The sequence below is a fragment of the Pseudomonas sp. BIGb0558 genome (assembly GCF_024807515.1).
GTDB classification, from domain to species: Bacteria; Pseudomonadota; Gammaproteobacteria; order Pseudomonadales; family Pseudomonadaceae; genus Aquipseudomonas; species Aquipseudomonas yamanorum_A.
Map to the genome: position 1 here is coordinate 1 of NZ_JANUEW010000013.1, position 111,350 is coordinate 111,350.

Here is a 111,350-nt window from a genome sequence, read left to right on the forward strand (position 1 = left end):
GGCGAGGGAGCTTGCTCCCGCTGGGCTGCGAAGCGGCCCCAAAATCTTGGGAGCGCTGCGCACTCCAGCGGGAGCAAGCTCCCTCGCCACAGCAGCTCCCCAGCCACAGCAAGCTCCCTAGCCACAGCAGCGCCCCAGCCACAGGGCTTATATGGTCAGGGCTTAGATCGCAGCCAGGGTCGCTTTCACGTTCTGCGCCTGCGGGTCAGCCGTCTTCGCCGCTACCTGCTGCGCCTGCTGCTCTTTCACGCGCTCTGCCACTTCCTTGGAAATCGCGTCCTGCTTGTCCTGCGGCATGTTCTTAACATCATCTTCGGTCAAACCCTGTTCCTTGAGCAGTTGCTCGCGGATGCGCTCGGCCGGGCTTTTCTTCATGTAGTCGGTGAAGTCACTGCGGGCCGACGAGGTGGAGTCGGTCTTGGGCACATCGGTGGTCGACGTGGTGGCAGTGGTGGCCTGCAACTGCACGCGGGTCTTGGCGAAGGCCGCATTGATGTTGTCTGCAGTGGCGTCGGCGGCGGCCTGGGTGGTGGACACGCCGGTGGCACCCTGGACGTTTTGCGCGGCGCCGCTGTACAGCGCGCTGGCCGCGGCGTTGGCCGGGTCCATGTCGGCGCGTTTGATGCGTTGGATCGTCGACTGAGCCTGGGGATTGTTGTTGATCAGCATGATCAGGACACCTGTGGATGTGAGCGGTGCCACAGGTGGAGCAATTAGCGTGCCCAGTGGTATGGCCCCGTGTTTACGGGGCTTTTGGCCGCTACCGTCGGCAAGGCTTGGCGTGCCGACGGCCATTGTTTGCCGCTAGTGGGCAATGTTCTCCAGCGCCAGGTTGCGGGTGCGCGGGCCGAACCAACTGATGGTGATCATCACGATCAACATGCTGCTGGCGATAAACGCCAATACGCCCGGCGTGCCGAGGTGCTCGAGGATCACACCGATCAACAGGCTGCTGAACACCGTCGACAACCGGCTGAAGGAATAGCAGAACCCCACGGCTCGGGCGCGGATATTGGTAGGGAACAGTTCGCTCTGGTAGGAGTGATAACTGAAGCTCAGCCAGGCGTTGCAGAAGGTGATCATCACCCCGCAGATCACCAGCCCCACGGCGGTGGTTTGCAGGGCGAACAAACTGCCGAAGATCACTGCGCCAAGCGCCGAGCCGACGATCTGCCATTTGTTTTCAAACCGGTTGGCCACCTTCACAAACAGCAGCGGCCCCAGCGGGTAGGCGAGGGTGATGATGAAGGCGTAGCCCAGACTGTGAGTCACGCTCACACCCTGGCCCGACAGCAGAGCCGGCAACCAATTGCCGAAGCCGAAAAAGCCGATGGCCTGGAACACATGGAACACAATCAGCATCAACGCCCGGCGCCGGTACGGCGGTTGCCAGATATCGGCGAAGCGCCCTTGGCCCTGCACGCTGACGGCTTGCGGTTCCGGTTCATCCAGTGGCTTGCCGTGGTCCTTCTGGCAGCGTGCCTCCAGGTTGTCCATGATCTGCCCGGCTTCGTCGAAACGACCTTTTTGCGCGAGCCAGCGCGGTGATTCCGGCAGGCGCTTGCGCAGTTGCCAGATAAACAGCGCAAACACCGCACTGCTCAGCACCACCCAGCGCCAGCCGGAAACCCCGAACGGCGCCTGGGGCACCAGCCACCACGACATCAGCGCCACCGCCGGCACCGACAGGAACTGGATGAAAAACGCAAAGGCAAACGCCGAACTGCGCATGCGCTTGGGCACCAGTTCCGAGAGGTAGGCGTCGATGGTCACCAACTCGATGCCCAGGCCGATGCCTACCAGGAAGCGCATGCAGATGATCCCCAAGGCTGAGGTCTGGATGCCCATCAACACGGTGGCGACGGTGTACCAGATCAACGCAAAGGTGAAGATCGCCCGGCGCCCGTAGCGGTCGGCAATCGGGCTGAGCAGGCTGGCGCCGAGGAACAGGCCGAGGAAGGTCGCCGAGGCAAAGGCCGCCTGGTCGGAGAAGCCGAATACGCCTTGGCTGCCGGTGTGGAAAATCCCGTCGCTGATCAAACCGGGGCTGATGTAGGCGGTCTGGAACAGGTCGTACAGCTCGAAAAAACCGCCAATCGACAGCAGCGCCACCAGGCGCCACACAGTGGCGACGGCGGGCAGCCGGTCGATGCGCGCGCTGATGTGGGCGGCGCGGATCGGGTCGATGCCGTCTGCGGTAGAAGGGGAAGACATGGGCAGAAAACTCAGTAAGTGATCGGGATCTCGAATTCCTGGAACGCATCATCCACCGGTTGGTAACCCAGCACACGGGTGGTTTCGCTGAGGTCCAGGCGTTTGAAGCGGTTATTGGAAATGCCGTGGGCGATCAGGTGTTTCACCCCGACGGTTTCCACCGAGCGTTGCAGCAACTGCACGGCGTCCCGCGGGCTGAGCCAGGCGCTGAGGTCGCGAGCGTTGTTAAGGTCGTGGGTTTCGGGGAATTCGAACGCACCAATGCGCAGGGCAATCGTGGAAAGCGGGGTTTTCGCGGCGTAAAAACCGCACAGGGCTTCGCCGTAGCATTTGCTCACGCCGTACAGGTTGGCGGGCAGTACGGGCATGCCGGGGGTGATTTGGCGGTCGACCGGGTAGCCTTCGATGGTTTGCGCACTGCTGGCGAACACCAGGCGTTTTACCCCGGCGGCCACGGCGGCTTCGAACAGGTAGGTGGTGGCCAGGATGTTGTTGGGCAGCAACTCGTCGAAGGTGGCGCTGGCGTGGGGGATGCCGGACAGGTGCACGATCACGTCAATGCCGTCGAGCAGGGCGGCGAGGGTGGTTTTGTCGCTCAGGTTGGCGTGTACGAAGCGGTGTTCGCCCAGGGCAAAGTCTGGTTCGATGCGGTCGGTGAGGGTGAAGCGGTAGCGGTCTTTCGAGGCTTCGAAAAACGTCTTGCCGATGCGACCGCAGGCGCCGGTGAGCAGTACGTTGAGTCCTTTCATTTTTTATCCTTAGTTGTGACCATCAAGGGCGAAGGTCTGGAAGCCGGGGCGTTGGCTGAGGCGTTCGTAGTAAGTGCTGACAGCAGGGTAGGACGAATGCTCCATGGGTGTCATCCGCCAGCGGTGTACCGACAGGCCGATCAGGATATCGGCCAGGGTGAAATCTTTACCGGCCACGTAGGCGCCGGTCTTGATCAGTTGCTGTTCCAGCAGGCCCATCTTGTCGTTCCAGCCTTTTACGCCGGCTTTGATGCGCTGCGGGTCCTGGTAGTCCGGGTTTTTGCGCACCAGGGCGTGGAAGGCATAGCCCCAGGACGGGTTGAGCTCGGTGGCTTGCCAGTCCATCCACTGCTCGACCCTGGCCCGGGCGGCGGGTTCGGCGGGCAGCAGGTCGTGGCGCTGGTGCAGGCCTGCGAGGTAGCGGCAGATGGTGTTGGATTCCCACAGTACGCCATTGGCATCGATCAGTACCGGGACTTGGGCGTTGGGGTTCAGGGCCAGGAATTCGGGGGACTGGGTGGGGGTGAAGCCGATGCCCCAGTCTTCGCGGTCGTAGGGGATATCCAGTTCCTGGCAGGTCCACAGGACTTTTCGCACGTTGATGGAAGAAGTGCGACCCAGGATTTTCAGCGAATGGCCCATGGTGCTTTCCTGACGAGGGTGAGAAGGCAGGGGGCAATTTAGCAGGGGTATGGAGCGACGACGATTAAAAATGTGGGAGCTGGCTTGCCTGCGATAGCATCACCTCGGTATGGCTGATACACCGAGGTGCCTGCATCGCAGGCAAGCCAGCTCCCACATTGACCGCGTCCGGGCCCTTAGCAGCGCGGTGATTCCTGGTCCATCAGCTTGCCCATCAGCAATACACCCAACTCACTCAACTGGTGAATCGCCAATGCCGTGTCGCGGTCTTTGCCGGTGAGTTCATCAGACAGGTCGAGCAATAACGTGCTGACCGAGGAAAACGTCTCGTAGCTGTTGACGATCAGGCTTTCGCTGCTGACGTCGGTGCGGACAGTAAATAAGGCGGGGGGATTTGGAGTTGCTTTGTACATAGGTGAGTTCTCCAACTGGGCTACCACCTGATCGCTACTAAACGAAAGGGTGGCGGCTGCACGCAGGTTAGTAGACCGGTAGACCCTCACAAAACCCGGCGCGCCACGAGGGCGCCCTGCGCACAGCCACCATCAAGCACAGACAGGTAAGTCCGACAGATGAAGCTCATGCACATTTGTGAGGGGGTACTCAGGCTACTAAACCCGATCACTGAGAAATTCAGCGACCGAGCAACCTTAGAGAGCCCCACACAGGCGCACAAGCCGGCGGATTCTGACGTACCTGTAGGCAATGGAACAAGGCGCTGCCATCAACATCAGTCACTTCCTACAGCTACCGCCTAGGTGCTCTCGCGCACCTTCAGCTCAAACCCCATGTCCACCACCGGCCGGGCGATCTTGTTGCCCGCCATCACCGTCAACAAATGCTCCGCCGCACGCCGGCCAATAGCTTCACGCGGCGTACTGATGCTGCTTAAACGCGGCACCATGAACGAGGAAGAGGGCAGGTCGTTGAAGCCCAGCACCGAGATCTGCTCCGGTATCTTGATGCCATGACGCAGCGCTTCCAGCAACGCGCCCTGAGCCAGGTCGTCGTTACCAAAGAAGATCGCGTCCACGTCCGGATGGCTGGCCAGCAGTTGCAGGAACAACTCGCCGCCCAGGCCCAGCGACGATGGCCGTGGCGTCAGCACTTCCAGTGCCGGGTCGTACAAGCCTGCCTGTTGCAACGCCCGACGAAAGCCTTCACCGCGTAACAACGTGCGCTGGTCCAGTTGCGCACCGATGTAGGCCAGGCGCTTGCGACCCCGTGAGATAAGATGCGCCGCCGCCGTTTCCCCGGCGTTCAACTGCGAAAAGCCTACGCAGTTCAGTCCGGCATTCGGGTCCAGATCCATCATGTACACACACGGCACATTGCTCGATTCCACCATGCGCCGGGCACTTTCCGTACGGTCAAACCCGGTCAGCAGCAAACCCCGTGGCTGATAGGCCATGTAGTTGCGCAGCAGGTCTTCTTCTTCATCGCGGGAATAATGGGTGTTGCCGATCAGCACTTCGAAGCCCTTGGGCCGCAGCACCTGGTGGATGGCTTCCAGGGTTTCGATAAACAAAAGGTTGGACAGCGACGGCACCAGCACCACCACCGACTGGCTCTGGGCCGACGCCAGGGCACGGGCGGCCGGGTTGACCACGTAGCTCAGTTCGGCGGCAGCTTTTTGCACTTTTTCCACCAGTTCGGTGGCCACGGTGCTGATGCCGCGCAAGGCCCGGGAGGCGGTAATCGGGCTTACGCCGGCCAGGCGCGCGACTTCATTGAGGGTAGGGCGGCCCGTGGTGCGGGTATTTTTATCGTTCTTGGGAGTCATCAGGCGGCTTGCCAAACAAAAATCGAGGCACTAAGGTAGCGCTGTCTCCAAGACCCTGCAAATTCTTGAACGTCGGGATGCCTGTTCCCGTTCAAACCTTTGGAGCAGATGCACGCGTCACTCCATAAAAATGACAAGACGGCGCGGGAAAAGCCTGTTTTTGCACTAGCCTTACAGCGTGCAAAGGTAGCGCTATCTGCGTCTTGAGGTGTTTCATGAGTCAACCTGTTACTGCCCTCGTGATCATGGGTGTTTCCGGCTGTGGCAAGTCCAGCGTCAGCGAGGCCTTGTGCCTGCTGAACGGCGCCACTGCCATCGAAGGCGACAGCTTTCACCCCGCCGCGAACATCGAGAAGATGAGTGCCGGCCATCCCCTTAACGACGACGACCGCGCCGGCTGGCTCGACATCCTGTGCGATGAACTGCGCCGCTCGCTCAAAGCCGGTGAGCATCCGGTGCTCACCTGTTCGGCCCTGAAGAAGAAATACCGCGACCACCTGCGCGAAGCCGCGCCGGGCCTGGGGTTTGTGTTTCTGGAGCTGACCCGCGAAGTCGCCGCCGACCGTGTGTCCCATCGCCCCGGCCATTTCATGCCGGCAAGCCTGATCGACAGCCAGTTCGCCACCCTTGAATCGCCGGTGGGCGAGCCGTTGACCCTGGCCCTCAACGCCAGCGTAGACAGCGTCGAAGAGTTGGCCGAGCAAACCAATGCCTGGTGGCTCGAACACGGCTTTGAACCAACCCAATAATTTTTTGCCGGACAAGATAGCGCTGTCCGCCTGCACTGAATTGTTTACCCGCTTTAATAACAACAACAAACAGGAGAGACCCCCATGTTTGGCTTGTCCCACGATACCTACCTGCTACTCGATGCAGTGGTCACCATTATCGGCCTGATCGTGTTGATCACCCGGTTCAAAGTCCACCCGTTCCTGGCGCTGATCATCGCCGCTGGCTTCCTCGGCCTGACCTCGGGCATGCCCGTGGACAAGATCATCAAGGCCTTCCAGGACGGCTTTGGCGGGGTGCTCGGCTTTGTCGGGATTATCCTCGCGCTGGGTACGATGCTCGGCAAGATGATGGCCGATTCCGGCGGTGCCGATCAGATCGCCCAAACCCTGGTGCGGGCCTTCGGCAAGGAGAAGGTGCAGTGGGCCATGATGTTCGCCGCGTTCCTGGTGGGCATTCCGCTGTTCTTCGAGATTGGTTTCGTACTGCTGATCCCGCTGGTGTTTATCGTGGCGCGCCGCACCGGCGTGTCGCTGATCAAGATCGGCATCCCGCTGCTGGCCGGCCTGTCGGCAGTGCACGGCCTGGTGCCACCGCACCCGGGCCCGTTGCTGGCGATCGGCGTGTTCGGTGCCGACATCGGCAAGACCATTCTCTACGGCCTGATTGTCGCGCTGCCTACAGCTATCATCGCCGGCCCGCTCTACGGTTCGTTTATCGCCAAGTACATCCCGGGCAACCCGTCCCAAGAGCTGGTGGACCAACTGGCCAGTGAGCAGCCGGAGTCCAAGACCCTGCCGAGCTTCAGCATCACCCTGATCACCGTGCTGCTGCCGGTGTTCCTGATGCTGCTGAAAACCTTTGCCGACGTCGCCCTGCCGGACGGCCACGTGATCCGCAACTGGATGGACATGATCGGTCACCCGATCACCGCCTTGCTGCTGGCCTTGCTGCTGTCGCTGTACACCTTTGGCCATCGCCAGGGCATCGGTTCCAAGCAAATTCTCAAGCTGCTCGACGCCAGCCTGGCGCCGACTGCGGCGATCATCCTGATCATCGGTGCCGGTGGTGGTTTCAAGCAGATGCTGGTGACCAGCGGCGTGGGTGATGTGATCGGCCATATGGCGGTGACCGCGCAGATCAACCCGATCCTGCTGGCCTGGCTGGTGGCGGCGGTGATTCGTGTGGCCACTGGCTCCGCGACCGTGGCGACCATTACCGGCGCCGGCATTGTGGTGCCGGTGGTGGGGATGATTCCTGGCGTGAACCGCGAGTTGCTCGTATTGGCGACGGGGGCGGGCTCGTTGGTGCTGTCTCACGTCAACGATGCGGGGTTCTGGCTGGTGAAGCAGTACTTCAACATGACCGTGGCCGAGACGTTCAAGACCTGGACGGCGATGGAGACCATCCTGTCGGTGGTGGCGTTGGGCTTTATCATGTTGCTGTCGCTGGTGGTCTAACAGGCACACCGCAAAACAAATGTGGGAGCTGGCTTGCCTGCGATGGCGATGGTGAATTCAACACCGCTATCGCAGGCAAGCCAGCTCCCACATTGATTGGGTTCCGGCAGTTGGATCGGGTCAGGCGTCAGCTTTCTTGACCAGCCCATCCGCCCGGAACATCGCCCGGATGCCCCGCACTGCCTGGCGAATCCGGTCCTGGTTTTCGATCAGCGCAAATCGCACATGGTCGTCGCCATATTCACCAAAGCCAATCCCCGGCGACACACACACCTTCGCCTCAAGCAGCAACTTCTTGGCAAACTCCAGCGACCCCATCGCGGCATACGCCTCGGGGATCTTCGCCCAGACGTACATCGACGCCTTCGGGTTCTCGACCATCCAGCCCAACTCATGCAGGCCTTTGACCAGTACGTTACGCCGCTGGCGGTACTGCTCGGCAATGTCTTTCACGCACTGCTGATCGCCTTCCAGCGCGGCAATCGCCGCCACTTGCAGCGGGGTGAAGGTGCCGTAGTCGTGGTAACTCTTGATCCGCGCCAGGGCGTTGACCAGTTCCGGGTTGCCCACCATGAAACCAATGCGCCAGCCGGCCATGTTGTAGCTCTTGGACAGGGTGAAAAACTCCACCGCAATGTCCTTGGCGCCCGGCACCTGCATGATCGAGGGGGCTTTCCAGCCGTCGTAGACGATGTCGGCGTAGGCCAGGTCATGCACCACCAGCACGTCGTACTGCTTGGCCAGGGCGATCACCCGTTCGAAGAAGTCCAGCTCCACGCACTGCGCGGTGGGGTTGGACGGGAAACCGAGGATCATCATCTTCGGCTTGGGAATCGAGCCACGGATGGCGCGTTCCAGTTCAGCGAAGAAATCCACGCCGGGAATCAGCGGCACCGAACGCACCTGGGCGCCGGCAATCACGGCACCGTAGATGTGAATCGGGTAGCTGGGGTTGGGCACCAGCACCGTGTCGCCCTGGTCCAGGGTGGCCAGCATCAAGTGCGCCAGGCCTTCCTTGGAACCGATGGTCACGATGGCTTCGGTTTCCGGGTCGATGTCCACTTCGTAGCGGTCTTTGTACCAGCGGGAAATCGCCCGGCGCAGCCGCGGGATGCCTTTGGAAGTGGAGTAACCGTGGGTGTCTTCACGCTGGGCGACGGTGACCATTTTTTCCACGATGTGCGGTGGAGTGGCGCCGTCGGGGTTACCCATGCTCAAGTCGATGATGTCTTCGCCGCGCCGACGCGCAGCCATCTTCAGCTCGGCAGTGATATTGAAAACGTAAGGGGGGAGTCGGTCTATGCGCGCAAAGCGGCGCGGCGAACTTGGTTCGGCCATTGTTGCCTCGAAATACGTAAGCGCCCGGAACCGTCCGAGCGACGTCGGCCACTGCGGTGGCCTGCGGGGCAGACAATACGGTCGATGATGGCCAATTGTCCAGATGCTGCTGTAAAAATTTCTGCTTGGAGTACGGCCGGGATATGCCCCTATACTCGACGCGGGTTTGTTCCCTCATAAGAAGGAGACTGTTCAGATGGATCAACAGACAAAACTGCCGTTACAGCCGCGCATGGAAGAGGGCAAGGCCCTGGTGATCGCGGGTGTGCAAGGGCGTTACTCGAAAGCCACGATTGGCGATATTCCCAAGTTATGGGAGTTGTTTGACAGCTGCTTCAGAGAGATCAAGACGCGCGTGGGCGGCGTGACTTACGGCGTGTGCTACAACGCCAGGCACGATGAATTCGACTACCTGGCCGGCGTTGAAGTCCCGACCAAGGGCGATGTGCCGAGCAACTTCCAGTCGATTGAAATACCCGCCCATCGCTATGCCGTGTTCCCGCACTACGGCCCGGTGCAGGCGCTGGCGCAGACCTACGAATGCATCATGTTCGAGTGGCTGCCGGGTTCAGGGTACAAGGTGGTCGGGGCTGATTTTGAGCGTTACAGCGCCGACTTCGATGTGGATAAGGGCACGGGGTCGGTGGAAATCTGGATTCCGATCGAAGCCGAGTCCGCCTGATCCCACTGCTGGCAGGAGCGAGCACGTTCGCTCCTGCAACAGCTCCTCAATACAGCGTGGCCTTGACCCGCTCCGGCATTTCCCGGTCATAGGCTTCGGCGTCAAATGCACCTTGGGCTGCACGCCAGAAATCCCTGCTCGCAGGATGTATCGGTCCACCAAGTCGGCAAAAAGATCTTCCGCCCCGTCCCAGGCGAGAATTTCGTCGAGGTTTTCTCCCGTCGACGGAGCGCCGTTGCGCTGAATCAACTCATTGACTTGGTCCGAGGAAACGAAGACCCGGCCGATAGGCGCACTGCTACCGGACAATGCCAGCAGTAGCATAGGGTCTACCCTGACTGTCTTGGCGAGGCGATTGCGAAGCTGTTCCAGCACGAAGCCTTCTGGCAGGTTCATCTGGAAGATCGGGTGCAACTCTCGTCGGCGGTATTCATCCGCGCGAACGGGCATTACCAGGCTGAGTGCGCTATGAGGCGGCGCGTTATCGCCGTAGCGGAAAAGATAGTCGCCAGCACTGGTGAATACGCTGCCGCTGGCACCCTGAGGGGTATGAACTTGAAGCTTCGGGCTATTCATTAAACAAGTCCTCCACTTCTTCCAGTGTCGGCATGGCGGCAGGTACCAGCTTTACTTCACTGCCCAAGGCGGCAATCACGCGAGCGTAGGCGTGCATGGAGACCGTCGGGCTGCCCTGCTCGATTTCAATCAGTTTTTGCCGAGTGACGCCCGCTAAACGGGCCAATTCCGCTTGTTTATAGCCTCGATTGAGCCGCATCGTGCGCAATTGGCTGCCGATTCTTTTGATGATGACAGAAGGGTCCATGTCTCGTAACCATTACATATGCATTAATAAGTTATGTATACGTTACATTTTGACGTTGTCAAGATTCTTGAGTCCAAATACCCACGCCAATCGGCGCTCATACCCAATCCGCCCCTTATACGCCTCCCCGCTGTCCACCCAGCCCTGCTGCAGATACAACCCCATCGCCGCCACATTGTCCGTATCCACCGACAGCTCCAGCGCCTTGATCTGCGGCCAGACCAGGCGCGCGGCGGCGGGCAGGGCTTGCAGGCAGGCTTTGCCGAATCCCAGGCCTTGTTGATGGCGGTCGACTTGCAGGGCGTGAAGGGTGGCGCTGTGTTCATCGGCCCAGTGGGGCAGGCAGGGCGGGCGTTTGAGCAGCAGGAAGGCCACGGGAATCTCGTCGGCGAGGAGCGCAAAGCCCGCCACGCCAGGACTCGGATTGACCAGCAGGGTGTTCAGCGCACAGTAGATATCGCCGGAAAACGCCAGTTGTTCGGGATGCACTTCCAGGGCGTTGAGTTGCTGTTGTTGCAGGGCAGTCAACGTCTCATAGGGAACGAGGCGGGTTTCCATCGGCGTAGCATCCGAAATCCTACAAAGAAGCGCGGATTCTAGCGGGTTTGCGGTGTGCACAATTATTTTTCGCGGGACTGTCGATTAGCCGATATCCCATTCGACCAAGGGTGTCTTCAGTGATTTTTCCCAAGAGGAGTATCGCCATGAATGCCCAGGTTAAAACCGATATCAGCCGTTTGATCGAACAATGGCAGCAAGCCGTGATGGCCAAGGATATCGAGCGTATTGTCAGCTTCTACGCCGATGATGTCGTCTCGTTCGACGCCGTTGGCGCCCTGCAATTCAAAGGCAAGGCCGCCTACCGCGCCCATTGGGAGGCGTGCATGAAGGTGTGCCCCGGCCCCGGTATTTTCGAGTTTCATGAACTGCATATCGTGCCGGCCGCCGAGAGTGCGTTTGCCTTCTGGCTGGCCCGTTGCGGCGGCGCCGGGCCGGACGGGGTGGTGAAAGCGTGCTGGATGCGGGTGACCGCCGGCTACCAGCGCATCAACGGCCAATGGCAGGTGGTGCATGAACACTGGTCGGCGCCGTTCGACATGCTCACCGGCACCACCTTGTTCGAGCTGGAACCCTGATCGCCGGGGACTATAGTTGAGTGTCCGAAAACGGAGAATCCCATGAAATACCTCTGCCTGATCTATAGCAACGAGCAGGTGCTGCACGACTCGCCAGACAGCCCCAAGGACCCGGAGTGTTTCGCCTATGCCGAGTCCGTGATGGCCAGCGGGCGCATGCTCGCCGCCGAGCCCCTGGAGTCGGTGACCACCGCCACTACGGTGCGCATGCGCAACGGCAAGCTGTCGATCACCGACGGGCCGTTTGCCGAAACCAAGGAGCAGCTCGCCGGGTTTTACCTGATTGAAGCCCGTGACTTGAATGAAGCGATCCAGGTGGCCGGCGGCATACCGGCTGCCCGGGTCGGCAGTGTGGAAGTACGCCCCGTGCGTGAATTGAATCTCTGATCACAACAATAAAACTCAGGAGGTTTCCCATGAGCAATCAACCCAGACCCGCCGAATTTGAACTGTCTATCAGCCGCTTGATCGATGCCCCTCGCAGCCGTGTGTTCCGCGCCTGGACCGAGCCTGCGTTGTTGCAGCAATGGTGGGGCCCGCACGGCATGACCACGCCCGAGTGCGAAATGGACTTATGGGTGGGTGGGCAGTTTCGTACGCTGATGCGCGCGCCCGACGGCAGCGAGTACCCGACGCAAGGTGTGTTTCTCGAAATTACCGCACCCAGTCGGCTGGTGTTTACCGACGCCTTCACGCCTGGCTGGATTCCTTCGGGCCAGCCGTTCATGACCGCCGAAGTGACCTTTGAAGACGTCGACGGCAAGACCCTCTACACCGCCCGCGCCATGCACTGGAGCGCCGAAACCAAGCAGGCCCACGAAGCCATGGGCTTTCACGAAGGCTGGGGCCAGAGCCTGGACCGCCTGGTGACGCTGGTGACCGAAGGCCTGCGCGATTGACGGTTCAAGCCCGGGTAGAAGCGGTTTATCGCAGCGAATCGCGGCGCATCCTGGCGACCCTGATTCGCTTGCTTGGCGATTTCGACCTCGCCGAAGAAGCCTTGCACGAGGCGTTCTTCGTCGCGGTCGAACGCTGGGAGCAGGACGGCGTGCCCGACAATCCCCGGGCCTGGCTGGTCTCCACCGGGCGCTTCAAGGCGATTGACCGTTTACGTCGCCAGGCGCGTTTTACCCCGTTGTTGCAGGCGCAGGCCGATGCGCTGGAAGCCGCCGACTGGAGCGTTGAAGACGTGGAAGATGACCGCCTGCGCCTGATCTTCACCTGCTGCCACCCGGCACTGGCGGCGGACGCCCAGGCTGCGCTGACCTTGCGTGAGATCTGCGACCTCACCACCGAAGAAATCGCCCGGGCGTTTCTCGCCACGCCGGCCACCATCGCCCAGCGCATCGTGCGGGCCAAGGGCAAGATCCGTGAAGCGAAAATCCCCTATCAAGTGCCCGCCCTGGCGGAGTTGCCCGAGCGCCTGGACAGCGTGCTGCGGGTGATTTACCTGGTGTTCAACGAAGGGTATTCGGCGTCCATGGGCGCTGATTTGACCCGTGAAGACCTCACCCGCGAAGCGATTCGCCTGGGCCGCTTGCTGATGGAGTTGTTACCGGAGCCGGAAGTGATGGGCTTGCTGGCGTTGATGCTGCTCCACGAATCCCGGCGCCCGGCGCGCACCTCGGCCGGCGGTGAGCTGGTGCTGTTGGATGAGCAGGACCGTTCGCTGTGGGACGCTTCGTTGATCGCTGAAGGATGTTCCCTGGTGGAAAAATCCCTGACCTCTCGGCGTTTCGGGCCCTACAGCCTGCAGGCGGCGATTGCGGCGGTGCATGCTGAAGCCGTGAGCGCTGCTGAGACCGATTGGCCGCAGATTGTCGGGCTTTACGACGTGCTGTTAAGGGCGATGCCGTCGCCGGTGATCGAGCTGAATCGCGCGGTGGCGGTTGCGATGCGCGATGGGGCGCAGGCGGGATTGCAGTTGGTGGACGGGATACTGGCGCGGGGGGAGTTGGTGGACTATCACCTGGCGTACTCGGCGCGGGGTGAATTCTGTCGGCGGTTGGGGCGGGTGGACGAGGCGCGGCTGGCCTTTGAGCGGGCGCTGGCATTGACCCGGCAAGCGCCCGAACAGCGCTTCATCGAGCGGCGCCTGGCCGAACTCAAATAGCCTGTAGGAGCTGGCTTGCCAGCGATAGCGGTGGGTCAGCCATACATCTGTTGCTGATACAACGCTATCGCAGGCAAGCCAGCTCCTACAGTGGATTTGTGTCGTCTGGCTTGGCTTCTTACGGCTGCTGACGCGTCGCCGCCAACACGATCTCGCGAATGCACACATGCTGCGGTTGCTGGTAGGCATAGGCAATCGCCGAGGCCACATCATCCGCGCTCAGCACAGTGCCGCCCATGTCCTGTTTCCAAGCCTGGTAGCCGGTCTTGATCGCTTCATCAGTGGTGTGGCTCAGCAGTTCGGTTTCCACCGCGCCCGGGGCAATGGTGATCACGCGCACATTGTGCGGCGACAATTCTTCCCGCAGGTTTTCCGAAATCCCATGCACCGCAAACTTGGTGCCCACATACGCAACGTGGTTGGGGAAGGTCTTGCGCCCGGCCACCGAGCTGACGTTGATGATGGTGCCGCCCTTGCGCTCGACCATGCTGGCGGCCACCGCATGAATACCGTTCAGCAGGCCTTTCACGTTGACGTCGAGCATCTGGTCCCACTGTGCTGGGTCCTGTTCGCTGACGGCGCCCAGCAGCATCACGCCGGCATTGTTGATCAGCGCGTCAGCCGGGCCGTACTGGGCTTCAGCTTCTTTCACCGCCGCCACCAGCGCGGCGCGGTCGGTGATGTCGACGCCACGACTCAAGGTGTTCGGCAGCTCCAGGGCATTCAGCCGGTCGATGCGACGGGCCAGCAGCAACAGCGGGTGGCCGGCGGCCGACAGCAAGCGCGCGGTGGCTTCGCCAATACCCGAACTGGCGCCGGTGATGATGATCAATGGCTTGCTCATGGTGGAACTCCTGAAATAAGAAAAACAAATAACTGAACGTGGGCCGCAGTATATTTAGCCCTTGGTTGGCTGAAAAATGCCTTATTCCTCTGTCTGTTATCGGTATTAACTATGGATGTGCGTCATCTCAAGGCGTTTCTCGCGGTGTTCGAAGAGCGCAATATCACCGCCGCCGCCCAGCGCCTGTTCATTAGCCAGCCGACGTTGTCGGTGACCATCAAGCAACTGGAAGAACAGTTGGGCGTGGCGCTGTTTCTGCGCCAGCCCCGCGGGGTTGAGGTGAGTGATGAAGCGCGGGTGCTATACCCGCAGGCGCGGCGCATGGTGGCCGAGGCCGATGCATTGAGCCGGCTGTTTCGCGGGCGCGAAAATCGCATCGCCCTGGAGTTGGGGGTGGAAGGCGACATTGCCGACAGCCAGATCGAAACCTTCCTGCGCATGGCGCACCAGGGCCTGCCCGGTTTGCTGCTGACCTTGCAGGAAGGCTGCGAAGGCGAAGGGCGCCTGGCGGTGGAGGAAATGTGCTGCGAGGACGAATTGTTCCTGCCGCTTTGGGAAGAGTCCTACGTCATGGCACTGCCGGTTGCGCACCCGATGGCGGCGGGTGGAAAAGACCAGGCGTGGGCGCCGATTGAAGACTGGATCACCTGCCCGCAGCATGATTCCCACCAGCGCCTGATGGCGTTGTATGGCCGTTCGCCCCAGGCGGTGGCCGGGCATGCGGGTTCGTTGACCCAGGCGCTGCACATGGTGGCGGCCGGCGTGGGCGTGGCGATGTTGCCGCAGTCGCTGGCAGCGGAACGGGCCGGGGTAGTGATTCGCCCCTGGCACCTGCCGGCACCGACGCGCCGGGTGGGGTTGTGTTTTGCCGCCCAGGCTCTGGAGTTGCCGGCGTTGCGGGCGCTGCATGAATATTTCCAGAACAACCGCCCGCCGCAGATTGCAGCGGCCTGACAACGCCTTTGAATGCACCGCCAATCCAATGTGGGAGCTGGCTTGCCTGCGATAGCGGTGGTGACTGACACACCGCTATCGCAGGCAAGCCAGCTCCCACATTGGATCTTCATTGTTCCGAACAGGGTGGTCCGGCGTTATTCCAGCATCTTGCCCAGCAACCAACTGCCCGCCGGGCCCGGCGGGTGCTGGCGTGACCACAACGCATCCACCGCCACCGACCTTGGCCAGCCCCGGGCCTTGATTTCACACAGGTGGCCGCCGCCAAACCGCTCCACCAACCAGCGTGGCAGCGGTGCCCAGCCGAAGCCCAACTGCGCCATTTCCATCAGCATCAGGTAACTCGGCGCCGACCACACACGGCCCAGCCCACGGGTTTCATTTGGGTTGATGATGCTCGCCAGGCGCAGTTCGCGGTGTTTTTCCAGGGTCTGCTGGTCGATGTCCGCAAGGTTCGCCAGTGGATGTTTGGGTGAGACAAACAGCGCAATTTCCGTACGCTCTTCCACGGCGGTGCTGGTGAGGTCCGGCGGGTAGACTTCCTGCATCTCGATAAACGCAATCTGCGCCCGGCCGCTTTGTACCAGGGCGATCAAGTCTTCGCATTCGGCGATCAGGCATTCCAGTTCCAGGTCCGGGTAGCGCTGCTCGAACGCGCTGAGGGCGGTTTCGAAGCGGTCCGACTGATAGGTATCGGACATGGCGATACTCAGCTTGGGCTCCAACCCCTGGGACAACTGGCTGGCCGCCAACTCCAGGCGGCTGCTGGCCTCCAGCACCTGCTCGGCGCGTTGCAGCAGCACGTGCCCGGCCGGGGTCAGTGTCGGCTTGCGACTGCTGCGATCAAACAGCACCACGTCCAGGTCAATCTCCAGGCTGGCCACCGCCGCGCTGACGGTGGACTGGCTCTTGCCCAATTTGCGCGCCGCCGCTGAAAACGAACCCTGGGTCGCCGCCTGCACAAACGCCTGAAGCACTTCATGGGAGGCCATGACTATCGCCTTGATCGATGGTTATTGGTTATGAAGTATCGACTCAAGGGGTAATGATGGCAACCATCGTCACTCACGGAGAACGGGGCATGACACCCACCAAGTCGATTACTGAACGCGTTTGGCAGGCCATTGGTTTTGAAGGCCTGGCCTTGTTGATCTGTACGCCGCTGCTGGCGTGGATCATGGATAAACCGGCCCTGGAGATGGGCATGGTGACCTTGGCCATCAGCCTTATGGCGCTGGCCTGGAACGTGATTTTCAACGGCCTGTTCGACCGTCTCAAGGCGCGCCTGCAACTGTCCGGCGGGGTGTGGACCCGCGTGCTGCATGCGTTGATGTTTGAAGGCGGCCTGGTGGCAATCTGCGTACCCTTGATTGCCTGGTGGCTGAACATCAGCCTGATGCAGGCGTTTATCCTCGACATCGGCGTGCTGCTGTTTTTCCTGCCGTACACCTATGTGTATCACTGGGCGTATGACGCGGTGCGGGAGCGGATCCTGCAGAAACGCGAGGCGAAACAACTCGCCTAAACAAACCCGGGTAAACAACTTGCGTAGCAGCTGTCGAGCCTGGGCGAGGCTGCGTCGGGAGCGACTCGGTTCTGAGCCAGCCATCGGGATCGGCGGCGCGGCCTACGCAGCCTCGCCTGGGCTCGACAGCTGCTACGGGGGGGGAAGTCAGGTGAGTTTTAACGCGCTGACAAAATCGAGGAACGCCCGCACCTTGGCCGCCGGCAAATGCCGCGACGGGTAGAAGGCATACAACGGGAAGCGCTCGTCGGGCCAGTCGGGAAACAGCTCGACCAGCGCGCCGGATTCGAGCGCAGGCATAAGCCCCAGGTCGAGCATCTGCGCCACTGCATGCCCGTGTTCGCACACGCTGTACAAGGTCCCGGCATCGTTGACCACCAGCCGCCCGCTGGTGGCGACGTTGATCTGTTCCCCGGGCCGGTGGAATTCCCAGCCAAACGGTCGGCCGGTCTGGGAGTCGCGAAAGTCGATGCATACGTGCTGGCCGTCTTCCAGGTCCAGCGGGTGTGAAGGGCGGCCATGGCGCTCGAGATAGGCCGGCGAGGCCAGGGTCAGCACCCGCACTTCCATCAGCTGGCGGGCGATCAATGAGGAGGATTGCGGAATGCCAAAACGAATCGCCAGGTCAAAGCCATCCGCCACCAGGTCCCCGAGTTGATCCCGGGTGTGCAGGTCCAGCTGCAGCTGCGGGTATTGACTCATGAATTCACCGAGCACCGGCCCCAGCACCAGCCGCGAAAAGTACGGGTCGATATTGACCCGTAGCCGTCCGCGCACGGTCAGGGCGCTGTCGGCCGCGGAGCTGGCGGCCTCTTCCAGGCCGGCCAGCAGCGGGGCGATTTGCTGGTAGAAACGCCGGCCCTCGTCGGTCAGTTGCACCGAGCGGGTGGTACGGTCGAACAGGCGAATCCCCAGGCGTTTTTCCAACCGCGAAATCGCCCGGCTGACCCCCGAAGGCGTCATCTCCAGGCTGTCGGCGGCGCGGGCAAAGCTGCCGCTGTCGACCACGGCGGCCAGTACGCCCATGCCACCGGCCAGTCCTGGATCAAAACTCATGGGTGATTGCCTGTCAGGTATCCGAAAGCATTGATGCTAGCGGAGAATCCGAGCCCGTTACAGAAACATCCCGCCCGACGCCTCGACCCGCTGCCCGGTGATCCAGTTGCTGCCATCGGCCAGCAGGGTGGAGATCGCCCCGCCAATGTCATCCGGCAAGCCTGCGCGACCCAGGGCAGTGTTGTTGGCAACCATGGCGTTCACGTCCGGGTTGTCGCGCACCGCGCCGCCGCTGAAGTCGGTGGCAATGGCGCCGGGAGCCAGGGTGTTGACGGTGATGCCACGGGCGCCCAATTCCTTGGCCTGGTAGCGGGTCAGCACTTCCACCGCGCCTTTCATCGAAGCGTAGGCCGAGTATCCCGGCAGGCTGAAGCGCGCCAGGCCGCTGGAGATGTTGATGATGCGGCCACCGTCGCTGATCAGCGGCAGCAGTTTCTGGGTCAGGAAAAACGGGCCCTTGAAGTGGATCGCTACCAGTTGGTCGAACTGCGCTTCGGTGGTTTCGGCGAAGCTGGCGTGGGCGCCGATCCCGGCGTTGTTGATCAGGAAGTTGAAGTGCGCCTGGGCGAACACTTCCTGCAATACCGAACCGACCTGGGTGATGAAGGCATCGAAGGTCGAACTCTGGCTGACATCCAGTTGCAGCATCGCGGCCTTGCCGCCCAGCGCCTCGACTTGGGCGACCACCGCCTGGGCTTCGTCCGCCGCGCTGTGGTACGTGCCGATGATGTCGACGCCTTGTGCCGCCAGGTGCAGCGCAGCGCTTTTGCCCAGGCCGCGGCTGGCGCCGGTGATCAGTGCGATTTTACGGGTCATGGTTGAGTCCTCGGAGCGTGTGAGTGTTCGTGGGACTGAGTGTATTTGTCCGCCCATAACGTGATAAACAGAGCTATACCGGAATCACTGGCCGGATAAGGCGAACAATCCCATGAACAAACTTGAGCTGCTGCGCACCTTCGTGCGCGTCACCGAATTGTCGAGCTTCACCCAGGCGGGCGAGAGCCTGGGCCTGCCGCGCTCGACGGTGTCGGAGCATGTACAGGCGCTGGAAGAACTGCTGGGCGCGCGCCTGTTGCAGCGCACCACGCGCAAGGTCCAGGCGACTCAGGATGGCCGCGTGCTGTACGAGCGCAGCAAGGATTTGCTGTCCCATATGGAAGAGCTGGAAGGCTTGTTTCGCCAGGATGAGGCGCAGTTGGCGGGGCGAATCCGGGTGGACATGCCCAACGTCATGGCCCGCGAACTGATCCTGCCGCGCCTGCCGGAATTCATGGACCTGCACCCGCTGATCGAGCTGGAAATCAGCAGCACCGACCGCCAGGTTGATCTGCTGGCGGAGGGCTTCGACTGCGTATTGCGCGTGGGTGCACAGCCGGACCAGTCGGTGGTAGCCCGGTTGTTGTGCAGCATGCCGATGATCAACTGCGCCAGTGCTGCGTACCTGAAGCGCCATGGGGTACCCAAGACGCTCGCTGATTTGGCTCACCATCAACTGGTGCATTACGTACGGCCGCTGGGCTCACGTTCGCCAGGGTTTGAATACGTGCAAGGCAACAAGGTGCACCGGCTTCCCATGGCCGGGCGCGTCACGGTCAACAGCACCGACGCTTACCGGGCGGCGTGCATCGGTGGCTTTGGCCTGACCCAGGTGCCGGCCCTGGGCATTCACGATCAACTGGCCAGCGGCGAGTTGGTGGCGGTACTGCCGGACTATCCGGCGCCGGCACTGGACGTGTCCCTGCTGTACGCGGGCCAACGGCATTTGCCGCTGCGGGTGCGAGTGTTCATGGACTGGCTGGCCGCCACCTTGCAGGCCGCGCTTAACGCCGGGCAGACAACTGCTGCGGCGCCAGGAACGCATCGTGGAAGTAATCCCGAAACGCCTGCATCGCCGGGGTGAAGTCACGCTCGCGGTGCCAGGCCAGGCCGACGCTCATGGGCGTGACCTTGTCCGTCACGCTCACGGTTTCGATGCGCTTGCCTTCCAGTGACCAGGGGCGATGCACCAGGTCCGACAAAATCGCCACGCCGCTGCCGTTGGCGACCATGCTGCGCACCGCCTCCACCGAACTGGTGCGCAGCCGCACCCTGGGCGTTTGCCCGGCCTGTTCCCAATAGCGCATGGCGCTTTGTTCGGCTTCATCGACAGTGAGGAAAATGTACGGCTCCCGGGCCACGTCCGCGAGGCTGACGGCCGGGCGTTCGCACAACGGGTGATGGCTGGGCAGCCACAGGCGGCGCTCGGAGTTGAAGAGGATTTCCGAGACGATATCCGGGTGAGTGAGGTTGGCGGTGAGCACCACGGCCATGTCGAACTGGCCGTTGAGCAGGCCGTGTTCGATGGCCTGGCGTTCCTGTTCGAAGACCTCGATGGTCACGTCCGGGTGCCAGTGTTCCATGCGCTGCAAGTGGTGCGGCAGGAAGTAGCCGAGCACGGTGTAGCTGGCCGCCACCCGCAGTACGCCGCTGGCGCGGTAGTCGGGCAACGGGCTGTTCAGGGCATCGTCGACGCTGCGCACAATCACATAGGCGCGGTTCAGAAAATGCCGCCCGGCGTCGGTCAGGCTCATGCCCTGGGCCGAGCGCACAAACAGCTGCGCGCCGAGCATCGCTTCCAGCTCCTTGATCGCGGTGGTTACCGCCGATTGGGAGATGTTCAGGTGAATCGCCGCCTGGGAGATCTGGCCGATTTCGGCGGTGGCGACGAAGTAACGGATTTGGCGCAGGGTCAGGGACATGTCGGGTATCTGATTTTCAGAAGATGACCCATCTGATAATAGATCTTCCCAAGGGGTCAAGCCGCAGCCTAATTTCCATGGCATGAACTTCAACGGAGCGACCCCGATGCAGGCAGTGGATTTCAACTCAGACATGGGCGAAGGCTTCGGCCCCTGGACCATCGGCGACGGCGTCGACAGTGAACTGATGGCCTACATCAGCTCGGCCAATATCGCCACCGGCTTCCACGCCGGCGACCCGGGCACCATGCGCCGTACCGTCGAGCGCGCCAAGCAGTTGGGCGTGGCGATTGGTGCGCACCCGGGCTTTCGTGACCTGGTGGGTTTTGGCCGTCGCCACATCAATGCCCCGGCCCAGGAACTGGTGGACGACATGCTCTATCAGCTCGGCGCCCTGCGGGAAATCGCCCGGGCCCAGGGCCTGACGCTGCAACACATCAAACCCCACGGCGCGCTCTACATGCACTTGGCCCGGGACGAAGAGGCGGCACGCTTGCTGGTGGAAAACCTGCAACGCCTGGAGCCCACGTTGTTGCTGTATTGCATGCCCAATTCGGTGATCTGGCGGATCGCCAAGGAACTGGGCCAGCCGGTGGTGCGGGAGTTTTACGCCGACCGTGAGTACGATCTGTCGGGCTCCATCGTGTTTACCCGCAATGTGCGGGCGCTGGACCCTGCGACGGTGGCGGCGCGGGTGCTGCGGGCGTGTCAGACCGGGCTGGTGCGTACCGTCGAAGGCGAGGACCTGTTTATCGAATTCGATTCCATCTGCCTGCACAGCGACACCCCCGGCGCCCTTGAATTGGTGGAAGCTACCCGTGAAGCGCTGGACCAGGCGGGGATTGAAGTGCACACACCTCGCTGACCGACACCGGTGCCCAGACACCGGGTCTGACTGATTTTTTGCCTGCCTTTCTACAATGATTCCAAGAGGAACAGACATGGCCGAATCTTCCCCGATCCGCTACAGCTTTGGCGGTGATGAGCACCTGTTTGCCGAGGTCAGCGAGAGCATGTCCCTGGAGGCTTTCTTCAAGGGCATGGCCGTCACCCGTGCGGTGGAGCGCCTGGCCCTGGACGGTGTGCTGGACGTGTGCCTGGCGAATGCCTCGTTCCAGATCCGCTTCGACCCGGACCGCATCGCGCCCCATGTGCTGCTCGACGCGGTGCAAAGCGCCGAAGCTCTGGCCGTGGCCGAACGCACCTTGCACACCCGCATCATCGAAATCCCGGTGCTGTACAACGACCCCTGGACCCATGAAACCTTGATGCGTTTTCGCGACCGTCATCAAGACCCCACCGGTACCGACCTGGAGTACGCAGCGCGGATCAACGGCCTGGCGGATGTGGAGGCGTTTATTGCGGCCCACAGTGGCGCGCCGTGGTTTGTCTCGATGGTGGGGTTTGTGGCGGGCCTGCCGTTCATGTTCCAGATGGTGGAGCGCGAGCGGCAGTTGCAGGTGCCCAAGTACCTGCGCCCGCGCACCGACACGCCAAAACTGACCCTCGGCCACGGTGGTTGCTTCGGCTGTATCTACTCGGTACGCGGCGCCGGCGGTTACCAGATGTTCGGCGTCACCCCGGCACCGATCTACGACCCTCAGCAGCAGTTGGCGTACCTCAAGGAACACATGGTGTTCTTCCGCCCGGGCGACATCGTGCAGTTCAAACCCATGGACCGCGACGCCTATGACCTGGCCGTGGCAGAAGTGGACGCGGGGCGTTTCGACCTGCGCATCCGCCCGGTGGAATTTTCCCTCGATGCTTTTCTCGCCGACCCCATCGGTTATCCGAAAACCCTGCAGGAGGCGCTGGCATGATCAAGGTACTCAAACCCGGCCTCGCCACCTCGGTGCAGGACCTTGGCCGTGAAGGTTATTACCACCTGGGCATCCCGCCGTCCGGCGCGCTGGACCAATATGCATTGAGCGCGGCCAACCACCTGGTGGGCAACCCGGCCGGCGCCGCCGGGCTGGAATGCACGTTGATCGGGCCGGAGCTGGAATTTCAGCAGGACGCCCTGGTGGCGTTGTGCGGCGCCTTGATGTCGCCGCGCCTGGACGGGGTAGTGGTGCATCAGGACACCGCGTTTCAAGTGCGTGCCGGGCAAGTATTGCGCTTCGAATTTCCCAAGGCCGGTGCGCGGACTTACCTGGCGGTGGCCGGTGGCATTGATGTGCCGCTGGTGTTGGGCAGCCGCTCTACTTACACCCTTGGCGCCTTGGGCGGTTTTCAGGGGCGGCGGTTGGTGGAGGGTGATGAGCTGCCTGTGGGTGAGGCCAGCGGCAAAGGCCGGGCGGGCAATAGCTTGCCCATGGCGTTGCGCCAATCGGTGGGCGGCGACGTGACGCTGCGAGTGGTGCCGGGGTTGTATTACGAGCGACTGACGCCCGGAGCAAAAACCAGTTTCTTTGCCGAGCCCTGGACAGTCGGTTCGGAAGCGGACCGCATCGGCTATCGATTCAAGGGCGGCAGTGCCTTGAGTTTTCAGCCACGGGAGCAGCCGTTTGGTGCCGGGTCGGATCCGTCGAACATCGTCGACAGTTGCTACCCGATCGGCTCGATCCAGGTGCCGGCCGGGCTGGAGCCGATCGTGCTGCATCGGGACGCGGTGTCGGGTGGCGGCTACGCGATGATTGGCACGGTGATCAGTGCCGATCTGGACCTGATCGGGCAGATGCAGCCGAACCAGCGAGCGGGGTTTGTGGCGGTGACGCTGGAGCAAGCGCTGGAGGCGCGGCGGGTGTACAAGAAGCGGCTGAAGCTGATGGGCGGGTTGTTCAATAGCTGAAAACACCGCCGAACCCACTGTGAGAACAGGCTTGTGTGGGAGCTGGCTTGCCTGCGATAGCATCACCTTGGTGTAACTGATACACCGCGGCGCCAGCATCGCGGGCAAGCCCGGCTCCCACACAAGCCACCTCCCACATTTTCATCGGGTTGTGTCAGAACAACTTGGTAAACAACCAATACAAGCTACCCGACAGCAAAATCGCCGCCGGCAACGTCAGCACCCAGGCCATCAGCAAATTGCGGATGGTCTTCATCTGCAAACCCGCCCCGTTCGCCACCATGGTCCCGGCTACGCCCGACGACAGCACATGGGTGGTGGACACCGGCAAGCCATACATGTCCGCCGCGCCGATGGTCAGCATCGCCACCATCTCCGCCGATGCGCCCTGGGCGTAGGTCAGGTGGGTCTTGCCGATCTTCTCGCCCACCGTCACCACGATACGTTTCCAGCCGACCATGGTCCCAAGGCCGAGGGCGATGGCCACGGCGATCTTGACCCACAACGGGATAAACCGCGTGGCGCTGTCAATCTGTTGCTTGAACAGTTGCAGCTTGTTCTGGGTGTCGGCGTCAAAGTTACCGACCTTGCCCTTGTCCATCAGGCGAATGGTTTCGCTGGTCAGGTACATGTCGTTACGCACGTTGCCCACCGCTTCCACCGGTACAGCAGCGAGGGAGCCGTAGCTCTTCACTTCTTCGCCGATATGCCCGGTGATGGCGGCGAGGGCGGGCACCAGTTCCGGCGTGGCTTCCTTGGTGCGCACATAGGTCGACAAGGTGGCACGGGAATCGGCCGGTGCCAGTTGCGGGGCGCTTTTCACCAGGGCCGCCTGGGTGACTTCGGCCACGGCGGCGAACTGCAAGGATTCACCGGCCGGCATGGTGCGGTTCAGCGCGTAGGCCATCGGCAGGGTGCCCACCAGGATCAACATGATCAGGCCCATGCCTTTCTGCCCGTCGTTGGAACCGTGGGCGAACGACACACCGGTGCAGGTGGCGATCAACATGCCACGAATCCACCAAGGCGGCGGGGTGTCGCCTTTTGGCGCCTTGTACAGTGCACGGTTTTTCACGAAGGCCCGCAACGCCAGCAACAGCAAGGCGGCGAAGGCGAAGCCGATCAGTGGCGACAGCAGCAGTGCATAACCAATCTTGATCGCCTGGCCCCAGTCGACGCCGCTGGTGCCGTCACGCCCGTGCATCAATGCGTTGGCCACGCCGACGCCGATGATCGAGCCGATCAGGGTGTGGGACGACGACGCCGGCAAACCCAGCCACCAGGTGCCGAGGTTCCACAGGATTGCGGCGATCAACAGCGCGAAGATCATCGCAAAACCGGCGGAGGAGCCGACCTGCAAAATCAACTCCACCGGCAGCAGCGCGATGATGCCGAACGCCACCGCGCCGCTGGACAGCAGCACCCCGAGGAAGTTGAAAAAGCCCGACCACACCACCGCGAAATGCGGCGGCAGCGAGTTGGTGTAGATCACCGTGGCCACGGCGTTGGCGGTGTCGTGGAAGCCGTTGACGAACTCGAAACCCAGGGCGATCAACAGCGCCACACCCAGCAGCAGGAACGGGGTCCAGGTGGTGACCACGGTGCCCAGTTCGTGCATGTCGTGCATCAGGCTGTAGGCGGTGAACAGCAGGCCCATGGCGAGTACGGCGAAGAAAATGATCACCGTCACAAGGCCGGGTTTCTTGTCCAGGCGCGGTTTGGGGTCGGTGGTGGAGGAGGCGGTCAGGGAAGGGGTGGCCATGCCGGAGCATCCAGTGTTGAGGAAGGATATCCGTCATGATCATTGCAAAATGTTACAGAGATGCTGCGGTAAATCAGTGTTTAAGAAGTTGGGATGGCCGCCGGTCTACAAAACACCGCCTATCAAATGTGGGAGCTGGCTTGCCTGCGATAGCGGTGGTGACTGACACACCGCTATCGCAGGCAAGCCAGCTCCCACATTTGATTGCATTTCAGCTCTAGTAATCCCCGCGCTTGCGAAACGCCCAGCGCCCGGCAATCAACGTGAACGTGGCCACCAGCGCCACCAGAATCCAGAAGCCCTCGGGGTCCGTAGAAAGCGGCACGCCACCCACGTTCATGCCAAAAAAACCGGCGATGATATTGATCGGCAGCGCCAGCACCGTGACCACCGTCAGGGTAAACAGCGTGCGGTTGCTTTGCTCGTTGAGGTTGGCGGCGATTTCTTCCTGCAGCAGTTTGATCCGCTCCCCAAGCGCCGTCAGGTCGTTGATGATCAGCGCAAATTCCTCGGTGGATTTGCGCAATTCCTTAACGTCTTCCTTCTGCAACCATTGCGGTGGGCGGTTGAGCAGCCGCAGCAACGAGCCGGGCTCCAGTGCCAGCAGCCGTTGCAGGCGCACCAGCACCCGGCGCGCGGCGCCCAGTTCGGCACGGTTGGTGGACAGCCGCGACGACAGCAACTGGTCTTCGATCTGGTCGACGCTCAGGCTGGTCTTGCGCACGATCTGCGTCAGCACCTCGCCCTGGTCCCGCAGCAAATGCACCAGCAATTCCAGAGGCGAACGAAACTGCTCACCGGCCTTGACCGACGAGCGCAGCTTGTCCACCGAGTGCAGCGGTTGCAGGCGGGCGCTGACCAGCAGCCGGCTGCGGGCGCAGACCCACAAGGTGGAGATGTCGGAAGACACCATGCTGCTGAAGTTGAACACCACGTCGTTAACCACCGCCAGCAAGGCCGAGTCCACGTGTTCGATACGGGTGGAGCGCGAGCCTTCGTGCAAGGCTTCGAAGAACTCGGCCGGCAGTTCCAGGTGCGCCTGCATCCAGCGCTCGCAGGCGGCGTGGGCCAGGTTCAAATGCAGCCAGAGGAATTCTTCGGGGTCACCGGGTTGCTGCAAGGCCGCCAGGGCGGTGGCTGAGTCAATCTGCTCGCCCTTTTCACCGGGGCGAAAACGAAAACCGTAAAGCAAGCCAAACAGGTCAGGGTCCTGGTGGCCGTGGTCGATGCTGTGGTTCATGGAGGCTCGCAGGGAAAGTGCCTGTAGGAGATTTCGCAGGTTCACTTGCGTGCATCATGGCGACTGGATTTGACGGTTTTGTGACAGTTTGAACAGGGCGGGGAATGCCTTGGGGCACGCCTACCTGTGAACTTTGACAGTAGACGCGGTTTTTTTATTGGCGTCCGATGGGGCTGCCAGTTCCTGAACCCTGCGGAGGCCATTCAAATGGACGATCGTGAGCTACCCATAATCGAGATACCTTCTTCGACCCCCAATAAATATGGCGTCACCGTGCACCTGGATGATTTTAAACACTTGACGATCCACTTCGCTGCCCAAGAGGTTCCATGGGGCACTTTCTTCACGCTCTACAACACGGGTTACCCGATTCATCAGTTGCTCTTGGTCGGGGGTGAGACCCTGCCCACTGAGTATGTGATCAAGTGCTATGACCTGAGGTGCGGTTGGCAGCAGCTCTACTACACCTTTCAACTGGGGATCGGCGACCTGCGAACCTCCAAAAAGTTGAACGTACTGGCCAAGCACGCCTAGCCTGCCAGGTTATTGCTCCGCCGCGGCCGACAAGCTGAACGTGAACACAGTGCCCTGTGTCTCGCTGGAGACGACGCCCAACGTTCCGCCATGGGCATCGGCAATCTGTTTGACGATGTACAACCCCAGGCCCAGCCCGGCCTGGGGCAGGGCGCCGGTCGGTCGGGAGTAGGGCTGGAACAGCAGTGGCATGGCCTGGTCACTGATCAGCCCACGGTTTTTCACCGTCAGTTCGAAGGTGCCGGCGTTGACCTGGGCGCTGACTTCCACCGGCCCTTCGGGGTTGCCGTGGCTGATGGCATTGGCCACCAGGTTGGAGAGCAATTGCGCCAGCCGTTCGCGGTCGCCGCGTACGCCGTCGAGGTTGCCGATGCGGGCGTGGATCAGCCGTGTTGGGTGCACGTGCTGCACCTCGTCCACCACATGCTGCAAGGTGTCTTCCAGCCCGGAGCATTCACCGATGTTCACCGGGATGCCGCTGCCCATGCGCCCGCGGGCAAAGTCCAGTACATCTTCCACCAACTGCGAGGCCCGGCGGCCGCTGGCGAGCATGTGCCGTACCAGGACGTCGGTGGCCGGGTCCGGGTGTTTGCGCAACAGGCGCTCGGCACCGACGTTGATCGCGAACAGCGGGTTGCGCAGGTCGTGGCCAAGCACGGCGATGAACTGTTCACGCAGCTCGGCGGTTTCGCGCTCCTGCTGCAAGTCGGCCTCGGTTTGTTGCAGGCTTTCCTCGGCTTCGATTTGCAGCGACAGCACCCGGGCGAACGACTCCATGGTGGACTGGATGGTGCTGCTGCGCAGTTGCGCCGGGTTCGGGTCCAGGGCGCAGATGGTGCCGAAGAAACGCCCGTCGGTGCGGAACACCGGCACCGAGATGTAGCTTTCAAAGTGGTAGATGCGCGGGGTGTGGTGGTCGCGGTACAGCGGGTCTTCGCTGGCCTTGTCGATCACGATCGAGACGTGGGAGCCGCGAATTTCGTGGCACAGGGTGGTGGTCAGGTCCAGCTCGCCGCCGACCGGCAGGCCGAAGTCCAGGCGGTCGCGCACGGCGCAGGCGGTCCAGGAGTCATCGGTGACCCGGGCCACGGCGGCAAACCGCAGGCCGGTCATTTCGCTGATCACCTGGAGGATGGCGGGTACAGCACTGATTCGGCCAATGGTGGCAATGTCGGCGGCTTTTTGCCCCATGGCGAACGGTCTCGATCCTGATGCTGCTGGCGTTGTGCCTTGGCTGATGGTTGGGATTCTAGCGAGCTTGGCGGCACAAGGTACAAATTCGTTCACGGTAATTAGACTATTTGCTCTTCCGGGCGACGAGCGCGCATGAAAAAGCCGCGCGGCCCTTGGGGCGGCGCGGCTTTTGGGTGATTCAACTTATTTGTCTTGCTTGTTTTCCAGCACTTCGCCGGTCTTGGCATCCAGCTTCACGTCCCACTTCACGTTGCTGGTGTCACGCAGTTCGGTCTCGTAGACCAGGCGGCCGGCTTTGTCTTCCAGTTCGGTATCGACAATGGTGGCGCCCGGGTGCTGGGCCACGGCCTTGGCGTTGAGTTTTTCGAAATCCATGATGGCGCCGGATTTGAGCAGGCTTGGAATCTGGTCCGGGCGAACGTCTGCCTGGGCCAAACCAGCGGTGAGGGTCAGGGCGGCAGCGGCGAACAGGGCAGTGATGGTTTTCATGGTGTGATCCTTTGGGGTGAGCTGTTTAAGTGGGATCAGGTTAACCAGCGCAACTTAATTCACCCTTAAATTGCGCCGTTTGTTCAATCGGCCGCGAAGGCGGGGTTTCATGCTGGCGTCTCAATTATGGGAGACACAGATGAAACGGTTAATGACCTGGGTCTATGGGCCCGTGTTCTGGGTGGGGTTTATCGGTTGGGCGCTTTGGCTGGTGCAGGTGGACGCGCCGCAATGGCTGGGTCTGGTGTTCGTCACGGCGGTGGTGGTGTCGTTTATCGCCGAAGGGTGGATGCCTTATGAGCCTCAATGGAATCGTAACCAGGGGGATCGTCGGCGGGACACGATTCATGCACTGGTCAATGAAAGCCTCAATGCGGTGGGCCTGTTGAGCTTGCCCGTGTTGACCGCGCTACTGGCTTTCGACGGTGTATGGCCGCGCGCCTGGCCACTTTGGGAGCAGTTGCTGCTGGCGATCTTCATTGCCGATGCGGGCATCACCCTGATGCATTACGCCAGTCACCGGGTCGCCGCCTTGTGGCGCCTGCATGCGGTGCATCACAGCGTGCAACGGCTGTACGGCTTTAATGGTTTGATGAAGCACCCGTTGCACCAGATGCTGGAAGCCACGGCCGGGTTGGCGCCGTTGATCCTGCTGGGCATTCCCACGGATGTGGCGCTGCTGTTGGCCCTGGCGATTGCCATTCAACTGCTGTTGCAGCACTCCAATGTGGACATGCGCCTTGGGCCGCTGCGCTGGGTGTTTGCCTGGGCGCCGGTGCACCGTTTTCATCACATGAAGTATGGCCGGGCAGGGGATGTGAATTTCGGCTTGTTTTTCAACCTGTGGGATTGGCTGTTGGGCACCGCGTTTTACCGCCAGGACTATCGAATGGGCCAGGGCGACCTGGGGATTGGCAGCCGGCCGGACTTTCCGCGGGATTATGTGGCGCAGTTGTGTGATCCATTCAAAACGGTGCGGTTGAGCAAGGAGCCGCCGGTTCCCGTCGAGCTAGTCCAGGATGCGCACATGCAGGTTGCGCAACGATGCCCCGGCGGTGACGCCGAATAGTTGCTTCATGGTCCGGGAAAAATGCGCCGAATCGGCAAACCCGGCGCCATGGGCGGCCTCGGTCAAGGTGCCGCCGCCGAGTGCCAGCCCCAATGCCACACGCAAACGTCGCCACAGCACCAGGCGACGTACCGGCAGGCCCAACTGGTTGGCGAACAAACGCTCCAGCTGGCTCAACGAAACGTGTGCGGCCTGGGCCAGGGCGTGGGCCGAGACCTTGCCGCTCAGTTGCTGGTCCAGCGCCAGCAATGCGCGTTCCACGCGGGCATCTTCCTGGGCGCGTCTGGGCAACTGCCGCAATGTGCGGTCGAGTGCTTCAAGGGACAGTTCGCTGTCGGCCAGGGCGGTTTGCAAAGAGGCAAAATCAAACGCGCCGGGCTCGGCATACAGCATCAACACCTCACCGTCGGTGTGGAGGATGGCGTGGGGCATTCTTGAGGGGATAAACAGGCGATGGGCCGTGGTTACACGGCCATCGAGGCTGGCCGTGATCGGCCCGCCCGGGGAGAACATCAACTGATGGGCATAGTGTGCATGGGGCGCGGTATGCCCCGCCATGCCCTGGATCAGCCCGTAGTCAGGCCCCAGCCACAGGCGACCTGACCATTCGGGCGGCACTCAGTAACCGTTGTCCTGCAGCAGGTCGGCCACACTCGAGGACGGCCAGCGCTTGTAGTACTTCAGCAGTTCGGCGGCGCGGTTGGTGAAGATGCCATCGACGCCGGCCTTCATCACCTTGTCGAAGTCCACCGGCTCATCCACGGTGTACACGTGCACCAGCAGGCCCTTGTCGTGGGTCAACTGGTTCATCTCGGGTTTGACCAGGTCGGAATAGCTCTGGTCGCCCAGGTTGGTCAACTGTGCCGATGGGCCGGTACCGATGGCGCCCAGGCTCTTGGCCTCGTCGATCCATTTTTCGAACTCGGCGGCGTCTTTCGGTTCTTGCTTGGCGTAGTAGGCGGCTTTGCTCGGCTCGCCGGATTCGGCGAAGGTCACCTTGGATTTCGGCTCGATACTGCCTTCACCCACCCACAACAGCAGGATTTTCGGGGTGTTGGGCATCTCTTTTTGCAGTTCTTTCAGGCTGTCCTTCTCAAAGGTTTGCAGCACCACGCGGCCCTTGCCCTGGCCGACGCCGATGTTTTTCTGGGCCTGGTTGGAACCGGTGGAGCTCAGCCAGCCTTTATCCAGCAGCTTGTTCTTGAGGTCGGCTTCGATACCCGGGAATTGCTTCGGCTCTTTGGTTTCGATGTACAGGCCGGGTTTGTGCTGCGGGTTGCCTTCGGCGATCTTGATGATTTCGTCCAGGCTCAGGATTTTCAAGCCGACGAAGCCAGGGCGGGCGCGGTCCGGGTAGGCGGCGTTGAACCAGCTGCCGGCGTCCAGGGTTTTAAGCTCGGCCCAGGTGAATTCGTTGGCCGGGCTGTCTTTGCGCTCGGGGAACTTGGTGGCGACGTCGGTGGTGCGCTGCAGGTTGTTGTCATGCAGGGCGAAGAGTACGCCGTCCTTGCTGCGTTGCAGGTCCATTTCCAGGTAGTCGGCACCCAGGTCGCGCGCGACTTTGTAGGCGGCTGCGGTGGATTCCGGAGCGTCGTAGGACGCGCCACGGTGGGCAATCACGGCAGGGTGCGGGATGCCTTCGTTGGTCGCGAGTTCGGTAGGGCTGATCGGGCTTGCCGCCTGCGCCTGGCCAAGGCCCAGCATCAGGGCCAGCAGCAGGGCACTCTTGGTAAACGTGACAGGCATATGCGAAGTCCTTTCGTGGAGGTAACTTTGAGAAGGGCTCCTTTTTAACAATTGCATGCGAATGGCGCTATCACCAAACCGACATTAACGTGTTCACGGGCCATTTTTCTGCGCTTTTGTGCTGTGCTATGCAGTACTCTTGCCCTCAGCTGCCCCATCAGAGGGCAGATTTTTCTGCCACGCGTGTAAACCATCTTTCCAGTCCAAGTAGGACTTTTCAGTGAGGTTTACCATGCGCATCACCTCCGAGCTTATCTGCCAGGCCGCCGACCAACTCCACGGTTTTGTCGGCCTGAACCGCAAGACCGGCCAGTACATCGTACGTTTCAGCGAAGATTCCTTCGGCATGGACGTGGCTGATGACGGCATCATCCCCACCGCCGAATTTGTCTGGCAGCCGGTTGACGCGCAGGCCATGACCTTGTCCCGCGAGCGGGTCCAATTGTTGCTGGACCAGAATATCGACGACCGCATCAACATCACGGAGCCGCTGCGGGTGTACATGCGCCGGGTGGAAATTCCACAGATCAGTGCGGTGCGCAGTCTGGTCAGTTGAGTGGCGCATAGCCCTGCGGCTGGAGCGCTTTTTGTGGCTAGGGAGCTTGCTGTGGCAGTGTGGCGAGAGAGCTTCTGTGGCGAGGGAGCTTGCTCCCGCTGGAGTGCGCAGCGCTCCCAAGATTTTGGGGCCGCTTCGCAGCCCAGCGGGAGCAAGCTCCCTCGCCACAGAAGCTCCCTCACTACAGCAAGCTCCCTCACTACAGCAAGCACCCTCACTACAGCAAGCTCTCTCCCCACAGAAGCTCCCTTGTCCAAATTGGGTGTTTTACACAGGTTGATGTTTCAGCGCTCGAACGCGTAAGACCGCTCCACCTTGCACACCCGTGTATGGCACGCCGAGTACCAGGTGGAGCGCCCCTGTTCGCGCACCTGGGTGTGTTCGGCGTGTTGCTTCCAGGCCAGGATCGCGGCTTCGTTGCTCCAGTAGGACACGGTGATGCCCAGCCCATCGTCCCCACGCGCCGATTCCACGCCGAGAAATCCCGGCTGTTGCCGGGCCAGCTCCAACATGCGGTCGGCCGCTTGCCCGTAACCGTTGTCGCCTTCAGTGCGCAACGAACTGAATACCACGGCGTAATACGGTGGCGCAGGCGTCTTGGCGATCATGCGCACGCCCTCAGCAACGCAATGGCCAGTGGCGGAATAACGCCCTTGAGTGCCGCACGTTCCGGCTGGAACAGGGTGGCGACAAAAAACGGATGGTCCAGCAATTCCACTGCCCGCAGGTCGCCCGCCGAGTCATGGCCGCTGGCGATCAGGCCGGCCTCCAGCAACGCGCTTTCGAAGTCAGGGTTGATGCCATAACGGCAACGGTAGCCTTCATGGACATCGAGTGTGCCGTAGGCCTCGGCGATGCGGGTAAAGGCCATCAAGCGGATGGTGTCTGTCGCTTCCACCAGGGCACAGGTCAGGGGCGTGAGCACCGCGCGTGGCGAGTCGGGGGCCAGTTCGCCATGTTCGGCGTCGGCCCAGCCCAGCACGTTGCGGGCATATTCCAGCACCGCGTGTTGAAATCCGCCGCAGGTGCCGAGGAAAGGACGACGTTGTTCGCGGGCATAACGGATGGCCAGCAGGGCGCCGTCGAGGTCGCGGTAGGGGCTGGCGGGGACACACCAGAAGCCGTCGTAATGCTGCAATTGTTCGGTGGATTTGATCGTGTCGGTGGCCAGCCAGTCGAACCGCACCGTCAGGCCCAGCGCCTCGCCGGCCTGTTGCAACGCCAGGGGAATGGCCTGATGGGCCGTGACTTGGGCATCGTAGTCGCCGATCAAGGCCAGGTGCAGGGTGGTTTTATTCATTGCGGGTATCCGTGGCTTGTTGAGTCCTGGCGCGCACTATAGATTGGCGCTCACGCAATCAATATTGGCGTTAATACACATGCTCAATGCAGCAACGCACTATCAAATTGATTACCCCGACCTTTCGCTGATCCTCGCGCTGGTGCGTGGCGGCACGCTCGCCCGGGCGGCGGCGTTGTTGCGGGTGGATGTGTCTACGGTGTTTCGCGCGGTGCGACGGCTGGAGAAGGCGCTGGGCCAGACACTGTTTGAAAAAAGCCGCGCTGGCTACCTGCCCACCACCTTGGCCACCACCCTCGCCGGGCAGGCCGAACGTGCCGAACAGGCGCTGGAGGCCGCGCGCGTGGGCGTGGAGCAGGGCGGTGAAGTGATCAGCGGCACGGTGCGCCTGACGTGTACGGATTCGGTGTTGCAGTCACTGTTATTGCCGGCCCTGGCGCAGTTCATGCCCGGTTACCCGGCGCTGACTCTGGAGCTGAGCACCTCCAATGACTTTGCCAACCTCAGCCGCCGCGATGCGGATATCGCCTTGCGCCTGACCAAGGCACCGCCCGAACATCTGGTAGGACGTTGCCTGGGCACGGTGTCGTATCGGGTGTGTGCCAGTGCCGATTATGCCCGCCAGCATGCGGGCGCGGAGCTGGATGCCTTGAGCTGGATTGCGCCGGATGACTTCCTGCCGGATCACCCCACCGTCACCTGGCGGCGCCAGCACTTGCCGGGGGTGATGCCTGCCTATCGCTGCAACAGCATGGTGTCGGTGACCGAACTGGTGCGCGCGGGGCTCGGCGTAGCGGCGTTGCCGGATTACCTGCTGGGCGCGGGCCTGCACCCGCTGAGCCCGCCGTTGGTGGGGCACGACACGGCCCTGTGGCTGCTGACGCGCCCCGACTGCCGGGCGTTGCGCTCGGTGGTGACGTTGTTTGATCAGTTGGGCCAGCATGTGCGCTTGCCGGCGCACCCACTGTAGGAGCTGGCTTGCCTGCGATAGCGGTGTATCAGCCACCCATGTACTGGCTGACCCACCGCTATCGCAGGCAAGCCAGCTCCTACAGTGGATAGGTGGCAGGGTCAGGTCTTGCGGACGAAGTGGTCATGCATTTCGCTGGTCAGCCCTTCGATGCGTTCGGTCAGTTGCTTGGTCATCTCGGTGAGCTTGGTGTTCTGCTCCAGCAGTTCCAGCAGTTGCTTGGTGGTCTGCGCCGCCTGGGCCTGGCGTTCGGTGTTAGCCACAGCCAGGGCTTCACGGTGCTGGGCGTCGGCGTCGGACTGGGCCTTGTCCCTTGCGGCCTGGCGGGTCTGGGCCAGCAGGATCAACGGCGCGGCGTAGGCCGATTGCAGGCTGAACGCCAGGTTCAAGAGGATGAATGGGTACACGTCAAAATGCGTGACGCCGGTTATGTTGAGTACCACCCACAGAACCACAATCGCCGTTTGCGCCCCGAGGAAGGTCGGGGTGCCAAAGAAGCGCGCAAAGGCTTCGGCTTTCAGCGCAAACGTATCGTTGCCAAAGGTCGGCGCGAGGTGGGCGTGTTTGCGGTGAAAGCGCAGGTGATCAACCTTGGCTTCTGTTTTCTCTTGGGTCATGGCGGGCTCGAATCTGTGGCGTAAGACAAGCCACCACTATAGACCGAGCCCTCCACCCGGCACATGAAGAAGCCTGTCGCTTACCTGTTGCCCCGTTCATTGGCAAACGCACTGACGGCCTGCACCGCCTCGCTGGTGCCTTCGCGAATCTGCAGGATCACCGTGCCGGCCTGGTTGGCCAGCTCTACGCCCTGTGCGGCGCGGTCCCGGGTGCCGTCCATGCTGTCGATGGCCTGGCGGGTTTCGCTCTGGATCATCTCGATCATCGAGGAAATCTCCGCCGTTGAACCGCTGGTGCGCGCCGCCAGTTGCCGCACTTCGTCGGCCACCACCGCAAACCCGCGGCCTTGCTCACCGGCCCGCGCGGCTTCGATGGCCGCGTTCAACGCCAGCAGGTTGGTCTGGTCGGCAATCCCGCGAATGGTGTTGACGATGGCGGTGATCTGTTGCGAACGCTCGCCCAGCTTGGCGATCAGCGCGGAAGAACCGTCGATATTGGCGGCAATCTCGCGCATGCCCGTGGCGGTCTGCTGGATCACTTCGGCGCCTTTTTCGGCGATGTCCCGGGTTTGCAGCGAGATGTGATAGGCCTGGGTCGCGCTGTGTGCATCAGCGGCGTGTTTCTCCACCATGGCCGTGACGTCGGAGGCGTATTTCACCACCTTGCACAGGCGCCCGCTGGCGTCGTACACCGGGTTGTAGTTGGCTTCCAGCCACAGGACCTGGCCGTTTTTGTCGATACGTTCGAACTGGCCGTTGAACAGCTCACCCTGGTTCAGCCGCTGCCAGAAATCGCTGTAGGCGCTGCTGTTGGCCAGTTCGGGTTTGCAGAACATGCGGTGATGTTTGCCCTGGACCTGCGCCAGGGTGTAGCCCATGCGATGCAGGAAGTTCTGGTTGGCGCTGATGATGGTGCCGTCGAGGTTGAACTCGATCACCGCCATGGCGCGGTCGATGGCCTGCAACTTGGCGTTGGCTTCGCTCTCGGCCTGCATTTTCGGGGTGACGTCCATGGCGTACTTCACCACTTTCACCACGTTGCCGGATGCGTCGCGCACCGGGTTGTAGCTGGCCTCCAGCCAGATCGGCTGGCCGGCGCCGGTCACTCGTTCGAAGGTGCCCGACTGGAACTGGCCATTGCGCAGGTGCGTCCACAGCTGGCCGTACTCGGCGCTGCGGGCAAAGGCCGGGGTGCAGAACAGGCGATGGGACTGGCCCACGACCTGGTCGGCGGTGTAGCCCATGGCCTTGAGGAAATTTTCGTTGGCCCGAAGGACAGTGCCTTGCAGGTCGAATTCGATCACGGCCATGGAGCGGTCGATGGCGTCGAGAAGGCCGGCTTGCTGGGTGATTGTGGCTTGCAAGGTACTGATGGTTTTTTTATGGGCGTTGAATAGCATGGTCGTGTGCTCGGGGGAAGCAAGCGTCAGGGATATCCATGGGGGCGCCTGCCACCGTAGGGCTCAAGCCTACGGCAAACGTGCTCATTGCCAGCTTCCTTGTGCGGGCAGAAGGGTGGAACAGCGGATTCAGAGTCGTATGGCCGGCAAGAAGTTCTACGACGGCCGACCAATGGCGGCATTATGCTATCGGTCGGTGCCGCCTGCGTTTAATTCAGACGAGTAGTCGCGGGCGGGATTCAGGCGGTGTGGGCGACCATGTAGTCGCTGATATTGACCCGGTTACGACCGGTGTCTTTGGCGGCATACAGGGCCCGATCCGCTGCGTTGAGCCACATGGCCGCGTCGCTGAAGGCGGGCTGGAACGAAGCCAGGCCAATGCTCAGGCTGACCCGCAGCTCGGGGATTTCCGGATTACGGTAGTTGCTGAACACTTCGCGCATGCGCTCCATGACCTGCGCAGCCTGTTCCAGGGGCATGTCCGGAAGAATTACACAGAACTCATCGCCGCCATAACGCCCCGCCAGGTCGTTTTCCCGCAGGTTGCGTCGCAGCTCCAGGCTCAGTTGGCGCAATACCTGGTCACCGATGATGTGCCCGTAGCTGTCATTGATCTGCTTGAAGTGGTCGATGTCGATCAGCGCGATGGTGGCGTGGACCTGCTGTTGCTGGCACTTGTGAAACTTCAGGTGCAGCAGGTCTTTCCACGAACCGTGGTTGAGCAGGCCGGTGAGGCTGTCGGTGCGGCTCAGGGCACTCAGGGCGCGTTTGTGTTCCGACAGTTTGATCGCCAGGCGGTAGCAGACCATGCCCAGGGCCATGGGATACAGAGTCAGCATCGGCAGGCAGGCGTAGACCTGGACCAGGCTGACGTCGGGGTTGAAGGTGATCCCGAACAACAGCCAGGACACGCCGACGCCCACCCCTTGCGCCACGACGCCATGGAGGAACAGGCGTTTGCCGCCGGCGGCGACGTTGTTCATGGTCATCATCGACAGGATGGTCACGGCCGTCAGGGGCGTGAACTGGGTGGTGGCCGCCCAGAACCCGCCGAGCAGCGAGTCGTACAGCAGGTTTCTTCGTTCTGCCTTGTAGGGGAAGTCGGAGCGAGAGGAGAGTTGATACGCCAGGTGCGCCCAGCCAAAACCATTGAACAGCAGCAACGCCCACACCCAGCCTGGCATGTGCAGTGGGTAAAGCGCAGCGATGACACTGATGCAGCCGATGCCCAGGCCGATGATCCTTGGCCTGTAGATACGTCTGGCAAATGACAGCCCTTTGCCTGGTTGGTTTTCCATAAATTCCTGGGTCGATTTTTCTTTTGCAGGTACGGCAGCACACGTGATCGGGAAAACCACTGGTCGGATAATACGTGTGAATATTGTCAGTTATTCGCGTAGGAATAATCAGTGTCCTTCGAGGCCATTTGCAAAGGACACACGGCAAATCCGTCAAAAAATGACCTGGGATGTCGTTCCTGCAACAGGTCAGTGCTGCGGCGCGACCTCATAGCCCGCCAGGAACAGGTCGATGGCCGACTCAATAACGTTCGCCTGGGCATCGGCATCCAGGGTGGGCTGGCCCAGGGTTATCTGTGGCCAGAAGGCGAAGGCCTTGAGCAGGCTTTGCACCTGATGGGCGGCGAAGCACGGGTCGGTGCAGCTCAGCCGGCCGTCTTCCTGGGCGGCGCGTACCCACTGGGTGAAGCCTTCTTCACGCATGCTCAGGCGGTTGACCATGTCCTGGGCGCGTTCCGGCGAGTGGATGGTGGCGGCAATCGCCACCCGGGCCAGGTCGAGGAAGTTGGCGTCCGACATCATGGTCATCTTGGCTTGCAGCAGCCCGCGCAGTTGCTCACGCAGCGGGCGGTCACTGGCGTAGCTGACGTCCAGTTGCGCAACGCTGCTGGCCCACAGTTGATGCAGGATCTCGGCGAACAGCTCTTCCTTGCTCGGGAAGTGGTTGTACACCGTGCGCTTGGAAACCCCGGCGGTGGCAGCGATCTTGTCCATGCTGGTGACCTCGAAACCGTTGTCGCGAAACTCGGCGATGGCGGCTGCCACGATGGCTTCGCGTTTACGGTCGGTGAGGCGCAGGGGTACAGTCATGGGAGGATTCGGCTCTGAAGGGAAACTTACACTCGGTAGTTTACTTGCTCCCGGTTTTGTTGCAATCTAGAAACTACACTGTGCAGTGTAATTTTTAGAGCAGTCTGCAGGAGTTCCTCGGTAATGGCCACGATCTCAACCCGTCTCGACAGTTCTTCTACAGCGCCCAAGTCTTCCGAACAGCATCAAGGTCACTTCACCAACCAGAAGCCCATCCAGCATGGCGGCTTGGGCAAGACCCTGGGCATCATGTGGAAGATGCTCTTCCAGAAGCCTCGCAGCACGCGGCCGGTGGGTGAGATCCCGGTGCAGCCGCTGACCCGCGAGCAACTGTTTGCCGCCCCCGACCACAGCGTTTTCCGCCTCGGGCACTCCACTGTGCTGCTGAAAATGCGCGGCAAGTTCTGGCTGACCGACCCGGTGTTCGCCGAGCGCGCATCGCCGTTCAGTTGGGCCGGCCCCAAGCGTTTCCATCAGCCACCGATCAGCCTGGAGGAGCTGCCGCCGATCGAGGCGGTGATCCTTTCCCACAATCACTACGACCACCTGGACCACAAGGCGGTGGTGCAACTGGCGGACAAGACCCGCTACTTCCTCGCGCCGCTGGGTGTGGGCGATACGCTGGTCAAGTGGGGTGTGGACGCCAGCAAGGTGCGGCAACTGGACTGGTGGCAGGGCACCGAAGTCGACGGGATTCGTTTTGTCGCAACACCGGCCCAGCACTTCTCCGGGCGCGGCCTGTTCGATGGCAACCAGACGTTGTGGTGTTCGTGGGTGATGATCGATGGTCCGCGGCGGATTTTCTTCAGCGGTGATACCGGTTATTTCGACGGCTTCAAGCGCATTGGCGAGCAGTACGGTCCGTTCGATCTGACGCTGATGGAAACCGGTGCCTACAACGTCGACTGGCCCCACGTTCACATGCAGCCGGAAGAAACCCTGCAGGCGCACATCGACTTGAAAGGCCGCTGGCTGCTGCCGATCCACAACGGCACGTTCGACCTGGCGTTTCACGCATGGCATGAACCCTTCGACCGCATCATGGCACTGGCCTGGGAGCGTAACGTGTCGATCACCACGCCGCCGATGGGCCAGGCGTTCATGCTCAATCAACCGGAACGCGGGCAGGCGTGGTGGTTGGAAGTCGAGCATCAAGGCAGCGAAGAGCGCGTCAGCGGGTAATGGCCGTTTGATCCTGATGCCAGGGTTTTAAAACGAGCCAGTGCCAGCCATTTCCGACAGACACCCACCCCGTTAAAGGGATGCAATCACGCCTCGAAAACCCAATTCGAGGCGTGGGAGTGTATGGACGACAAGAGTAGGAAGGTCACGGCATCGGGCGCGCCGTGCCTGTTCAAGCAGCCCGTCTCGGGGGAGAGTCCTGGTCCCCCGTCCTGCGCACCAACCGCTGGCAAGGGCGTTGTGTTTGGCGGTAAGGCGGCGGGTGCGATCACCGACTCGTCCCCTCCCCAGGGCGGCCTGGAGTTTGGCATCTCCAGTGGATACGGCCCAAGGTTCGACATCCCCGGTCCCATGATGCACACCGTGCGCGATGCCTCGTTATCACTGATCGCCCTCAGCGGCGTCGATCCCCAGGGGCCAGTGATGGTGGAGATCCCGCCGGTCGCCGACGCCGGTCATCTGAGACATACACCGTCGTTGGCAGGCAGCCGTATTGGCTTTGCCAGCGAGTATGTTGCGGGTGGTGTTCGGGAAACGATCAGGCACAGCGCGCACTTTGTCCTGGTACTGAACGCACTGCGCGCCGCCGGTGCGCAGTTGGTGGCCGTGACTGCACGGGTGGCGGACGACACGCGCCATTTCACCCTGGACCCGGGCAACGAAATTAATGATCGGGTCACGGAAAATCGTCTGGATGGGGTGGTGGCGGATGCGCACAGTGCCACTTTTGAGCAAGCATCCGCCGCGGGCAACCCAAGCTTTTGCGTGCCCGCCGGGATGGACGCCGAAGGGGTTGCGAGGGTTGTCTGGTTTTATGGCGCGCACTGGGCGGGTGATCGCCTGGCCGCGTTGGTACGAGGTTGCCGACAGGTTTTGGAGCACCTTGAAATGCCTACTCCGTATCGCGAGTGATCGTACGCGGCGGTAAGAGTTACCCCCGAGTCATTGAATGATTCGCCTCTTAGACTGAGGCCGGGATATCTACAGGTATCCCCAACATTCAGACAGGCAGGGGAGCTGTTTATGATCGGACCAGGTTTGGGCGCGGTATGGGGAGCAGGTCTTTTCGAGGCGGTGGTTAACCCACCGCAGGCCTATCGCAGTGCCGACGAACTGGCGGCGGACATGGCCAGGCCCGACGGGCCCGGTTCGGCTTCGCTGGTGAGGGATTCGCTGAAGTTAATCGCCAACGTGGACAAGGGCTTGCAGGGCGGCAACGCGTTTATTGAAATCAATCCGGATGCCCTTGAGAACGCCCGTGCACTTGATCAGGAGCGTGCAGTTGGCAAGGTACGCGGGCCATTGCATGGCGTGCCGATAGCGCTCAAGGATGTTTTCGAAACAGGCGACAAGATGCAGACCAGTGGTGGCTCAATGGCGCTGGTGGGCAAGCCCGCTTCAAAACATGCCAGGGTGGTGGACAACCTGCTGAAGGCCGGTGTGGTGATTATTGGCAAAACCAACATGAGCGAGTTGTCCAATTTTCGCTCTGACATATCGACCAGTGGCTGGAGTTCCAGGGGCGGCCAAACGCTCAATCCTCATCGATTGAATGGCCAGCCGGCGGGGTCAAGCACGGGCTCGGCCGTGGCGGTGGCCCAGGGGATGGTGCCTTTGGCACTGGGCGTCGAGACCAATGGTTCGATCATCGCGCCGGCGGCCTATAACGGTGTGATTGGTTTCAAACCCACTGTGGGGCTGGTGAGTACTGAAGGGGTAATGACCAGCTCCCGCCAGGACACGGTGGGGACCTTCACCCGCAATGTACGAGATGCCGCGCAGGCACTGGATGCCATGACCGAAACGGACCGTTACACCGCCGGGCTCAGTGATGATGCCTTGAAGGGCAAACGCATTGGTTACACACCGTTGCCTGAGCTATCGGCAGATGACGCAGAAGACCCAGACATAAAAGCCGACCGGCAGCATTTTGCCGACGCTCTCAAATTGCTGCAGGCCAAGGGTGCGATATTGGTGCCAGTGGGGCGGCTGGCCGCAGGCTTATCCGGCGATATCCATGCCAGTTACAGCCTCGCCCTCTACGCCGACGTTAAGCAAAAACTTGAGGCTTACCTGGCCGGGCGCGAAGGTTTGCCGGTGAAATCCCTGTCCGAGCTGATTGAATTCAACGAGCGCAACAATGGGCCGGGAGTTCCCGACCAGGGGCTGCTGACCATGATCAACGACCTGGATATCAGTGATGAAGTGCGGGAAGGGTTATGGGCCGCTATCGGTCCGATTTTCGAGGGCGCCCTCAAGACCCCACTGACCGAGCACAAGCTCGATGCAATCGTGTCGAACTTCCTTTCGGGCAGTTACTACTACGCAGCGGCGGCCGGTTACCCCGGAATATCCGTGCCCTCGGGCATGGACGATGACGGTATGCCGACGGCGCTTCACTTCTACGGCGCGAGCTTGAGCGAACCCACATTGCTTTCGGTTGCCTACGGCTATGAGCAGGCCTCCCTGGCAATCAGGGAGCCTGCGTTTATTCCCGGGCCGGGCTAGTTCAACCCATAGCGTGCGGCGGGTTTGCGGTGCGACAGGTTCGGGCCCAGTGCCAGCCGTGCGCTTTCGTAAGCCTCCCAATCGGCGTTGTCCGAGAGTGAAGGGATCGTTACGGCTTCACCTTGGGCCAGGCCGGCGAGGGCAGCGTCCACCAGGTTTTCCGTGGTCATCACCATGGTTTCCGGCAGGTTGTTCACCGGCAGGCCGGCAATGTCCCAGAACTCGGTGGCGGTTGCGCCCGGCAGCACGACTTGCACCACCACGCCCTTGTCGGCCAGCTCATGCTGCAACGATTCGCTGAAGGCCTGCACGAAGGCCTTGGTGCCGCCGTATACGCCGTTCAATAGCTTGGGGGCGAGGGCGACAATCGAGCCAATGTTGATGATCGTGCCGCGACCCTGGGCGACAAAGTTGGTCGCGGCCGCCTTGGCCAGGCGGGTCAGCGCCAGCACGTTAAGCAGGATCATCGCGTCCATCTTGTCGGCGTCGGAGTCCAGCAGCGAAGCCGTGGCGCCCACGCCGGCGTTATTGACCAGCAGGCTGATACGGCTGTCTTCGTGTACGACCTGGGCGATACGTGCGAGGTCGGCTGGCAGATTCAGGTCGGCGGCTATCACCTCGACGTTACGCTGAGTGCTGGCCTTCAGGCGGGTCGCCAGTTGCTCCAGGCGTTGCTGATTGCGGGCCACCAGAATCAGATCGTAGCCCGCGTGGGCCAGGCGGTCGGCATACACCGCGCCTATGCCGGACGAAGCACCGGTGATCAGGGCATAACCTTTATGGTGTGACATGGCAGTTGCTCCAAATGGCCGGGGAGAGGATCGGCCTTGTTGGAATCAAGATTATGGGTGTAATGTGGTGGCTGCAATGTCATATATCCCACCTTTAGAGACATGAGGTTTTGCCATGGTGTCCGTCGGTATCTTGCTGTTTCCCGGCTTTCAGGTGCTCAGCCTGTCCACCAGCAGCGTGTTCGAATTTGCCAACTTCGTGGTGGGTCGACCGTTCTATCGCGTGGACTTACTCTCTGAGCACGGTGGGCCGATCAAAAGCTCCATGGGCTTTGCCATTGATAGCCTGGCGTTCGGGCAGCAGGCCTATGACACGATCGTGGTGTTGGGGGACAACGAATTACTGGAGCCCACGCCGGGCATGGTGGCTTATTTGCAGGCGTCATTGACGGCGTCGCGGCGGGTCACGTCAGCCTGTACCGGTTCGTTCCACCTGGCCGCGGCCGGGCTGTTGGAAGGGCGCAAGGCAACCACCCACTGGTACCACGCCATGACGTTTCGCCAGCGCTACCCCAACGTGAAGCTGGAGGAAGACCGGATCTTCACCGTCGACGGCCCGCTCTGGACATCCGCTGGCATGACCGCCTGCATCGACCTGGCCCTGGCCTTGGTAGAGCATGACCTGGGCGTGGAAGTGGCCCGCGATGTGGCGAAGAAACTGGTGGTCTACCATCGCCGTGCCGGTGGCCAGTCGCAGTTTTCGGCGCTGCTGGAACTGGACCCCAAATCCGACCGCGTGCAAACCGCCCTGGCCTGGGCCAAAGGGCACCTGCAGGAGGACCTCTCGGTGGAGCAACTGGCCGAAGCCGCACACCTCAGCCCGCGCCAGTTCAGCCGACTGTTTCGCGCCGAAACTGGCCAATCGCCGGCCAAGGCGGTCGAACACCTGCGTATTGAAGCGGCTCGGTTGATGCTTGAATCCGGCAGCCACTCCATCGACGTCGTTGCCCGGGAGACGGGTTTCGGTGACCCGGAGCGCATGCGTCGGGCTTTTTTACGGGCGTTTGGCCAGCCGCCACAAATGATCCGCCGAGCGTTGCAGTTGCAGGCGTGAGTGCATGGTGGCCAGAACCCTTTGTCTTAGGTGAATAAGACTTCAATAAGCCCTTGAGTACGTGATGCGGGCGCAGCCTTGATGACGATTTGCACGTCGCGCCCCAGACGGGACAAACATTCAAGCATCTTGGCTTCACTGATACCCCGAAACCTGCCACGCAGCATTTCAGACACCTTGGGTTGCGATAACCCAAGGATGACTGAAGCTTGTGCCTGAGTGAGGTTTCGTGTCTTGAGAATCTCCCCGATCTTCGCCGCCAGTTGAGCCTTGACCTGCATTTCACTGGCGTCGGGTTGCCCGATGTCTTCATAGACATTGCCGCTGCTTTCTTCGATCTCAATCGCGTTGTGATGCTTGTGCATGATCCTGCGCCGCCTTGAGTCGCTGTTTGATCAGTTGTATGTCGTGCTGTGCTGTAGCGATGCCTTTTGTCGACTTCTTCTGGAAGCAATGAAGGACATAAACAGCTGAGTCGAAACGGACGGTATACACACCACGATAAGTGTTGCTGTCGAAATCCTCGACGACCTCAAGCACTGCGTTACCGCCAAACCCTTTTAATGCCTTGGCCTGTGAATGCTTGCTTCCTCCCTGAGCGAGGTGAAGCGCAAAGCCAAACACATCCTGAACAGCCCCGGGCATTTGCTGCAGATCTTTCTTACTACCGCCCACCCACAGGAGTGGCTTCCATGAACTCATGAGAGGATATACCTAAATAGGGATAAACGTCAGTGCAAAGAAAAATCTTACTCAGCCGTTTCAAACGCCGAGTGTTCTGAGGACAGGGGCAAAGAGCCCCGCACACTCATCCCCCAACCCGGCGCAAACCCCGGGAAAAACACCAACCCTTCAGCCTCCAGGCGAAACGCCACGCTCAGGCGGACTTCATCCTCCACATCGCCATGGCTCTCAAAGCGCTGGAGGGCATCCACGTCCACATCCGCTTCCCGGGCCAGGTCTTCCCGGCTCCAGCCCAGCATCAGGCGGGCCTGCACGCTGTGGCGTGGGGTGAATTGGTGAAGGACGATCTGCTGTTCTACGGTGCTGCTCATTGCCAGAGAGGACATGGGCTTTCTCCAGGTTCGACGGGGGAGGGCAAACTATACTGTGTTTTTGTACAGTTGTTTTGACCGCTCATCAACTGGATTTTTTCGATAGGGTTGCCGCCGCTCTATTTGGCTCCTTCCAGATAGTTACTCGGTGCATGACCGAGCACCCGCCGGAACATGCTGGAAAATGCCGCCGGGTTTTCATAGCCCAGGTCCAGGGCGATCCGGGTGACAGTCTCGCCGCTGGCCAGTCGCGCCAGGGCCTGCACCACGCAGGCGCGCTGGCGCCACTGCACGAAACTCAATCCGGTTTGTTGGCGAAAATGCCGACTGAAGGTGCGCAGGCTAAGGTGCGAGTGTTCGGCCCATTGAACCGGTGACTGGTGCACGTCCGGCCGCTGCAGAAACGCCAGGCACAAGGCAAGCAAGCGAGGCTCCTCCGGCAGCGGAATATGCAGCGGCAAGTGCGTGGCGCGGGCCAGTTCATGCAATAGCAGGCTGACCAGCGCACCGTCGCGCCCGGTTTCGTCGTACTCAAGGGGCATCTCCACCGCTTCCATCAATAGCTGGCGCATCAATGGCGAAATGCTGATGACGTGGCAGTGGGGCCCCAGGTCGGTGACGGCGTGCGGTTCGATATACAGGCTGCGCGTCGACACCCCGAGCATCAGCACTTCATGGGGCACCTGGGCGGGAATCCACACGGCGCGCTGGGGCGGCACCACCCAATTGCCTTCCTGGGTGCTGACTTGCATCACTCCGGTGGCGCCATACAGCAACTGTCCGCGTCGATGGCTGTGGCGCTTGAGCAGGTAGCCGTGGGGATAATCGGTGCCGATCGCCACTACGGTGCGGGGCGTCAGGTCCAGTTGAGCGATGGAAACGTTGCGCATGTGGCTGACTCCGAGAGTGGCAATATCTCACACATTATTGGCCGACCTGCGCAAGCGGGCCAAATCTTGAGTCTCTATCGTCATCAGCTCTCCCCGATGCTGAAGGCGATACTCGATGTTCTATCTGTTACTGGCGCTGTTCGGCTGCATGACTGGCGTGACCGCAGTGCTGTTCGGATTCGGTGGCGGGTTCGTGGTGGTGCCGTTGCTGTACGGCATGCTCCAGCTCAGCCACGACGCGGGCGTGAGTGAATCGGCGATGCATATCGCGGTCGCCACGTCCACCTGCGTGATGATCGTCAATGCGCTGATCGCCACGGGAAAACATCGGCGCAAAGGTAATCTGATTCGTCATTATCTGTGGCCGTTGAGCGGGTTTATCGGGATCGGCGCGGTGTTGGGGGCGGGTGCCGCCATGTTCGCCAGCGGCAATTTCATCCGCTACGCCTTTATCGCTTACCTGGCGCTCACCATCGCCGATTGCCTGTTGCGCCGAGGCTTTCTCAGCCACGACAACACTCTCCCGCCCCGGCGCCTGGGCGGTACTGAAGTGATGGGCGGCGGCATCGCCATTGGCGTGATCGCGACATTCCTCGGGGTGGGCGGCAGCGTGATGACCGTGCCGCTGTTGCGCCGTTGCGGCTTGAACATGTCCCAGGCCACGTCCATGGCCAACCCGTTGAGCGTACCGGTGGCGCTCGCCGGTACGTTTACCTACATGGTCATGGCGGGATTTGCCAAGGTGGAATTGGGCGCGTGGTTTGTCGGCTACGTCGACTTGCTGGCGTTTGCCATCCTCACCCTGGGCTCGCTGCTGGGCATTCGCCTGGCGACTCCGTGGATCGGCCGCATCCCGGACGCGCTGCATGCGCGGGTGTATATCGGGTTGTTGGGCGCGGTGATGGTGAGCATGCTGCTCTAGCTTTCCAGCCCCGGCGCCTCGCGAATAATCAGGTGGTCCAGGTTCTCGATATTCGCACTGAACACCCCGAACGTTTGCTCGGGGTTCTTCTTGCTCGGCACCTGCTTGAGCTCCGGCGTTACCCCATAAAAGAAGCAATACAACGCCCGCTCACTGTCCACCGCCGCCTTGATCTGCTCCAGGAACGCCGTGCGTTTACGGTAGTTCTCGATCAGTTTTTTGCTCAGGTAAACGTTGATGGAGTAGGGCTTCTTGTCGAGCCAGGCCTTCTTTTCGAAGTCGATGCGAAAGCTGCTGGTGTAGTCCTTGATCTCCTTGATCTTGCCCCAGTAGATCAGGCCTTTGTTGTCTTGCAGGTATTCGATCTTCTTGAAAAACGTCCAGTAGGTCGCGGTGTGATCGCCGACTTTCAAGGGCATGCTTTTAAGCTTGTCCTTGTCGCCGATATTGGACACATAGCATTCCACCGGATGGGCGAAGACGCTGGTCTTGTCCGGGGTGGTGTCGCTTGAGCTGTGAGACGGAGCGCTGCGGGTAGCCGGCGTTTTCGGTAGCTCTTGTGGGGTGCCGCTCTCGGCACCGATCACCGGTGTCTTGCGTTCGTACTGGCGTCGGGTAAGGACAAATTCCGACGGGAAGTTTTCTTCCGGCCCATCCTCCGCTTCACCTTTTCCGGCGTGGCGGCTGGCGTAGCGGCAGCCGTCGATATGCCGGGTGCTGGGGATATTCTTGAAGTGGGGTGTGCGCAGGTAATTGACGTTTTTCGCGTTGAACGTGCCCAGCACATTCCCCGCCGCAAACGCCGCCCGGCATTCATCGTTGGGGCACAGGAAGCTGTCCTTGTCGGAGTCGAAGGCGGCGGTTTCGTCGAAATTCAGGTCGCGCACGTCATAGATCGACAGCTTGTCGTCGAGACTCAGGCTGTAGGCCGTGTCGAATTTCATGGGGCTCGGGTCCGTGAGATATTTCGCTATTAATAGCGGGATATCGAGCAAATATCAGTAGAAATTACGCACGGGCCACCACACGTCGGCCACTCAGGAAGCACAAGGTGCCGCCCACCGCCGTCAGCCCGCTCAGTACATAGAACATCGAAGCGGGCGATGCATTGATCAGCAGGTAGCCGCAGATCACCGGGCTCAATGCGCCACCAAATGCCGCCAGGTTTTGCGCCCCGTAATAACTGCCGCGCAGGGCATCCGGGGCGATGGTGTCGATAAACAGGAATTCTGACGGGTAGATGATCATCTCCCCGAGGGTGAACACAAACATCGCGACACACCACGACACCAGGCCGTCTGCCATGCTGAAGCCGATCAATCCGGCAATGAACAGTGAGGTGCCGAGCACGATCCAGTAGCGCAGCTGTTCACGCTTGAGGAACCGGCCGATCTGGTACTGCATCAGGATCACCGTAATGGCGTTGCACGCCAGCACGGCAGAGAGAATTTTCAGCGCGCTCTCCGGCTTGTAGGCCACCAGCAGAAACTGCGACAGATACAGGGTGTAGCGCCCGTGGACAATGGTGCTCAACAGGCTGCCACTGGTGAACAGGATCAAGGTGCGATCGCTGCGCAGCGTCCTCAGGGTGCTGAGAAAACTCAAGGGTTTGTTGCTGTCGTCGCGCTGGGTCGGCGGGATGCCGATCATCAGGAACAGGCTGCCAAAGGCAATCGCGCTGGCGATCAGGAACGGCGCCAGGGGCATCTGGCCGGCAATCACCACACCGAGCATCGGGCCGGTGGCGTAGCCGACATTGGTCAGGGTGTAGCGCAGGGAAAACACCTTGGCGCGCTGGCCCACCGGCAGGTTCTCGCTGATGATCGCCTTGGAGCCGATCAGGAACAGCGCCGACGCGGCTTCGGTGATCACCAGGGTCAGGGTGGTCAGGTACAGGTTGCTGGCAAAGGTCAGTAACAGAAAACCGATGGAGCTGGAGAGCATCGCCAGGATCAGCAGCTTGCGCTTTTCCAGGCGGTCGATGATGTAGCCGCCGTAGAGGCCCAGCAGGGTGGCGATGAACACCGCGATGCCCATCAGCAAGCCGATGTCTTGCTGGTTGAGGCCCAGGCGGGTGCTGAGCAACAGCGCGAGTAGCGGACTGGTCATGGCGCGGCTGACGACGATGGTCACCGAGCAGATCATCAGGCGGCGGATTACCAGGGAGTACGTGGCCACGGTGGGGCGGATGTCCTTATTCTTGGGGCTGGTTACTATCTTTCATACACAGTTGTTCCCTGTGGGAGTCGGGCTTGCCCGCGATTGCGGTGTGTCAGTCAATATTTCTGGTGACTGACACACCGCAATCGCGGGCAAGCCCGGCTCCCACAGGGTTATGTGTTGTTACTGGCCGGCGTTGATGCTGATCTTCTGAACCGCACCTTGCTCCAGATCCCACTTCTTCAGAATCTTGCCGTAGGTCCCGTCATCAATCATGCCCTGCAGCGCTTCGCTGATGGCCGTGACCAATTCGGTATTGCTCTTCTCAATCCCAAGCCCCGTGAACTGCTTGGAAATCGCCAGGCCCACCGGCTTGTACTTACCCTTGTCCAGCGACATCAGGTAAGGAATGGTTTCACTGCCCTGCATCGCCGCATCCAGACGGTTCTGCTGCAACTGCGCCCGAGCATCCGCCGAACCTTCAGTGCCAATCACCACGATCGCTGGCTTACCGGCCTTTTCGCAGTTTTCCTTACTCCACGCGGCAATTTCCGACGGCCAGGTAGTCCGTCGGCTGGTGCCGACTTTTTTACCGCACAGGTCAGTCAATTCCTTGAGGTCTTCACGCTTGGCCAGGGTGTAGAACTGCGGGCCACTGGTGAAATAATCGATAAAGGTCACCGCCTTCTGGCGCTCGGCGGTGTCGCTCATGCCCGACAGCACGATGTCCACGCGCTTGGTGGTCAGGCCGCTGAGCATTTGTTCGAAGCCGGTTTCCTGCCACTTGATCTTCACACCCAGGCGCTCGGCCAGGGCGTTGCCCAGGTCAAAGTCCAGGCCGGTGAGTTTGTTGGTGGCGGTGTCCTTGAAATCCATCGGCGGGTAGTTCGGCACGATGGCCGCGCTGATCTCACCCTTGTCCTTGATCGCTGCCGGCAATGCCGCCAAAACCGAAGTGGAGGCCATCAGGCCTACGAGCAAACTTGGAAGAAACAGATTTTTCATGGGGGCGTTCTCGTTAGTTTTTTAGTTAAGTGCGAACGGCAGAAATAAAGCTTTGGGTACGCGGGTTTTGTGGGCTTATTAGAATTTCTTCAGGGCTGCCGGCTTCCACAATCTGGCCGGCATCCATAAACACCATGCGGTTGGACACTTCGCGGGCGAAGCCCAGCTCATGGGTGACCACAATCATGGTCATGCCGGTGGTGGCCAAATCGCGCATCACCGACAGCACTTCTCCTACCAGCTCCGGGTCGAGAGCTGACGTGGGTTCGTCAAACAACATCAGCTTGGGGCGCATCGCCAACGCACGGGCAATCGCCACACGCTGTTGCTGCCCACCAGACAATTCCACCGGGTAGGCATTGCGCTTGTCCGCCAGGCCAACCCGGGCCAGCAACTCCAGTGCGTCCTCGGTGGCTTCCTTGGGCGAGCGCTTGAGCACCTGGCACGGGCCTTCGATGATGTTCTGCAACACGGTCATGTGCGGGAACAAATTGAAGCGCTGAAACACCATGCCGGTGGCCAAGCGCTGACGGGCGATCTGCGATTCATTCAACTCATGCAGCTTGTTGCCGACGACCCGGTAACCCACCAGTTCGCCGTCGACCCACAGGCCGCCCTTGTCGATTTTTTCCAGCTGATTGACGCAGCGCAGCAGGGTACTTTTGCCGGAACCGGACGGGCCGATAATGCACAGCACTTCGCCTTGCTCGACTTCCAGGTTGATGTCCTGCAGCGCGTGATACTGGTCGTAATACTTGTTCAGGTTCACGGCCTTGACGATGCTTCTCATGGGCAAATCTCCTCAGTCAGGGCTTACGAACGCTTGCCGGCGCCGCGGGCAAAACGACGCTCGAGGCGGCTCTGACCGAATGAAAGAACAGTCACCACCGCCAGGTACCAGATGCCGGCAACAATCAGCAACTCCATGACCCGGGCGTTGGCGTAGTAGATGTTTTGCGCGTTGTGCAGCAGCTCCGAGTACTGGATCACACTCGCCAGGCTGGTCATTTTCACCATGCTGATGAACTCGTTGCCTACAGGCGGAATGATCACCCGCATCGCCTGGGGCAGAATCACCCTACGCAGCGCCTGAAGGCTCGGCATGCCGATGGACTTGGCGGCTTCGTACTGGCCGGTGTCCACCGACAACAGGCCGGCGCGCACCACTTCGGCGGTGTAGGCGCCCTGGTTGATACTCAGGCCGAGGAGGGCGGCCACGAACGGCGTCATCAGGTCCACGGTGTCGATGCTGAACAGGCCGGGAATCGCGATCACCGGGAAAATCAGCGCCAGGTTGAACCACAACAGCAGTTGCAGAATCAGCGGCGTGCCACGAAACAGCCAGGTGTAGGTGATGGCCACGTAACGCAGGATCGGGTTGGCCGACATGCGCATGATCGCGGTGATCACCCCGATCACCACGCCCAGCGCCATGGCCAGGATCGACATGATGATGGTGTTCACCAGGCCCCAGATGATCGCCTCGGACGTGAGGAACTGACCGATGTAGGACCATTCGATTTGACCGTTGGCGAACGCACGCAGTAAGGCGGCCAGGGCGATCACGATCAACGTGGCAAAAAACATCCGCCCGTAATATCGACGTGGCACGTGCTCGTACTGGGTGATATCGAACTGGTTCTCGGTCTGCTGGCGCTCGGCTTGCAAGCGCTCTGCCGGGGTTTGTTTCATGGTGACTCTCCAAAATAACGATCTAACTGGATACCAACATCCTTGTAGGAGCCCGGCTTGCCGGCGATTGCGCTCTCAAGAACGCCATCGCCGGCAAGCCGGGCTCCTACAAGGTGGGCGCTAAATTCGAAAGCCGGTGTAACTCTCTGCCCATTGCTGCTGGCCTGCCAGAGCCACCTTCAACCGCCCAATCTGCTCCCTCACCCGCTCCGGTGCCGTCCCACCCCAACCACTGCGCGCCGCAATCGCCGCTTCCAGGGTCAGGCACTCACGCACCTCAGGTGTCAGGCGGGTATCCACCTCTGCCAACAGCGCCGGCGAGGCTTCCCACAATTCAATCTCATGCTTCTCACAGGCCTGCACCAAGGCGCCGGTAATCTCATGGGCCTCCTTGAACGGCACACCACGGGTAGCCAGCCAATCCGCCACCTCAGTCGCCAGGGTGAATCCCATCGGCGCCTGGCGCCGAAGTTCTTCCACTTGCACCTTCATCGTCGCGACCATCCCGGCCATCGCCGGCAGCACCAGCAGCAAAGTATCCACGCTGTCCAATACGCTGTGCTTGTCCTCACTCAAATCGCGGTTGTACGAGAGTGGCAAGGACTTGAGCGTCGACATCAAGGCGGTCAGGTTGCCAATCAAACGTCCCGCTTTACCCCGCGCCAGTTCGGCAATGTCCGGGTTCTTCTTCTGCGGCATGATCGAGCTGCCGGTGGCGTAGGCATCGTCCAACTGCACCCAGCGAAACTGCCGCGACGACCACAGGCAAAACTCCTCCGACAGCCGCGAAATATTCACCCCGAGCATGCCCGCCACAAACAGAAACTCCGCCACATGGTCACGACTGGCTACAGCGTCGATAGAGTTTTCGCACGGCCCGGTGTAACCCATCTCCTTGGCCGAATGCTCTGGCTGGCGCGCAATCGCCGAACCTGCCATTGCTGCTGCACCCAACGGCGACAACGCCGTGCGCGCATCCCAATCCACCAGGCGCTGCACATCCCGCAGCATCGATTGCGCATGGGCCAGCAAGTGATGGGCGAACACAATCGGTTGCGCTTGCTGCAAGTGGGTGAAGCCCGGGCAAATGCTCTCGATATGCTGCTCGGCCTGGTCCACCAGCGCCTGCTGCAAACCCAGCACCTCGGTGGTGATGGTGCGCGCGTGGTCCCGTAGGAAGAGTCGCAAATCGTTGGCGGTCTGGTCGTTACGCGAACGCCCGGCGCGCAACTTGCCGCCCAGGGCGCCCAAGCGCTCGGTCAACACCCGTTCGATGAAGGTGTGCACGTCCTCGTCATCCAGCGTCGGGTGCAGGCGGCCAGCGGCAAAGTCCTCACCGATCCGGTCCAGCGCTTCCAGTGTGCGCAAGGTTTCCGACTCATCCAGCAACCCGGCACGCTGCAACTCACGAGCATGGGCTCGAGAGCCGGCCAGGTCGTAGGGCGTCAGGCGAAAATAGCGCTCGGGGCAACGGGACAGCGCCGCCAAAGCAGCAGACGGGCCGGACTTGAAACGAGCACCCCAGAGGCGATCGGTGGGCTGAGACATGGTGTTCCTCACGCTTGTTTTTAGAAGTGACAAGCCCGATGGACGTGGCTTGGCCTTATGGATTCGGAGGGCAGTAACAAAACAAAAAGTCTTGATCGAAGTGTCAGGTTCTCAGGGCGTTAAATCAGCCGGTAAAAGCTGTTCAACCCGCTATATTCAAGGTTGCCAAGGGCGGTTAAGTATGTTCATTATTGCCGCCCGGCGATGTTCATGGAGTAGGTCAAAGCCTGTTGAATATGGCACTTGAGGTCAACACGTATTATGGAAACCCCACTTTCCAATTCTGGAAACATACCGCCAAAACCCGGCACAAGACCGCCCCTGCAACTCAGCGGCCTGGACTTCAAATTGCTGCGAGTGTTCAAGGCTGTGGTCGAAGCGGGCGGCTTCAGCGCGGCGCAGAACGAGCTGAATGTGGGCCTGGCGGCGATCAGCAAACAGATTTCCGACCTGGAAATTCGCATCGGCATGCGCCTGTGCACGCGCGGGCGGGAAGGGTTTGGCCTGACCGAAGAAGGCAAGTTGGTCTATCAGGCGTCCATTGAGTTATTTGCCTCGGTAGACAGTTTCAGAGACAAGCTTAGTTCGGCGCAGAATGAACTGATCGGCGACCTTAGTGTGGGCGTTATTGATAACACCGTATCGGACGTTAATTCGCCGCTGATTAAAGCACTGGGAAAATTACATACAGAATCGCCAAAGATAAGATTGCGTCTACATGCCTCCCTACTGGACGAAGTTGAACGGGGCGTGGTGGAAGGGCGGCTGATTGTCGGCATCGTGCCGGTGTACCAGCGACGGGAAGAATTCGATTATTTCCCGCTGTACGAAGAAAAGTCCCACGCGTACTGCGCCGTCGGGCATCCGCTGTTTGAAGCGAGTGACATCAATGCAGATGTGTTGCGCCAGCATGAAGTGGTCAACCATCGGTACGCGATCCACAGCGACAAAGCCAACTTCGTCAGCTACGACAGCCAGTCCGCCTCGGCCTCACAAGTTGAAGCCGTGGCCATCCTCATCCTCACCGGCCGCTTCCTGGGCTTCCTCCCCGACCACTACGCCACGCCGCTGATGAGGGAAGGGCGCCTGCGCGTGTTATGCCCGGAGCAGATCCACCTGAGCACGCCGTTCAACGTCATCCTCAAGCACAACACCCCGCGCAGCCCGCTGGTAAAAGCCTTCGCGACCGCACTGGGCGTGGATCTCAAAGCGCCAATCTAACGAACTCCCACCAACCCTAAGGATGTACAAAGATCACCTGTGGGAGCTGTCGAGCCCCAGCGAGGCTGCGATGGGATCACCTCGGTCTACCTGCAGACACCACCCACCCGCATCACCGCTGCAACTTGCCCAACTTCTTCTTCGAATGAAAATGCCGAAAATGCGCATCCTGCGCCGCCACCAACAGCTACCTGTTCGGCTACGCTCGTCGGGTAGCTGCTATAGAGCTATGCAATAGAGCACCTGCAAACTATCATTCCTACCTGTCTTCCCCTGCCTTGAGAGGTGTTCCTTATGTCTACTGGAACGATCTTCACCAATAACCGTACACAAAATATCCGCATCCCTGCTGACATGCGTTTTCCCGCTGGGGTGAAAACCGTAGAGGTGCGTGCCGTGGGGCGCGAACTGATTATTTCGCCGGTTGAAAACACTTGGGACAGCTTTTTCCTTGCAAGCGAATCGGTATCTGATGACTTTATGGAGGAGCGCGCCGACCAAACCCAGCAAGAGCGAGAGTCCTTTGATGATTAAGTACATGCTTGATACGAACATCGTGATCTACATCATCAAGCGTCGGCCTATGGAAATACTGGAAAAATTCAATGCGAATGTAGGGCGTATGGTGATCTCTTCGATCACCCTCGCAGAATTGATGCACGGTGCCGAAAAGAGCCAGTTTGTTGAGAAAAATACTCGAGCGGTGGAGGACTTCATCTCCCGGCTTGACGTCATTCACTACGATGACAAGGCCGCTTTTCACTACGGCTCGATCCGTTCCGATCTCGAAAAGAAGGGAACTCCAATCGGCGTAAATGACCTGCACATTGCGGGCCACGCCAGAAGCTCAGGATTGGTCCTGGTGACTAACAACGAAGGTGAGTTCAAGCGAGTAAATGGCTTGATCGTGGAAAACTGGATCGCCGCCTAGGGCAGTCAATCCAGGGTACACAGATAGGTTGTCCAGGCGATTCAGCGTTGCTTGATTCGTTTCTTCTTCGCATGAAAATGCCGAAAATGCGCATCCTGCGCCGCCGCCAACAACTCCCGATCGCCGCGCGTATCACCCCAGGCCCTGAGCCGATACTCCCCCAAATCCCCATAAACTGCCTCAAGCCGAAGCACCTTATTCTCACACCGGCAATTATTCCCCGTGAGCTTGCCAGTCAACACACCGTCAACCACTTCCAGCTCAGTACCAATCAACCTGATCCCAAGCCGATCCGCAAACGGCTGCAACACCAACGCTGGCGACGCCGAACACAGCGTAACTACCGCCCCGGACTTCAGCTCGTCGGCCACCGATTGCAGCCCGGTTGGGCGCATCAACTTGTTCCAATACGCCTGGCAATATTCCTCAGCCTTCTGCTGAACCCACGCCTTGTCCACGCCGGTCATAAAGGTGCGGATCAACTGCGCCTTGAGTTCATCACGGCTGATGACGCGCAACAGAAACTGCGCGCCAGGCACGGCCAGCTTCACCATCCTGCGCACGAATTCGCCTTTACCAAAGGCGAACTTCAGGAACGGCACGAAGCTGTCGTGGTGGGTCAGGGTGCCGTCGAAGTCAAAGACGGAGAGTACTTTGGCATCCAAGGGGCCGGATTCGAGCATGTCTGGGTTCACGGGCGGGTCTCGGTCCTATCTACTATTTTTTGGAAGGTGCATCTTCTGTGACCTCAGGAGTTCGCTCTCGTATCAATCTTCCGATTTTCGAGTAAAGCCCTTCGGTAAAAGCATCCCGGTCACTCGACCGGTGACAACGCTGATGGCAATTGGGGCACAAGGCTACAGCATTGCTAGTGCAATCCGAACCCTTCTGGGCGAGGTGCCTGACGTGATGTACTTCAAGAAATGGCTGGCCGTTGTCTAGCTTAAACGGGGCATCCAAGCCGCAACCTTCGCATTTGCCTTTTGCCTGCTGACGTACCCATGCGCGCACTACCGGGTCGCGTACGTAGGAGGTGCTGGTGGTGCTGACCTGTTGTGGCACAGCGATGCCTTCAGGTTCAGTCTTGATGGGTTTGCTTTGAAGCTTTGCCGCGCGCCGCTCAAGTGTCTCTTCATCAAACGTTGGGGCATTGTCTTCAGATTCAACGATTCCCCGCTCTGCGAGTATTCGACGAATACGAGAAACTATTCTCGAGCCGACATTGTGTGCAGCGGTGTAGCCAGTAATCGGCCTTTGATTCAGCGTCTCAAACACGGCAGAAATATTGCGCATACGGTAGTCGACCGACGCTTTGGAACGAGCGCTCAGAGCACCGGCTAACAAAAGCGCGTGCTCCGCTGACTTTTTAAACGACTGGCCGGCACTCTCCAGCTTTAACATTTTCAGATAAGCGTCGACGGAAGCTTCAAGCTCCTCATCGGTCCATCCGATATTTCCTTTTTGTGTGTCCATACAGCCGCCGAGGGTAGAAAACCCTCGGACGATACTGAGTGGCCATTATTACGTCTATGAAATTTCCTACGGCTCAGTCGGATTTGGCGGTCGTATATGCCAGGAAAATCGCTGCTTCATTCGGAAAGTCTGAGTCAGCTTTCGCCACCACGGCGTTCTTGCTGACTCCCTTCGGCAGGTTCTGGTCACCAACAGATACGGCATATCCCTGAGCCGTATCCAACCTTCATCTTGCCAATGCAGCAGGTTTAACGACATCCCCGGCCAATCCAGCATGCTTAGCAACGGCCGCTCGACCGTTCTTGGCTGACGCTCGTCTCGTAAAGTTGGGATAACTTCATGAGTGAGCCAACCACGTAGCAACCTGTTCTCCGGCGCGTAGTGATAGACCAGCAACGCGTAGGCGCCGGACTCGCTGATCATCAGCATTTCTTCCGGTTGACCGTGAAACAGCAATCGCAGGCTTTGCCGCTGATCCTGATCAAGCTTACGAGTCGTTCGCTCATCCAGATATAGCCCCATCAGCCGCCCCAGATCGCGGGCACAGAACCAGGGTTGGTTTTCTAAAAGAAGGGCATGAAGGTGAAGATTATGGCGAGTGAAAACGATGGCAATAGAAGGCTCGGGCGTGGCTACTTTCTTGGCCGCCGACAAGTCGAACAAATATTGACTAGGCATTTCCTATGACCTCTACGTGGATTTTGGGAGGGCCAGAGCCCAACGTAGAGAGCGGATTTAAGAAACTCCAACTTGCGTGGCCTCAATACAGCATTAATTCCGCATGAGTTCAGGCGGATTTTTGACTGTATGGGTGAGGCTGGCTTCTACGTTGGGCGTTTCTTAGGCACCGGCGGACGAGACTATCAGTATCGAAATTCGCATCAATCATTCTGTGGATGATCTTCGCGTAAGAAGAATCTTGTTCAGATCAACGAGCACAAAAAAGCCCTGAACAAGTCAGGGCTTTTTAATCTCACTTGGCTTAGGAATCAATCCCAGCTCAACGCCCCACCAGTCTGATACTCAATAACCCGAGTCTCAAAGAAATTCTTCTCTTTCTTCAAGTCCATGATCTCGCTCATCCACGGGAACGGGTTGGTGGTGCCTGGGTATTCTTCTTTCAAACCAATCTGCGACAAACGACGGTTCGCGATGAACTTGAGGTAATCCTCCATCATCGCCGCATTCATCCCCAGCACCCCACGCGGCATGGTATCCCGCGCGTATTCAATCTCCAGCTGAGTCCCTTGCAGGATCATCTGGGTCGCTTCTTCCTTCATCTCGGCATCCCACAGATGCGGGTTTTCGATTTTGATCTGGTTGATCACATCGATACCGAAGTTCAGGTGCATCGACTCATCCCGCAGGATGTACTGGAACTGCTCGGCCACCCCGGTCATTTTGTTGCGACGGCCCATGGACAAAATCTGGGTGAAGCCGCAATAGAAGAAGATGCCTTCCAGTACGCAGTAGTAAGCCACCAGGTTACGCAGCAACTCTTTATCAGTCTCGACGGTACCGGTTTCGAACTTCGGATCGGAGATCGAGCGGGTGTACTTCAAGCCCCAGGCGGCCTTTTTGGCGACCGATGGAATCTCGTGGTACATGTTGAAGATCTCGCCTTCATCCATGGCCAGCGATTCGATGCAGTACTGGTAGGCGTGGGTGTGGATCGCTTCTTCGAAGGCCTGGCGCAGGATGTACTGGCGGCACTCCGGGTTGGTGATCAGGCGGTACACGGCCAGGACCAGGTTGTTCGCGACCAACGAATCCGCAGTGGAGAAGAAGCCGAGGTTGCGCATCACGATGCGACGCTCGTCGTCGGTCAGGCCTTCGGGGTTTTTCCACAGGGCGATGTCGGCGGTCATGTTGACCTCTTGCGGCATCCAGTGGTTGGCGCAGCCGTCGAGGTATTTCTGCCAGGCCCAGTCGTACTTGAAGGGTACGAGTTGGTTGAGGTCGGCGCGGCAGTTGATCATGCGCTTTTCGTCAACGGCGACGCGGGCGGCGGAGCCTTCGAGCTCGGCGAGGCCTTCGGCGACGTCGAGTTTGTCGAGTGCAGCCTTGGCGCGCACGATGGCGGCGGAGTCGGCGGCGGTGACGGCGCGGGCTTCGATGGCGGCAGCAGCGCCGGCACCGTCGAGGCGGTCCATGTTGGCTTCGGTGGCGTGGCCGGCGTTGGCGCCTTTGGCAACTACTTCGCCGTCTTCTTCTTTGTCGAACTCGTCCCAGCTCAGCATGACGTGTCGTCTCCTGCGTGAGGGCTCTAAGGTGCCCGTGTGAAACCGGATGGTTGGGTGTTCACACGGCCCAAAGGCCGCGGTGGATCTTAAGGAATCGTTTGTTGCAGCTAGCGCACGCATTAAACGGAATCAGGGTTACGGGTGTTCTGCTTGAGGCTTGAGGGGCGGAGCAGTGCTTGCGAGCTCCAGCGGGGGCCTCAGGTCTGGCTCTTCATCCCAGTGTAAAGGGATATTGCAGGCCCGATTTACCCGCGCATTATAGGGAAAAAATCGGCTTTGTGTTGCGGCGGATGGCCACGGATCGCAGACAAAAAGCCTGCTTTTCGAGCCAGAGCGCGGGTTTGTTGGGGTTGGCTGGAAGGACGAGCGGTAGGATTTTTTTCGAGGGGGTGAAGCGGGGCGATGGTGGGGCCGGCTCTTTGCCGCAAGAACGATTTCTTGCGGCGAATAAGTTCAGGTTCAGTTAAAACTAACGAAGTTATTATCCGTTAGAGCAACCGTTACCCATCACTTGGTATTGAAGAATATGGCGCTGACCTTGTGAGTCTTCATACTCCATTTTTACCGGTACAACTTGGCATACATTCGGAACTTCACTCATGGACAATACTTTGGCAACGTCCAGGTGGGTGCTGTAGGTGTAGTCTTCAACAATCGGAGTGCTCTGGCTGGCTACGTCAGTCGGGGCTTCGTCGGCCAGGGCGGCAGTGGCGCACAAGCTGCTAAGGGCCATAACTAATAACGCTTTCATTTGACTATTTACCTTTTGGCGGTCGAAAGGGGGCACGGGGCCCTTGTGAGGCCACGTGTGTAACTGGAGTTGGTAAGTTCGGATTAACGTGCCTTCGTGGGGGCTGTAACTTGGTTAATCACGGTGCCTTGGTTGGCGGAGTTGATTTTAGGCGTACAGGTTTAATTCATATACCCGTGCTTTTGATAAACACTATTGGCGGTTTTTGTAACAATCGCGAAATGAAGGTTTTTTCAGAAACCTGCAAAGCGCCACAGGCCGCGGGCCAGAGCGCCGCCGGGGTATAGGTGGGCAATTTGTAGGGGCTTGTTACTACCATCGTCGAATGGTTCTATAGGCTCGGCCCGGCTACAACAGGGCCATACAACAACAACTATGTCACCGAGGTAAGAAAGATGAGTGCGGCTTCTCTGTACCCCGTTCGCCCCGAAGTAGCAGCCAACACGCTGACCGATGAGGCGACCTACAAGGCCATGTACCAGCAGTCGGTGGTCAACCCCGACGGTTTCTGGCGCGAGCAAGCCAAGCGCCTTGACTGGATCAAGCCTTTCACCACGGTGAAGCAGACCTCCTTCGACGATCACCATGTCGACATCAAGTGGTTTGCCGACGGCACCCTCAACGTTTCCTACAACTGCCTGGACCGTCATCTCGCCGAGCGCGGCGATCAGGCGGCAATCATCTGGGAGGGCGATGACCCGGCCGAAAGCCGCACCATCACCTACCGCGAGCTGCATGAAGAAGTCTGCAAGTTCGCCAACGCCCTGCGCGGCCAGGATGTGCATCGCGGCGACGTGGTGACTATCTATATGCCGATGATTCCCGAAGCTGCGGTCGCCATGCTGGCCTGTGCCCGGATCGGTGCGATTCACTCGGTGGTGTTTGGCGGGTTTTCGCCAGAGGCCCTGGCCGGTCGGATCATCGACTGCAAATCCAAGGTGGTGATCACCGCCGACGAAGGCATTCGTGCCGGCAAGAAAATTTCCCTGAAGGCCAACGTCGACGACGCCCTGACCAACCCGGAAACCAGCAGCATCCAGAAAGTCATCGTGTGCAAGCGCACCGGCGGCAACATCAAGTGGAACCAGCATCGCGACATCTGGTACGAAGACCTGATGAAAGTGGCGGGCACCGTGTGCGCGCCGAAAGAGATGGGCGCCGAAGAAGCACTGTTCATCCTTTACACCTCGGGTTCCACCGGCAAGCCGAAGGGCGTGCAGCACACCACCGGCGGCTATCTGTTATATGCAGCCCTGACCCACGAGCGCGTGTTCGACTACCGCCCGGGCGAAATCTACTGGTGCACCGCCGACGTTGGCTGGGTCACCGGCCACACCTATATCGTCTATGGTCCGCTGGCCAACGGCGCAACCACGCTGATGTTCGAAGGCGTGCCGAACTATCCGGACATCACCCGGGTGGCGAAGATCGTCGACAAGCACCAGGTCAACATCCTCTACACCGCACCGACCGCGATCCGCGCCATGATGGCTTCCGGCACCGCCGCCTGCGAAGGCGCCGATGGCAGCAGCTTGCGCCTGTTGGGTTCGGTGGGTGAGCCGATTAACCCGGAAGCGTGGGACTGGTACTACAAGAACGTCGGCCAATCCCGTTGCCCGATCGTGGACACCTGGTGGCAGACCGAAACCGGCGGCAACATGATGAGCCCGCTGCCGGGCGCCCATGCGCTCAAGCCGGGTTCGGCGGCACGTCCGTTCTTCGGTGTGGTGCCGGCGCTGGTGGACAACCTGGGCAACCTGATTGAAGGTGTGGCCGAGGGTAACCTGGTGATTCTCGATTCGTGGCCAGGCCAGGCACGTACGTTGTATGGCGACCATGACCGGTTTGTGGACACGTACTTCAAGACCTTCCGCGGCATGTATTTCACCGGTGACGGTGCGCGTCGTGACGAGGATGGCTACTACTGGATCACAGGCCGGGTGGACGACGTGCTCAACGTGTCCGGCCACCGCATGGGTACCGCCGAGATCGAAAGCGCGATGGTTGCCCACCCGAAAGTCGCGGAAGCGGCGGTGGTGGGTGTGCCTCACGACATCAAGGGCCAGGGCATCTATGTGTATGTCACGCTGAAAAATGGCGAAGAGCCGAATGAAGCGCTGCGCCTGGAGTTGAAAAACTGGGTGCGCAAAGAGATCGGGCCGATTGCTTCGCCGGATGTGATCCAGTGGGCGCCGGGCTTGCCGAAGACCCGTTCGGGGAAAATCATGCGCCGGATTCTGCGCAAGATTGCGACGGCTGAGTACGACGGGTTGGGGGATATCTCCACCCTGGCGGACCCGGGGGTGGTGGCGCAGTTGATCGAGACGCACAAGACCATGAACGTCGCGTAAGGCGGGGTTGTAGGGCAAAGCCCCATTCGGCGTAGGCCGGGTGGGGCTTTTTTGTGAGGAGCGGCAAATGCCACTGCCAAGACCGGATTAATGTGGGAGCTGGCTTGCCTGTGATGGCGGCGTATCAGACCCCACTGTGTTGGCTGGCCCACCGCTATCGCAGGCAAGCCAGCTCCCACAGTGAATCGCATTCCAACTCCCACACCAATAAATATCGGTTTTCATCGTAGGAAGTTTCTGAATGTTACCGAGCCCCGCAAATGTGTAACCCCACGCCCAAACATGAGGCAAAGTGCTACGCCCATGCCCCGAAAACCCGCGTTTTAGACGCCCTGTAAAATTAGATCCAACGCTACACTTGCCGTGCTAGAAGGGTTTGCGAATAATAGGCCCGCAATTTGCAGCGTTAACAGGTTTAATATCTTTTGCCTCTGCATAAAATCCAGGGGCTGTCAATGTGCTGGAACCGCTTTCTCGGTGCTTCTGTAAATTGTTGTCGCATTGAGGAAATATCGGCTTCCGGCCTGTCGTTAGAATGCCGATCACTCGCTCGTCGTCGCCGATGTTGAACTGGCGTAGGACGCAGCAACGCTATTCGGTTTCACTCAGTCGCATCGTGGGCTCTGGCTCATACTGCTGTTTTGCCCTATACCGATGGAGTCCCAAGATGAAGAAACTCGTGCTGTTGGGCGCCCTGGCGCTGTCCGTGCTGTCCATGCAGGCTTTCGCCGAAGGCAAGCCCCTGAAGATTGGTATTGAAGCGGCTTACCCTCCGTTTGCCTCCAAGGCACCGGACGGCAGCATCGTCGGTTTTGACTACGACATCGGCAACGCCCTGTGCGAGCAGATGCAGGTCAAGTGCACCTGGGTCGAGCAGGAATTCGACGGCCTGATCCCAGCGCTGAAAGTGCGCAAGATCGACGCCATCCTGTCCTCGATGTCCATCACTGAAGACCGCAAGAAGTCCGTGGACTTCACCAACCGTTACTACCTGACCCCGGCTCGCCTGGTGTTGAAGGAAGGCACTGCGGTCAGCGACAGCCTGGATGAACTGAAAGGCAAGAAGATCGGCGTGCAACGCGGTTCGATCCACGACCGTTTCGCCAAGGAAGTGCTGGCTCCCAAAGGCGCCACCATTGTTCCTTACAGCTCGCAGAACGAAATCTACCTGGACGTAGAAGCCGGTCGCCTTGATGGCACCGTGGCCGACGCCACCCTGTTGCAGGAAGGCTTCCTCGACACGCCAGCCGGTAAAGGCTACGCGTTCACCGGCCCGGCCTTCACCGACGCCAAGTACTTCGGCGACGGCATCGGCATCGCCGTGCGTAAAGGCGACAAGGAAAACCTGGACCGTATCAACGCTGCAATCGCCGCGATCCGTGCCAACGGCAAGTACAAGGCAATCCAGGACAAGTACTTCAACTTCGACATTTACGGCCCAGAAGCCAAGTAAACCGTCGCAGCTGTCTGTCCGCAATGGCGCAAGCAACAGGGTCTCTGAAGTTTGCGCCATTTTTTCATCCCCCTTTTCGAGGACCTGAATCATGTTGAAAGGCTACGGGGCCGTCATCCTCGATGGCGCATGGTTGACGCTTCAGCTCGCCTTGTCGTCCATGGCCTTGGCCATTGTTCTGGGTCTGATCGGGGTCGCGTTACGCCTGTCGCCGGTGCGCTGGTTGGCCTGGCTGGGCGACCTGTACTCCACGGTGATCCGCGGGATCCCCGACCTGGTGCTGATCCTGCTGATTTTCTACGGCGGTCAGGACCTGCTTAACCGCGTTGCGCCGCTGCTCGGCTACAACGACTACATTGACTTGAACCCCTTGGCCGCTGGCATCGGCACCCTGGGTTTCATCTTTGGCGCCTATCTCTCGGAAACCTTCCGTGGCGCCTTCATGGCCATTCCCAAGGGCCAGGCCGAGGCCGGCCTTGCTTATGGCATGAGCCCGTTCCAGGTGTTTTTCCGGGTGATGGTGCCGCAGATGATTCGGCTGGCGATCCCCGGGTTTACCAACAACTGGCTGGTACTGACCAAGGCCACCGCACTGATTTCGGTGGTGGGCCTGCAAGACATGATGTTCAAGGCCAAGCAGGCGGCAGACGCCACCCGCGAACCTTTTACCTTCTTCCTCGCAGTGGCGGCGATGTACCTGGTGATCACCAGCGTGTCGTTGCTGGCCCTGCGTCATCTTGAGAAGCGCTACTCGGTAGGCGTAAAGGCGGCTGATCTATGATCTTCGACTACAACGTCATCTGGGAGGCCATGCCGCTGTACCTCGGCGGCTTGCTGACCACCCTGAAACTGCTGGCCATTTCGCTGTTCTTCGGCTTGCTCGCAGCCTTGCCCCTGGGCCTGATGCGCGTGTCAAAGCAGCCGATCGTCAACGGCGTGGCCTGGCTGTACACCTACGTGATTCGCGGCACGCCGATGCTGGTGCAGCTGTTCTTGATCTACTACGGCCTGGCCCAGTTTGAAGCAGTGCGTGAAAGCTTCCTGTGGCCACTGCTGTCCAGCGCGACCTTCTGCGCATGCCTGGCCTTCGCGGTGAACACCAGCGCCTACACCGCCGAAATCATCGCCGGCAGCCTCAAGGCCACGCCCCATGGCGAGATCGAAGCGGCCAAGGCCATGGGCATGTCGCGCTACAAGCTGTATCGCCGGATCCTGCTGCCATCGGCCCTGCGCCGGGCGCTGCCGCAATACAGCAACGAAGTGATCATGATGCTCCAGACCACCAGCCTGGCCTCCATCGTCACCCTGATCGACATCACCGGTGCCGCGCGCACGGTAAACGCCCAGTACTACTTGCCGTTCGAAGCCTATATCACCGCCGGCGCGTTCTACCTGTGCCTGACTTTCATCCTGGTGCGCCTGTTCAAGTTGGCCGAAGGCCGCTGGCTCAGCTACCTGGCTCCACGGAAGCATTGATATGGAACGTATCGATCACCTGTTGCCCTGGGGTCATCTGGGCTGCGAACGTCAGCTGACGGTGTTCCGTTTCGGCAGCGGCGAGCGCAAGGCCTATATCCAGGCCAGCCTGCACGCCGATGAGTTGCCCGGCATGCGGGCCGCCTGGGAGCTGAAAAAGCGCCTGGCCGAACTGGAACAGCAAGGCGCCCTCAACGGCGTGATCGAACTGGTGCCGGTGGCCAATCCGATGGGCCTGGGGCAACTGCTGCAAGGCAGCCACCAAGGGCGTTTCGAGATCGGCAGCGGCAAGAATTTCAACCGCGATTTTGTTGAGTTGAGCGCGCCGGTTGCCGAGTTGCTCGAAGGCAAATTGGGTGATGATCCCCACGCCAACGTGCGCATGATCCGCCAGGCCATGAGTGATGCACTCAATGCATTGCCCGAGCCTAGCAGCCAGCTGCAAGGCATGCAGTGCATCCTGCTGAGCCATGCCTGCACCGCCGATGTGGTGCTCGATCTGCATTGCGATGCCGAAGCCGCGCTGCACATGTACGCGCTGCCGCAGCACTGGCCGCAGTGGCGTTCGCTGTCGGCGCATTTGAATGTGAAGGTCGGCCTGCTGGCGGAAGATTCCGGCGGCAGCTCGTTTGATGAAGCCTGCTCGCTGCCGTGGCTGCGTTTGTCCCGGGCGTTCCCCGAGGCGCAGATTCCACTGGCCTGCCTGGCGACGACATTGGAGTTGGGCGGCCAGGCCGATACCGGCCGTGACGAAGCGATTTTCCACGCCGAAGGCATTCTGGCGTTCCTTGCCGAGCAAGGCTTGATAACCGGGGAGTGGCCGAAAGCCGCCCACGAACCCTGCGAAGGCCTGCCCTTCGAAGGCACCGAATTGTTGTTCGCGCCCCACGCCGGCGTGATCAGTTACCTGCGTAAAGCCGGGGATGTGGTGGAAGCCGGCGACCCGATATTTGAAGTGATCGATCCCTTGTCCGACCGCGTCAGCATTATTTGCGCGGGTACGCCTGGGGTGTTGTTTGCCGTTGAACGGCTGCGTTATGCCCAAGCGGGTTTCTGGCTGGCCAAGGTGGCGGGGCGCGAAGCGCTGCGGCACGGGCGCTTGCTCAACGACTGACCAACTGTTTTTGTGAGAACCGACCGCATGTACAAACTTGAAGTCCAAGACCTGCATAAACGCTATGGCAGTCATGAAGTGCTCAAAGGTGTGTCCCTGGCCGCCGCGGCCGGTGATGTGATCAGCATCATCGGGTCCAGTGGCTCGGGCAAAAGTACCTTTTTGCGCTGCATCAACCTGCTGGAGCAACCCCACGCCGGCAAGATTCTGCTCAATAACGAAGAGCTGAAACTGGTGGCCAACAAGGACGGCGCGATGAAGGCGGCGGACCCGAAACAGCTGCAGCGCATGCGTTCGCGACTGTCGATGGTGTTCCAGCACTTCAACCTGTGGTCCCACATGACCGCCCTGGAAAACGTCATGGAAGCGCCGGTGCACGTCCTGGGCATGTCGAAAAAAGACGCCCGGGAAAAGGCCGAGCACTACCTGGCTAAAGTGGGTGTGGGCCATCGTAAGGATGCATTCCCCGGCCACATGTCCGGCGGCGAACAGCAGCGCGTGGCGATTGCCCGTGCGTTGGCGATGGAACCTGAGGTGATGCTGTTCGACGAACCTACCTCGGCCCTCGACCCGGAGCTGGTGGGTGAAGTGCTCAAAGTGATGCAGGACCTGGCCCAGGAAGGTCGGACCATGGTGGTGGTGACTCACGAAATGGGCTTTGCCCGTGAAGTCTCCAACCAGTTGGTGTTCCTGCACAAAGGCATCGTTGAGGAGCGTGGCAACCCGCGCGAAGTGCTGGTGAACCCGCAGTCCGAGCGTTTGCAGCAGTTTCTTTCCGGTAGCTTGAAGTAAACAGGGCTGCTGTTATGCACTGAATTAGTGCAAGCTTCACAGCTTTAAGGCTGGCCCCGATCCCCTGTAGGAGCTGGCTTGCCTGCGATGGCGATGTGTCTGTGCCAGAGGTGCAAGCTGGCCCACCGCTATCGCAGGCAAGCCAGCTCCCACATTAGATCTCTATATGTTTTGAGATTTGTGTTGGTTTACGGGCTAGCATTGGCCTTTGTCTTCATTACTGTTTTTCGCTTCGGATAGCACTCCATGACTGCCCATCGAATTGGTTTCCTGATTTGGCCCAGCACTAAAGCACTGACGCTTGCGCTGGCTGAGGAGGCCTTGCGCGTTGCTCAGCGGGTGCATCCGGACGTGGTGTACGAACTCTCGTTCTTGCAGGCCGAGCCGCCGATGGATGGCGCCTGGCAACTGCCGGGCGAACCTTGGGCCGGCAAGCTGGAAGGCTTTCAAAAGCTGTTCCTGCTGGCCGATGAGCCACCGACCGTCATCGCGTCCCAGCTCAGCACCGCCCTCAAGCAACTGGTGCGCGCCGGCTGCGTGATTGGCGGTTTGTCGGCCGGCGTATACCCGTTGGCCCAACTCGGTTTGCTCGACGGTTACCGCGCCGCCGTGCACTGGCGCTGGCAGGACGATTTTGCCGAGCGCTTCCCCAAGGTCATCGCCACCAGCCATCTGTTCGACTGGGACCGTGATCGCCTGACCGCCTGCGGTGGCATGTCGGTACTCGATTTGCTGCTGGCGGTGCTGGCCCGTGATCACGGCGCCGAACTGGCGGGCGCCGTCTCCGAGGAGCTGGTGGTGGAGCGCATCCGTGAAGGCGGCGAGCGCCAGCGCATTCCATTGCAAAACCGTTTGGGTTCCAGCCATCCAAAGCTGACCCAGGCCGTTCTGTTGATGGAAGCCAACATTGAAGAACCGCTGACCACCGACGAAATCGCCCAACACGTGTGCGTGTCCCGACGACAGCTCGAGCGCATCTTCAAGCAATACCTCAATCGCGTCCCCAGCCAGTACTACCTGGAACTGCGCCTGAACAAGGCCCGCCAGATGCTCATGCAAACCAGCAAGTCGATCATCCAGATCGGCCTGTCCTGCGGCTTCTCCTCGGGGCCGCACTTCTCCAGCGCCTACCGCAACTTCTTCGGCGCCACCCCCCGTGAAGACCGTAACCAGCGCCGCAGCAGCAGCCCGTTTGAATTGTCGTCGGTGCCTTCCGAGCGCGGTTAAGTCAACTTTCGGGCCGGGCGGTTATGCGGGCTCGTTGTCGATAACGGCTGATTACGCGCCTGGCATGGTTGGACAGAGGGTTGCCGTCCAATTGGAGTGCGATAAAGATTTTCGATGGCACTTCGAGCAACTCGGAGCCGATATTGCGGATGGCGTTGTCGCGCAAGTCCGCGTCGGAAAGCCGTCTCAAGGACAGCAGTCCGGGCGGTATTTCCCGGATGCCGGTGCTTTGCAAGTCCAGGACGATAAGGTGTTGCATATTGCCAACCCTTGGGGTGGTGCCCAGCAGGTTGTCGCTCAAGTCCAGGTAGGTAAGCAGGGTCAAACTGCCGAGTTCCTCAGCGCCCACGGGCGTCAGTTGAATGTCGCACTGTGGCAGGACCAGCTCCTGCAACTCGGGCATCTGGAACACTTGGCGGGGGATCTGCTGCAGTCGGTAGCCTTGAATCGACAGGCTTCGCAGCTTGGGGAACGCGTCAAGGAACCGGCTGATGTCCGAGGTAGCGCCTTCACCCACCAGCGCCAGTAACGAGACGTGATCGAAATTTGCGCTCAGGGTCGGCAAGTCTCCCAACAGGGTGTCTTCGAACATCAATTCGTGAGTGATGTGTGGGCTATTGTTCAACGTGTCGATGGTGGTTTCCCGGCGCCAACACGCTTGGAGCCGCTCCTTGAGCCTGTAGCGTTTGACCTGCTCACGGGCGCGCCGGTCTTCACTCAACTCAAATTCCAGTGTGGGGTGCTGTGTGGGTACATCGATTCGCCATTCCTCAAGATCGGCCGTGAGTTTGTCGTATTCAGCCTCCAGGCGAGTCAGCTCCACCCGCGCCAGTCTCAGGTCGCCCGGCATGCCGAAGTAGTAGAGGTTGCAATCGTTGGTGCTGAAGGTGGGGTAGAGCAGTTTGAGTCGCTCGATATCGACTGGTGGTGCGCTGACTTCCCAGCGTTCGCCTGTTTGCTGGAAGTGCATTTTTACGCGCTCGATGGTGGCTTCGGGGAAGGGGTTTTCCCCCAGGTCAAACCCTGCACTGACCTCCTCCGGCAGGTCAAAAAACGCATCGGGAAGCTCGGTGATTCGGTTGTTGCTGAGGATTGCGCTTTCCAGCTGGGGGCGGGTCAGCAGGCCTGCGGGCAACTGGTCGATACCGGTGGACGACAGGTCCAGATGCTTGAGGTGAGCCATCGCGGTGACGTCGGGGGTGATGCCCAACGGGTTGCTGTAGAGATCCAGCGAGACAAGGCGTGACATAGACGCCAGCAATGTCTGGCTCTGTGGGGTCAGGCGAATGCTGCAACCGTCGAGGGTCAAGTCAGTCAGGCGAGGTAGGTCCGCCAGCCCGTCGGGAAGGGTGCCGAGTGGAAAGTTGCGCAGTTCCAGTTGGCGTACCTGAGGGAAGTGACGAATAAACCCATGAACGCCCATGCTGCCTTCGTCGCCTGCCAGGCCGAGTGAGGCGACATGGTCGAACCGGGCGGTCAAGGTTGGCAACTGTCCCAGAATGGGCTCTTCATATATCAGGCTGTAGTCGTTGCCGGCGTCTTCCTCCAACTCACTGCGGGCGGTCTCCCTGCGCCAGCAGCGTTGGATTTCGTCAGCGAAGGCGCCGCGTTTTTGCTGTTCGTATGCGTGTACGGCGAGTGGTAGCGGGGCCCGGGTTTGCAGGTGCGAGCGAGGTACTTCAGCGACCCAGGTTGATAGGTCCTGGCTCAATTGCCCGTATTCGGCCTCTAACTGGAGCAGCCCCGACCGTGCACCGCCGGGCTGGCGGTTGAGCTCGCGGATCCGCTCTCGGATTTGTTCGGCGCTGTGGCTGGGGTAGAGCTCCTGAGCTCGTTGTTCCAGCGAGCGTGGGGTGCCCGGTATCGGCGTGGGGTGCGCCGGGGCCGGGTAGCCGTTGTTGCCTCCAAGCAAACGCTGGATGGTTTTTGCTGCAGGCGGACGAACCGGGCGTTTTTCCAGGAGTGGCCGCAGCCGATCTCTGGGCAGCACCACCTTGGCAATCCCTTCGCGCAGTTGCGTTCCTTGCCGTATGTGCAGGTTCAGGCTGTTGCGTTCGCTATCCGGCAGGGCCTGGAGCACCGCGTTGTAGAAGTCGGTGCTGCCGTGCAGGTGTTGGCCTTCACTGTCATACGCCTGGTAATGACCCTCTTCGTGTACCAATACCTTGCGTGGTGTGTCGGGGGCGCCGCTGATGTGGTCGCTCAGCGGGCCTTCAAAGGTGTGTTCACGGACCTCCAGGCGTACCTTGCCGGACCAGCCTGGCAGCCTGGGCAGTGAGTGTAGTGCCAATGTGTGGCTGTCCGGATTGTCGGGGGTGTGCAGGTACAGGCCTTCATAGGCGCGGTTCAGGCGCGTTTCCTGGCGGGCCCAGCGTGCTAGGTCTTGCAGGCGCTTTGGCACCCGGCCGGTGTTGAGTTCAAGGCGTTCTGCGGGGGTGGCTTGGGATGCCAGGATGTCAGCCATCGTCGCCGGCAGGCCTGGAGCGTTGTCCATCAGGTGTTGCGCTTGTGCTGTTGCGGGGCGGTTCACGGCGCGGTAATGGGATTCAAACACGCTGTTTTTTTGTGTTTGGGCGGCCTTTGCGAGTTGTTGTCTTAACGTTCGAGCCCGCACCTCCAGTGCGCGGGGTGGCTGGCCAAACTCTTCACCCAGCAGGGTTTTGATCTCGTTCTCGTTCAGTGCCAGCAGGATCGTATTGAGCAGGTCACCGTTTTTCAGTTGGCCTTGATTGATGACCACCTGTGGTGCGCGCGGGGTCGGTGCGTAGTGCCATAACGTTTTTCCCTGGCTGTCGACCACGCGCAGTGTGCGGGTCTGTGGCCATGCCTCTGGGGTGCAGAGCAATTGCAGTTGGGTCATGGTTGAAGCCTGGCGGTATTGCGCCGGATCATCGCTGCTCATTTGGCGGATGAAGGTGTTGATGTCCCGCTCGATCTTGAAGCGTTTCAAGGTGTCGGCCAGCGCCGGTGGGGGCGGCTGATGCTGGACGTGCATTGCGCGCAGGGTGCTTTCATTAATGCCACTGACGTGTTGGATGTGCTCCAGTTCGGCGGTGCTGAAGGGCTCGGCGGGGTGGCCCAGTCTGCGAAGCAGGGTGCTGTTGTCCCAATACAGAGGCTGGTCCAGCTCGCTGTACCAGGCACCGTTGCCGTTATGCCAGACCTTGGGTTGGTAGGCATTGGGGCGGCTGGGGTGGGTGATGCTGAAGGCGTCTTTGCCCGGTAGTCTATTGAGTGAATAGGGCGTGTTGTCGATGGGTACCGCGGCTTGGTCGAGATGCTGATGGACGCCTTGTTCGTCGGCAATTGAAGCGCCGGGCAGCAATGTCTTGCGAGCGTAAGGTTTCAGGTCGGGATGCCAGAGGCGCTGCTGGCCATCGGGAAGCTGCACCGGTTTGAGGCCGTCGATGAAATCCCATAGTTCCTGGGGCAGTGCTTTGCGCAATACATGTTCTGCAATCGGTGCGCCTACGGCGAACATGCCCAATTGAACGAGGGTCTCCAGCAACGTCATGAAGTGGCTCAGGGCCTCGTTTGTCAGGCCCTCGGCCCAGTCGATGATCGACTCGAAGGTCTCATCCAGCACCTGATACAGGGTGTAGCCGATCATCAGCGCCCCCAGTGGCGGAAAAAACGGCGCGGCGACAAACGCGGCGATCTCCAGCAACGTTGTGGCGACTTTTTGCAGGGCGTCCCAGCGCTGCCAGCGGGCCTTGCGGTTGGCACTGGCGGTGGAGACGGCAGTGACGGCGGCGTCATTGATGATCTTGTTGAGTGTCTGCTGGTACAGATGGGTCAGTACGTCGCCACTGATTTTTTTCACGGCAAATTGCAGGTTGGGTTTGCTGACCGGTGTTTCACGCCAGGTGGGCATTGGGTCGGTCGCCACATGCTGGTGCCAGGTCACGCGGCTCAGGCGTTGGTGCAGGTCGGCGAAGAAATAGGCGCGATCCTCATGGGCCACAAAGCGGCTGAAAAACTGCTGGTATGGCCGGCCGCGCAGTTTTTGCGTGAGGTCCAGCATAAACGCGGCGGAGGAGGCGTATTGCTTGATCGGCGACTCGGGATCATCCGGAATATAAGCGACGACGGGCACCGCTTGCAGGTAGCGCTCAAGGTCCGGGGCAAACAGCACAATGCCGGTCAATCTGGCTGACATCATCGTCAAGTCGTGGGCCTGCCAGAGTTTGCCGTCCAGGCGCATGCCTTGCAGGCCGTCGACGATGCCTTCAATCAGGCGTTGCGAGGGGCTGCCCAGGTCCTGCTTCAACACCGCCATGTGCAGGGCGGCCTTGAGCATGGCTTTGCGGGCTGCGTCGACTTTCAGTTGCAGCACGGCTGAAGTTACGGGTTCCAGCAGCTGCTGCGCCAGATAAGTCTGATAGTGGCCACCGATATCCAGGGTGCGGCACAGCTTTATAAAGGCCTGGATGCTCATGCGCTGTTCGAGGGTGTCGAGGATTTCGAGTTGCCCCGCAGTGGCCGTTTCCTGCACGTAGGACGACGCGCTTTCATGGGCGTTGGCCTGGGTCTCGTCGGGTTCGAAATTGTGCAGGGCGGCCTCCAGCAATGACACGGTCCAGGTGCGGGCGGCGCCGGAGCGGATGGGAAACCAGGGAATACTGGCGGGGATGTAGAGGCGGATCAGGGTCTTCTCCACATCGGGCTCCAGGGCGAACTGGTCCTTGAGGGCCTTTTGCAGCATCGGGCGGGCGAAGTCGTTGATGTTCAGCACGTTGGCCAGCGCCTGGTCCACCGGGTTCTGTGCGTCCCAGGCGTGGCCAATGAGGGCTTTGAGGGTGCGGTGATCGGTGTCTGAGGCGCGGCCGTACCAGGCCGGGATTGTCGGCGCGGTGCCTTTGAGTTGACGGCGCCTGTCGGCGCTGGCGTTGCCCAGCCACGGGGGGACGGCCTTGATCAGTTGTTGATAGTGAGGGCTTGAAGTGCGGTCGCTCATGGCAGCGGTTCCAAATGGGATGAAGGCCAATGGGACCAAAGCGCGTCAAGGCACAAGCGGTGCATAGATGGTTTTTACCCGGCTATACACAAATCGTCTTGCCGATGCCGCAAACCCCGCGCCAGCGTTTAAACTGCGCCATTGCGATGCTATTTGTCGCATTGGCGTAAACCCGCGAAAATCACGGGTTGGCGCTATAAGAAGTTGTCGCTTGGCGGCAAGGCCGCACTGAAAACTGTCCTTACAATCCCTGCATCGCCCGCCAGTTTCAGGCAGGCGTTCCTCTTCAGGAGACTCCGATGTCCGTTGAGCAAGCCCCGGTGCAACGTGCCGATTTCGACCAGGTCATGGTTCCCAACTACGCACCTGCCGCTTTCATCCCCGTGCGTGGCGCAGGTTCCCGCGTGTGGGACCAGGCGGGCCGAGAGCTGATCGACTTTGCCGGCGGCATCGCGGTCAACGTATTGGGCCACGCCCACCCGGCGCTGGTCGGTGCACTTACCGAGCAGGCCAACAAGCTGTGGCACGTGTCCAACGTCTTCACTAACGAGCCGGCCCTGCGCCTGGCCCACAAGTTGATCGACGCCACGTTTGCCGAGCGTGTGTTCTTCTGCAACTCCGGCGCCGAAGCCAACGAGGCCGCTTTCAAGCTGGCCCGTCGTGTCGCGTTCGACCGTTTCGGCACCGAGAAATACGAAATCATCGCCGCGCTGAACAGCTTCCACGGCCGCACCCTGTTCACCGTGAACGTGGGTGGCCAGTCGAAGTATTCCGACGGCTTCGGTCCGAAAATAGTCGGCATCACCCACGTGCCTTACAACGATCTGGAGGCGCTGAAAGCCGCCGTTTCGGACAAGACCTGCGCCGTGGTGCTGGAGCCGATCCAGGGTGAAGGCGGCGTACTGCCGGCTGAGCTTTCGTACCTGCAAGGCGCTCGCGACCTGTGCGACGCGAACAACGCGCTGCTGGTGTTCGACGAAGTGCAAACCGGCATGGGCCGCAGCGGCGAGCTGTTCGCCTACCAGCATTACGGCGTCGTGCCCGACATCCTCACCAGCGCCAAGAGCCTGGGCGGTGGTTTCCCGATCGCCGCCATGCTGACGCGCGAAGACCTGGCCAAGCATCTGGTGGTCGGTACCCACGGCACCACCTACGGCGGCAACCCGCTGGCGTGCGCGGTGGCGGAAGCGGTGATCGACGTGATCAACACGCCAGAAGTGCTGGCCGGCGTTAAAGCCAAGCATGACCTGTTCGTTTCCCGCCTGGAGAAGATCGGCCAGCAATACGGCATCTTCACCGAAGTGCGCGGCCTGGGCCTGCTGCTCGGTTGCGTGCTGAGCGATGCCTGGAAAGGCCGTGCCAAGGACATCTTCAACGCCGCCGAGCGCGAAGGCCTGATGATCCTGCAAGCCGGCCCGGATGTGGTGCGCTTCGCCCCGAGCCTGGTGGTGGAAGATGCTGATATCCAGGAAGGCCTGGACCGCTTCGAACGTGCGGTGAAAACGCTGACGCAAGCCTGATGGACCGTTCGGCGCTTGAGTGATCGGGCGCCGAACACAAATTTTGTATGCCGGGCTCGGTCAATGTGGGCGCTGGCTTTTGTGGGAGCTGGCTTGCCTGCGATGCAGACAACCCGGTTTATCTGTTGCACCGAGTTGATGCTATCGCAGGCAAGCCAGCTCCCACAAAAGACTCCCCACATTGGATCTGTTTGAATTCAGGTCCCGTGCCCGGCATTTTTCCCTCTGTGAGTTTTTCGAGTTAAGGAGTGACACCATGCTGGTGATGCGCCCCGCGCAAATGGCTGATCTGGGCGAGGTACAGCGTCTGGCTGCGGACAGCCCGATTGGTGTCACCTCCTTGCCGGATGATGTCGAACGCCTGAGCGACAAGATCGCCGCAAGCGAAGCGTCCTTCGCCGCCGAGGTCAGCTTCAACGGTGAAGAAAGCTATTTCTTCGTCCTTGAAGACACCGATGGCGGCAAGCTGGTGGGCTGCTCGGCCATCGTCGCATCCGCCGGCTACTCGGAACCGTTCTACAGCTTCCGTAACGAGACCTTTGTGCACGCCTCCCGCGAGCTGAAGATCCACAACAAGATCCACGTGCTCTCGCAGTGCCATGACCTGACCGGCAACAGTTTGCTGACCAGTTTCTACGTGGTGCCGGAGCTGGTGGGTTCGCCGTGGTCGGAACTCAACTCCCGTGGCCGCCTGCTGTTTGTGGCCGGTCACCCGGAGCGCTTCGCTGATTCGGTGGTCACCGAGATTGTGGGCTACAGCGACGAGAATGGTGATTCGCCGTTCTGGGATGCGATTGGCCGCAACTTCTTCGACCTCAACTACGCCGCCGCCGAGCGCCTGTGCGGGTTGAAGAGCCGGACCTTCCTCGCCGAACTGATGCCGCATTACCCGATCTACGTGCCGCTGTTGCCGGACGCCGCCCAGGAAGCCATGGGCCAGGTGCACCCGCGAGCGCAGATCACCTTCGACATCCTGATGCGCGAAGGCTTCGAGACCGACCATTACATCGACATCTTCGACGGCGGCCCAACGCTGCACGCGCGGGTGTCGGGTATTCGTTCGATCGCCCAGAGCCGCGTGGTGCCGGTGAAGATCGGCGAGATGGCCAAGGGTGTCGGCCGCCAGTACCTGGTCAGCAACGGCCAGTTGCAGGATTACCGCGCGGTGATGCTGGAGCTGGACTACGCGCCGGGCAAGCCAGTGACCCTGGACCTGGAAGCCGCCGAGGCCCTGGGCGTAGGCGAAGGCGCGAGCGTGCGCCTGGTAGCGGTATAAACAGAGTTTCGCGGGTGGCTGACAACAGCGGCCCGTTTGAGGAGATAGCATGATCGTTCGTCCCGTACGCAGCAGCGATTTACCGGCCCTGATTGATCTGGCGCGCAGCACCGGCACCGGCCTCACCACCTTGCCGGCCAACGAAGAGCGCCTGACCCACCGGGTCGGCTGGGCTGAAAAGACCTTTCGCGGCGAAGCCGGGCGCGGTGATGCGGATTACCTGTTCGTGCTGGAAAACGATGAAGGCCGCGTGGTGGGGATTTCCGCCATCGCCGGTGCCGTCGGCCTGCGCGAGCCCTGGTACAACTTCCGGGTCGGCCTGACGGTCAGCGCTTCCCAGGAACTGAACATCTACCGCGAAATCCCGACGCTGTTTCTGGCCAACGACCTGACCGGCAACTCCGAGCTGTGCTCGCTGTTCCTGCACGCCGATTACCGCAACGGCCTCAACGGCCGCATGCTGGCCAAGGCGCGCATGCTGTTTATCGCGGAATTCCCGCAGCTGTTCGGCAACAAGATCATTGCCGAGATGCGCGGCATGTCCGACGAAGCCGGGCGCTCGCCGTTCTGGGAAAGCCTGGGCCGGCACTTCTTCAAGATGGAATTCAGCCAGGCGGACTACCTCACTGGTGTGGGCAACAAGGCGTTTATCGCCGAACTGATGCCGAAGTTTCCGCTGTACACCTGCTTCCTGTCCGAAGACGCGCGCAACGTGATCGGCAAGGTCCACACCGACACTGAGCCGGCCTTGAGCATGCTCAAGAGCGAAGGCTTCAGCTACCAGGGTTACGTCGATATCTTCGACGCGGGCCCGGCGGTGGAATGTGAAACCACCAAGATCCGCGCGGTACGCGACAGCGAAGCGCTGGTATTGGCAATTGGCACGCCGGGCGACGACGCCACGCCGTTCCTGATCCATAACCGCAAACGCGAAGATTGCCGCATTACCGCAGCGCCGGCGCGGTTGGCTGCGGGCACCCTGGTGGTCGATCAACAGACCGCCAAGCGCCTGCAACTGATCGCCGGTGATCAAGTGCGTGCCGTACCGTTGTCCGCTGCCCGGGAGTCGAAATAATGAATTCGTTGTATATCGCAGGTAGCTGGCTGGCTGGCCAGGGTGAAGTGGTTGAGTCGCTGAACCCGGTGACCCAGCAGGTGGTGTGGTCGGGTAACAGCGCCACCGTCGAGCAGGTCGAGTCCGCCGTTCAGGCTGCGCGCCAGGCGTTTCCCGCCTGGGCCAAGCGTTCCCTGGAAGAGCGCCTGAGTGTGCTGGAAGCCTTCGCCGCCAACCTGAAAAGCCGTGCCGACGAACTCGCCCGCTGTATTGGTGAGGAAACCGGCAAGCCTTTGTGGGAATCGGCGACTGAAGTCACCAGCATGGTCAACAAGGTCGCGATCTCGGTGCAAAGCTACCGCGAGCGTACCGGCGAGAAGAGCGGCCCGTTGGGCGACGCCACTGCCGTATTGCGCCACAAGCCTCACGGCGTGGTGGCGGTATTCGGCCCTTACAACTTCCCGGGTCACCTGCCGAACGGCCACATCGTGCCGGCCTTGCTGGCGGGTAACACCGTACTGTTCAAGCCCAGCGAGCTGACCCCGAAAGTCGCCGAGCTGACCGTGCAATGCTGGATCGACGCCGGCCTGCCGGCGGGCGTATTGAACCTGCTGCAAGGCGCGCGGGAAACCGGGATCGCCCTGGCGGCCAACCCGGGCATCGACGGCTTGTTCTTCACCGGTTCCAGCCGCACCGGCAACCATCTGCACCAGCAATTCGCCGGGCGCCCGGACAAGATCCTCGCGCTGGAAATGGGCGGCAACAACCCGCTGGTGGTGGACGAAGTGGCCGATGTGGATGCTGCCGTCTATACCATCATCCAGTCGGCGTTTATCTCGGCCGGCCAGCGCTGCACCTGTGCTCGTCGCTTGCTGGTGCCGGAAGGCGCTTGGGGTGATGCGTTGCTCGCTCGCCTGGTGGCGGTGAGCTCGACAATCGAGGTCGGCGCATTCGACCAGCAGCCCGCGCCATTCATGGGCTCGGTGATTTCCCTCGGCGCCGCCAAGGCGTTGATGGATGCCCAGGAATTGCTGCTGGCCAATGGCGCCGTGGCGCTGCTGGAAATGACCCAGCCACAGGCCCAGGCCGCGTTGCTGACGCCAGGCATTATCGATGTGACCGAGGTTACTGATCGCGCTGACGAAGAACTGTTCGGCCCGCTGCTGCAAGTGATCCGCTACGCTGATTTCGCGGCGGCGATTGCCGAGGCCAACAACACCCAATACGGCCTGGCGGCCGGTTTGCTCTCGGACTCCGAAGCGCGTTACCAGCAGTTCTGGCTGGAGAGCCGTGCCGGGATCGTCAACTGGAACAAACAGCTGACGGGCGCTGCGAGCAGCGCGCCATTTGGCGGCGTGGGCGCTTCGGGCAACCATCGCGCCAGCGCCTATTACGCGGCGGATTATTGCGCGTACCCGGTGGCCTCGCTTGAGACCCCGAGCCTGGTGTTGCCAGCATCGTTGACCCCAGGCGTAACGCTTAAGTGAAAGTGACACTGATCTAATGTGGGAGCTGGCTTGCCTGCGATGGCATCCCCTTGGTCCAGCTGAAAGACCGAGTTGCCCGCATCGCAGGCAAGCCAGCTCCTACACTTGATCGGGTTAACAGATACAGATCTGCACTTGATGCCTATAAAAATACAGATGTTCGTGGAGCCTCGCCGATGAAATCCTGTGAAGTCAATTTTGACGGTCTCGTGGGGCCGACCCATAACTACGGCGGTTTGTCCTACGGCAACGTCGCGTCCCAGAGCAACAGCCAGCAGTCCTCCAACCCGAAGGAAGCCGCGCTGCAAGGCCTGGCGAAGATGAAAGCCCTGATGGAAATGGGCTTCGTGCAAGGTGTGCTGGCGCCCCAGGAACGCCCTGATGTGGCCGCCTTGCGCAGCCTCGGCTTTGCCGGCACCGACGCCCAAGTCATCCAGCAAGCCGCCAAGCAAGCCATGCCATTGTTGGTAGCCAGCTGCTCGGCGTCGAGCATGTGGGTGGCCAACGCGGCCACCGTCAGCCCGAGCGCCGACACCGCCGACGGCCGCGTGCATTTCACCGCCGCCAACCTCAACTGCAAATACCACCGCAGCATCGAACACCCGACCACCAGCCGCGTGCTGGGGGCGATGTTTGCCGATGGGAAACACTTCGCCCACCACGCCGCGTTGCCGGCCGTGGCGCAGTTCGGTGACGAAGGCGCGGCCAACCACACCCGTTTCTGCCGTGACTACGGCGAGGCGGGCGTAGAGTTTTTCGTGTTCGGCCGCAGTGCATTCGACACTCGCTACCCGGCGCCGCAAAAGTACCCGGCGCGCCAGACCCTCGAAGCCTCCCAGGCGGTCGCTCGCTTGCACGGCCTGCGGGATGACGGCGTGGTCTTCGCCCAGCAGAACCCGGCGGTGATCGATGCCGGTGTGTTCCACAACGACGTGATCGCGGTGGGCAACGGCGAAGTGCTGTTCTATCACGAGGATGCGTTTCTCAATACCGAACAGATGCTCGGCGAATTGCAGGGCAAGCTCGGCAAACTCGGCGGCAATTTCCAGTCGATCTGCGTGCCCCGGGCCCAGGTCAGCGTTGAGGACGCGGTGCGTTCCTACCTGTTCAACAGCCAGTTGCTGACTCGCGCCGACGGCTCGATGCTGCTGATCGTGCCGGAAGAATGCCGCGCCAACGAGCGCGTCTGGCAGTACCTGCAAGGCCTGACGTCTTCGGGCGGGCTGATCCGCGAAGTCAACGTCTTCGACCTCAAGCAAAGCATGCAGAACGGCGGTGGCCCGGCGTGCCTGCGCTTGCGCGTCGCGCTGAATGAAACCGAACTGGCGGCGGTCAACCCAGGGGTTATCATGACGGCGCCGTTGTACGACACGCTCACCCAATGGGTCGACAAGCACTACCGCGACAGCCTGCGGGAAACCGACCTGGCTGACCCGCAATTGCTGCTTGAGTGCCGGACGGCACTGGATGAACTGACGCAAATCCTTAAACTGGGCTCGGTTTATCCTTTCCAGATCAATTAACGCCGCACGGCTGAGAACTATTTATGACCACCGACACCCTGAAACTGATCCTTGAAGACACCGACGGCACCCAGCTGGAAACTTCCTGCACCCGCGTCGCCGTGGTCTGGCAGGGCAAGGAGATCTGGATCCAGCACGACGGCCGCGGCCAACTGCTGATCGGCGTGGACGTGGAAGAAGGCGACGCGGAATACGCCAACCTGCTGATGCGCCCATTGGCCACCAACCTGATGAGCCTGCAACTGGAAATGGAACCGGCCGACGTTGAAGGTGATGACGACGATCACGTCCACGGCCCAGGCTGCAACCACTAAGGAAGCTGCGTATGCTCGCCCTCGGCAAACTGCTTGAACTGACCCTCGCCGGTCGCGAACCGGCGCAAAAAATTCAACTGACTGTCGACGGCGTGCAACTGCGCTGGCTCAGTGAGGGCGCGCTGGAAGTGCGGCCTCCTGAAGCGCGGGACAACGGCTGCGACGTGCTGCTGTCGTCCGGCATCCACGGCAACGAAACCGCGCCGATCGAATTGGCCGACCGCTTGCTGCAGGGCATTGCCCGCGGGCAGATCAAGCCCCGTACCCGTATTCTGTTCCTGTTCGGTAACCCCGAGGCCATGCGCCGCGGCGAGCGTTATCTCGAACTGGACGTCAACCGGCTGTTCAACGGCCGTCACGAACAAAACATCGGCCCCGAAGCCATGCGTGCCGCCGAGCTTGAGCAGTTGGCCCGTACGTTCTTCAGCGTGCCTGGGCGTAGCCGCCTGCATTACGACCTGCACACCGCCATCCGTGGCTCGAAGATCGAGCAGTTCGCGCTGTACCCGTGGAAGGACGGTCGCCAGCATTCACGCCGTGAACTGGCGCGCCTGCGAGCCGCCGGCATGGAAGCGGTGCTGTTGCAGAACAAGACCTCCATCACCTTTACCGCGTTTACCTATGAGCAACTGGAGGCCGAGTCCTTCACCCTGGAATTGGGCAAGGCCCGGCCGTTCGGGCAGAACCAGGGCGTGGACGTGTCCCGCCTGGAAACCCGCCTCAAGCAGATCATCGAAGGCAACGAGCCGGCCACCGAGAGCCTTGATGGCCTGAAGCTGTTCAGCGTCTCCCGGGAAGTCATCAAGCACAGCGACACCTTCGTCCTGCATTTGCCGGCCGACGTGGAAAACTTTTCGGAGTTGGAACTGGGTTACCTGCTGGCCGAGGACATTGCCAAGACCCGCTGGGTGATCGAGGAGGAGGGCGCACGCATCATCTTCCCGAACCCGAAGGTCAAGAATGGCTTGCGAGCGGGGATATTGATTGTGCCGACCACGGATGCGGGCCTGGCCTGAATCCCGAGACTGACTCGGTCAAAATGTAGGAGCTGGCTTGCCTGCGATGGCATCACCTCGGTGCACCTGACAGACCGAGGTGATGCCATCGCAGGCAAGCCAGCTCCTACAGTGGTTTGCAGTGCTGCTTAAACCGCTACCGCCCGTGGTTCGTTGCGGCGCAGTGCGCGAACCTTGTGCAGGGTGTCGGCGCAGGTACGTGCCGCTTCCTGGCCCTTGTGCACGAAGTGCTCATAAAAGAATGTGTGGTGCTCGCTGCCGGCGTGGAAGTGGTGCGGGGTCAGGGATACCGAGAACACCGGCACTTCGGTTTCCAACTGAACCTGCATCAGGCCGCTGACCACCGACTGGGCTACGAACTCGTGACGGTAGATGCCACCGTCCACCACCAGTGCGGCCGCGACGATACCGGCATAACGGCCGGACTTGGCCAGCAGCTTGGCGTGCAGGGGCATTTCAAAGGCGCCGCCGACTTCAAAGAAATCGATGTCCGATTCCTGGTAGCCCTGGGCGATCATTTCGGCGAGGAAGCCTTTGCGGGATTGGTCGACAATATCCTTGTGCCAGCAGGCCTGGATAAACGCGACGCGCTCGCCGTGGTGGTTTTTGCTTTTGCTGTCGATTGCGGTGGGTTGCATGTTCTGACTCCTGTTTAAGAAAAAAACAGGGCGTTATGAATCGAATGGGATTTAAGGGTACGGACAGCCTGCTCATGCAAACATGACGTCAGCGTTCGGCCCTTAGGTGCCAATCCCGTTCTCTCTTCATCCGGACTATGACCGTCGGCCCCGGGATCACACCGGGTCTGCTGACCTTGTCGCCGTCCTGCCGAGGCAGTTCGAGGCGCCAAGCGCTCGCGGGCTATGCACGTTGCGTGCAATTACCGCCGGTGGGGAATTACACCCCGCCCTGAGAACGTTGCCGCCAGAACCCTGGCGGCGGAGAGTTTTTATCATGGTTTTTCAGAAACTGCACGGTTGGTTTATCGATAACCTATATCGGTTTGTTTGGTTGGTATTCGATTGTGCAAGCACGGGGCTTGATATTCCGCGGGTTTGCCCGCAGTAATCGTTAACACAAGGAATGCTCCAATCCGCTAGAGGCTAGTTTGATGACCGTGATTGACCTGCGCAGCGACACAGTGACCCAACCGACCCCCGGCATGCTCGACGCGATGGCGACTGCCGCCAGCGGCGACGACGTCTACGGTGAAGACCCGAGCGTCAATCGCCTGGAAGCCGAATTGGCCAAACGCCTGGGGTTTGCCGCCGCTTTGTTCGTGCCCACCGGCACCATGAGCAACCTGCTGGCGTTGATGGCGCACTGCGAGCGAGGCGAGGAATACATCGTCGGCCAGCAGGCCCACACCTACAAATATGAAGGCGGCGGCGCGGCAGTACTCGGCTCGATCCAGCCTCAGCCGCTGGAAGTGCAGGCCGATGGTTCGTTGAACCTGGAGCACGTGTTGGCGGCGATCAAGCCGGACGACTTCCACTTCGCCCGTACCCGCTTGCTGGCGCTGGAAAACACCATGCAGGGCAAAGTATTGCCGCTGGAATACCTGGCGGCCGCGCGAGCATTTACCCGTGAGCACGACCTGGCCTTGCACCTGGACGGCGCGCGGCTCTACAACGCGGCGGTCAAGCTGGGTGTGGATGCCCGGGAAATTGCCCAGCACTTCGATTCGGTGTCGGTGTGCCTGTCCAAGGGCCTGGGCGCGCCGATCGGCTCGGTGCTGTGCGGCTCCACGGCATTGATCGCCAAGGCGCGACGTTTGCGCAAGATGGTCGGTGGCGGCATGCGCCAGGCCGGTTCGCTGGCGGCGGCGGGGCTGTATGCCCTGGATCACCAGGTGCAGCGCCTGGCCGACGACCACGCCAACGCCCATTGGCTGGGGGACGAACTGCGCAAGGCGGGTTACACGGTGGAGCCGGTGCAGACCAACATGGTCTACGTCGATATCGGTGACCGGGCCCAGGCCTTGAAGGTATTTGCCGCCGAGCGTGGGATCAAGTTGAGCGCCGCGCCGCGCCTGCGCATGGTCACTCACCTGGATGTCAGCCGGGCGCAGATCGAGCAAGTGCTCGCGACATTTGTCGAGTTTTCCCGAAAATGACAGTGCAGACCGTCTAATTGACTGTTTCTATCACATAAACACGCTGTACCACGGGCAAAGGGCCGATATAATGCGGCCCTTTGCCGTCGCTCCGTCTGATGACGTTTAGCACTGGCCTTTGGCCGCAGCCTCCGTGGAAGAACCTAATGAAAAGCGCAGAAATCCGTGAAGCCTTCCTTCGCTTCTTCGAAGAGCAAGGTCACACCCGTGTCGCCTCCAGCTCCTTGATCCCAGGCAATGACCCAACCCTGCTGTTCACTAACGCGGGGATGAACCAGTTCAAGGACTGCTTCCTGGGCCAGGAAAAGCGCGCCTACACCCGCGCCACCAGCAGCCAGAAGTGCGTACGCGCCGGCGGCAAGAACAGTGACCTGGAAAACGTGGGCTACACCGCCCGCCACCACACGTTCTTCGAAATGCTGGGCAACTTCAGCTTCGGCGACTATTTCAAGAAAGATGCGATCACCTTCGCCTGGACCTTCCTGACCGGCGTGCTGAAGCTGCCGAAGGAAAAACTCTGGGTCACCGTCTACGCCACCGATGACGAAGCCTACGACATCTGGACCCAGCAGATCGGTGTGCCGGTCGAGCGCATGATTCGCATCGGCGACAACAAGGGCGCGCCTTACGCCTCCGACAACTTCTGGACCATGGGCGATACCGGCCCGTGCGGCCCATGCACCGAGATTTTCTACGATCACGGCGCCGACATCTGGGGCGGCCCACCGGGCTCGCCGGAAGAAGACGGCGACCGCTACATCGAAATCTGGAACAACGTGTTCATGCAGTTCAACCGCACCGCCGACGGCGTGTTGCATCCGTTGCCAGCGCCATCGGTAGACACCGGCATGGGCCTGGAGCGGATCAGTGCGGTGATGCAGCACGTTCATTCCAACTACGAGATCGACCTGTTCACCAACCTGCTGAGCGCTTCGGCTGCGGCCATTGGCTGCGCCAACGACAATCAGTCGTCGCTCAAGGTCGTGTCGGACCACATCCGTTCCTGCGGCTTCCTGATCGCCGACGGCGTCCTGCCGTCGAACGAAGGCCGTGGCTATGTGTTGCGCCGCATCATCCGTCGCGCCTGCCGTCACGGTAACAAGCTGGGCGCTACCGGCAGCTTCTTCTACAAGATCGTTGCCGCGCTGGTGGCCGAGATGGGCGATGCCTTCCCGGAACTCAAGCAGCAGCAAGCCAACATCGAGCGCGTGCTCAAGGCGGAAGAAGAGCAGTTCTCCAAGACTCTGGAGCACGGCCTGAAGATCCTGGAACAGGACCTGGCCGAGCTTAAAGGCACCGTGGTGCCGGGCGACGTGGTGTTCAAGCTCTACGACACCTACGGTTTCCCGATGGACCTGACCGCCGACATCGCCCGCGAACGCGAGCTGACCATCGACGAAGCAGGCTTTGAGCGTGAGATGGAAGCCCAGCGCGTCCGTGCCCGTTCCGCCAGCTCCTTTGGCCTGGACTACAACACCCTGGTAAAGGTTGATGTAGCGACTTCGTTCATTGGTTATGAGGCCACCGTTGGCTCGGCCAAGATCGTGGCTATCTATAAAGACGGCAAGTCGGTCGACGTGCTGAACGAAGGTGACGAGGCGGTTGTAGTCCTCGACCAGACCCCGTTCTACGCCGAATCCGGTGGCCAGGTCGGTGACTGTGGTTTCCTGAGCTCGACGTCCGGCCGCTTTGAGGTGCGCGACACCACCAAGACAGGTGGTGCTTTCCTGCATCACGGCGTGCTGGTGCTGGGCAACCTGACTGTCGGCGCGCCGGTGGACACTCAGGTAGATGCCGACGTACGGCATGCAACTGCTTTGAATCATTCGGCCACTCACCTGCTGCACGCTGCGTTGCGTCAGGTATTGGGTGAGCATGTGCAGCAGAAGGGTTCGTTGGTGGACAGTCAGCGCCTGCGCTTTGACTTCAGTCATTTCGAGGCGATCAAGCCTGAGCAGTTGAAGGCCCTGGAAGACATCGTCAACGCCGAGATTCGCAAGAACACCCCGGTGGAAACCGAAGAAACCGACATCGAGACTGCCAAGCAGAAAGGCGCCATGGCGCTGTTCGGCGAGAAGTACGGTGACGAAGTTCGCGTGTTGAGCATGGGCGGCAGCTTCTCGGTGGAGCTGTGTGGCGGTATCCACGCCAGCCGTACCGGCGACATCGGCCTGCTGAAAATCATCAGCGAAGGCGGTGTGGCTTCCGGCGTGCGTCGTATTGAAGCGGTCACCGGTGCTGCGGCCCTGGCCTACCTCAATGCGGCTGAAGAACAACTCAAGGAAGCGGCCAGCCTGGTCAAGGGTAGCCGCGACAACCTGATCGACAAGCTCTCCGGTGTACTGGAGCGCAACCGTCAGCTGGAAAAACAGCTGGAGCAGTTGCAGGCCAAGGCGGCCAGCGCGGCGGGCGATGACCTGTCGGCTTCCGCCCTGGACGTCAAAGGCGTGAAGGTCCTGGCCGTGCGCCTGGACGGTCAGGATGGCAAGGCGCTGTTGGCCTTGGTCGATCAGTTGAAGAACAAGCTCGGCCGCGCAGTGATCCTGCTCGGCAGTGTCCATGAGGATAAGGTCGTTCTGGTTGCCGGTGTAACCAAGGACCTGACTGGCCAACTCAAGGCCGGTGATTTGATGAAGCAAGCCGCCGCGGCAGTGGGCGGGAAGGGCGGTGGTCGTCCGGACATGGCGCAAGGCGGTGGTGTAGACGCCGGTGCCCTGGACGCGGCCCTGGCCCTGACCGTGCCGTTTGTCGAGGCAGGTATTTAAGACGCTGTTAATGAGCCCGTGGTCTAGTCACGGGCTCGGTCAGTGCTGGTTGATTGAATAATAGGCGCCCCTTTACGGGCTGAGGCGGCTTAGAAATGGCTTTGATCGTACAGAAATTTGGAGGCACCTCGGTCGGCTCTGTCGAAAGAATCGAGCAGGTCGCCGACAAGGTTAAGAAATTCCGCGATGCCGGCGATGACCTGGTGGTGGTGCTGTCGGCCATGAGCGGCGAGACCAATCGCCTGATCGATCTGGCCAAGCAAATCAGTGGCGATCAACAACCGGTTCCCCGTGAGCTGGATGTGATCATTTCCACCGGTGAGCAGGTGACCATCGCGTTGCTGGCCATGGCGCTGAACAAGCGTGGTGTGCCGGCGGTGTCCTACACTGGCAACCAGGTCCGCATTCTGACGGATAGCGCCCACACCAAGGCGCGCATCCTGCAGATTGATGACCAGAAGATTCGCGCTGACCTGAAGGCCGGTCGTGTGGTGGTTGTCGCCGGTTTCCAGGGCGTCGACGAGCACGGCAACATCACCACCCTTGGTCGTGGTGGTTCCGACACCACCGGCGTGGCGCTGGCGGCAGCCCTGAAGGCTGACGAATGCCAGATCTACACCGATGTGGATGGCGTCTACACCACCGACCCACGGGTTGTGTCCGTGGCCCAGCGCCTGGACAAGATCACCTTTGAAGAGATGCTGGAAATGGCCAGCCTCGGTTCCAAGGTGTTGCAGATCCGTGCCGTTGAGTTCGCCGGCAAGTACAACGTTCCGCTGCGCGTACTGCACAGCTTCAAGGAGGGTCCGGGCACCCTCATTACTATTGATGAAGAGGAATCCATGGAACAGCCGATCATTTCCGGCATCGCTTTTAACCGCGATGAAGCCAAGCTGACCATCCGTGGCGTGCCAGACACCCCGGGCGTGGCCTTCAAGATTCTCGGGCCAATCAGCGGCGAAAACATTGAAGTCGACATGATCGTGCAGAACGTTGCGCACGATAACACCACCGATTTCACCTTCACCGTGCACCGCAACGAGTACGATGCGGCGCAGAAGGTGTTGCTGAACACCGCGAGCGAGATTGGCGCCCGTGAAGTGGTTGGCGATACCAAGATTGCCAAGGTGTCGATCGTGGGCGTGGGCATGCGTTCCCATGCCGGCGTGGCCAGCCGCATGTTCGAGGCCCTGGCCAAGGAAAGCATCAACATCCAGATGATCTCCACCTCGGAAATCAAGGTGTCGGTGGTGATCGAAGAGAAGTACCTGGAACTGGCCGTGCGCGCACTGCATACCGCTTTTGAGCTGGACGCTCCGGCCCGACAGGGCGAGTGAAGCGTTGCCAGGAAGGCGCGGTTATCCGCGCCTTTCATTTTTTTGTCGGGCGCGTGGTGAAGGCCTGTTCTTTTACCTGTGCTCGACAATACTTAGGCGGGTAGGGCTACGGCCATTTGGTTGTAGGTCGAATGCCTTTTTTTTGCAGACTGTTGTTCCCGAAATGAAATGCGTGAGGAGAAAGGTATGCTGATTCTGACTCGTCGATGCGCAGAAAGCCTGATTATTGGTGATGGCGAAATCACCGTGACCGTGCTCGGCGTCAAAGGCAATCAAGTGCGTATCGGGGTTAACGCTCCGAAAGAGGTGGCTGTCCACCGCGAGGAAATCTACCTGCGGATCAAGAAAGAGAAGGACGAAGAACCAAGCCATTAATTTTTATCGTTTTTTATGTTTGCAAACGGGGATGAAGCTGGTTAATATACGCCCCGTGTTGCGGAGAGCTGGCCGAGTGGCCGAAGGCGCTCCCCTGCTAAGGGAGTACACCTCAAAAGGGTGTCGGGGGTTCGAATCCCCCGTTCTCCGCCATTATTTGCTTAGTACGTTGCAATCTGGTTTTTTCGCTAAGTTGTTGAAACTAAACGAAAAAATAGCTTTACATAGAGATTGAACGGCCTATAATGCGCGGCAACAAATGCACTCGTAGCTCAGCTGGATAGAGTACTCGGCTACGAACCGAGCGGTCACAGGTTCGAATCCTGTCGAGTGCACCATTTAAGAGTTAGTTGCAGCAATGCAGGTAGCTTGGCTTCAACCAGTTGTGATCTGGTCTAAAAACACAATCTGCACTCGTAGCTCAGCTGGATAGAGTACTCGGCTACGAACCGAGCGGTCACAGGTTCGAATCCTGTCGAGTGCACCAAACAACAAAAAGCCCGCCTAGTGCGGGCTTTTTGCCGTCTGGGGTTTTTATTTCCCGCGGCGACTTTTTCTCTCGCCCATGTGTTTTCCTTTCGCGCTGCGTCGTCGCAGTTCATAGGTGCGGCCAATGCTCAGCTTTGTGTCGCAAGCGCTTGTTCTTTCCAGTTTTTTGACGTTAAAAGCGGCCGCCCGGTGTATCATTGCGCCCGTCAGCCCCGCCGGGGCTTGTGGAACACCTCCATGGACTTACCCAGTAGTTACTCAGTACCCCGTTCTACCAATCATGAATTGACTGATTGATCCTTCCGGCGTGCCCCGCTGCTGGGAGTGGAGTTCGCCTATGACCGAAGTTGAAGTAAAGAAAACACAAGAAAGCCTGCAGGATCGCCTGGCCCAAGTCGTCGAGTTGCTGCAGCGCCAGCGTGTGGTCGAAGACCTGACGCACCGCCAGGACGGCCCTAACCGTGACCGGGTCGAGAACCTGGTTCACCGGCAAAATCTCGTCGAGCTGCAACGCAAGCTCGATGACCTGCACTCCGCCGACGTCGCCTACATCCTCGAAGCCTTGCCGCTTGATGACCGCCTGACCCTGTGGCAGTTGGTCAAGGCCGATCGCGACGGCGACATCCTCCTCGAAGTATCCGACTCGGTCCGTGAAACCCTGATCGCCGACATGGACGATCATGAACTCCTGGCTGCCGCCAAGGACATGGATGCCGACGAACTCGCTGACCTGGCTTCCGAGCTGCCGCGTGATGTCGTCCATGAGCTGATGGAAACCCTCGACGGCCAGCAGCGTGAGCGTGTGCGCTCGGCGCTGTCCTACGACGAGGAGCAGGTCGGTGCGTTGATGGACTTCGAGATGGTCACCATCCGCGAAGACGTCAGTCTGGAAGTGGTTTTGCGTTACCTGCGCCGCCTCAAGGAGCTGCCAGGCCATACCGACAAACTGTTCGTGGTGGATTACGAAGGCATTCTCAAGGGCGTGCTGCCGATCAAGCGCCTGCTGGTCAATGACCCGGAGAAGAAAGTCGCTGACGTCATGGCCAGTGACCCGGTGAGTTTCCATCCCGACGAAGACGCCTACGACGCCGCCCAGGCGTTCGAGCGTTATGACTTGATCTCGGCCCCGGTGGTCGACAAGAACGGCAAGCTGATCGGTCGCCTGACCATCGATGAAATGGTCGACCTGATTCGTGAGGAGAGCGAAAGCGAAGTCCTCAACATGGCCGGTCTGCGAGAAGAAGAGGATATCTTTGCGTCGGTCTGGAAGTCCCTGCGTAACCGCTGGGCCTGGCTGGCGGTCAATCTGATCACCGCGTTTATTGCATCACGGGTCATTGGGCTGTTTGAAGGCTCCATCGAGAAGCTGGTGGCCTTGGCTGCACTGATGCCGATTGTGGCGGGGATTGGCGGTAACTCGGGTAACCAGACCATCACCATGATCGTACGCGCCATGGCGCTGGATCAGGTGGGTACCGGGCATGGCAAGCGCTTGATGCGCAAGGAGTTGGCGGTCGCGCTGATCAACGGCCTGGTGTGGGGTGGCGTCATAGGTATCGTGGCGTACCTGCTGTATGGCAGTTGGTCCCTTGGAGTGGTCATGACCGCGGCCATGACGCTTAACCTGCTGCTGGCGGCCCTGATGGGTGTTCTGATTCCAATGACCTTGGTGCGCCTTGGGCGAGACCCGGCCATGGGTGCCAGCGTGATGATCACTGCGATGACCGACAGCGGTGGTTTCTTCATCTTCCTGGGCTTGGCAACCATCTTCCTGCTTTGATCCTTTCCTCTGATCGAGGGGCGTCAGCCCCTTGATCCATGTCCCTTTCCCAAATCCCAGGCAAAAAAAAGCCAGCTCGTGGCTGGCTTTCAGCTTTCGGTTGCCAATCAGTTGGCTTCTGCGGCTGCCTCAACGTCGTGGGCGATAAGCGAGACGAGAGCATTTTGCTGGCGGTGGGAGAGCTGACGAAAACGCTGCAGCAGTTCGCGTTCGTGCAGTGACAGCTCGGGGCTGTCGAGGCGCATGCTCAGCTCGTCGCCCAGCGCACCTTCCTGAATCAGGCTTTGTTCCAGGCGTGCGATGATTTCGGAGTTCATGCTGCGGTGATGATTGCGAGCCACCTCGGCAATGCGTTCCCGCATTCCGTCTGGCAGACGTACGACGAACTTGTCAGCCGTACGGCTGGAATAAATTGCCTGTTTCAATGGGCGCATATATTTAACCGGTTAGTTCAGGGGAGCGGTTTTTGGAATTGGCCGCAAGATGCATGTTAGGACAAGACTTGCTGCCAAATGTTCAACCTGAATTGCAAAGAGGCCGCATCATGCCTCAGATTTGCCAGTTCCTTGGCGTCAATTCTGTGACAAATATTGAACCGGCTACCGGCTTTATGCCAGTACTCATTTCAAAATTTGCGGACTGGTTGGAAAACTTTCCTACGGTTGCACCCAAACGGGGGTCAAGGCCGCGGGCCCTAGGCGCAAAAGGCTTTTCGGGCGCACATCCTATAGCAATATGGCCTTTTGCCCTTAACTTTAAGATTAGTGGCAAATTGCCAATTTACGAGGTCGGAGCGACATATGGTCTGCTGTTCAGACGAGTGAACCAAGCTGTGGCAGCTATTGGGGAGGGGGACGAACGGAGGGGTTCAGCGCAGTACGGGGTCGAATTTGATACGGCGCCCAATGATGATTGCCAGTACCCACAGGCTGCCAAACACGCCGGCGACGACGAAGGCGACGGTCTGTGCATCTTGCGACACTACGTTCAGGCCGAGGCCGGCAGCGGCCAGGGCCAGTGTCAGAAACAGCCAGGCAGACTTGGTCATGGAATACTCCGGTAAGCGGTTCAGAAAACCCAGTGTTCAGTCGAAGGGGCAGCTTGGGTGCCCTGGGTCAGTTGCAGCGGTGATTGCATGTTCGGCTTCATGACTGCCAGTTGCGGGCGTTGCTGCAGGTGATGGGGGATCGCCTGGCTGACCTGCGCCGCGTCATCAGAGGTGCTGGATTGAAAATGGAACATCACCAGCGCAGCCAATGCAACGGTATTGAGGGCTAGTAGAAGTGCGCTGTTCATGGGCATGTTCTCCGCAGGTGGCTGGGCCGGACTGTATTTGTAGGATAAAGGATTGCAGGCGTCGTGCCAGTCTTTATTTGATAATAAATCCTTTAAAATCAAATAGTTAAATACTGTCCAAGTTGCATCGATGTTGCAATTTGCAATGATGGCATTTTGGGGGAGTGCATTTTGCACGATGGTCGCGAACTGCCCGCAATCATTGAGTGAGATGCGACCTGGTGTCACGGGCTTAGGCCTACACTCAAAAAGCCCACGGACGACATGACAAAATTCACCTGCGCCGTTAACATGCACGCCGTCCGTCGCCGCGCCCATGGCCGGTTGGCTGTCATTAGTCCCAGTAGCTCAATTGGATAGAGCATCCCCCTCCTAAGGGGAAGGTTGGCCGTTCGAACCGGCCCTGGGACACCAAATAACCGTTGCTGCCTCGCGGCCGAAACGTCAGAAAGCCCCGATCAGATTTATCTGGCGGGGCTTTTTTGTGGCCGAGCCCCAGCGCGCACCCGTCTTTTCAAACACCAACCGAACCTTGCCGGCGTTTCAGGTTCACACGGGAGGCAAGAGCGGGGCGGCGCAAGTATTCGTCTGCATCGTGTACCTCGCAGGTCATTGCGGAGCGTCTGACACGTAGCCAATTGGCATGAGCAAAATAATCCCCGGCAAGCGCATGTTTTGGCTGTCCGGACCTGACGACGCGGGACTATCATTCCGGCAGCCCTGAACCCCCACTGCAAGGAGCCGCTCGGAACGCCGATGCGCCAGATCTGGAAATCTTTTCGAGCCCTTTATTTTGCTTCCCTGATGATGCTGATTGGCTCCGGCCTGCTCAGTACTTACCTGGCCTTGCGCCTGGCGGCAGACCACGTCGACAGCCTGTGGGTCGGTGCGTTGATGGCTGCCAACTATTTTGGCCTGGTATTGGGGGGCAAGATCGGTCACCGCCTGATTGCCCGGGTCGGGCATATCCGCGCCTATGCCACCTGCGCCGGGATCGTCGGCGCGGCCGTGCTCGGGCATGGCCTGATCAATTGGCTGCCGGCCTGGATCGTGCTGCGGATGATCGTCGGCCTCGGCATGATGTGCCAGTACATGGTGATCGAGAGCTGGCTCAACGAGCAGGCAGACGCCAAGCAGCGGGGCGTGGTGTTCAGCGGTTATATGATCGCCTCGTACCTGGGCCTGGTGCTGGGCCAGTTGATCCTTGTGATGCACCCGCAGTTGGGGCTTGAGTTGCTGATGCTGGTCGCGCTGTGTTTTGCGCTGTGCCTGGTGCCGGTGGCGATGACTCGTCGCATTCACCCGGCGCCCTTGCATCCGGCGCCGATGGAGCCGCGCTTCTTTATCAAGCGGGTGCCGCAGTCCCTCAGTACCGTGTTGGGCGCCGGGCTGATCGTGGGTTCGTTCTATGGTCTGGCGCCGCTCTACGCGTCCCAGCAGGGGCTGACCACCGAGCAGGTCGGTCTGTTCATGGGTAGCTGCATTTTCGCCGGGCTGCTGGTGCAGTGGCCACTGGGCTGGTTGTCTGACCGCTATGACCGCGCGCTGTTGATTCGCTGCTTCGCCCTGTGCCTGGCGGTGGCCGCGTTGCCGTTGGCGATCATGAGCCAGGTGCCGCTGGAAGTGCTGTTTGTTGCCGGCTTTCTGTGTTCCCTGGTGCAGTTCTGCCTGTATCCGTTGGCCGTGGCGTTTTCCAACGACCACGTCGAGGGTGATCGCCGGGTGTCGCTCACGGCCATGCTGCTGGTCACTTACGGTGTTGGCGCCAGTATCGGCCCGCTGTTGGCCGGTGTGGTGATGAAGCTGTTTGGCAGCCATATGCTGTACGCGTTTTTCAGCCTGTGTGCGTTGATCCTGGTCTGGCGCATTCGGCCCAAGGCGGTCACCAACCTGCATCAGGTGGATGACGCACCGCTGCACCACGTGGCGATGCCCGACAGCATGTCCAGTTCGCCGCTGGTGGCGTGCCTCGACCCACGTGTGGACGAGCAGGTGGTTCAGGATCAGATGCAGACCGCCGTTCCAGACCCTGGGCCCGAGGCAGGTCCCGAGCCGGTGGAGGATGAGCCGGCACCGGTCACCGAACCCCCGGAGCATCCCGATCCGGATGATCACCCCCATGACCTGAGCAGGGCGCGCCCCTGAAAGCAAAAACGGGCAGTTCCCTTGAGGAACTGCCCGTTTTTTTGTCGCGACCTTTACTGCTTAAAGATCGTCGTCCTTGTCAAACCGGCGCGCTTCACGCTGCAGTTGGTAAACAAACCGCTCGACCTGACGCTGCACCAGGCCGCTCATGTTGTGAAAGCGCACGCCGGCGAACGTGGTGTTGATCCTTTCTTCAAAGTGCAGGTAACGCAGTTCCACCGACGTGGTCATGCTGCCAAATGGCAGGGCCGCGATGAAGCGGTCGTAGACCTGGCCCAGTTGCAGGCGCTCGGAAATATCCCCTTCGAAGCGCAATTTGCAGCCGGTGGCGGAAATATCCAGCAGCTTGCCGCTGATGGGCGCCTTGAGTTTATCGCCACCCAGCTCGACGCCTACCAGTTGAGCCAGCTTCAGGGCGGCGCGGAATGCATTGCGGCGCTGATGGTAGATCACTTCGTCGGGCATGCTGCCGCGGTAAATGCGGTGGCCGCCGGCTTCGTCAAGGGTCAGGGTGCCGTTGCTTTCCCAGGCCACCCGCACGCCATCGTGAAAACCTTCGATACGGAAAGCTTCGCCATTCTCAAGGTAGCGTTCGCCGTCACGCGGGATCATTTCGTCCAGGGCCAGCGACTTGCTGTCCCGGTCGACCTCGACCAGGTAGCTTTGAAAGCGCTGGTTGCGTTCGTGGAAGGTGATGATCAGCGGGTCGTGGCTCTCTTGCAGCATCCGCAAGGTGCCCGCGATTTCCAGCGGCGTGGTGAGTACCTTGGGTGGCTGCGGAGCATCTTCCGCGTTAAGGGTGTTGAACACGGTTCTTCCATCTCCAGACAAAATACGACTACACGCAAGTGCTGTCATTTTGCCAGCATGTGGCGCGCCTTGGATAGGGCGCGCTCAAACTGGTTTCAGGCTTGGCTGCGGGTGCTTGGCTTGGCCAGGCGTGAGGTGGAGCCTTGAGCGTTGTAGAGGGCCGGAGGCTCGCCGCCGTGGAGGATACGCAACTGATTGGCGGTCGTGGCTTGTTGAAGCTGGATCGCCTGGCCGTTGACGGTATTGGTCTCCTGGCACAGGGTCAGCAACTGGTTGAGTTCTTTGCTCTGGGCCAGCAACTGGTCGCCGACCGTGGAGTGGCTGGCGAGTTGCTCCAGGCCTTTGTGGTCGGCAGGCAGGCCCAGGCTGACGAGAATCTGGCTGCGTTTCTTGCCGTGTTGTTCCAGTAGGACGATCAGCGATTGCTTGCGCGCCAGAATTTCTTCCAGCATGCGCATGTCGCGGCCGAACAGGGCCAGGGATTCTTCCCGAAGTAACTCCAGCAACTGCTGTGCGGGAGCCAAATCTTCAATGATCAGTTGTAGCAAGTTTTCGTCGTGCATGGCTGGCCTTGGGGTTTAAGCGTCCAAAAGCCTGGCGCAGGCCTTTGCCTAGCGCTCGGCTTCGAAGTTAAGCAGCTTGCTGGCTACACGGTTGCTGTCGACCTTATAGCTGCCATCGGCAATCGCCTGCTTCAATTCGGCCACGCGGGCTTTATTGACAACCGGCTGATCGCTCAGCGAGTCAGTGACCTTCTGCAACTGTTGAGCCTCATTGCTCAGGTGTACCGATTCCCCGCTTTGGCTGGCACCGGCCTGTTCTGTCTTGGCAGGCAGAGGCTGGGACTTGGCTTCAACGCCGTCTTTGGCACCGCTGGTGCGCGAAGAGCCGGGCGTTGGCAGGGCGTTATTCAAACGACTGAAATCGATGACCATGTTAAAAAAACCTCTGGGTATTTGGACGCTTGCCATGTTTTCGGCCATACCCGGACAAACTTTAGGCTCGATTGACAATAAACCTAGGCACGATGCTGCTGTGGGCACAGTGTAGGAAAAGCTGGCGTCCTATGCCAGCGATCTATAAAGCCACCTCAACCTGCCCCGGTGCAGTCACCCGGGCCTTGATCACGCGGTTGGAATTGAGGTTCTTGACGCGAATCTGTTCACTCATGCCGCCATTGGACAAGGCTTCCCCCGGCATTTTTACGTTCAGGCCGCCGCTGCTGGCGGAAATCACCACCTGGTCACCTTTGCGCACCACTTCGGCCTGTTCAAGATTGACCAGGGTAATCACCTGATCGGTGACCATTGGTCGGGTAAGTTTCTGCCCGATGGCCTGGTCGACGGACGTGAGGTAGCTCTGGGTGATCAGGCTGATGTCCCGTTCACGCATCGCAACGTCCTCATAACCAATGATTCCAGTGCGTTTCAGTGGCCGGGTAACTACGACTACGTCGCGGAACAGTTTGACCTGGGCCGGCACATACACCGTCCAGGGCGAGGCGCCTTCACAGCGCACCTTCACGGTCACGCGCCCGATGGGTTGGGCCGGGCTTTCCAGGGAGGCCGTCAATTCCCTGTCGCACATGGGCATGCGCAGGCGCGGATCCAGTTGGTTGACCTGGATTTCATAGCGCCCGGGCGTCTGTGTGGTGGCCAGATAATCTTCTACAGTGAACTCAAGAAAGCCTTGAGTGACGCCGATAAGCAGATCAGGCAAGGTGACGTTATCGGCACGGGCCGGTTGGCCCGCCGCCAAGGCAAGCAACGCCATCGAGACGCAGAGCAATCTGCGGTACTGTGGGGATCGGAGGCGTCGGGAAACTGTCGTTTTGATGTCCATGGCCAATAAAAAAGCAAAGCTCGTGCCGTTTAGTGTTGGGTACGCGTCGTACCCCTAAGTTTTAGCGTAGGAGTCTGGGCATGGCCGGTGTAATGGATTCAGTAAACCAGCGCACACAGCTGGTGGGGCAGAATCGCCTGGAGTTGCTGCTGTTCCGTCTGGACGGCAAGCAGCTTTACGGGATTAACGTCTTCAAGGTTCGGGAAGTGCTGCAGTGTCCCAAGCTGACAATAATGCCCAAGTCCAGTCCCGTGGTGTGTGGTGTGGCCAACATCCGTGGCGCGACCATCCCGATTCTTGACCTGGCCATGGCCACCGGTTCGGCGGGTTTGCAGGACCGCGAAAGTCCATTCGTGATCATCACCGAGTACAACACCAAGACCCAGGGGTTCCTGGTGCGCTCGGTAGAGCGCATCGTCAACATGAACTGGGAAGAGATTCATCCGCCGCCCAAGGGCACCGGCCGCGATCACTACCTCACGGCCGTGACGCGGGTCGACAACCAGTTGGTGGAAATCATCGACGTGGAGAAAATCCTCGCCGAAGTGGCCCCGACCTCGGAGGCGATTTCGGTCGGCGTAGTAGACGCCGAGACCGCGCACAAGGCGATCTCGCTGCGGGTGCTGACGGTGGACGACTCCTCGGTGGCGCGCAAGCAGGTGTCCCGTTGCCTGCAAACGGTTGGCGTTGAAGTGGTGGCGCTCAATGACGGTCGCCAGGCCCTGGATTACCTGCGCAAGCTGGTGGATGAGGGCAAGAAGCCGGAAGAAGAATTCCTGATGATGATCTCCGACATCGAGATGCCGGAAATGGACGGCTACACCCTCACGGCCGAGATACGCAACGACCCACGCATGCAAAAACTACATATCATCCTGCATACTTCGTTGTCCGGTGTATTCAATCAGGCGATGGTCAAGAAGGTCGGTGCCGATGACTTCCTGGCCAAATTCCGTCCTGATGACCTGGCATCCCGGGTAGTCGACCGGATCAAGGCAGCAGATCACGGCTAGGGGCTTTTTCCCTGGCGGTCACACGATTTAAGAGGCGGTATCATTGTCTACGGGTAATTTGGATTTCGAACAGTTCCGGGTCTTCCTGGAAAAAGCCTGTGGCATATTGCTCGGTGAAAACAAGCAGTACCTGGTATCCAGCCGTCTCAACAAACTGATGGAGCAGCAAGGCATCAAGTCCCTCGGGGAACTTGTGCAGCGGATCCAGGGCCAGCCACGCAGCGGGCTCAAGGAGATGGTGGTCGATGCCATGACCACCAACGAAACCTTATGGTTTCGTGACACCTATCCGTTTGAAGTGCTCAAGAACAAGGTACTGCCGGAGGCGATCAAGGCCGCTCCGGGCCAGCGCCTGCGTATCTGGTCGGCGGCCTGTTCGTCGGGGCAGGAGCCGTATTCGATTTCGATGTCCATCGACGAGTTCGAGCGGACCAACATGGGCCAGTTGAAGGCCGGGGCGCAAATCGTGGCCACGGACCTGTCCGGCACCATGCTCACCAACTGCAAGACCGGCGAATACGACAGCCTGGCGCTGGGGCGCGGGTTGTCCCAGGAGCGCTTGCAGCGCTTCTTCGATCCCAAGGGTGCGGGGCGTTGGGCGGTGAAGGCGCCGATCAAGAGCCGGGTGGAGTTTCGCTCGTTCAACCTGCTGGACAGTTACGCCAGCCTGGGCAAGTTCGACATGGTGTTTTGCCGCAACGTGCTGATCTACTTCTCGGCCGAGGTGAAGAAAGACATTCTGTTGCGCATCCACGGCACCCTCAAGCGCGGCGGTTATCTGTTCCTTGGCGCGTCCGAGGCGCTGAACGGTTTGCCGGATCATTACCAGATGGTGCAGTGCAGCCCTGGGATCATCTACCAGGCCAAGTGATGAATGCTTGAGCAAAAAGGGAGGCCTGCACAGGCCTCCCTTTTTTTATGGCCGCAAAGCGGCAAGCCGTCATTGCCGCTTTACTGGCGTTTCGCGGAAACCCTTTGCCGCTTTTCTGGCATTGCCGCCGGCAATTTCCTCGCAAACCCTTGTAATACGGGCCTCGAGAGAATTGGCATGCCGATTGCTATAACCCTGTTACGAAAAGCAGGTCAGCCCCTAAAGGTTTCCGCCATGAGCATCAGCTTCGATAAAGCGCTCGGTATCCACGAACAAGCCCTGGGCTTCCGCGCCCAGCGTGCCGAAGTCCTGGCCAACAACATTGCCAACGCCGACACCCCGAACTACAAGGCTCGGGACCTGGACTTCTCTGCTGTGCTCGCCGCCCAGCAAGACAAGACCAAGAACGGCACCTTCGCCTTGAATATGACCAACAGCCGTCATATCGAAGCGCAGGGCCTGGGCAATGGTGACGAGTCACTGCTGTATCGCACGCCGATGCAACCGTCGATCGACCAGAACACCGTGGACGCCCAGCTGGAGCAATCGGCCTACGCCGAGAACTCGGTGAACTTCCAGGCCAGCTTCACCCTGCTCAACAGCAAATTCAAAGGGCTGATGTCAGCCCTGCGTGGAGAGTAAGCCATGTCCCTCGCCAGTGTTTTCAATATTGCCGGTAGTGGCATGAGCGCCCAGACCACGCGCCTCAACACCGTCGCCAGTAACATCGCCAACGCCGAGACCGTGTCCTCGAGCATTGACCAGACCTACCGTGCCCGGCACCCGGTGTTCGCCACCATGTTTCAGGGCGGCCAAGGCGGCCAGAGCGGCAGCGGCGATTCGCTGTTCCAGAACCAGGATGCCGCAGGCCAGGGCGTGCAGGTGCTCGGTGTAGTCGAAGACCAGAGCAACCTCGAAGCCCGTTACGAGCCGAATCACCCCGCCGCCGACGCCAAAGGGTACGTGTACTACCCCAACGTCAATGTGGTCGAGGAAATGGCTGACATGATTTCCGCCAGCCGCTCGTTCCAGACCAACGCGGAAATGATGAACACCGCCAAAACCATGATGCAGAAAGTCCTGACCCTGGGTCAGTGATAAGGGGCGCCAAATAATGGCCATTGTTGATACCAGTTCGACCAACACGGCGGTCCAGGACCTTTTCAATTCCAAGGTCAAGACGGCGACAGATAACACCAGTGTTGACAGCGCCGTCAGCTCGGCGACGGGCAACCAGGCGATGGGCAAGGATGCGTTCCTGCAATTGCTGGTGACCCAGCTGAAAAACCAGGACCCGCTGTCGCCCCAGGACAATGGCGCGTTCGTGGCACAGCTGGCGCAGTTCAGCAGCCTGGAAGGCATCAACAACCTGAATGACACGGTGAACGCGATTTCCGGCAACTTCAGCTCCTCTCAGGCGCTGCAGGCTTCGTCGCTGGTGGGTCGCTCGGTGATCACTCAAACCGACAAGGCCATGGTTGATACCAGCAAGAGCATGACCGGCTCCGTGGCGGTGACGGCGGCGACGGGCAACGTCTCCGTCAAGATCACCGACAAGGACGGCAACGTGGTTCGCACCATCGACATGGGCGCCCAGAGCGCCGGCAATTCCAGCTTCGTCTGGGACGGCAAGAACGATGCGGGCGAAACGGCACCGGCCGGTACTTACACCTTCAATGCCACCACCAAGAGCGACACGGGTGACTCGGTTGCCCTGGCCACCTCGCTGCCAGCAACGGTGACCAGCGTGACCCTGGGCACAAACGGCGCCGAAATGGTGCTCAACCTGGCAGGCGGCATGGGCAGTATCAAGCTGTCGCAAATTCAGACTATCGGTACATAGAGCCGGCTAACTACGGCAAAAGGAGAGAACAATGTCTTTTAATATCGGCCTTAGCGGTCTCTATGCGGCCAACAAACAGCTGGACGTGACCGGCAACAACATCGCCAACGTCGCGACCACCGGCTTCAAGTCGTCCCGCGCGGAATTCTCGGATATCTACGCGGCGTCCAAGCTGGGCACCGGCCAGAACAGCATCGGTAACGGTGTGAACCTGGCGGCAGTGTCCCAGCAATTCACCCAGGGTGACGTCAACAACAGCGGCGGCACGCTGGACATGGCGATCCAGGGCGGCGGCTTCTTCGTGCAGAAGGGCAGCGACGGTTCGCTGGAATACACCCGTAACGGTGCCTTCCGTGCCGACAAGGACGGCTACATCACCAACAACACCGGTACCTCGCGCCTGCAAGGCTACGCGGCGGATGCAGACGGCAACATCCAGAAGGGTGGCTTGACCGACCTGCAACTCAACCTGTCGTACCTGCCGCCGAAGGCGTCCACCAAGGTGGACTCCACCAGTAACCTGAACTCTTCGGAAACCAAGATCGATCAGACCGCCAAGCCGTTCGATCCGACCGATACCACCACGTTCACCACCCAGTACAGCACCACGTTGTATGACACTCAGGGTAACGCGCACCCGATGGTGCAGTACCTGGTCAAGACCGACGACAATACCTGGAAATCCTACACGCTGATCGACGGTCGCAACCCGGACGGCTCCTCGCCTACCGGCACGCCTTCCACTCCACCCGTTGCGTCGACACTGACCTTTGACTCCTCCGGCAAGCTCTCGAGCATTGTTACCGGTGGTGTGTCTGGCACAACCCTGACCATTGCCGGTTGGGTGCCGGGTACCGTGACCGATGGCGTATGGAAGGCCAATGGCGCGGCAGCCAACCCGACGGGCATTGCCGTCAACATGGCGAACATTACCCAGTACAACTCGGCTACCTACCGCAACCCGCCGACCACTGATGGCTACGCCACCGGTCAAATCACCGGGCTGAAAATCGACGGCAGCGGTGTACTCTTCGCCACCTTCAGCAACCAGCAGAGCAAGGCCATCGGCCAGATCTCCCTGGCCAGCTTCAACAACGAGCAGGGCCTGCAGCCAGCCGGCGGCACCACCTGGAAAGAAACCTTCGCGTCGGGCCAGCCGGGTTTTGATACCCCGCAAGTCGGCACCCTGGGTTCGATCGTGGCCAACTCCCTGGAGAACTCCAACGTCAACCTGACCAACGAGCTGGTGGACCTGATCAAGGCCCAGAGCAACTATCAGGCGAACGCCAAGACCATCTCCACTCAAAGCACCATCATGCAGACCATCATCCAGATGACCTGATGCTGTCGCTTTAACCCGCAATACTGGAAGAGCCCCTCGTCGAGGGGCTTTTTTTTGCCTGTCGATTGGCCAGGCTTTCACTGGAGCACATGTTTTTGGTGGAACGCCCTACGCCTGTTTTGCCACCCACGAAGCCAAGAAGGGCGACGTCAATGGGGGGGGGCAGGGCATGGCGCGAGTGTTGGTTTCAGGCGGTGCTATTGGTGGGGTGAGTCACTCAGGTCTGGGGGCGCGGTCGGAGCGGCCGGGCGATTTGAAAAATAATGATGTATCTAACGAAGAGTCAGTCAAAAAACTGCTCAGGGAGCTGGACGACGCCGAGAAGACTTCCAAGAGCCAGACCGCTCAAGACCTGCGAGACAAGCTCAATGAAGTGCGAAAGGAGATGGGTGATGAGAAATTCAAGGAAATCCTCAATAAGCTGATTGAAGAGGCTTCCGGACAGTGGCTTGAGTTTCTCAAGCAACTGCTGAAGATGTTGTTCCCGGACGCAGATGACACGCCGCCGTCCCCTGCTCAGCCACCTTCACCATCGCCAGGCGGTCGCGGCGGCGGCGGCAGGGTGGACAGGAATGATTTTCCTCCCGGCGAGTCGATGAGCAACAAACCCACCACCGAAGGGGCTAACCATTTCAACTACAAGCCCGACAACAGCAATCCCGGGAAAAAGCCCAGTACCGAGAAAAACCAGCCGGGCAATATCTGGAGCGGATTCAGTCAGGGGCCGGACGGCAATTGCATCACGGTATCAGCGATAAAGGCCGCCATGATGCAGTACGGCCAGAAGCCTACAGACGTGTTCAAGGAGGTGAAGGAGAACGGCAATGGTTTCGACGTCACCATGCGCGATGGATTCAAGCTGTTCGTGTCGCAGAACGAATTGCAGCAGGCCGCTACACAGGCTCGTTTCAAGGGTGATGATCCGGCCATGATGACCGATGCCAACTTTATGTATGCGGCAAGCGCAAAGCGGGCGCAGATTGAAAATAACGACGGTACGGCCGGAGGCAGTTTCATGGCTGCAATGAACAGCCTTAACAATGGCGAGTTTGCGCGGGAAGGCCTGGATCGCTTGGGCCTGAAGGGGCGCTACAGGCCGGCGACTGATGCCGACTTGAGAAGCAGCAAGGTGGGGACGGTGGAATACAACGGCCATTCGATGGCCGTGATCAATGGCCAGATCGAGTTGTGGGGCAGGCGCGGCGGTGTACCTCAGTCGGGTACGGCGACCGTATTGTTCTAGGCAAAAGAAAACCCCCGATACGCCATGGGCCTATCGGGGGTTTTTCAACCCTGGGTGGTTAAGCCCAGGGTGGGCTCAGCTTACTGGCAAGCTTCGCAATCCGGCTCGTCGATCGCGCAGGCTTTAGGCACTGGCGCTGGACCGGCAGGTGCGGCGAGAACCGAATCATCACCGTGGTTGCCGCCGCTGGAAACAGCGTTCAGCTTACCGGTGTTGATAGTCGATTTCTCGGTGCTGGTGGCGGCCAGGGCACGGAGGTAGTAAGTGGTTTTCAGGCCACGGTACCAAGCCATGCGGTAGGTCACGTCGAGTTTCTTGCCCGATGCGCCGGCGATGTACAGGTTCAGCGACTGAGCCTGGTCGATCCACTTCTGGCGACGGCTGGCGGCGTCGACGATCCACTTGGTGTCCACTTCGAAGGCAGTCGCGTAGAGCTCTTTGAGTTCTTGCGGGATGCGCTCGATCTGCTGCACCGAACCGTCGTAGTACTTCAGGTCGTTGATCATGACCGAGTCCCACAGGCCGCGGGCTTTCAGGTCGCGAACCAGGTACGGGTTGATCACGGTGAATTCGCCCGACAGGTTCGATTTCACATACAGGTTCTGGTAGGTCGGTTCGATCGACTGCGACACGCCGGTGATGTTGGCGATGGTGGCGGTCGGTGCGATGGCCATGATGTTGGAGTTACGAATGCCTTTCTGCACACGGGCACGTATCGGCGCCCAGTCCAGGGATTCGTTCAGGTCAACGTCGATGTACTTCTGGCCACGTTGCTCGATCAGGATCTGTTGCGAATCCAGCGGCAGGATGCCTTTGGACCACAGCGAACCCTGGAACGTCTCGTAGGCACCGCGCTCGTCGGCCAGGTCGCAGGAAGCCTGGATCGCGTAGTAGCTGACCGCTTCCATGGACTTGTCGGCGAACTCGACCGCAGCGTCCGAACCGTAAGGAATGTGCTGCAGGTACAAAGCGTCCTGGAAGCCCATGATGCCCAGGCCAACCGGACGGTGCTTGAAGTTGGAGTTCTGCGCTTGTGGCACCGAGTAGTAGTTGATGTCGATAACGTTATCGAGCATGCGAACGGCGGTGTTCACGGTGCGTGCAAGCTTTACGGTGTCCAGCTTGCCGTTGACGATGTGGTTCGGCAGGTTGATCGAGCCCAGGTTGCAAACGGCGATCTCGTCCTTGTTGGTGTTCAAGGTGATCTCGGTGCACAGGTTCGAGCTGTGGACCACGCCCACGTGCTGCTGCGGGCTGCGCAGGTTGCACGGGTCTTTGAAGGTCAGCCATGGGTGGCCGGTTTCAAACAGCATGGAGAGCATTTTGCGCCACAGGTCTTTGGCCTGGATGGTCTTGAACAGCTTGATCTTGCCCGGGTACTGGGACAGGGCTTCGTAGTACTCGTAACGCTCTTCGAAGGCCTTGCCGGTCAGGTCGTGCAGGTCCGGTACTTCGGATGGCGAGAACAGGGTCCACGGGCCGTCATCGAAGACACGCTTCATGAACAGGTCAGGGATCCAGTTGGCGGTGTTCATGTCGTGGGTACGACGACGGTCATCACCGGTGTTCTTGCGCAGCTCGATGAACTCTTCAATGTCCATGTGCCAGGTTTCCAGGTAGGCACACACAGCGCCTTTGCGCTTGCCACCCTGGTTAACTGCAACGGCGGTGTCGTTCACTACTTTCAGGAACGGTACAACGCCCTGGGACTTGCCGTTGGTGCCCTTGATGTACGAACCCAGTGCACGCACCGGCGTCCAGTCGTTACCCAGGCCGCCGGCGAATTTGGACAACATGGCGTTGTCGTGGATCGCGTGGTAGATGCCCGACAGGTCATCCGGTACGGTGGTCAGGTAGCAGCTGGACAGCTGTGGACGCAGGGTACCGGCGTTGAACAGGGTCGGGGTCGACGACATGTAGTCGAAGGACGACAACAGGTTGTAGAACTCGATGGCACGGTCTTCTTTCTGCTTCTCTTCGATCGCCAGGCCCATGGCCACGCGCATGAAGAACACCTGCGGCAGTTCGAAGCGGATACCGTCCTTGTGGATGAAGTAACGGTCGTACAGGGTTTGCAGGCCCAGGTAGGTGAACTGCTGGTCGCGCTCGTGGTTGATCGCCTTGCCGAGTTTTTCCAGGTCGAAGGTGGCCAGGACCGGGTTCAGCAATTCGAATTCGATACCCTTGGCGATGTAGGCCGGCAGGGCCTTGGCGTACAGGTCGGCCATCTCGTGGTGAGTGGCGCTGTCGGCGACGTTCAGGAAGCCCAGGCCTTCGGCACGCAGGGTGTCCATCAGCAGGCGCGCGGTCACGAACGAGTAGTTCGGCTCACGTTCAACCAGGGTACGGGCGGTCATCACCAGGGCGGTGTTGACGTCGGTCAGGGCCACGCCGTCGTACAGGTTCTTCAGGGTTTCGCGCTGGATCAGGTCACCATCGACTTCTTCCAGGCCTTCGCAGGCCTCGGTGATGATGGTGTTCAGGCGGCCCAGGTCCAGCGGTGCAAACGTACCGTCGGCCAGGGTGATGCGGATCGACGGGTGCGCTTGTACGGCGGCTTCTTCGGCCGGGGAGCGTACGGCACGTTCCTTGGCGCGCGAGTCACGGTAGATCACGTAGTCGCGGGCAACTTTCTGCTCGCCGGCACGCATCAGGGCCAGTTCGACCTGGTCCTGGATTTCTTCGATGTGGATGGTGCCGCCCGATGGCATGCGACGCTTGAAGGTGGCGGTGACCTGTTCGGTCAGGCGCGCAACAGTGTCGTGGATGCGCGACGAGGCAGCAGCGGTGCCGCCTTCAACTGCAAGAAACGCTTTGGTGATGGCGACGGTGATTTTGTCATCGGTGTAAGGAACGACAGTGCCGTTACGCTTGATCACACGCAATTGGCCGGGCGCGGTGGCGGACAGATCCAGGTTCGAATCAGCGGCCTGCGGCACGGAGCCTTGCGGGTTCTCGCGAGTTGTGTCGGTTTGCATGGGGGGTTGTCTCCACATTCTATATTTATTTGGGCACCATCACGGTGCCCACCGTTCCGTCCTGAAGCACTTACAACAGGCCTGGGCCTGGCATAACAACTTCGGGACAGGAGGAAGGGAGCTGTTCGCGCCGCTTCCATGCCGAAGTCTTCGGTTACAAGCCTGGGGGCTCTTTACCGTATTCCTGGTGGGTGACAGTTTCGTACTGCAACACCCGTACCGTTTTCGCCTGATCGGGGCTGAAAACGGCTGCCATCCGCGTGCGCGGTTTGGTCTTGCGAAAAAGGCTTAAGTTCAACCAAACAGGAGCAAGAAAGGACTTGAGTTTCTTGTCTGATTTGTGTTTGGTCTTTTCGCTGAAAACCCTACATGTAGGGTTTTTTTGGCGACGACCTACAAGATAATGCGTTTTGGGGGGTATGGCAACGCACTACCTGTGGATAACGCTGTGGGTAAAATGTGTATGAAACGTGGAACAGGCGTGTAGGCCGCAGTACTGCTGCATTGCACCGTTTGTCACCGGATATTCCGAGGTAAAAACATCCGGTTGAATTTTTGCGGGCGCGAACCCTATCACAGAAAAACCCCATCTCCGAACCCATTTGCGCGCTTGTGCTACAGGGCTGACCCATGGCTACAATCGTCCCTTAGTCACGCGATAGCTTGTTCACTCCACATGACAACTGTAGGAGCGATCTTGCGCGCGAAGGACGCCAACAATAATGAGAACCGAGGTAAAGCATGGAGCAAGAAGCCTGGCAGGTCTTGATTGTCGAGGACGACGAACGACTGGCTGAGTTGACCCGTGACTACCTGGAGGGCAACGGCCTGCGGGTGTCGGTGGAAGGCAACGGCGCCCTCGCGGCAGCGCGGATCATCGCCGAACAGCCGGACCTGGTGATCCTCGACCTGATGCTGCCCGGCGAAGACGGCCTGAGCATCTGCCGCAAGGTGCGCGAGCGCTACGATGGCGTGATCCTGATGCTGACCGCGCGCACCGACGACATGGACCAGGTGCTCGGCCTGGACATGGGCGCCGACGACTACGTGTGCAAACCCGTGCGCCCACGCCTGTTGCTGGCGCGGATCCAGGCCCTGCTGCGGCGCAGTGAAAGCGTCGAACCAGCCACCCCCGAAAAACAGCGGCGCCTGCAATTTGGCCCGCTGGTGGTGGACAACGCCCTGCGTGAAGCCTGGCTGCACGAAGGCGGCATCGAACTGACCAGCGCCGAGTTCGACCTGCTGTGGCTGCTGGTGGCGAATGCCGGGCGGATCCTGTCCCGGGAAGAAATCTTTACCGCCTTGCGTGGCATTGGCTATGACGGCCAGGACCGCTCCATCGACGTGCGCATCTCGCGGATCCGCCCGAAAATCGGCGACGACCCGATCCACCCGCGCCTGATCAAGACCATTCGCAGCAAAGGCTACCTGTTCGTCCCCGAAGCTGCCGCTGACCTGCGCCCGTGAACTCGATCTTCCTGCGCATCTACGGCGGCATGTGCGCGGCGCTGATTCTGGTGGCGTTGCTCGGCGTGCTGGCCTTGCACCTGCTCAATGAAGTGCGCAGCGGCCAGTACCGCGAGCGCCTGGCCCACGGCACTTTCGCGCTGATGGGCGACAACCTGCAACCCATGAGCGCCATCGAGCGCCGCCGCGCCCTGGCGGTTTGGGAGCGCTTGCTGGGTATCCCGCTGGAATTGCAGACCGTGGCCGAGGCGCACCTGGACCTGAGCCAGCGCACCCGCCTGCAACGCGGGCAGGTGCTGGTGGAGCAAACCGGGCCTCACGCGGCCAGGGTGCTGCGGCTGGTCAGCGACCAGGAGCAACTGTTGCTCACCGGCGAAGTGCAGCAAATCAGCGAACAACTGGCCCGTGCGACTATTTACCTGCTGGCCGATGAACTGGTGCGCTTCCCGGTGGCCGAGCAACCGCAAAAACTCGCGGACTTGAAAGAGGCCAAGGGCTTTGGTTTCGAGATGCACCTGATGATGCTCGATCAGGCGGACATGGATGACGACCAGCGCCGGCGCGTGTCGGAGGGCGATACGGTGATGGCCCTGGGCAAGGGCGGTGATTCGATCCGGGTGTTTGCCGGGATGGTCGGTACGCCGTGGGTCCTGGAAATCGGCCCGCTGTACCAGATGAACCCGTACCCGGCGCAATGGCTGATCCTGATCGCGCTGATCAGCCTGACCCTGATTGGCTTGATCGTCTATTTATTGGTGCGCCAATTGGAGCGGCGCTTGAGCGGCCTGGAAGCCGCCGCCACACGCATCGCCAAAGGCAGCCTGGAAGTGCGCGTGCCGGCCCGGGGCGCCGATTCGGTCGGCCGCCTGGCCGCAGCGTTTAATGGCATGGCCGAACACCTGCAACGCCTGCTGGCAATCCAGCGCGAACTGGTGCGTGCGGTGTCCCACGAGCTGCGCACGCCGGTGGCGCGCCTGCGGTTCGGCCTGGAGATGATCGGTGACGCGGCCACCCCTGAAGCACGGCGCAAGTACATGGAAGGCATGGACAGTGACATCCAGGACCTCGACGGGCTGGTGGACGAAATGCTCACCTACGCGCGGCTGGAGCAGGGTTCGCCGGCGCTGAATTTTCAGCGGGTCGACCTTAGCGCCTTGCTCGATCAGGTGATTGACGAGCTGTCGCCGTTGCGCCCGGAGATCAACGTGGCGCGGGGCATCTGCCTGTCATCGGCCCATTGGGACGATGCCTGGGTGGACGCTGAGCCGCGCTACCTGCACCGTGCCCTGCAAAACCTGGTGAGCAACGCCATGCGCCATGCCCAGGGGCAGGTGCTGATCAGTTACCAGGTGGGCCAGGTGCGTTGCCGCATCGACGTGGAAGACGACGGGCCGGGCGTGCCGGAAAGTGCCTGGGAGCGGATCTTCACACCGTTCCTGCGCCTGGACGACAGCCGCACCCGTGCGTCGGGCGGGCATGGGTTGGGATTGTCGATTGTGCGGCGGATCATCTATTGGCACGGCGGTCGGGCGTTGATCAGCAAGAGCAACAACCTGGGTGGCGCGTGTTTCAGCCTGAGTTGGCCGCGAGACCAGGAGAAAGCCTGAAGCCCCGTGTCAAACATGCTTTTTTGTGGCGAGGGAGCTTGCTCCCGTTGGGCTGCGCAGCAGCCCCAAAATCAGGCGCTGACGGCCACCAAACTCAACAACTGCCCGCCATCCACCGCAAACTGCGCCTCCAGCTCCTTGCCATGGCACCACTCGGCGGACAAGTCCGTCAGCAACCGCAGCCGCGCATGGCCGGTATCCGACCATTCCAGCAACTCGGCATGTTCAAAATAAAAGCGCTTCTGCACGATCGGGTAAAGCGCCTTGAACAAGCTCTCTTTCGCTGAAAACGTCAACGTCACCACCTGCGCAATCTGCTCCCGCGGCCCGGCGGCCATGCGCTGCAATTCTTCCGGTGTCAGGATTTCCCCGGCCAGGCGTTCCGCCCGCTCCAGGCTCAGCAGGTTTTCCAGGTCCATCCCCAGCCCGCGCCATTGGGCTTTGTGGGCGACGATGGCCGCCGCATGGCCGGTGCTGTGGGTGATCGACCCACTGATGTGGGCCGGCCAGACCGGCGCGCGGTCCTCGCCAATCGCCGGCACGCAATCCAGCCCGTCGAGCTGATGCAGCGCGGCACGGGCACACACGCGACCGGCAAGAAACTCCGCCTGCCGCTTGGCCACCGAACGCTGGATGCTCGCGGGCGGCGGCACGGCGCTGCGCTGGAAGTCGCCGATGGCCAGCAGGGCCGGGTCAAACCGGGTGCTCAGCAATACCGTACCAGGGAGGGCAATGGGTAGCGGCCAATGGGCATCAAGTGGGGTGCAGCAAGCGGGTAGGGAGTTCATGCCGGGTATTTTGCCGAGTTGGAGGGCCGCTGGATAGCCTGCGCCCGGGGATACGTAAATAACTCTTTACACAGTAGCCGGCCTCGGTTCAGCCCAGGTTCAGAGAGTGTTCAGGGGGAGTTCAGGGGGGGCTGCGTAGTCTGGCCCTGTACCCAAAGCCAAAGCGTGTGAGGTAGCACCATGACTGCGATCAAGAAGCTGATGTTGGCGTTAACCATGCTCAGTGCCACTGCTGGCGTGCAGGCCTCTGACGCGAGTTTCGCGGGTTTCTCCAAAGAGAAGAGCAAAAAGCCCTACAGCCTGCTTCAGCGGGTGAGCTTCGAAGATGCCGGCGAACAGGCTGCGCCTTGGGGCCAGTCCCTGGGCCAGTACACCCCGCATTCGGACTATCGCGTGGGCAATCAAAACCTGTCAGGTCACTTCAACGGCAGTAAACTGCGCCAGCAAGACCTGCAAGGCCGCTATGATATACCCCAGTCGGAAAGTTGATTTGCCTTGGAGAGCTTTATGAAATTGCTGGTTGTCGAAGATGAGGCGTTGCTGCGTCATCACCTGTTGACCCGCCTTACCGACAGCGGTCACGTGGTCGAGGCCGTTGCCAACGCCGAAGAGGCGCTGTACCAGACCGGGCAATTCAACCACGACCTGGCGATCATCGACCTCGGCTTGCCCGGCATGGGCGGCCTGGACCTGATCCGCCAATTGCGCGCCCAGGCCAAGACTTTCCCGATCCTGATCCTGACCGCCCGCGGCAACTGGCAGGACAAGGTCGAAGGCCTGGCCGCCGGTGCCGACGACTACGTGGTCAAGCCGTTCCAGTTCGAAGAGCTGGAAGCGCGGATGAACGCATTGCTGCGCCGCTCCAGCGGGTTTACCCAGTCGACCATCGTCGCCGGGCCGTTGCTGCTGGACCTCAATCGCAAGCAGGCGTCCCTCGACGAACAGCCACTGGCGCTGACCGCCTACGAATACCGCATCCTCGAATACCTGATGCGTCACCATCAGCAAGTGGTCGCCAAGGACCGCCTGATGGAACAGCTCTACCCCGATGACGACGAGCGTGATCCGAACGTCATCGAAGTGCTGGTGGGCCGCCTGCGCCGCAAGCTGGAAGGCCCGGCCGGGTTCAAGCCGATCGACACCGTGCGTGGCCTTGGCTACCTGTTTAATGAGCGCTGCCGTTGATTCGCTCGTTACGTGTACGGTTGATGCTCGCGGCCACCACCCTGGCCGTGCTGTTTATGCTGGCCTTGTTGCCGGCCATGCAGGGCGCCTTCAGCCTGGCCCTGCAGGACTCCATCGAGCAGCGCCTGGCGTCGGATGTCACGACGCTGATTTCGGCTGCCCGGGTTGAAAACAATCGCCTGCTGATGCCCGCGCAGTTGCCGGATGAGCGCTTCAACCTCACCGACAGCCGCCTGCTGGGCTACATCTATGACCGCGAAGGCCATCTGGTCTGGCGCTCCCGTGCCACTCAGGAAGAAAACATCAACTACAAACCGCGCTATGACGGGCGCGGCAACGAGTTCGCACGGATTCGCGAGGCCAACGGCCAGGAGTTTTTTGTCTATGACGTCGAGGTCAAGCTGCTGGGCGGCAAGAGCGCGGCGTTCAGTATCGTGGCCCTGCAACCGGTGCGCGAATACCAACTGACCCTCGAAGGCCTGCGGGAAAACCTCTACCTGGGTTTCGGCG

Annotated in this window: 110 protein-coding genes, 4 tRNA genes, 1 pseudogene and 1 riboswitch (1 of these 116 running past the window's edge); of the genes and pseudogenes, 61 read left to right on the forward strand and 54 right to left on the reverse strand. The window is 60.3% G+C overall.

Annotated elements, in window-relative coordinates; all coding sequences use genetic code 11:
- Positions 1-162: 162 nt before the first annotated feature.
- The 6 genes from M2400_RS17005 to M2400_RS17030 all read right to left on the reverse strand — a co-directional run bounded on the left by M2400_RS17005 (position 163) and on the right by M2400_RS17030 (position 5,391).
- Positions 163-669: a hypothetical protein gene (locus M2400_RS17005; protein ID WP_177042839.1), complete on the reverse strand. Its 507-nt coding sequence runs from the start codon at positions 667-669 to the stop codon at positions 163-165.
- Positions 670-804: 135 nt separating this feature from the next.
- Positions 805-2,214, reverse strand: a complete 1,410-nt coding sequence (locus M2400_RS17010; protein WP_259200683.1) for an MFS transporter — start codon at positions 2,212-2,214, stop codon at positions 805-807.
- A gap of 11 nt (positions 2,215-2,225) precedes the next feature.
- Complete coding sequence (locus M2400_RS17015; RefSeq protein WP_259200679.1) at positions 2,226-2,963, reverse strand: NAD(P)-dependent oxidoreductase; 738 nt, start codon at positions 2,961-2,963, stop codon at positions 2,226-2,228.
- A 9-nt stretch (positions 2,964-2,972) separates the two neighbouring features.
- Positions 2,973-3,605, reverse strand: a complete 633-nt coding sequence (locus tag M2400_RS17020; RefSeq protein ID WP_177042842.1) for a glutathione S-transferase family protein — start codon at positions 3,603-3,605, stop codon at positions 2,973-2,975.
- A gap of 176 nt (positions 3,606-3,781) precedes the next feature.
- On the reverse strand, positions 3,782-4,018 hold the full coding sequence (locus M2400_RS17025) for a DUF6124 family protein (protein WP_177078648.1): 237 nt from the start codon (positions 4,016-4,018) through the stop codon (positions 3,782-3,784).
- A 341-nt stretch (positions 4,019-4,359) separates the two neighbouring features.
- Positions 4,360-5,391 (reverse strand): LacI family DNA-binding transcriptional regulator, encoded by a 1,032-nt coding sequence (locus M2400_RS17030; RefSeq protein ID WP_177043103.1) that lies wholly within the window; start codon positions 5,389-5,391, stop codon positions 4,360-4,362.
- Positions 5,392-5,603: 212 nt separating this feature from the next.
- On the opposite strand from M2400_RS17030, the gene M2400_RS17035 reads away from it, so the two are divergent.
- Positions 5,604-6,137 carry a gluconokinase gene (locus M2400_RS17035; RefSeq protein ID WP_177042844.1) on the forward strand — a complete coding sequence of 178 codons (534 nt, stop codon included), beginning with the start codon at positions 5,604-5,606 and terminating at the stop codon, positions 6,135-6,137.
- 84 nt (positions 6,138-6,221) lie between these two features.
- On the forward strand, positions 6,222-7,577 hold the full coding sequence (locus M2400_RS17040) for a GntP family permease (RefSeq protein WP_177042845.1): 1,356 nt from the start codon (positions 6,222-6,224) through the stop codon (positions 7,575-7,577).
- Positions 7,578-7,697: 120 nt separating this feature from the next.
- Here M2400_RS17040 and alaC read toward each other — a convergent pair whose 3' ends face one another.
- Positions 7,698-8,915, reverse strand: a complete 1,218-nt coding sequence (gene alaC, locus M2400_RS17045) for an alanine transaminase (RefSeq protein WP_017475951.1) — start codon at positions 8,913-8,915, stop codon at positions 7,698-7,700.
- Between the two features lie 196 nt (positions 8,916-9,111).
- Between alaC and M2400_RS17050 the strand changes: the two genes are divergently transcribed.
- Positions 9,112-9,597, forward strand: a complete 486-nt coding sequence (locus tag M2400_RS17050; protein WP_259200664.1) for a GyrI-like domain-containing protein — start codon at positions 9,112-9,114, stop codon at positions 9,595-9,597.
- 108 nt (positions 9,598-9,705) lie between these two features.
- Here the strand turns inward: M2400_RS17050 and M2400_RS17055 are convergent.
- The 3 genes and pseudogenes from M2400_RS17055 to M2400_RS17065 all read right to left on the reverse strand — a co-directional run.
- Positions 9,706-10,173: pseudogene (locus M2400_RS17055) on the reverse strand (HipA N-terminal domain-containing protein); the annotation flags it as partial.
- The gene (locus M2400_RS17060) at positions 10,166-10,420 is read right to left on the reverse strand and encodes a helix-turn-helix domain-containing protein (RefSeq protein WP_259200662.1); all 255 of its coding nucleotides are present in this window, start codon (positions 10,418-10,420) and stop codon (positions 10,166-10,168) included. The gene M2400_RS17060 and the pseudogene M2400_RS17055, both read right to left, overlap by 8 nt.
- Before the next feature lie 42 nt (positions 10,421-10,462).
- Positions 10,463-10,978, reverse strand: coding sequence for an N-acetyltransferase (locus tag M2400_RS17065; protein ID WP_177113759.1), 516 nt, complete (start codon positions 10,976-10,978; stop codon positions 10,463-10,465).
- 146 nt (positions 10,979-11,124) lie between these two features.
- On the opposite strand from M2400_RS17065, the gene M2400_RS17070 reads away from it, so the two are divergent.
- The 4 genes from M2400_RS17070 to M2400_RS17085 are packed head-to-tail and all read left to right on the forward strand — an operon-like array spanning position 11,125 to position 13,669.
- A complete protein-coding gene (locus M2400_RS17070; RefSeq protein WP_259200649.1) occupies positions 11,125-11,556 on the forward strand; it encodes a nuclear transport factor 2 family protein in 432 nt (143 codons plus the stop codon).
- A gap of 42 nt (positions 11,557-11,598) precedes the next feature.
- Entirely contained in the window at positions 11,599-11,943 is a 345-nt protein-coding gene (locus tag M2400_RS17075; RefSeq protein ID WP_177042853.1) for a YciI family protein, read from the forward strand.
- A gap of 29 nt (positions 11,944-11,972) precedes the next feature.
- Positions 11,973-12,455 (forward strand): SRPBCC family protein, encoded by a 483-nt coding sequence (locus M2400_RS17080; RefSeq protein ID WP_177042854.1) that lies wholly within the window; start codon positions 11,973-11,975, stop codon positions 12,453-12,455.
- Positions 12,452-13,669, forward strand: coding sequence for an RNA polymerase sigma factor (locus M2400_RS17085; protein WP_259200647.1), 1,218 nt, complete (start codon positions 12,452-12,454; stop codon positions 13,667-13,669). Before M2400_RS17080 ends, M2400_RS17085 begins: the two co-directional genes overlap by 4 nt.
- Before the next feature lie 118 nt (positions 13,670-13,787).
- On the opposite strand, the gene M2400_RS17090 is transcribed toward M2400_RS17085, so the two are convergent.
- Positions 13,788-14,513: an SDR family oxidoreductase gene (locus M2400_RS17090; RefSeq protein ID WP_177113753.1), complete on the reverse strand. Its 726-nt coding sequence runs from the start codon at positions 14,511-14,513 to the stop codon at positions 13,788-13,790.
- Positions 14,514-14,624: 111 nt separating this feature from the next.
- Between M2400_RS17090 and M2400_RS17095 the strand changes: the two genes are divergently transcribed.
- Entirely contained in the window at positions 14,625-15,467 is an 843-nt protein-coding gene (locus M2400_RS17095) for a LysR family transcriptional regulator (RefSeq protein WP_259200645.1), read from the forward strand.
- 137 nt (positions 15,468-15,604) lie between these two features.
- On the opposite strand, the gene M2400_RS17100 is transcribed toward M2400_RS17095, so the two are convergent.
- Positions 15,605-16,459 carry a LysR family transcriptional regulator gene (locus M2400_RS17100; protein ID WP_177042858.1) on the reverse strand — a complete coding sequence of 285 codons (855 nt, stop codon included), beginning with the start codon at positions 16,457-16,459 and terminating at the stop codon, positions 15,605-15,607.
- A gap of 89 nt (positions 16,460-16,548) precedes the next feature.
- Between M2400_RS17100 and M2400_RS17105 the strand changes: the two genes are divergently transcribed.
- On the forward strand, positions 16,549-16,992 hold the full coding sequence (locus M2400_RS17105; RefSeq protein ID WP_259200642.1) for a multidrug/biocide efflux PACE transporter: 444 nt from the start codon (positions 16,549-16,551) through the stop codon (positions 16,990-16,992).
- A gap of 147 nt (positions 16,993-17,139) precedes the next feature.
- Here M2400_RS17105 and M2400_RS17110 read toward each other — a convergent pair whose 3' ends face one another.
- Together M2400_RS17110 and M2400_RS17115 are read right to left on the reverse strand one after the other, a co-directional pair.
- Positions 17,140-18,048, reverse strand: a complete 909-nt coding sequence (locus M2400_RS17110; RefSeq protein WP_177042860.1) for a LysR family transcriptional regulator — start codon at positions 18,046-18,048, stop codon at positions 17,140-17,142.
- Positions 18,049-18,105: 57 nt separating this feature from the next.
- Positions 18,106-18,864 carry an SDR family NAD(P)-dependent oxidoreductase gene (locus tag M2400_RS17115; protein ID WP_177042861.1) on the reverse strand — a complete coding sequence of 253 codons (759 nt, stop codon included), beginning with the start codon at positions 18,862-18,864 and terminating at the stop codon, positions 18,106-18,108.
- Positions 18,865-18,976: 112 nt separating this feature from the next.
- Here M2400_RS17115 and M2400_RS17120 point away from each other — a divergent pair, with 112 nt between their 5' ends.
- Entirely contained in the window at positions 18,977-19,948 is a 972-nt protein-coding gene (locus tag M2400_RS17120) for a LysR family transcriptional regulator (RefSeq protein WP_177042862.1), read from the forward strand.
- Here M2400_RS17120 and M2400_RS17125 read toward each other — a convergent pair.
- Positions 19,869-20,786 (reverse strand): LysR family transcriptional regulator, encoded by a 918-nt coding sequence (locus tag M2400_RS17125; RefSeq protein ID WP_177042863.1) that lies wholly within the window; start codon positions 20,784-20,786, stop codon positions 19,869-19,871. The two genes, M2400_RS17120 and M2400_RS17125, sit on opposite strands and share 80 nt — an antisense overlap.
- Before the next feature lie 106 nt (positions 20,787-20,892).
- Between M2400_RS17125 and M2400_RS17130 the strand changes: the two genes are divergently transcribed.
- From M2400_RS17130 to M2400_RS17140, 3 genes are all read left to right on the forward strand, one after another.
- Positions 20,893-21,651, forward strand: coding sequence for a 5-oxoprolinase subunit PxpA (locus M2400_RS17130; protein WP_177042864.1), 759 nt, complete (start codon positions 20,893-20,895; stop codon positions 21,649-21,651).
- A gap of 76 nt (positions 21,652-21,727) precedes the next feature.
- The gene (locus tag M2400_RS17135; protein ID WP_010169810.1) at positions 21,728-22,606 is read left to right on the forward strand and encodes an allophanate hydrolase subunit 1; all 879 of its coding nucleotides are present in this window, start codon (positions 21,728-21,730) and stop codon (positions 22,604-22,606) included.
- The gene (locus tag M2400_RS17140) at positions 22,603-23,577 is read left to right on the forward strand and encodes a biotin-dependent carboxyltransferase family protein (protein ID WP_177113741.1); all 975 of its coding nucleotides are present in this window, start codon (positions 22,603-22,605) and stop codon (positions 23,575-23,577) included. The genes M2400_RS17135 and M2400_RS17140 overlap by 4 nt, the downstream gene beginning before the upstream one ends.
- 154 nt (positions 23,578-23,731) lie before the next feature.
- Here M2400_RS17140 and M2400_RS17145 read toward each other — a convergent pair whose 3' ends face one another.
- Both M2400_RS17145 and M2400_RS17150 read right to left on the reverse strand, forming a co-directional pair.
- On the reverse strand, positions 23,732-25,339 hold the full coding sequence (locus tag M2400_RS17145) for an inorganic phosphate transporter (protein WP_259200601.1): 1,608 nt from the start codon (positions 25,337-25,339) through the stop codon (positions 23,732-23,734).
- 217 nt (positions 25,340-25,556) lie between these two features.
- Complete coding sequence (locus M2400_RS17150; protein WP_177042868.1) at positions 25,557-26,579, reverse strand: transporter; 1,023 nt, start codon at positions 26,577-26,579, stop codon at positions 25,557-25,559.
- A gap of 207 nt (positions 26,580-26,786) precedes the next feature.
- On the opposite strand from M2400_RS17150, the gene M2400_RS17155 reads away from it, so the two are divergent.
- The gene (locus tag M2400_RS17155; RefSeq protein WP_259200599.1) at positions 26,787-27,113 is read left to right on the forward strand and encodes a hypothetical protein; all 327 of its coding nucleotides are present in this window, start codon (positions 26,787-26,789) and stop codon (positions 27,111-27,113) included.
- Positions 27,114-27,122: 9 nt separating this feature from the next.
- Here the strand turns inward: M2400_RS17155 and M2400_RS17160 are convergent, their stop codons facing one another.
- A complete protein-coding gene (locus M2400_RS17160; RefSeq protein WP_259200597.1) occupies positions 27,123-28,304 on the reverse strand; it encodes a GAF domain-containing sensor histidine kinase in 1,182 nt (393 codons plus the stop codon).
- Positions 28,305-28,490: 186 nt separating this feature from the next.
- Positions 28,491-28,796, reverse strand: coding sequence for a PepSY domain-containing protein (locus tag M2400_RS17165; RefSeq protein ID WP_177042870.1), 306 nt, complete (start codon positions 28,794-28,796; stop codon positions 28,491-28,493).
- 139 nt (positions 28,797-28,935) lie between these two features.
- Here M2400_RS17165 and M2400_RS17170 point away from each other — a divergent pair, with 139 nt between their 5' ends.
- Positions 28,936-29,865 (forward strand): sterol desaturase family protein, encoded by a 930-nt coding sequence (locus M2400_RS17170; protein ID WP_259200582.1) that lies wholly within the window; start codon positions 28,936-28,938, stop codon positions 29,863-29,865.
- On the opposite strand, the gene M2400_RS17175 is transcribed toward M2400_RS17170, so the two are convergent.
- Entirely contained in the window at positions 29,806-30,483 is a 678-nt protein-coding gene (locus tag M2400_RS17175; protein ID WP_259200580.1) for an AraC family transcriptional regulator, read from the reverse strand. The genes M2400_RS17170 and M2400_RS17175 overlap by 60 nt on opposite strands.
- The gene (locus tag M2400_RS17180) at positions 30,484-31,611 is read right to left on the reverse strand and encodes a glycerophosphodiester phosphodiesterase (RefSeq protein WP_177042873.1); all 1,128 of its coding nucleotides are present in this window, start codon (positions 31,609-31,611) and stop codon (positions 30,484-30,486) included. It lies immediately after the preceding gene.
- 232 nt (positions 31,612-31,843) lie between these two features.
- Between M2400_RS17180 and M2400_RS17185 the strand changes: the two genes are divergently transcribed.
- Positions 31,844-32,167 (forward strand): DUF2025 family protein, encoded by a 324-nt coding sequence (locus M2400_RS17185; protein WP_177042874.1) that lies wholly within the window; start codon positions 31,844-31,846, stop codon positions 32,165-32,167.
- Positions 32,168-32,451: 284 nt separating this feature from the next.
- Here the strand turns inward: M2400_RS17185 and M2400_RS17190 are convergent, their stop codons facing one another.
- Positions 32,452-32,775: an antibiotic biosynthesis monooxygenase gene (locus tag M2400_RS17190; RefSeq protein ID WP_177042875.1), complete on the reverse strand. Its 324-nt coding sequence runs from the start codon at positions 32,773-32,775 to the stop codon at positions 32,452-32,454.
- Positions 32,772-33,467: a CTP synthase gene (locus tag M2400_RS17195; protein WP_259200577.1), complete on the reverse strand. Its 696-nt coding sequence runs from the start codon at positions 33,465-33,467 to the stop codon at positions 32,772-32,774. Before M2400_RS17195 ends, M2400_RS17190 begins: the two co-directional genes overlap by 4 nt.
- A 79-nt stretch (positions 33,468-33,546) precedes the next feature.
- Here M2400_RS17195 and M2400_RS17200 point away from each other — a divergent pair, with 79 nt between their 5' ends.
- Positions 33,547-34,437, forward strand: coding sequence for a LysR family transcriptional regulator (locus M2400_RS17200; protein WP_177042877.1), 891 nt, complete (start codon positions 33,547-33,549; stop codon positions 34,435-34,437).
- Between the two features lie 101 nt (positions 34,438-34,538).
- On the opposite strand, the gene M2400_RS17205 is transcribed toward M2400_RS17200, so the two are convergent.
- From M2400_RS17205 to M2400_RS17220, 4 genes are all read right to left on the reverse strand, one after another.
- Entirely contained in the window at positions 34,539-35,054 is a 516-nt protein-coding gene (locus M2400_RS17205; RefSeq protein ID WP_177078631.1) for a DUF1003 domain-containing protein, read from the reverse strand.
- A gap of 80 nt (positions 35,055-35,134) precedes the next feature.
- A complete protein-coding gene (locus M2400_RS17210) occupies positions 35,135-36,454 on the reverse strand; it encodes a PAS domain-containing methyl-accepting chemotaxis protein (RefSeq protein ID WP_177042879.1) in 1,320 nt (439 codons plus the stop codon).
- A 239-nt stretch (positions 36,455-36,693) separates the two neighbouring features.
- A complete protein-coding gene (locus M2400_RS17215; RefSeq protein ID WP_177131090.1) occupies positions 36,694-37,752 on the reverse strand; it encodes a diguanylate cyclase in 1,059 nt (352 codons plus the stop codon).
- Between the two features lie 189 nt (positions 37,753-37,941).
- Entirely contained in the window at positions 37,942-38,562 is a 621-nt protein-coding gene (locus M2400_RS17220; protein ID WP_177078629.1) for a TetR/AcrR family transcriptional regulator, read from the reverse strand.
- Between the two features lie 123 nt (positions 38,563-38,685).
- On the opposite strand from M2400_RS17220, the gene M2400_RS17225 reads away from it, so the two are divergent.
- The 3 genes from M2400_RS17225 (at position 38,686) to M2400_RS17235 (ending at position 42,252) form a co-directional block, all read left to right on the forward strand.
- Complete coding sequence (locus tag M2400_RS17225; protein ID WP_177078628.1) at positions 38,686-39,744, forward strand: MBL fold metallo-hydrolase; 1,059 nt, start codon at positions 38,686-38,688, stop codon at positions 39,742-39,744.
- Between the two features lie 123 nt (positions 39,745-39,867).
- Positions 39,868-40,656: a hypothetical protein gene (locus M2400_RS17230; protein WP_177042883.1), complete on the forward strand. Its 789-nt coding sequence runs from the start codon at positions 39,868-39,870 to the stop codon at positions 40,654-40,656.
- A gap of 201 nt (positions 40,657-40,857) precedes the next feature.
- On the forward strand, positions 40,858-42,252 hold the full coding sequence (locus M2400_RS17235) for an amidase family protein (protein WP_177121649.1): 1,395 nt from the start codon (positions 40,858-40,860) through the stop codon (positions 42,250-42,252).
- Here the strand turns inward: M2400_RS17235 and M2400_RS17240 are convergent.
- A complete protein-coding gene (locus tag M2400_RS17240) occupies positions 42,249-43,043 on the reverse strand; it encodes an SDR family oxidoreductase (RefSeq protein WP_177042884.1) in 795 nt (264 codons plus the stop codon). The genes M2400_RS17235 and M2400_RS17240 overlap by 4 nt on opposite strands.
- Before the next feature lie 115 nt (positions 43,044-43,158).
- Here M2400_RS17240 and M2400_RS17245 point away from each other — a divergent pair, with 115 nt between their 5' ends.
- Positions 43,159-44,097 carry a GlxA family transcriptional regulator gene (locus tag M2400_RS17245; protein WP_177078625.1) on the forward strand — a complete coding sequence of 313 codons (939 nt, stop codon included), beginning with the start codon at positions 43,159-43,161 and terminating at the stop codon, positions 44,095-44,097.
- A gap of 26 nt (positions 44,098-44,123) precedes the next feature.
- On the opposite strand, the gene M2400_RS17250 is transcribed toward M2400_RS17245, so the two are convergent.
- From M2400_RS17250 to M2400_RS17265, 4 genes are all read right to left on the reverse strand, one after another.
- Positions 44,124-44,462 (reverse strand): helix-turn-helix domain-containing protein, encoded by a 339-nt coding sequence (locus tag M2400_RS17250; RefSeq protein ID WP_259200513.1) that lies wholly within the window; start codon positions 44,460-44,462, stop codon positions 44,124-44,126.
- Complete coding sequence (locus M2400_RS17255) at positions 44,437-44,799, reverse strand: type II toxin-antitoxin system RelE/ParE family toxin (protein WP_259200510.1); 363 nt, start codon at positions 44,797-44,799, stop codon at positions 44,437-44,439. Before M2400_RS17255 ends, M2400_RS17250 begins: the two co-directional genes overlap by 26 nt.
- Positions 44,800-44,846: 47 nt before the next feature.
- Positions 44,847-45,167 carry a helix-turn-helix transcriptional regulator gene (locus tag M2400_RS17260; protein ID WP_259200486.1) on the reverse strand — a complete coding sequence of 107 codons (321 nt, stop codon included), beginning with the start codon at positions 45,165-45,167 and terminating at the stop codon, positions 44,847-44,849.
- Between the two features lie 104 nt (positions 45,168-45,271).
- On the reverse strand, positions 45,272-46,042 hold the full coding sequence (locus M2400_RS17265; RefSeq protein WP_259200481.1) for a helix-turn-helix transcriptional regulator: 771 nt from the start codon (positions 46,040-46,042) through the stop codon (positions 45,272-45,274).
- A 115-nt stretch (positions 46,043-46,157) separates the two neighbouring features.
- On the opposite strand from M2400_RS17265, the gene M2400_RS17270 reads away from it, so the two are divergent.
- Positions 46,158-46,964 carry a sulfite exporter TauE/SafE family protein gene (locus tag M2400_RS17270; RefSeq protein ID WP_259200468.1) on the forward strand — a complete coding sequence of 269 codons (807 nt, stop codon included), beginning with the start codon at positions 46,158-46,160 and terminating at the stop codon, positions 46,962-46,964.
- On the opposite strand, the gene M2400_RS17275 is transcribed toward M2400_RS17270, so the two are convergent.
- The 6 genes from M2400_RS17275 to argH all read right to left on the reverse strand — a co-directional run bounded on the left by M2400_RS17275 (position 46,961) and on the right by argH (position 53,369).
- Positions 46,961-47,908, reverse strand: a complete 948-nt coding sequence (locus M2400_RS17275; protein WP_259200455.1) for a hypothetical protein — start codon at positions 47,906-47,908, stop codon at positions 46,961-46,963. The two genes, M2400_RS17270 and M2400_RS17275, sit on opposite strands and share 4 nt — an antisense overlap.
- Positions 47,909-47,972: 64 nt before the next feature.
- The gene (locus M2400_RS17280; RefSeq protein WP_259200452.1) at positions 47,973-49,142 is read right to left on the reverse strand and encodes an MFS transporter; all 1,170 of its coding nucleotides are present in this window, start codon (positions 49,140-49,142) and stop codon (positions 47,973-47,975) included.
- Positions 49,143-49,307: 165 nt separating this feature from the next.
- Positions 49,308-50,129 carry an ABC transporter substrate-binding protein gene (locus M2400_RS17285; protein WP_177042891.1) on the reverse strand — a complete coding sequence of 274 codons (822 nt, stop codon included), beginning with the start codon at positions 50,127-50,129 and terminating at the stop codon, positions 49,308-49,310.
- 25 nt (positions 50,130-50,154) lie between these two features.
- Positions 50,155-50,919, reverse strand: coding sequence for an amino acid ABC transporter ATP-binding protein (locus M2400_RS17290; protein WP_003211502.1), 765 nt, complete (start codon positions 50,917-50,919; stop codon positions 50,155-50,157).
- Positions 50,920-50,942: 23 nt separating this feature from the next.
- Entirely contained in the window at positions 50,943-51,821 is an 879-nt protein-coding gene (locus tag M2400_RS17295; protein ID WP_003211504.1) for an amino acid ABC transporter permease, read from the reverse strand.
- 120 nt (positions 51,822-51,941) lie between these two features.
- Positions 51,942-53,369 carry an argininosuccinate lyase gene (gene argH / locus M2400_RS17300; protein WP_259196043.1) on the reverse strand — a complete coding sequence of 476 codons (1,428 nt, stop codon included), beginning with the start codon at positions 53,367-53,369 and terminating at the stop codon, positions 51,942-51,944.
- A gap of 261 nt (positions 53,370-53,630) precedes the next feature.
- Here argH and M2400_RS17305 point away from each other — a divergent pair, with 261 nt between their 5' ends.
- The 3 genes from M2400_RS17305 to M2400_RS17315 all read left to right on the forward strand — a co-directional run bounded on the left by M2400_RS17305 (position 53,631) and on the right by M2400_RS17315 (position 55,521).
- A complete protein-coding gene (locus M2400_RS17305) occupies positions 53,631-54,590 on the forward strand; it encodes a LysR family transcriptional regulator (protein ID WP_259196042.1) in 960 nt (319 codons plus the stop codon).
- 294 nt (positions 54,591-54,884) lie between these two features.
- Entirely contained in the window at positions 54,885-55,124 is a 240-nt protein-coding gene (vapB, locus tag M2400_RS17310) for a type II toxin-antitoxin system VapB family antitoxin (RefSeq protein ID WP_008432930.1), read from the forward strand.
- Positions 55,117-55,521, forward strand: a complete 405-nt coding sequence (locus M2400_RS17315) for a type II toxin-antitoxin system VapC family toxin (protein WP_026077784.1) — start codon at positions 55,117-55,119, stop codon at positions 55,519-55,521. The genes vapB and M2400_RS17315 overlap by 8 nt, the downstream gene beginning before the upstream one ends.
- 41 nt (positions 55,522-55,562) lie before the next feature.
- On the opposite strand, the gene M2400_RS17320 is transcribed toward M2400_RS17315, so the two are convergent.
- The 5 genes from M2400_RS17320 to M2400_RS17340 all read right to left on the reverse strand — a co-directional run bounded on the left by M2400_RS17320 (position 55,563) and on the right by M2400_RS17340 (position 59,988).
- The gene (locus M2400_RS17320; RefSeq protein ID WP_259196041.1) at positions 55,563-56,204 is read right to left on the reverse strand and encodes an HAD-IB family hydrolase; all 642 of its coding nucleotides are present in this window, start codon (positions 56,202-56,204) and stop codon (positions 55,563-55,565) included.
- Positions 56,205-56,238: 34 nt separating this feature from the next.
- Positions 56,239-56,994, reverse strand: a complete 756-nt coding sequence (locus M2400_RS17325) for an HNH endonuclease (protein ID WP_177113711.1) — start codon at positions 56,992-56,994, stop codon at positions 56,239-56,241.
- Between the two features lie 66 nt (positions 56,995-57,060).
- Entirely contained in the window at positions 57,061-57,672 is a 612-nt protein-coding gene (locus tag M2400_RS17330; RefSeq protein ID WP_177042896.1) for a Bro-N domain-containing protein, read from the reverse strand.
- A 311-nt stretch (positions 57,673-57,983) separates the two neighbouring features.
- The gene (locus tag M2400_RS17335) at positions 57,984-59,234 is read right to left on the reverse strand and encodes a ribonucleotide-diphosphate reductase subunit beta (protein WP_023659243.1); all 1,251 of its coding nucleotides are present in this window, start codon (positions 59,232-59,234) and stop codon (positions 57,984-57,986) included.
- A 484-nt stretch (positions 59,235-59,718) separates the two neighbouring features.
- Positions 59,719-59,988 carry a DUF2790 domain-containing protein gene (locus tag M2400_RS17340; protein ID WP_177042897.1) on the reverse strand — a complete coding sequence of 90 codons (270 nt, stop codon included), beginning with the start codon at positions 59,986-59,988 and terminating at the stop codon, positions 59,719-59,721.
- A 395-nt stretch (positions 59,989-60,383) separates the two neighbouring features.
- Between M2400_RS17340 and acs the strand changes: the two genes are divergently transcribed.
- From acs to M2400_RS17375, 7 genes are all read left to right on the forward strand, one after another.
- Positions 60,384-62,339 (forward strand): acetate--CoA ligase, encoded by a 1,956-nt coding sequence (gene acs, locus M2400_RS17345; protein WP_177042898.1) that lies wholly within the window; start codon positions 60,384-60,386, stop codon positions 62,337-62,339.
- A 667-nt stretch (positions 62,340-63,006) separates the two neighbouring features.
- Positions 63,007-63,792, forward strand: coding sequence for an ABC transporter substrate-binding protein (locus tag M2400_RS17350; RefSeq protein ID WP_017475899.1), 786 nt, complete (start codon positions 63,007-63,009; stop codon positions 63,790-63,792).
- 91 nt (positions 63,793-63,883) lie between these two features.
- Positions 63,884-64,573 carry an ABC transporter permease gene (locus tag M2400_RS17355; protein WP_003214341.1) on the forward strand — a complete coding sequence of 230 codons (690 nt, stop codon included), beginning with the start codon at positions 63,884-63,886 and terminating at the stop codon, positions 64,571-64,573.
- Positions 64,570-65,268, forward strand: coding sequence for an ABC transporter permease (locus tag M2400_RS17360; RefSeq protein ID WP_010165618.1), 699 nt, complete (start codon positions 64,570-64,572; stop codon positions 65,266-65,268). Before M2400_RS17355 ends, M2400_RS17360 begins: the two co-directional genes overlap by 4 nt.
- Before the next feature lies 1 nt (position 65,269).
- On the forward strand, positions 65,270-66,382 hold the full coding sequence (locus tag M2400_RS17365; RefSeq protein WP_259196033.1) for a succinylglutamate desuccinylase/aspartoacylase family protein: 1,113 nt from the start codon (positions 65,270-65,272) through the stop codon (positions 66,380-66,382).
- 27 nt (positions 66,383-66,409) lie between these two features.
- Positions 66,410-67,174 (forward strand): ABC transporter ATP-binding protein, encoded by a 765-nt coding sequence (locus M2400_RS17370; protein ID WP_003214336.1) that lies wholly within the window; start codon positions 66,410-66,412, stop codon positions 67,172-67,174.
- 246 nt (positions 67,175-67,420) lie between these two features.
- A complete protein-coding gene (locus tag M2400_RS17375) occupies positions 67,421-68,401 on the forward strand; it encodes a GlxA family transcriptional regulator (RefSeq protein WP_008435259.1) in 981 nt (326 codons plus the stop codon).
- Position 68,402: 1 nt separating this feature from the next.
- Here M2400_RS17375 and M2400_RS17380 read toward each other — a convergent pair whose 3' ends face one another.
- A complete protein-coding gene (locus tag M2400_RS17380; RefSeq protein ID WP_259196032.1) occupies positions 68,403-73,358 on the reverse strand; it encodes a dermonecrotic toxin domain-containing protein in 4,956 nt (1,651 codons plus the stop codon).
- Positions 73,359-73,657: 299 nt separating this feature from the next.
- Here M2400_RS17380 and M2400_RS17385 point away from each other — a divergent pair, with 299 nt between their 5' ends.
- The 7 genes from M2400_RS17385 (at position 73,658) to astE (ending at position 81,548) form a co-directional block, all read left to right on the forward strand.
- Positions 73,658-74,878, forward strand: a complete 1,221-nt coding sequence (locus tag M2400_RS17385) for an aspartate aminotransferase family protein (RefSeq protein WP_259196031.1) — start codon at positions 73,658-73,660, stop codon at positions 74,876-74,878.
- A 256-nt stretch (positions 74,879-75,134) separates the two neighbouring features.
- Complete coding sequence (gene aruF, locus M2400_RS17390; protein WP_177042902.1) at positions 75,135-76,154, forward strand: arginine/ornithine succinyltransferase subunit alpha; 1,020 nt, start codon at positions 75,135-75,137, stop codon at positions 76,152-76,154.
- A gap of 49 nt (positions 76,155-76,203) precedes the next feature.
- Positions 76,204-77,229 carry an arginine N-succinyltransferase gene (gene astA, locus M2400_RS17395; RefSeq protein ID WP_003214325.1) on the forward strand — a complete coding sequence of 342 codons (1,026 nt, stop codon included), beginning with the start codon at positions 76,204-76,206 and terminating at the stop codon, positions 77,227-77,229.
- Positions 77,226-78,695, forward strand: a complete 1,470-nt coding sequence (astD, locus tag M2400_RS17400; RefSeq protein ID WP_177077415.1) for a succinylglutamate-semialdehyde dehydrogenase — start codon at positions 77,226-77,228, stop codon at positions 78,693-78,695. The genes astA and astD overlap by 4 nt, the downstream gene beginning before the upstream one ends.
- Before the next feature lie 176 nt (positions 78,696-78,871).
- A complete protein-coding gene (astB, locus tag M2400_RS17405) occupies positions 78,872-80,218 on the forward strand; it encodes an N-succinylarginine dihydrolase (RefSeq protein ID WP_177042903.1) in 1,347 nt (448 codons plus the stop codon).
- Between the two features lie 23 nt (positions 80,219-80,241).
- Entirely contained in the window at positions 80,242-80,532 is a 291-nt protein-coding gene (locus tag M2400_RS17410) for a hypothetical protein (protein ID WP_003214319.1), read from the forward strand.
- Positions 80,533-80,543: 11 nt separating this feature from the next.
- Positions 80,544-81,548 carry a succinylglutamate desuccinylase gene (gene astE / locus M2400_RS17415; RefSeq protein WP_259196029.1) on the forward strand — a complete coding sequence of 335 codons (1,005 nt, stop codon included), beginning with the start codon at positions 80,544-80,546 and terminating at the stop codon, positions 81,546-81,548.
- A 128-nt stretch (positions 81,549-81,676) separates the two neighbouring features.
- Here astE and M2400_RS17420 read toward each other — a convergent pair whose 3' ends face one another.
- Positions 81,677-82,186, reverse strand: coding sequence for a 6,7-dimethyl-8-ribityllumazine synthase (locus tag M2400_RS17420; RefSeq protein WP_076015023.1), 510 nt, complete (start codon positions 82,184-82,186; stop codon positions 81,677-81,679).
- Positions 82,187-82,299: 113 nt separating this feature from the next.
- Positions 82,300-82,469: riboswitch (FMN riboswitch) on the reverse strand.
- Positions 82,470-82,659: 190 nt separating this feature from the next.
- Between M2400_RS17420 and ltaE the strand changes: the two genes are divergently transcribed.
- From ltaE to mgtE, 8 genes are all read left to right on the forward strand, one after another.
- The gene (gene ltaE / locus M2400_RS17425; protein WP_177077397.1) at positions 82,660-83,664 is read left to right on the forward strand and encodes a low-specificity L-threonine aldolase; all 1,005 of its coding nucleotides are present in this window, start codon (positions 82,660-82,662) and stop codon (positions 83,662-83,664) included.
- Positions 83,665-83,810: 146 nt separating this feature from the next.
- A complete protein-coding gene (alaS, locus tag M2400_RS17430) occupies positions 83,811-86,429 on the forward strand; it encodes an alanine--tRNA ligase (RefSeq protein WP_177042906.1) in 2,619 nt (872 codons plus the stop codon).
- A 95-nt stretch (positions 86,430-86,524) separates the two neighbouring features.
- Complete coding sequence (locus M2400_RS17435) at positions 86,525-87,766, forward strand: aspartate kinase (RefSeq protein WP_010165647.1); 1,242 nt, start codon at positions 86,525-86,527, stop codon at positions 87,764-87,766.
- A gap of 186 nt (positions 87,767-87,952) precedes the next feature.
- On the forward strand, positions 87,953-88,141 hold the full coding sequence (gene csrA, locus M2400_RS17440) for a carbon storage regulator CsrA (RefSeq protein WP_002554426.1): 189 nt from the start codon (positions 87,953-87,955) through the stop codon (positions 88,139-88,141).
- 62 nt (positions 88,142-88,203) lie between these two features.
- A tRNA-Ser gene (locus M2400_RS17445) sits at positions 88,204-88,294 on the forward strand.
- 108 nt (positions 88,295-88,402) lie between these two features.
- Positions 88,403-88,479 (forward strand) — tRNA-Arg (locus M2400_RS17450).
- Between the two features lie 72 nt (positions 88,480-88,551).
- A tRNA-Arg gene (locus M2400_RS17455) sits at positions 88,552-88,628 on the forward strand.
- Between the two features lie 339 nt (positions 88,629-88,967).
- On the forward strand, positions 88,968-90,410 hold the full coding sequence (mgtE, locus tag M2400_RS17460) for a magnesium transporter (RefSeq protein WP_177042907.1): 1,443 nt from the start codon (positions 88,968-88,970) through the stop codon (positions 90,408-90,410).
- Between the two features lie 107 nt (positions 90,411-90,517).
- Here mgtE and M2400_RS17465 read toward each other — a convergent pair whose 3' ends face one another.
- From M2400_RS17465 to M2400_RS17475, 3 genes are all read right to left on the reverse strand, one after another.
- A complete protein-coding gene (locus M2400_RS17465; protein ID WP_003175643.1) occupies positions 90,518-90,844 on the reverse strand; it encodes an Arc family DNA-binding protein in 327 nt (108 codons plus the stop codon).
- A gap of 434 nt (positions 90,845-91,278) precedes the next feature.
- Positions 91,279-91,458: a PA3371 family protein gene (locus M2400_RS17470; RefSeq protein WP_177042908.1), complete on the reverse strand. Its 180-nt coding sequence runs from the start codon at positions 91,456-91,458 to the stop codon at positions 91,279-91,281.
- A 20-nt stretch (positions 91,459-91,478) separates the two neighbouring features.
- Positions 91,479-91,706, reverse strand: a complete 228-nt coding sequence (locus M2400_RS17475) for a hypothetical protein (RefSeq protein WP_177043106.1) — start codon at positions 91,704-91,706, stop codon at positions 91,479-91,481.
- A gap of 337 nt (positions 91,707-92,043) precedes the next feature.
- Between M2400_RS17475 and M2400_RS17480 the strand changes: the two genes are divergently transcribed.
- Positions 92,044-92,120: transfer RNA gene (locus tag M2400_RS17480), tRNA-Arg, on the forward strand.
- Between the two features lie 342 nt (positions 92,121-92,462).
- Positions 92,463-93,851, forward strand: coding sequence for an MFS transporter (locus tag M2400_RS17485; protein WP_259196026.1), 1,389 nt, complete (start codon positions 92,463-92,465; stop codon positions 93,849-93,851).
- Positions 93,852-93,911: 60 nt separating this feature from the next.
- Here M2400_RS17485 and M2400_RS17490 read toward each other — a convergent pair whose 3' ends face one another.
- From M2400_RS17490 to flgA, 4 genes are all read right to left on the reverse strand, one after another.
- On the reverse strand, positions 93,912-94,661 hold the full coding sequence (locus M2400_RS17490) for a flagellar brake protein (protein ID WP_177042922.1): 750 nt from the start codon (positions 94,659-94,661) through the stop codon (positions 93,912-93,914).
- A 95-nt stretch (positions 94,662-94,756) separates the two neighbouring features.
- A complete protein-coding gene (locus tag M2400_RS17495; protein ID WP_177042923.1) occupies positions 94,757-95,224 on the reverse strand; it encodes a flagella synthesis protein FlgN in 468 nt (155 codons plus the stop codon).
- A gap of 48 nt (positions 95,225-95,272) precedes the next feature.
- Positions 95,273-95,596 carry a flagellar biosynthesis anti-sigma factor FlgM gene (gene flgM, locus M2400_RS17500; RefSeq protein ID WP_177042924.1) on the reverse strand — a complete coding sequence of 108 codons (324 nt, stop codon included), beginning with the start codon at positions 95,594-95,596 and terminating at the stop codon, positions 95,273-95,275.
- Positions 95,597-95,738: 142 nt separating this feature from the next.
- Complete coding sequence (gene flgA / locus M2400_RS17505) at positions 95,739-96,503, reverse strand: flagellar basal body P-ring formation chaperone FlgA (protein ID WP_177042925.1); 765 nt, start codon at positions 96,501-96,503, stop codon at positions 95,739-95,741.
- A gap of 80 nt (positions 96,504-96,583) precedes the next feature.
- Here flgA and M2400_RS17510 point away from each other — a divergent pair, with 80 nt between their 5' ends.
- From M2400_RS17510 to M2400_RS17540, 7 genes are all read left to right on the forward strand, one after another.
- Positions 96,584-97,516 carry a chemotaxis protein CheV gene (locus M2400_RS17510; protein ID WP_003214250.1) on the forward strand — a complete coding sequence of 311 codons (933 nt, stop codon included), beginning with the start codon at positions 96,584-96,586 and terminating at the stop codon, positions 97,514-97,516.
- Between the two features lie 43 nt (positions 97,517-97,559).
- Positions 97,560-98,387 carry a protein-glutamate O-methyltransferase CheR gene (gene cheR / locus M2400_RS17515; protein ID WP_177008427.1) on the forward strand — a complete coding sequence of 276 codons (828 nt, stop codon included), beginning with the start codon at positions 97,560-97,562 and terminating at the stop codon, positions 98,385-98,387.
- Positions 98,388-98,621: 234 nt separating this feature from the next.
- A complete protein-coding gene (gene flgB / locus M2400_RS17520; protein ID WP_003214246.1) occupies positions 98,622-99,029 on the forward strand; it encodes a flagellar basal body rod protein FlgB in 408 nt (135 codons plus the stop codon).
- Between the two features lie 3 nt (positions 99,030-99,032).
- A complete protein-coding gene (gene flgC / locus M2400_RS17525) occupies positions 99,033-99,485 on the forward strand; it encodes a flagellar basal body rod protein FlgC (protein WP_177042926.1) in 453 nt (150 codons plus the stop codon).
- A 16-nt stretch (positions 99,486-99,501) separates the two neighbouring features.
- Entirely contained in the window at positions 99,502-100,230 is a 729-nt protein-coding gene (flgD, locus tag M2400_RS17530; RefSeq protein ID WP_259196022.1) for a flagellar hook assembly protein FlgD, read from the forward strand.
- Positions 100,231-100,261: 31 nt separating this feature from the next.
- The gene (gene flgE, locus M2400_RS17535; RefSeq protein WP_259196021.1) at positions 100,262-101,572 is read left to right on the forward strand and encodes a flagellar hook protein FlgE; all 1,311 of its coding nucleotides are present in this window, start codon (positions 100,262-100,264) and stop codon (positions 101,570-101,572) included.
- A gap of 169 nt (positions 101,573-101,741) precedes the next feature.
- Positions 101,742-102,815: a hypothetical protein gene (locus tag M2400_RS17540; RefSeq protein ID WP_259196020.1), complete on the forward strand. Its 1,074-nt coding sequence runs from the start codon at positions 101,742-101,744 to the stop codon at positions 102,813-102,815.
- A gap of 80 nt (positions 102,816-102,895) precedes the next feature.
- On the opposite strand, the gene M2400_RS17545 is transcribed toward M2400_RS17540, so the two are convergent.
- Positions 102,896-105,793, reverse strand: a complete 2,898-nt coding sequence (locus M2400_RS17545) for a ribonucleoside-diphosphate reductase subunit alpha (RefSeq protein WP_259196019.1) — start codon at positions 105,791-105,793, stop codon at positions 102,896-102,898.
- 741 nt (positions 105,794-106,534) lie between these two features.
- Here M2400_RS17545 and M2400_RS17550 point away from each other — a divergent pair.
- Positions 106,535-107,260, forward strand: a complete 726-nt coding sequence (locus tag M2400_RS17550; RefSeq protein WP_177042931.1) for a response regulator — start codon at positions 106,535-106,537, stop codon at positions 107,258-107,260.
- A complete protein-coding gene (locus M2400_RS17555; protein ID WP_177113699.1) occupies positions 107,257-108,867 on the forward strand; it encodes an ATP-binding protein in 1,611 nt (536 codons plus the stop codon). Before M2400_RS17550 ends, M2400_RS17555 begins: the two co-directional genes overlap by 4 nt.
- Before the next feature lie 71 nt (positions 108,868-108,938).
- Here M2400_RS17555 and M2400_RS17560 read toward each other — a convergent pair whose 3' ends face one another.
- Positions 108,939-109,655, reverse strand: a complete 717-nt coding sequence (locus M2400_RS17560; protein WP_259196018.1) for a 4'-phosphopantetheinyl transferase — start codon at positions 109,653-109,655, stop codon at positions 108,939-108,941.
- Positions 109,656-109,835: 180 nt separating this feature from the next.
- On the opposite strand from M2400_RS17560, the gene M2400_RS17565 reads away from it, so the two are divergent.
- The 3 genes in view from M2400_RS17565 to M2400_RS17575 are tightly spaced (at most 18 nt apart) and all read left to right on the forward strand, a layout consistent with a single transcriptional unit that may run on beyond the window.
- Positions 109,836-110,144, forward strand: coding sequence for a hypothetical protein (locus M2400_RS17565; protein WP_177042934.1), 309 nt, complete (start codon positions 109,836-109,838; stop codon positions 110,142-110,144).
- 18 nt (positions 110,145-110,162) lie between these two features.
- Entirely contained in the window at positions 110,163-110,840 is a 678-nt protein-coding gene (locus M2400_RS17570; protein ID WP_003214228.1) for a response regulator transcription factor, read from the forward strand.
- Positions 110,837-111,350, forward strand: the beginning of a protein-coding gene (locus tag M2400_RS17575; protein WP_177042935.1) for an ATP-binding protein. It continues 833 nt past the right edge of the window; the window shows 514 of its 1,347 coding nt (coding positions 1-514); its start codon is at positions 110,837-110,839; its stop codon lies off the right edge, out of view. Before M2400_RS17570 ends, M2400_RS17575 begins: the two co-directional genes overlap by 4 nt.

Excerpts from the sequence above, each read along its gene's own strand:
- M2400_RS17335 (WP_023659243.1), bottom strand. The coding sequence starts at position 59,234 with ATGCTGAGCTGGGACGAGTTCGACAAAGAAGAAGACGGCGAAGTAGTT.
- M2400_RS17470 (WP_177042908.1), bottom strand. The coding sequence starts at position 91,458 with ATGACCAAGTCTGCCTGGCTGTTTCTGACACTGGCCCTGGCCGCTGCC.
- M2400_RS17255 (WP_259200510.1), bottom strand. The coding sequence starts at position 44,799 with ATGAGTTCATGGAAGCCACTCCTGTGGGTGGGCGGTAGTAAGAAAGAT.
- M2400_RS17065 (WP_177113759.1), bottom strand. The coding sequence starts at position 10,978 with ATGGAAACCCGCCTCGTTCCCTATGAGACGTTGACTGCCCTGCAACAA.
- M2400_RS17475 (WP_177043106.1), bottom strand. The coding sequence starts at position 91,706 with ATGAACAGCGCACTTCTACTAGCCCTCAATACCGTTGCATTGGCTGCG.
- M2400_RS17360 (WP_010165618.1), top strand. The coding sequence starts at position 64,570 with ATGATCTTCGACTACAACGTCATCTGGGAGGCCATGCCGCTGTACCTC.
- M2400_RS17350 (WP_017475899.1), top strand. The coding sequence starts at position 63,007 with ATGAAGAAACTCGTGCTGTTGGGCGCCCTGGCGCTGTCCGTGCTGTCC.
- M2400_RS17095 (WP_259200645.1), top strand. The coding sequence starts at position 14,625 with ATGGATGTGCGTCATCTCAAGGCGTTTCTCGCGGTGTTCGAAGAGCGC.
- M2400_RS17495 (WP_177042923.1), bottom strand. The coding sequence starts at position 95,224 with ATGCACGACGAAAACTTGCTACAACTGATCATTGAAGATTTGGCTCCC.
- M2400_RS17080 (WP_177042854.1), top strand. The coding sequence starts at position 11,973 with ATGAGCAATCAACCCAGACCCGCCGAATTTGAACTGTCTATCAGCCGC.
- ltaE (WP_177077397.1), top strand. The coding sequence starts at position 82,660 with ATGACCGTGATTGACCTGCGCAGCGACACAGTGACCCAACCGACCCCC.
- M2400_RS17230 (WP_177042883.1), top strand. The coding sequence starts at position 39,868 with ATGGACGACAAGAGTAGGAAGGTCACGGCATCGGGCGCGCCGTGCCTG.
- flgB (WP_003214246.1), top strand. The coding sequence starts at position 98,622 with ATGAGCATCAGCTTCGATAAAGCGCTCGGTATCCACGAACAAGCCCTG.
- M2400_RS17165 (WP_177042870.1), bottom strand. The coding sequence starts at position 28,796 with ATGAAAACCATCACTGCCCTGTTCGCCGCTGCCGCCCTGACCCTCACC.
- M2400_RS17035 (WP_177042844.1), top strand. The coding sequence starts at position 5,604 with ATGAGTCAACCTGTTACTGCCCTCGTGATCATGGGTGTTTCCGGCTGT.
- M2400_RS17040 (WP_177042845.1), top strand. The coding sequence starts at position 6,222 with ATGTTTGGCTTGTCCCACGATACCTACCTGCTACTCGATGCAGTGGTC.
- M2400_RS17270 (WP_259200468.1), top strand. The coding sequence starts at position 46,158 with ATGTTCTATCTGTTACTGGCGCTGTTCGGCTGCATGACTGGCGTGACC.
- aruF (WP_177042902.1), top strand. The coding sequence starts at position 75,135 with ATGCTGGTGATGCGCCCCGCGCAAATGGCTGATCTGGGCGAGGTACAG.
- M2400_RS17305 (WP_259196042.1), top strand. The coding sequence starts at position 53,631 with ATGGAAACCCCACTTTCCAATTCTGGAAACATACCGCCAAAACCCGGC.
- M2400_RS17375 (WP_008435259.1), top strand. The coding sequence starts at position 67,421 with ATGACTGCCCATCGAATTGGTTTCCTGATTTGGCCCAGCACTAAAGCA.
- M2400_RS17070 (WP_259200649.1), top strand. The coding sequence starts at position 11,125 with ATGAATGCCCAGGTTAAAACCGATATCAGCCGTTTGATCGAACAATGG.
- M2400_RS17200 (WP_177042877.1), top strand. The coding sequence starts at position 33,547 with ATGCTCAATGCAGCAACGCACTATCAAATTGATTACCCCGACCTTTCG.
- M2400_RS17160 (WP_259200597.1), bottom strand. The coding sequence starts at position 28,304 with ATGGGGCAAAAAGCCGCCGACATTGCCACCATTGGCCGAATCAGTGCT.
- M2400_RS17260 (WP_259200486.1), bottom strand. The coding sequence starts at position 45,167 with ATGTCCTCTCTGGCAATGAGCAGCACCGTAGAACAGCAGATCGTCCTT.
- M2400_RS17410 (WP_003214319.1), top strand. The coding sequence starts at position 80,242 with ATGACCACCGACACCCTGAAACTGATCCTTGAAGACACCGACGGCACC.
- flgA (WP_177042925.1), bottom strand. The coding sequence starts at position 96,503 with ATGGACATCAAAACGACAGTTTCCCGACGCCTCCGATCCCCACAGTAC.
- M2400_RS17285 (WP_177042891.1), bottom strand. The coding sequence starts at position 50,129 with ATGAAAAATCTGTTTCTTCCAAGTTTGCTCGTAGGCCTGATGGCCTCC.
- M2400_RS17220 (WP_177078629.1), bottom strand. The coding sequence starts at position 38,562 with ATGACTGTACCCCTGCGCCTCACCGACCGTAAACGCGAAGCCATCGTG.
- M2400_RS17110 (WP_177042860.1), bottom strand. The coding sequence starts at position 18,048 with ATGAGTTTTGATCCAGGACTGGCCGGTGGCATGGGCGTACTGGCCGCC.
- M2400_RS17380 (WP_259196032.1), bottom strand. The coding sequence starts at position 73,358 with ATGAGCGACCGCACTTCAAGCCCTCACTATCAACAACTGATCAAGGCC.
- alaS (WP_177042906.1), top strand. The coding sequence starts at position 83,811 with ATGAAAAGCGCAGAAATCCGTGAAGCCTTCCTTCGCTTCTTCGAAGAG.
- M2400_RS17050 (WP_259200664.1), top strand. The coding sequence starts at position 9,112 with ATGGATCAACAGACAAAACTGCCGTTACAGCCGCGCATGGAAGAGGGC.
- flgD (WP_259196022.1), top strand. The coding sequence starts at position 99,502 with ATGGCCATTGTTGATACCAGTTCGACCAACACGGCGGTCCAGGACCTT.
- M2400_RS17240 (WP_177042884.1), bottom strand. The coding sequence starts at position 43,043 with ATGTCACACCATAAAGGTTATGCCCTGATCACCGGTGCTTCGTCCGGC.
- M2400_RS17155 (WP_259200599.1), top strand. The coding sequence starts at position 26,787 with ATGGACGATCGTGAGCTACCCATAATCGAGATACCTTCTTCGACCCCC.
- M2400_RS17540 (WP_259196020.1), top strand. The coding sequence starts at position 101,742 with ATGGCGCGAGTGTTGGTTTCAGGCGGTGCTATTGGTGGGGTGAGTCAC.
- M2400_RS17265 (WP_259200481.1), bottom strand. The coding sequence starts at position 46,042 with ATGCGCAACGTTTCCATCGCTCAACTGGACCTGACGCCCCGCACCGTA.
- M2400_RS17105 (WP_259200642.1), top strand. The coding sequence starts at position 16,549 with ATGACACCCACCAAGTCGATTACTGAACGCGTTTGGCAGGCCATTGGT.
- M2400_RS17005 (WP_177042839.1), bottom strand. The coding sequence starts at position 669 with ATGCTGATCAACAACAATCCCCAGGCTCAGTCGACGATCCAACGCATC.
- M2400_RS17370 (WP_003214336.1), top strand. The coding sequence starts at position 66,410 with ATGTACAAACTTGAAGTCCAAGACCTGCATAAACGCTATGGCAGTCAT.
- M2400_RS17545 (WP_259196019.1), bottom strand. The coding sequence starts at position 105,793 with ATGCAAACCGACACAACTCGCGAGAACCCGCAAGGCTCCGTGCCGCAG.
- flgE (WP_259196021.1), top strand. The coding sequence starts at position 100,262 with ATGTCTTTTAATATCGGCCTTAGCGGTCTCTATGCGGCCAACAAACAG.
- M2400_RS17115 (WP_177042861.1), bottom strand. The coding sequence starts at position 18,864 with ATGACCCGTAAAATCGCACTGATCACCGGCGCCAGCCGCGGCCTGGGC.
- M2400_RS17315 (WP_026077784.1), top strand. The coding sequence starts at position 55,117 with ATGATTAAGTACATGCTTGATACGAACATCGTGATCTACATCATCAAG.
- M2400_RS17485 (WP_259196026.1), top strand. The coding sequence starts at position 92,463 with ATGCGCCAGATCTGGAAATCTTTTCGAGCCCTTTATTTTGCTTCCCTG.
- M2400_RS17570 (WP_003214228.1), top strand. The coding sequence starts at position 110,163 with ATGAAATTGCTGGTTGTCGAAGATGAGGCGTTGCTGCGTCATCACCTG.
- csrA (WP_002554426.1), top strand. The coding sequence starts at position 87,953 with ATGCTGATTCTGACTCGTCGATGCGCAGAAAGCCTGATTATTGGTGAT.
- M2400_RS17295 (WP_003211504.1), bottom strand. The coding sequence starts at position 51,821 with ATGAAACAAACCCCGGCAGAGCGCTTGCAAGCCGAGCGCCAGCAGACC.
- astE (WP_259196029.1), top strand. The coding sequence starts at position 80,544 with ATGCTCGCCCTCGGCAAACTGCTTGAACTGACCCTCGCCGGTCGCGAA.
- M2400_RS17190 (WP_177042875.1), bottom strand. The coding sequence starts at position 32,775 with ATGATCGCCAAGACGCCTGCGCCACCGTATTACGCCGTGGTATTCAGT.
- M2400_RS17145 (WP_259200601.1), bottom strand. The coding sequence starts at position 25,339 with ATGGCCACCCCTTCCCTGACCGCCTCCTCCACCACCGACCCCAAACCG.
- argH (WP_259196043.1), bottom strand. The coding sequence starts at position 53,369 with ATGTCTCAGCCCACCGATCGCCTCTGGGGTGCTCGTTTCAAGTCCGGC.
- M2400_RS17340 (WP_177042897.1), bottom strand. The coding sequence starts at position 59,988 with ATGAAAGCGTTATTAGTTATGGCCCTTAGCAGCTTGTGCGCCACTGCC.
- M2400_RS17420 (WP_076015023.1), bottom strand. The coding sequence starts at position 82,186 with ATGCAACCCACCGCAATCGACAGCAAAAGCAAAAACCACCACGGCGAG.
- mgtE (WP_177042907.1), top strand. The coding sequence starts at position 88,968 with ATGACCGAAGTTGAAGTAAAGAAAACACAAGAAAGCCTGCAGGATCGC.
- M2400_RS17465 (WP_003175643.1), bottom strand. The coding sequence starts at position 90,844 with ATGCGCCCATTGAAACAGGCAATTTATTCCAGCCGTACGGCTGACAAG.
- M2400_RS17210 (WP_177042879.1), bottom strand. The coding sequence starts at position 36,454 with ATGCTATTCAACGCCCATAAAAAAACCATCAGTACCTTGCAAGCCACA.
- M2400_RS17215 (WP_177131090.1), bottom strand. The coding sequence starts at position 37,752 with ATGGAAAACCAACCAGGCAAAGGGCTGTCATTTGCCAGACGTATCTAC.
- astA (WP_003214325.1), top strand. The coding sequence starts at position 76,204 with ATGATCGTTCGTCCCGTACGCAGCAGCGATTTACCGGCCCTGATTGAT.
- M2400_RS17330 (WP_177042896.1), bottom strand. The coding sequence starts at position 57,672 with ATGCCTAGTCAATATTTGTTCGACTTGTCGGCGGCCAAGAAAGTAGCC.
- M2400_RS17140 (WP_177113741.1), top strand. The coding sequence starts at position 22,603 with ATGATCAAGGTACTCAAACCCGGCCTCGCCACCTCGGTGCAGGACCTT.
- M2400_RS17015 (WP_259200679.1), bottom strand. The coding sequence starts at position 2,963 with ATGAAAGGACTCAACGTACTGCTCACCGGCGCCTGCGGTCGCATCGGC.
- M2400_RS17100 (WP_177042858.1), bottom strand. The coding sequence starts at position 16,459 with ATGGCCTCCCATGAAGTGCTTCAGGCGTTTGTGCAGGCGGCGACCCAG.
- M2400_RS17075 (WP_177042853.1), top strand. The coding sequence starts at position 11,599 with ATGAAATACCTCTGCCTGATCTATAGCAACGAGCAGGTGCTGCACGAC.
- M2400_RS17320 (WP_259196041.1), bottom strand. The coding sequence starts at position 56,204 with ATGCTCGAATCCGGCCCCTTGGATGCCAAAGTACTCTCCGTCTTTGAC.
- alaC (WP_017475951.1), bottom strand. The coding sequence starts at position 8,915 with ATGGCCGAACCAAGTTCGCCGCGCCGCTTTGCGCGCATAGACCGACTC.
- M2400_RS17355 (WP_003214341.1), top strand. The coding sequence starts at position 63,884 with ATGTTGAAAGGCTACGGGGCCGTCATCCTCGATGGCGCATGGTTGACG.
- M2400_RS17565 (WP_177042934.1), top strand. The coding sequence starts at position 109,836 with ATGACTGCGATCAAGAAGCTGATGTTGGCGTTAACCATGCTCAGTGCC.
- M2400_RS17225 (WP_177078628.1), top strand. The coding sequence starts at position 38,686 with ATGGCCACGATCTCAACCCGTCTCGACAGTTCTTCTACAGCGCCCAAG.
- M2400_RS17290 (WP_003211502.1), bottom strand. The coding sequence starts at position 50,919 with ATGAGAAGCATCGTCAAGGCCGTGAACCTGAACAAGTATTACGACCAG.
- M2400_RS17090 (WP_177113753.1), bottom strand. The coding sequence starts at position 14,513 with ATGAGCAAGCCATTGATCATCATCACCGGCGCCAGTTCGGGTATTGGC.
- vapB (WP_008432930.1), top strand. The coding sequence starts at position 54,885 with ATGTCTACTGGAACGATCTTCACCAATAACCGTACACAAAATATCCGC.
- flgM (WP_177042924.1), bottom strand. The coding sequence starts at position 95,596 with ATGGTCATCGATTTCAGTCGTTTGAATAACGCCCTGCCAACGCCCGGC.
- M2400_RS17185 (WP_177042874.1), top strand. The coding sequence starts at position 31,844 with ATGCGCATCACCTCCGAGCTTATCTGCCAGGCCGCCGACCAACTCCAC.
- M2400_RS17245 (WP_177078625.1), top strand. The coding sequence starts at position 43,159 with ATGGTGTCCGTCGGTATCTTGCTGTTTCCCGGCTTTCAGGTGCTCAGC.
- acs (WP_177042898.1), top strand. The coding sequence starts at position 60,384 with ATGAGTGCGGCTTCTCTGTACCCCGTTCGCCCCGAAGTAGCAGCCAAC.
- M2400_RS17250 (WP_259200513.1), bottom strand. The coding sequence starts at position 44,462 with ATGCACAAGCATCACAACGCGATTGAGATCGAAGAAAGCAGCGGCAAT.
- M2400_RS17550 (WP_177042931.1), top strand. The coding sequence starts at position 106,535 with ATGGAGCAAGAAGCCTGGCAGGTCTTGATTGTCGAGGACGACGAACGA.
- M2400_RS17510 (WP_003214250.1), top strand. The coding sequence starts at position 96,584 with ATGGCCGGTGTAATGGATTCAGTAAACCAGCGCACACAGCTGGTGGGG.
- M2400_RS17275 (WP_259200455.1), bottom strand. The coding sequence starts at position 47,908 with ATGAAATTCGACACGGCCTACAGCCTGAGTCTCGACGACAAGCTGTCG.
- astB (WP_177042903.1), top strand. The coding sequence starts at position 78,872 with ATGAAATCCTGTGAAGTCAATTTTGACGGTCTCGTGGGGCCGACCCAT.
- M2400_RS17060 (WP_259200662.1), bottom strand. The coding sequence starts at position 10,420 with ATGGACCCTTCTGTCATCATCAAAAGAATCGGCAGCCAATTGCGCACG.
- M2400_RS17025 (WP_177078648.1), bottom strand. The coding sequence starts at position 4,018 with ATGTACAAAGCAACTCCAAATCCCCCCGCCTTATTTACTGTCCGCACC.
- M2400_RS17180 (WP_177042873.1), bottom strand. The coding sequence starts at position 31,611 with ATGCCTGTCACGTTTACCAAGAGTGCCCTGCTGCTGGCCCTGATGCTG.
- M2400_RS17130 (WP_177042864.1), top strand. The coding sequence starts at position 20,893 with ATGCAGGCAGTGGATTTCAACTCAGACATGGGCGAAGGCTTCGGCCCC.
- M2400_RS17365 (WP_259196033.1), top strand. The coding sequence starts at position 65,270 with ATGGAACGTATCGATCACCTGTTGCCCTGGGGTCATCTGGGCTGCGAA.
- M2400_RS17195 (WP_259200577.1), bottom strand. The coding sequence starts at position 33,467 with ATGAATAAAACCACCCTGCACCTGGCCTTGATCGGCGACTACGATGCC.
- M2400_RS17205 (WP_177078631.1), bottom strand. The coding sequence starts at position 35,054 with ATGACCCAAGAGAAAACAGAAGCCAAGGTTGATCACCTGCGCTTTCAC.
- M2400_RS17435 (WP_010165647.1), top strand. The coding sequence starts at position 86,525 with ATGGCTTTGATCGTACAGAAATTTGGAGGCACCTCGGTCGGCTCTGTC.
- M2400_RS17150 (WP_177042868.1), bottom strand. The coding sequence starts at position 26,579 with ATGAACCACAGCATCGACCACGGCCACCAGGACCCTGACCTGTTTGGC.
- M2400_RS17125 (WP_177042863.1), bottom strand. The coding sequence starts at position 20,786 with ATGTCCCTGACCCTGCGCCAAATCCGTTACTTCGTCGCCACCGCCGAA.
- M2400_RS17020 (WP_177042842.1), bottom strand. The coding sequence starts at position 3,605 with ATGGGCCATTCGCTGAAAATCCTGGGTCGCACTTCTTCCATCAACGTG.
- M2400_RS17135 (WP_010169810.1), top strand. The coding sequence starts at position 21,728 with ATGGCCGAATCTTCCCCGATCCGCTACAGCTTTGGCGGTGATGAGCAC.
- M2400_RS17385 (WP_259196031.1), top strand. The coding sequence starts at position 73,658 with ATGTCCGTTGAGCAAGCCCCGGTGCAACGTGCCGATTTCGACCAGGTC.
- flgC (WP_177042926.1), top strand. The coding sequence starts at position 99,033 with ATGTCCCTCGCCAGTGTTTTCAATATTGCCGGTAGTGGCATGAGCGCC.
- M2400_RS17120 (WP_177042862.1), top strand. The coding sequence starts at position 18,977 with ATGAACAAACTTGAGCTGCTGCGCACCTTCGTGCGCGTCACCGAATTG.
- M2400_RS17170 (WP_259200582.1), top strand. The coding sequence starts at position 28,936 with ATGAAACGGTTAATGACCTGGGTCTATGGGCCCGTGTTCTGGGTGGGG.
- M2400_RS17325 (WP_177113711.1), bottom strand. The coding sequence starts at position 56,994 with ATGGACACACAAAAAGGAAATATCGGATGGACCGATGAGGAGCTTGAA.
- M2400_RS17560 (WP_259196018.1), bottom strand. The coding sequence starts at position 109,655 with ATGAACTCCCTACCCGCTTGCTGCACCCCACTTGATGCCCATTGGCCG.
- M2400_RS17010 (WP_259200683.1), bottom strand. The coding sequence starts at position 2,214 with ATGTCTTCCCCTTCTACCGCAGACGGCATCGACCCGATCCGCGCCGCC.